Genomic DNA, 106450 nt, shown 5'->3' with positions numbered 1-106450 from the left:
CCGTGTAGGACTTTTGAATAATAATCAACTTTGGTGGTAGTGGAAAGATGAGTAAGCAGTGCTTCGGGAATAAAGTCAAACAATTGGCCAGCCGATATTTTGTGGTCTTTAAAAACTGTCATAGCATTTTATTTATCCCTATTTAAAATACTAATAAAACAACCGTTTCTACAATTTAGTTAGACCAATCAACAATTAGTATGCAGATTTTTATCTCCCCCTTTTTAAGAAAAATGACTCCTTGAAAATAAAAAAAGTCGGAAGATTTTTCTTCCGACCTTGACTGCCTTAATGGCCATTTTTTTATTCAACTTCTTCATTTTGTAGTTTTTCAATCATTTCCTTTATATGGCCATATGCATCGAACATATTGTCATAGACCCCAACAATAATATGATCTTTATCCAGCAGATAGGTAATCCTTTTAGGAATACCTAAAAATGGGATAATAGCTTTATAAGCTTTACATACCTGACCATTTTCATCAGAAAGTAAATGATAAGGAAGATTATAGTTTTTCTTAAATTTTAAATGACTTTGCGGGTTATCTCTGCTTATTCCAAAAATCGGAATTTCCAACTCTTCAAATATGCTCTGAGCATCCCTAAAACCACATGCCTCTTTGGTACAACCAGGAGTGAAGTTTTTGGGATAAAAATAAATAATGCAGGGTTTACCTTTCATATCCTCCGACAATTTAAACGATTTGCCCTCAGTGGAGAATAGGGTAAAGTCTGGTGCCTTCTGATTGATATTTAATGCCATATATTGAAATCATTACACCAATTAGGGTGTATTTTGTTGTTATTCAGACAGTTGATTAAAATTCATTTTTCTTCAATACTCTTGAATCAAATTTCATTTGCAAGCTTGTCTTTTTATTTAATTGTGTAAATATTATCTCAATAAGCAAAATTGTTGGAAAGGTTAATTATTTCTTAAACACAAAATATGAAAAAAATGTTTTTAAATCACAAATACGATTAATGTTTGGCGGTTTTAAAGTCCAAAAACAGGGATTAGTCCTTGTTGAATGGAATAATTTCCACTATTTCAAGTCCATAACCAATAAGACCTACCCGATTTTGTGGACTATTACTGATTAACTTCATTTTCGAAACACCTAATTTCCTAAGTATCTGAGCACCAAGTCCGTAATCCTTGTCATCCATTTTAGCCCTGAGTTTTGCTTTAGAAAGATCCATATCTGCATTTTCCTTTAAAAGAGAAAGTTTATCGAGCAATCCTTCATATTTATCTGCTGAATTATTCATATACAAAAGGAGGCCCTTACCTTCTTTTTCTATTTGTTCTAAACCTTTGTGAAGTATACCTCCTCTGTTATTGGGTTTAAACCCTAATAAATCATCCAGCAGGTTGGAGGTATGTACTCTTACCAAAACTGGTTCATCATTTTCCCAGGTCCCTTTACAAAAAGCCAGATGAATATTATCAGTGTTGGCATCCTTAAAGGCATGAAGTTCAAAGTCGCCATAAACACTGGGAAATGGAAGATGAATTTCTTCCTTGATCAGCGACTCGTGATTAAGCCGATATTCGATCAGATCTTTGATGGTTACCAGTTTTAAATCGAATTTATCTGCTACTTTTCGCAGGTCGGGAAGTCTGGCCATTGTACCATCCTCATTCATGATTTCCACTAAAACTCCGGCTGGGTTTAATCCGGCTAATCTGGCAAAATCTATTGCAGCTTCTGTGTGGCCTGTTCTTCTGAGTACTCCTCCCTTTTTGGCCTTTAAAGGGAAAATATGTCCGGGTCTGCCTAATTCTTCGGGTCTGGTTTGGGGGTCCACCAGTGCCTGAATAGTTTTTGAACGATCACTTGCAGATATGCCTGTAGTACATCCATGGCCGATTAAATCAACAGAGACGGTAAATGGCGTCTCGTATGTTGCGGTGTTCTTGCCTACCATGAGCTCCAGGTCAAGTTCTTTACATCTGTCCTCTGTGATTGGGGTACAAATTAGCCCTCGACCTTCTTTGGCCATAAAATTTATGATTTCAGGAGTGACTAATTCAGCTGCACATATAAAGTCTCCTTCATTTTCCCTGTCCTCATCATCTACTACAATTATAATTTCTCCTTTGCGAATACTATCTACAGCTTCTTCAATAGTATTTAATTTAATATCTCCCATACATTTAATAAGTTGGACAAATTGCTTGTTTTATTTGCCACAACATCAAGGTTTTTGTAATTCTAATTTTGAATTAGAAATTTAAGTCAAATTTTGTTTATTGGTAAATTAAAAATTGATTAGGATTCTTTCTTCCCATTCAATATCCACCTATGCAAAGCTATTAATTTAAAGTAGAGAGTTGCTTTTTTCTATCATAAACTTCTAGTCAATGCAATACAAAAGTAGACGGTATTTGGAAAAGGAAAAGTAATTCCCAAAAAAATAAAAAAGTCCTGAAAATTTTCAGGACTTAGGAACATTAAACGAAAATGATTTTTTCGGGAATAAAAATTTAAACCTGCCGAATATGGTCATTTTTAGATCCCTTTTTTTCAATGTCCATCTCCTTGGTAATATCAAATCTTATCCCTATGTATTTTTTAGGTTTACCATTTTCATCCAAAACAGGGGAAACATAGGCATTAACCCAATAAGATGAGCCATCTCTGGCCCTGTTTTTAATGACCTGATTAAATACTTTTCCAGCTTTAATTGTTGCCCACATTTCTTTGAAAATCTCTTTAGGTGTATCTGGATGTCTGATGATATTATGGGGCTTTCCGATGATTTCTTCTCTTGAATATTGGGCCGTTTTACAAAAAACATCGTTTACATAAGTAATATTCCCATATAAATCTGATTCACTTATTAAAGCAATTTTATCCAATACATCCAGCTTGGCAGCCAAATTATTTTTTACCATTTCTATTTCATTGGCTCTTCGGTCAGCCTGTTCCTGAGTGGCTTGTAATTCTTCATAGTTTTGCCTCATTTCCTCCTCCTTTCGCCTTAATTCTTCCGATTGCATTTGTGAGGTTTCCAATAAATTTTTGGTTTGCTTATTCATCCTGTGATTTCCGATGGCCGCAGCCATAGTTTCTCCTACACGTTCCAAAAATTCTTGCTGGTATTCCTCCAAAATCCTAAATGATGCAATTTCAAGCACCCCTTCAACCTTCTCATTAATTTTTAATGGAATGATTAGAATATCTTTTGGCACGGCTTCACCTAATCCGGAAGTTATCGAAATATATTCTTTAGGTATCTCTGTGAGTTTGAGTGTCTCTTTTTCCAGGAAAACCTGACCCACCAATCCTTCTCCTTCTTCTATTTCCTGATCAATAAATTTTTTGCGATTGTAAGCATAGCAAGACTTGAGTTGTAAATAATTTAAACCATCTTTTTTATTTGCAACAAATAACCTGGCCTGATTGGCATTCAGGTATTTTACAAGTTTAGATAGTAGTGGGTCATATAAATTATCCAGACTACTGTCCGATCTGAGCAAATCATTAATTTCTCCCAAACCAGAGCTTACCCAGTTCCTTTTTTTGTCTTCTTCCCTTGAAAGTTCTACCTTATTTAAGCTTTCTTTTAGCTTTTCTTCCGATTGAGTAATTGTATTTTTCTGGTCTTCTATTTCCTTAATAAAAGCTGCATTTTTTTTCTCAGAATTTTTGAAAGACGATTGTAAAAGGAGCAGAACTACCATAAACATGGCTAATCCCAGAGAGATATTTATTTTAGTTACCCAACCAATCTTAATTGCAGAATTATCCATCGGAATTTCAATAAGGGCATTTACCTCATCAAAAAAGATAAACCAAAGGGCGTTTACTATGAATATGGGAACAATAAAACCGAATTCCCGGTAATCGAAAACCACAAAACAGAATGCCAAAAAAGTGAAGGCAATTACAAATAAGCTGGCAATTGGCGGCTCGTTGGCTGAAATCATTATTGCATGGCAAATTGTGACAAAGCAAACAGGCAAAACACTTACAATTACTCTTGTGATATAATGGCCACCTTTTAGATTGAAAAGAGGGAAAAAGAGGTAAAATATACTTACAAAAAATCCGGAAACCGGAAACACTTTGGGTAAATCCAAAAAGAATGACATCACTGCCATCGGACTTACCGAGAAAAATAATACAATTCCAATCTGGTTTGTTAAAATTATTTTTTTTTGAAGATAGTCTGGTTTGTTTTTAGTCCCCCAATTCAAAAATTCAAGCTGCATAATATCAGATTATTATTAGTGATGATTCAACACTAATAATTAATGCGTGAGTAACTTAATTATTATTCACATTTACAATCTGTTTTGGAATTATATGGCTATTCAAATTTTCTTTGGAGATGCATTAGGATTGAGCCTCTGCCAGAGGTTTTTCCTCATCAATGTCAACTGGTTTACCTCTCCACCAGGTCGCCAGAGAAGACCCTGTAATATTCATCATTGGACCAAAAACTGCCGGGGCCAACCCCACCGTAGCAACCCGTCCCATTTCCAGGGCGATTCCCGAAGCCAAACCGCCATTTTGTAGTCCTACCTCCAGCGCAATGGTTCTGCAGGATTTTTCATCCAACCGGAATAATTTACATGTCCAATATCCCAGAAAGTATCCCAGGCAATTATGGATAAGACAGGCTAAAATCAAAAGGAAACCAATTTCAATTAGACTGTCCCTTCCTGCCGCAGTTATGATAGAAATTATTACAGCAATTCCCGCCATAGAAATAAAAGATAAAACCCCTTCGAGCCAGGAGGAATCTCCTTTTGAAAGTTTGTGGAATAAAACTCCAGCGAAAATGGGCAATATTAAAAACCAAATGATATCTTTCAGGAAAGTGAAAAGTAGAGCGCTCATTTCCAGTTCATTGGTTGTGAAATTGATCAGGTTTTTCAACCCTATAATACCAAGAAAAACAAAACCCTGGATAATTATGCTTTTTTTACTTTCTTTTCCATAGGCAATCGCATTAAAAATCAAACCTGCAATTATGGGTAAAATGACGATGTTGATGATGCTCAACATCATTTCCCAAAAATTGATAGGAACAAACTCTCCAGCAAGAAGTTTCATAAGGGTGGGGGTAATTAAAGGGGCAAGCATGGTAGCCACAGCGGTAAGTGTAACTGAAAGTGCAAGATTGGCTTTGGCTATAAATGACATAACATTAGAGGCAAGCCCGCTTGGAGATGAGCCAACTAATACAAACCCGGCAGCAATTTCTGCAGGAAAACCGAATATAACAGCAAGGGTAAAACCAACTATCGGCATGATGGAAAATTGACAGGCCATTCCAATAAATACGCCTTTTGGCATTTGAATTACCCCTTTAAAATCTTTAATACTCATTTGCGAACCCATCCCAAACATAATGATTTGAAGAAGAGGAACGATTAGCAATTTCATTTGAAAGTTTTCTATTTCCCGAAAAGGTTCCGGATAAAAAAGAGAAGCAGAAACTGCCGCAAAAATCCAAAAAGTAAAGGAAAGTCCTTTAATGAGGGGAATTCCCTGCATGCCAAGTGCAAGTGCAGTAAATAATATAATGATAAATGGGCCTGTACTTGCCTTGTCACCCGAAAAAAACAGGAAAATTGTAATGATCAGGGAGATTAATGAAAGCCCTAAAAGTATTTTGGAAAAGGTAGGTATGGTTTTCATGAAGTTCGTTTTTTGAATAATAAAGATTTTCTAAATATAATATTTATTCAAAAAATCCAGATGAAATACTGCTGTAGCAGGTGTTCTTTTTTCTGAATTTGCGATAATTCCTGTTGATGTGGATATTTTGAATGGCTAGGAGTAATTGCGGAATAAGAAAATGGTAAAAAAAAACAGTCCTCCGGGGAGGACTGCAGACTTCGATTTGGTAATTATTTCACAAGATAAAAATCTTGCTTAAAGGATACTGCGAATAAAATATTTGAATATTATATTCTAAAGCGTTTTCGCTTTGATCAATGACTCATTAGATCATTTTGGCATTTAATTCTTGTAACATATCAACAATTTCTCCCCTTCCTTTTCCCAATTTTGATTCAAGTCTTTGAGCTAATAATTCCTCCTGACCCTCTGCAAAATTTAAATCATCCTGAGTTAGGTCATTGAATTCTCTCAATAAATAAACTTTCAAAATGTCCCATCTATTGATTAATACATTCATAAATATTTATTGGTTAAGGTTAAAAGATAAGGTTTTAGTTGTTCCGAATATATTATATGTAAACTACATATTCAAGGAATTTATTATAAATATTTTTTAGAATCCCTTGTTTAAAAGATTTTAAAATTGTGAAATTGCTGTCTTTTTAGTCTTATAATTTTAAGAATTATATGATGATGTTTTTTTTAGGTTGATTTTTTACCATTAATCCAGAAAAAAACTGAAAAAAAACAATAAACCCCTGAAAAACGAGGTGGGATTATTTTTTATTAATCTGTCACTGCACTCATTATTTCATAAAGTTTTTTATCAGAATAAGCTCCGGATGTGTGATAAACGATATTTCCATTTTTGTCAAGTACAAAGAAATAAGGCAGGTCTTTTTCCCCTAATTTGAGTTGTTTTTTGTATTCTTTAATACTTCCCTGATAAATCATTGTATTGTCATGAAACTTTGGCTGAATTCCAGCTTTCATCTTTTTAGTGATAGTCCCATTGGCAGTTTTATAAATACCTTTCAATAAGGCTACAAAATACATGTTTACATCATATCCATCATCATCTGGGAAAAGGTCATTTTTTGGAGGATCAATAAAAGTTTGATGCAAGGGGGAAAACCATTGTTTTAATAAATTATCAGACTTTTTGGAGTAAGCCATGCCCACTAATGTATATTTCCCTCTTGTATCCGAAGGGAGTGTCATGGATTTGTCACTTAATGTCTCTCCGGTAATTTGTGGAAAAACTTTTCCTCTCTGGGCAAAACTCTGAAATGAAAGAAAAATAATACTGATTACTAAACCAATTCTGTAAATCATGGTGTCAGGTTTAAATTTTGGTTAATTGAATTATATGCCTGGTTTAAGCAAAAACCGGTACATTGTTAATATATTTGAATGCTGATTTGCCCTGCTTATTATGTGTTTTTTGAATTAAGTTTCAGGTTTTGAGCGAGTTATAATTAGCCGTTTTAATGTTTATACTTTACAATATCCTTAATAAATACAAAAAGTTATTTAAAATATGCAATCAGTTTCTTCGGATCATTTTAGAGATGGAATGCGGTTTTTGACCGGAGCAGTAACCATAGTAACCACCGATGGGGAAAAGGGAAGAGGAGGGTTTACTGCCACTGCAGTTGCCTCTGTGACAGATGAACCGCCAACGGTTTTAGTTTGTATTAACAAGCAAAATCAAATTAACGAGATCATTAAAGACAATGGCGTTTTTGCTATTAATGTGCTTAAAAATGGAGCTGAAGATTTATCTAATCGGTTCGCAGGATTTGATAAAGTTCCCTTTGAGCAAAGACTTGAAAAGGGAAATTGGAAAACTTCGGAAATGAACCTGCCTGTTTTGGAGGATGCACTGGTCACTTTTGAATGCCGCCTTCAGCAAATAGTTGAATCCGGAACACATAACGTAGTTTTTGGAGAGGTTAAATCGGTAATTATTAATGAGGAGAAACCCCCTCTGCTTTATTTTAATCGGGCCTACACTTCGGTTTTGGGTTGAAAAAATTAAGGACAATGTTCCTTGAGGAGTTGGGCAACTTTAGGATGGAATTCCTCCTTTTTCCATTCTTCGCAGGCTTCTTGTTCCCTGCCAAATTTCAAGTATGCCATACCTAAATAATAGTGGATTTCCTCCGTACTTTTTTTCATTTGGTAGGCTTTTTTTAAGGTGTTAATGCTTTCTTCTTTGTTAGTAAGGTATTGGTATATTCCTAAATTTCGGTATGCCATTGGATTGTTATTATCATATAATAATGACGATTTTATATCCTTAAAAGCCTTGTCTGGGTTTCCAGTTTGCAGGTAGACAAATCCACGGTTGTTTAGGTAATAGGGACCTGCAGGTTTTATGGCAAGTGCTTTTTCAATGAATTCCAGGGCTTCAGCATATTTTTCCTCCTTTATTTTTATCAGCCCCAGATTGTTGAAGGCAAAATCAAGATCAGGCTTGATAATTAAGGCACGGTTAAACATTTCCTCAGCTTTTGTATATTCTGCCTGAGAATAATAAACTACCCCGATATTGACCAGTGCCGAAAAGTTTTGCGGTTCAAGCTCCACTGTTTTTTCGAAGTCAGCAATTGCCTTTTGGGGCTGATCCAGATTTTGAAAAACCATTCCCCTGTTTAAGTAAACATAAGCTGAATCGGGATAGGATTTGGCTACTTTGTTTAAATCTTGAAGCGCTTCATCAAACTTCCTTAATTCAAATAAGGCATTGGCCCGATTGTATAAAGCATCAGTGAATGCGGAATCGATGGCAATTGCTGATGAGTAATCTTCTACTGCCCTTTTAAATTCATACATTCCAAAATGGGCAATTCCCCTGTTATTAAAAGCATCTTTATAAGTGCTGTCATACTTAATCGATTCTCCAAAATAATGGACTGCAGTTTGGTATTCTTCCTTTTCCAGGTGAATCATCCCCTTTTTGAAAAACCTTAGCGTATTGGTTTGCCTATCGGATTCATTTGAACACGAAAAAAGCGTACATAAAATGCCAATACTTATCAGTATTTTGGTATAAACAGCGGAAAAGAAGTTAAAAGCCATTAAATATGAAATTTTTCGGCAAATGTAATTACCAAATCTCTCTAGATTGCCTTGTGTTTTAAAAATTTCCATTAAATAGCAAAACCAGAATTAAGACAATAAGTTTATTTCTGGCTTTAACACCTCTATCTAACAGTCTTTTACAGGACAGGGGATTGGTTTACCTGGTCTGATGGTTTTCTTCTTGCTTTTACAGGAACTAAATGAGGAAAGAGTTATAGATAAAATGGCTATGAGGATGATCAGCTTTTTCATTATTTAATTGATGAATTGAAGATAAAAAAATAAATCCCTTTGAAAAGTAGCTGCCATTTGCATACCAGTTTTTCAAAGGGAAATTCCGAAGCTCTGTTGTAACCAGAAATTACATGGCCCACGCTCCGACAAAAAAGACTTTTATAGTATCTCAGGTTAAAGTCTTGTCTTAGTTTTTTGGTTAATTATTGGCTATTTCAGTATAGATAAATACAATATTTTTATTTTCTATAGTTCCAAAATGTCAATAATTTTTAACCAAAAAGTTTAGATAAAAATCCGAATAATTGAGTAAATACGGTCATATTTTAATAAGTAATGATAGTTTTGATATAAATTTTACTTAATAATAATCAATGAAACAGGATCATATTCTAAAAGGAAAGTTAATAGATGTGAATAACCGCAATATTTTTTATGCGGAGCTCCACATTGAGAATGGAAAAATTAAAAAAATAACTGAAATAGATGAGGATCCCGATGCTTATTTTATCCTTCCGGGCTTTATTGATGCACACATTCATATTGAAAGTTCTATGCTGATTCCCAGCGAGTTTGCCCGGTTGGCGGTCACTCATGGAACGGTGGCTACAGTCTCTGATCCTCATGAAATTGGAAATGTGCTTGGAGTGGAAGGCGTAAAATATATGATAGCAAATGGAAAGAAAGTTCCGTTTAAATTTCACTTTGGAGCTCCTTCCTGCGTACCTGCCACTGATTTTGAAACAGCAGGAGCCGAAATTTCTGTTCAGGATATCAAAGAACTATTGGCAATGGAAGAGATTGGTTATTTGGCAGAAATGATGAACTGGCCGGGAGTACTCCATAATGATCCTGTAGTTTTAGAGAAAATTGCCCTGGCAAAAGAGTCGGGGAAACCTGTGGATGGACATGCACCGGGTTTAAAAGGGGAGATGGCTTTAAAATATGCTGAAAAGGGAATATCCACCGATCACGAATGTTTTTCCAGCGAGGAGGCATTGGATAAATTAAATGCTGGAATGAAAATCATTATCAGGGAAGGAAGTGCTGCAAAAAATTTTAATGCACTCATCGGTTTATTGGACGAGCATTATGACAAAATGATGTTCTGCTCAGATGATAAACACCCGGATGAACTAATGGAAGGCCACATCAATCAACTGGTGAAAAGGGCTATTAATGAAGGAAATGATTTATTTAAAGTTTTAAGGGTGGCTTGTGTTAATCCTGTAGAGCATTATGGGCTAAATGTTGGATTATTGAGAATGGGTGACCCTGCAGATTTTATAGTAGTTGAAAATCTGGAGAACTTTAAAATTCTGCAAACCTATATTGATGGGAAATTGGTGTCGGAAAATGGGAAAACCAATATTCCCTCTGTAAAAGAAAAAGTAATTAACAATTTTAAAACTTCAACAAAGCAACCAACTGATTTCCAGATAGCAAGTAAAGGGGAAAATCTAAATGTCATTGAAGTTGTTGATAATGAGTTGATTACGAATAAGGCGGTTTTTCCGGCAAAATCAGAAAATGGATTTTTATTCCCAGATATTGAAAATGATATTTTAAAACTGGCTGTAATAAACCGATATCAGGACACAGCTCCGGCAATTGCTTTTATTACAAACTTTGGGTTAAAAAAAGGGGCAATAGCCTCGAGTGTTGGACACGATTCTCATAATATTACAGCAGTAGGTACAAATGATGAAGCCATGGCAATTGTGGTCAATGAGTTGATAAAAGTAAAGGGTGGTGTGGCTGCTTTCGATGGGGAAAAATCTTACGTTTTGCCATTACCTGTTGCTGGATTAATGTCAGAAGAGGAAGGATATTCTATAGGAAGGAAGTATATCGAAATTGATAAAATTGTAAAAGAGATGGGATCAAAACTCAATGCTCCATTCATGTCACTTTCTTTTATGGCCCTACTTGTTATTCCTTCTATTAAACTAAGTGATAAAGGTTTGTTTGATGGGGAAAATTTCAAATTTATGGAAGTATCTTATTAAGCTTATTGACAAAAGTTACTTTTCATTATTTTTGTAGATAATAATTTTAAAATAAACCATATTTAATTCCTTAATCAATTTTTGCGTAAAATGGGAGATCAGGTAAGGCAAACAGTAGCAGTTATTGGAGGTGGAAGCTGGGCTACTGCTATAGTAAAAATGCTTAGTGAGCAGGATATAAAAATAAACTGGTGGTTAAGAAGTGTTTCGGATATCAAACATATAACGAAATATCATCGGAATCCGAGTTATTTGAGCACAGCCAAAATAAATTTAAATAAAGTTAATCCAACCAATGATTTAAAAGCTTCTGTAAGAGATGCTTCTATTTTAATTATTGTAATCCCAGCAGCTTTTGTTGCAGAGGCAATTTCCGACTTGTCACAGACAGATTTAAAAGGAAAAAGAATTGTTTCCTCCATCAAGGGAATGGTTCCAGATGAGAATTTACTCATTACAGATTACCTCAAAAAGCATTTTAGGGTAGAACACCATGATCTGGCTGTAATTTCGGGTCCTTGTCATGCAGAAGAAGTAGCTATGGAAAGGCAATCGTATCTTACAGTGGCTTCTGAAGATGAAGATTTTGCCTTACAACTGGCTGATTTATTAAGGTGCCATTACATCAGTGTAACTACCAATACTGATATTTATGGGGTAGAATACAGTGCCGTCATTAAAAATATTGTTTCGATTGCATGCGGAATTGCCCATGGGTTAAATTTTGGAGATAATTTCCAGGCAGTTTTGGTTTCAAATGCACTTTCAGAGATCAAAGATTTTTTGGATGCTGTTTCCCAAAAAGAAAGGGACATAAATGCTTCTGCATATTTGGGTGACCTATTGGTTACAGCCTATTCACAATTCAGCCGAAACAGAACTTTTGGTAATATGATAGGAAGGGGATATTCTGTAAAATCGGCACAAATGGAAATGGAAATGATTGCTGAAGGTTATTATGCGGCTAAAAGTATCCATGAAATTAAGCAGGAATTTGAGATCGAATTACCTATTATCGAAACAGTTTATCATATTTTGTATGAAAAAATTTCTCCGATTATTGAGTTTCAGATTTTAAAAGATAAGCTAAAATAAAAAACCAGGTCATGGACCTGGCTCTTAACTAAATTATTCACATTATTGAACTTAATAAAATTTGTCTGACTTTATGAATTAGTCAGTTTATATCTTCTAATCTGCATGAAGCAAATATTTAAATTATTTTTTGAGTAAAAAGCAATCACAAATATTGTTCTGTAATACGGAGGGGGTTAAAGAATGTTCCATAAACTTGAAAAATTTATATTTTATCTTTAAATTATTATGTGCTTAGGTTTTCGGGAAATTTAAAATTGTTTTTCTACTAATGAACAACTCCTTGAGGTAGCAATGCAGGAAAAGATAAATGTCTCCTTTACCGATAATTAAAAATGAATATTTAATTTTGGGAGATATAGAATCTAATGATTTTTTTAGCATAATCCATTTTGAGTAATAATTGTGCAATTTTTTGTGTCATACAAATCAAGCCAAACTAATTGAAGGGATTCTGACATTAATTGTTCAAAAAATTTTTGCCAGAGGAAAAGTTCAAAAGTTGCACAACTTTTCAATGTATGAAAAAGAAAATAAAGCAAAAGGTAAAGGAACCCCGAAAAATCAAAAATATAATTAAAAAACCGGCTCCCCCTTTATTTTTATTCATCGATATCAAAGGAGAAAATGAGGATATTGATAAAATCAAGTCCTTTCTCATCCAAAGGAAAGATAATACCTCAATAGGTGTTCTTAAAACTTCAGAATCCTTGTCTGATGGGCTTAAGGAGGAGTTTGGAGAGAAACTCATGGTTTATGAAAGCCAGCGGGAGTTTTTTGAAAATAATCAAAAAGGATATTGCATTCTTATCGATCAGCAGTCGAGATATGAGGAAGTCGCAGAACTGATAAATTGGTATAATACCAATTGGAAAGAATTGAAAGATGGAACGTTAGCATACGTTTCTATTGAAAATGAGAACGCTGTTTTAAATAAATTTTTAAAATTTTGGATTGATTTTATTCTGGGGGTAAAATCCAAATTTTATCCGTCTGGACTAAAACTGTTTTCCTTACAAAATGCAGGTCATTTTGCTTCGCTTTTAGGCCAATTTCATCCTTTAAAATCTCTGGCTGCTTTACGAGATTATTTACCAGACCAAATTGAAGTTCCCGTAAAATTAAAATCTAAAGTTTTGCCTAAGGGCATATCCCTAAAAGTAATCTTATTTTACTTTTCTCTGATTTTTGAAAAGTTCATTGTCAGTCCATTTCAGGAGTTGAAAGCTGAAAAAGCAACCAGCCAGCTCAAAAGGGGAAATAGTGGGCTGTATAGATTGTCATTTTTTTTGATATCAGCCATTGGATTTGTTTTATTACCCGCTTTGAGTTTTGATTATGGCATGACCTGGGATGAACCTGTTTTGGTGGAGTACGCCAAAGATATACGAAGCTTCTATGCTTCGGGTGGGGAAAATAGAGATGTGTTCGATATGACCAAGCATGCCAGAAATGCTACACTTCATTACAGTGCATCTTTCGATTTTCTGGCAGAACTGCTTCATGATTATTTTTCTCCATTTGAAGGAATATATGAAACCAGGCACTTTTTAAATGCACTTTTTGGGGCAATTGCCATTCTTTTTATTGGGCGAATCGCCAGAGAAGCCGGATCGTGGAGAACGGCTGTTTTTGCAGGAGTTTTCATGATTTTATCTCCCCGGTATTTTGGTCATTCTATGAATAACCCCAAGGATATTCCATTTTTATTAGGTTATGCACTTTCTATTTTCTTTATCGTCAGGTTTTGCTGGCAATTTCCCAAACCCAAACCTGGAACCATATTTTGGTTGATTTTCAGCTTGGCATTCATCATAAGTATTAAAATTGGGGGGTTACTAGCCGTGGGGCTTTTTGGTTTGTTTACAGGGGCTACATGGCTGGTTTATGCCAATCAAAACACCCTGGGAATTGCCATGAAATTAATTCCCAGATATGCCATTTATATCCTTTTTATTGTTTTGGCCAGTTATCTTTTAGGTATCTGGTTCTGGCCCTGGGGGTATGACAAACCATTTGAAAATCCTATGATTTCCCTTCAGGAATTTACCAATTTCCGGTTTCTGATCACCTACGAATTATTTGAAGGGGAAAGAATTAATATGGATAATCCTCCATGGTATTATATTTTCAAATGGATAGGAATAAGTGTCCCTCTTTTTGTATTAATTGGGTTTTTCATCGGTTTACTTCCCATCCCCAATAAATTGAAAAAATATAATACTGCTGTATTATTAATGTTAGTATTTTCATTTTTTTTCCCTATTATCTATACTATCGTAAAAAATTCAACTCTTTATTCCGGCTGGAGGCATCTGATGTTTGTTTATGCCCCTTTTGTAGTGATTGCTGCTGTAGGCTGGGATTATCTTGTTCAGCTCACAGACAAAAAAGCTGTAAGTTATGGGGTGGTAGTGGTACTTATAGCATTAATGGCTAAGCCAGCATTTTGGATGGTTAAAAACCACCCAAATCAATATGTTTATTTTAATGAGGCAGTAGGGGGAATTAATGGGGCTTACAAGGAATATGAAACTGAATATTGGTGTAATTCAATGAAACAAGCTGCGGAATGGTTAATTGAAAATGAACCTGTCAACCAGAAAAAATCAAGGGTAGCGGCAAATTTTGAGATACAAACTGCCCAGTATTATGCCAACAAACATACGGATAGTCTTCAAATGATTTGGACCAGGGAAAACGAAAAATTTAGAAAGGATTGGGATTATGCTTTTTTTGGGACAAGGGGAATGCCTACCGAGTTGATTGAAGCTAGTTTCCCGCCCAAAGGGACTATCCATGTGATTAAGGCAGATACGGTCCCTTTACTGGCTATTGTAAAAAGGGAGAACAGGTATTTGCCAGATGCTTTTAAATTGAGAGGGCAAGGAAAAGCTGTACAGGCTTTGGAATTGGCGGAAAAAGCGGTGGAATATGAACCAAATAATGTAGAAGCCTTGAGATTGGTAGGAATGTTACAAATTGATTTAAATAAGAGTGATGAGGCTATAAAAACATTAAGTAAAGTGATCAGACTAAATCCTGATGATTTTGTGTCCTATACTTTGGTTGGCATCGCTTATAACCAAAAAAAGCAGTATAGTGACGCGATAAAACTATTTAATAAATCTATTCAGCTTAAAGTAAATAATACAAGTGGTTACCTGAACAGAGGACGGTCGTACATGGCCATGAAAGAATTTGATAGTGCTATAAAAAGTTTCCAGAAAGCGGCTGAATATGATAATGGCAAAAACCCAAGAATTTTTGTGGATATGGGAATGGCCTTTTTCCAAAAAGGTCTACAGTTGCCAAATAGCAAAAACCAATACTTCCAGATGGGTATCCGAAATCTTCAGGTGGCTTTACAGATTAGGCCGAATATGCCGGATGTCTTCAGAACACTTTCTTATGCTTACAAAGAAATTGGAGATGAGTTGAATGCAAAAAAATATGCAGACATGCTTTAAACTAAAAGAAAAGCAGTAAGAAAACCTTTATTCCTTTTTTCATGAATAAGGTTTATTAAGAGTGTGAAAATTTTGGGTTTGGTGGTTAGTTTTTCTCTTTTTCTTTTTTAATGGCAATAGAAAGAAAATAGAAAAATCCTCCAAGGACAATTCCCAAAATGATTAACATGCTAATAATGCTTGATAAACTCATGATTGATTGAATTTTTTGTAAAGAAATTTATTCAAAATAACTCCGATCAGTAAAACAAAAAACCATTGGGTAATAATGGAAGCGTTGCTGTAAACATCAAATAAGTTCCAGTTCCCATTGGCATCAAACCAGGGATAGGCGCTGTATCCCTGTGACATCCACCAATAAATTAGGATTGCACCCAGAAAAATATTAAAAGTAATACAAACAGAAAAATAGAGGTTGGGTACGCTGAAATCTGAGTCCTGATCAATAAATGCCTTTTTGAATTTTGACGGTCCGTGTTTGAAAACAGCAAAAATGATAAATAATCCTGATATGATTAATCCTATTCCCCAAACCCAATCCTGATTGGAGAAGAAGTCAAGAGAGTAAGCAGAAGGTAGCCCAAATAATATACAGAATAGACCGGCACGTAGGGCTGATCGATGCCTGGTTAATCCTAAATCTCCTAATACCTTTATAAATAGCTCTAGCATAGGAAGAAGGGAACTAAATGCGGCCAGAAAAAAAGCAATAAAGAATATTACTGATAGTAAAACTCCACCTGGTATTTGGACTAATAACTTTGGGATAATGGTAAAAGTCAGGGCCTGGTTCCCGGTTTGTAAATAGGAAATAGCTTCTTCACTAGAGGGGGCCAAAGCAAAAACTGCTGGTAAAATGGCTATTCCGGCTAAAAGGGAGGCTGTATTATTGCCAAATCCACTGATGAATGTATTTAAGGTAACATCCTCTTTATTTCTCGAATAGGAGGATATTGTCATGATTAAGCCCCAACCAGCCCCTGTAGACCAAGCTGATTGCGAAAGTGCCTCAATCCACACTTTTGGCTCCTTAAACAGAGAAACATCAATGCCAAACATGTAATCAAGCCCCTGAGTACCATTTTCCATATTCAAGGCAATGGCACTAATTAAAACAAGTAAGATAAATAATGTGGGAATAATGATTTTATTTGCTACTTCAAGTCCTTTCTGGATACCTCTGTACAATAAGGTTATGCCTAAAATTACTGCTATGGAATGTAGAAAAACGGTAGCCTTGTTTCCACTGGAAATATTTGTCCAATACTCATCAAGGTAATTTGGGTTTGTAGTCAGGTGATCGACCAGAGTAGGCTGGCCAGAAAAGAAATTACCCAAATCAGAAAGGAAAAAGCCGAGATATCGAAGCGCCCAGGCCGTAACCACCGAATAATAAAATGTGATCCCCAGGGTACAAACTGTGATGAAAAAGCCCATCCAGGTGTAAGATTTCCCTGCTACTGAAGAAAAGGATCCGATTACCCCTTTTTTAAAGGTTTTACCAATGGAAAATTCAGCAAGAAGGATCGGAATGGACCATAGCATTAAAAACAAAATCCAGAGGATAAGAAATGTGCCTCCATACTGCCCTGCAAGCCTGGGAAAACGCCACAAATTCCCTGCTCCAACAGCCATTCCCAAAGAAGCCAGAATGATTCCCCACCGGCTGCTAAATTGCTCTTTTAATGCCATTAAATTTTGATTGTTTTGTTTTAAATAATTTAGCTTATTTTTCTTCACCTATTTAAATTCTAATGCAATTGATTCCATCAATAAAAAATTCTAAATAAGGAAGTGTTGGGAAAGATAATGAGAAATTTAGTAACACCAAAAACTAGTGCCTCCGACAATAAAAAGGTAAAATGAATTGGCTAAATTACTTTGGGAGCTTTACTATGAATTCAGTACCATTATTTACTTCAGATTTCACTAAAATATCTCCTTGAAGTTGATGTATAAGGCTTTTGGTGATCGCCAGCCCCAATCCTGAAGAATTTTCCCCATCAGTAGGTTTAGTCGATAATTTTTGGAATTTTCGAAATAAAAGTTTTTGCTCTTCCTTTTTTATGCCGGGGCCTTCATCTTTTACGGATATTTTAACATTATTTTCATTACTATGGATTTGCAGAAAAACAGAAGTTTCGTTGAAGGAAAATTTTAATGCATTCGATATCAGGTTGTCCAGAATTCGGGTGAGTGAAGATTTATCTGTATGGATATAGATTTCCGGAGTTAAATTATTACAGATAATGGTAATGTTCTTTTTGGCTGCAGCCGATTCATAAGTTTTAGCCACTTCTCTTACGAACTGACCAAGTTCAAAGCGGGTGGGTTTGAGTTTGTTTTTGCTATTTTCAAGCTCGTGAATTTCCAGCAAACTACTAATCAGGTTTTTACCATCTTCTATTACTTCATTAATGATTTTTATATATTGTTTTTGGTCATAGTTCAAATCTCCACTTAAAGCAAGTAACTGCGACAATCCTGAAATTTTGTTGAGAGGTGATTTTAAATCATGAGCCACAACTCCCATAAATGAATCTTGCTCTTCGTTCAATTCCTGCAGTTTCCTGTTGTTTTCTTTTTTAATCGAATTAGATTTCCAGTAAATTCCCACAAGCACAATTAGGAGGGTAATAACCACTCCAAGTGCTGAAATAATAGTTTTATTTAGCGTGATTACTGTTTGGTTTTTAGCCTCCTTTTCCCGCAGTAATTCATTTTCCTTTTCGGCTTTTTCCAATTCGTAGTTATCCTCTAAAATAGAAATTTCCTTTAATTTTGATTCACTGTTAATACTATCCTGAAAAGTTGAAAATACCTCATGATATTTCAATGCTTTATTAAAATCTCCCTGCTGCTTGTAGATTTCATATAAATTGAGGCTGCTCTCCTTAATTTCTTCCTTTATACCAGAACTTTCGGCTAATTCCAGACTTTTTAACCCGTTTTTAATCGCCTTGTTAAATTGCAATAATCCTTTATAATTTTTAGAAATTCCTCGATAGGAGTAAATTAATCCATATGTATCTCCCAATTGCTTATCCAACTTGTTGGCAGAATAATACATTTCCAAAGCTTCCTTATATTTCCCTTTTTTATGGAGAATATCTCCACCATTACCATAAGCAATGGAAAGCCCCTGCAAATCATTTAGCCCTTTGAAAATAGGCTGTGCCTTTTTAATAAAATAGAATGCGGTGTCATAGTTTTGTAACTTGATATAAATATTGCCAAGATTGACCAGGTCTGTGGCAATTCCTTCCTGGTTTTTGTTGGTTTGATTTATTTCAAGGGATTTGTACATAAAATCCAACGCTTTGTCATATTGCTCTAAATCCTGGTATAATAAAGCCAGATTTCCCATTGGTTTGGAATTGGTAGGAGGGGGAAACACCTGATCTCTGGTTTTGAGTGCAAGTATGTAATATTCAAGTGCTTTTGGAGTGAAACCTTTGTAGTTGTAAATTACTCCAAATCCATTATAAACTTTTAATAACCAATTCTTATCGTCTAAATCTAAAGCAATTTCTTCCGCTTTTTTCAGGTATTCAATCCCCAGATCATAATCTCCTTTTAGAATTCCCTCAGCGGATGTTAAATAAACCAGAGCCTTTAGTTCCCCAGGTTTGTAATTGATTTGCTTAGATAATTGAAGTCCATTTTTTCCAAAATTAATTGCATTTTCAACGTCAGAGTAGCATAGGTCAGAACAAAATTTGGCAAGTAAGTCTGCTTTGACAGAATCTGTTGGGGTAGCCTTTATAATATTTTTTAAACTATCTATAGCGGGAGTATTGTCCTGACCATGGGAAAAACCCAGAAAGGTAAAAAATAATAGAAGTGAGAGTGCTGGTGTTTTCATGGTTATGGAATTCAACAGAACACAAAGAATTGAAATTGTACAATTATTTCAAAGGAAAGTACAGTTTATTTTACCTCTTATCCCTGATAATGTTATTGATTCAATTTGTACTATTTAAGAGGTAAACTCTAAACTTACTGTCGAATTAAGAAGTAATTATTGGCTATTTTGTTGTGATTATTCAGAATTCTTAAAGATTGAGATTTGAAAATTTAATACTAAACCTAGAATTGCATTTTGTTTTTATTTAGGTGTAGAAGGTTACTGAGTTTTAGTTTTTACAATTCCCTTTAAAAAACAAAAGACCTACATTGTAGGCCTTTTGTTTGAACATGTAAATTATAAACCAACTTCACAACCATTATTTATTTTTTCAATGCTTTGTACCCTCAGTTTTTATATGGAATACGGAATAAAAAATCACTTATAATTTGCCTAAATAAATAGCGAAAAAAAGAGAAAAACAAGGGAATAGAATTGAATATTTCCGCAAACGAATTCGCAAACGTTTACAGAAGTTTACTTCTATGGAAATATGAGAAACTAGATTAAAAAAACTCAATGCACTTCACCCATTGTCCCTAATTTCTGAAAGGAAAAAACTGCATTTTGTAAAGGAAATAATAAGTGGTTTTTAAATGGGGTTTTTCCTGGTGGATTCTCGAATAATTAATTCTGTTTTTAATATTTTCTTTTCAAAAATACCATCTTTTTCAGGCTTGGAAATTTCCTTTAAAAATAATTTTATGGCTTCCTGCCCGATTTCGAATCCTGGTTGTGCCACACTACTAAGTGGCGGTTCTAAAAGTGGGGCAAGTTTTTGGTCATCACTAAATCCAATAATGGCCATATCTTCAGGAATTTTCAGACCACATTCCTTTAATGCTTTCATAGCCCCCACTGCGGTAATATCATTTACCGCAAAAATCGCATCGGGCCTATCTTGCTTTGGTAGACTGGCTAGTTTTTTTGCTGCTTCAAAACCATCTTCCAGGCTGTCTGCAACCAATACCCATTCATTTTTGAGGGGAAGATTGTGATGCAATAAGGCGTCTTGGTAACCTTGCCTTCTGTTATAACTTATCAGCAGGTTTTGTGGACCAGACAGGTGAGCAATTTTTTTGCAGCCAATTTCTACTAAATGCCTGGTGGCTTTATAGGCTCCTTCATAATCTTCCACGGATACACTGTGTGTATTTATATCGGTACAGATTCTGTCAAAAAACACCAAAGGAACATTTCGGTTCAAAATATTCTGGAAATGATCGAAATTATTGGTCGATTTAGAGATTGAAACCAGGAAGCCATCTACGCGATTAGACAACAAGGCATTGGTATTGGCAATTTCCCGTTCAATTTTCTCATTGGATTGGCAAATCATTACGTTATAGCCTTCCGTATAGGCCACATCCTCTATTCCACTGATAACTGAAGAAAAAAAGTAATGAATAATTTCAGGGACTATTATCCCAATAGTATTTGTTTTACTATGCCTAAGGCTCTGGGCAACCGAATTTGGTTGATAATTTAATTTTTCAGCCAGCGATATGACGGCTTTCTTAGTAGATTTGCTGATATCCGGATGATCCTTTAACGCCCTGGATACAGTAGCCGCAGATATTTTTAATTCTCGTGCCAAATCTTTAATGGTCACTTGCCCACTTTTCATTTCCTTTCCTTGTTGGTAATAATTTACATTTTTTAAACCCTGCCCATGAATCTAACCCATAGAATTTTCTCTAGATAATTAAATTCAAATGCATATTTTGGCTAAAATTACCTAATAATTAATCTATTTAAAACAGGAATGTGGATTGATGGTGAAATAAAAAAGCAAATAGTAATTCCGAAGGTGAGGAGAGCTTGTTTATTGCTAGAAATTAACTCGGTTTGAAAACTTTTGAGTCAAAAGTTATTCATAAAAAATACCACTAACAGGCCTGATTTATTGGATGTGTATGTAATTTTGAGGTAGACTAAGCTCAAAGAAACTATATTGAAACTTGCATGCTATCAGGTAAATACCTTAAAAAATTAACCGGAGAGATCAACTCCTGATAATTTAAGTTGAGCTGGTAGTAGTGCCAATCTAATGATGAAATGAAATTAAAATTAGAACATCAGAAAACTGGAAAAGAAAAGTCTATTCTCAATTCAAGTCTAATTCTTCTTATTTTCCTATTGGCTTTTTTTTCTTCCTGCCAGAATCAGGGAACTAGAAATTATAAAGAGGCTGTGAATGACCCAGAGTATTATCATAAAAGCCTTAAGAAACTCACCGATGTTATTGTTCATGATATTTTCTCTCCACCTGTGGCCAGCAGGATATATGCTTATCCAAATATTGCTGCCTATGAGGTTTTGGTGAATGACAATCCAGCATATCAGTCGATGACAGGGCAGCTAACTGGTTTAGGTGAAACTCCCAAACCTTCCGCTGGAGAAGATATTTCCTATCCCGTAGCCAGTTTGCATGCTTTTTTAATTGTGGGAAAAGCGCTTGTTTTTTCTGAAGAAAAAATAGAGGCTTATCAGAATGAATTGTACCAGGAATTAAAGAATACAGGAATTCCTGAAACAACTTTTAATGCTTCTTTGGCTTATGGTGAAGTGGTTGCCAAACATATATTGGGATGGGCTGATAAGGATAATTATAAACAGACCAGGACTTTTCCAAAATTTACCGTAAATGATGACAAAGGCCGATGGCAGCCTACTCCTCCAGATTATATGGAAGGAATTGAACCGCATTGGAATAAAATTAGGCCTTTTGTAATTGATTCTGCGACTCAGTTTATTCCTGAAAAACCGACTCCCTTTAGCCTGAGTGAGGATAGTGAGTTTTACAGGGAAATGATGGAGGTTTACGAAACAGTAAACCAACTTTCAGAGGAGCAGCGGGAAATTGCCAAGTTTTGGGACTGTAACCCTTATGTGTCTCATCACCAGGGACATGTGATGTTTGCTACCAAAAAAATAACCCCTGGAGGTCATTGGATGGGGATTACCTTAATCGCTTCCAGAAAGGCCGAACTCGATTTTATGCAAACTTGTGAAGCTTATTCCCGTGTTTCCATATCCCTGGCAGATGCCTTTATTAGTTGCTGGGATGAGAAATACAGAAGTTCACTTATAAGGCCAGAAACGGTGATCAATCAGACTGTAGATGAGGACTGGGTGCCATTGTTACAAACTCCGCCTTTCCCTGAGTATACCAGTGGGCACAGTGTAATTTCCGGTTCAGCAGCTGTAGCCCTTACCGAATTACTTGGTGATAACTTTTCTTTTATGGATTCTACTGAAGTAGAATTCGGGCTTACCGCCAGACATTTTGATTCCTTTTATGAAGCATCGGAAGAAGCTGCTATCAGCAGGCTTTATGGCGGTATTCACTATATGCCGGCCATTAGAAATGGGGTGGATCAGGGAAGGAAAGTAGGGCGATTTATTGCCAAAAAACTCGCGACTAAAAAAACAAATAATGCCTTAGTTCAATAATTTGCTGGCAGTTAATAAGGTCTTGTAGGGGTTTTCTATTTCAAGAAAAGCTGTAACTATATATGCGGTTTGAAATCAGTAAATATTGAAAAACTGAAGCCAATCAGAAAAACCATCTTGTTTTAATTTGAAAATAGGATAAATAACCGTTTTCGGTATTATTTATCAGTGGGTTATTTATGTGCGTTTTATAAAATTCTTTAAAATAATACATGGTGTAAAAATTAATTTTGTTGGTTGGGTATATGGGGAATTATGAAAAGAAAAATAGTATCTACTTCCTGTTTTTTTGTTAATTTACCTTGTTGGTAATTGATTAGTATGAGAAATGTAATAATCACATCTGTTTTTTTTATGCTTTTATTATTTCTGTAAAATTAAATAGGTTATATTTTTTGTGTGTTCCTGAAAGGTATTAGGGGTATAATCCAGGAATAGTCCAAATGAATTTAAAATGTCTTTTTAGTAAGAAAGGCTTTGAAATAATATTTTGGGTAATCGTCTTTTTGTGTTTTTAATAATTTTCATTGTATTTTGTTATCACTTTTTTATTACAAAGAATTGCTAAAAACTAGATGATAATTTAATGTAAATATTAAAAATGTGGTAAAAGCTTACTTTGGGTTTATATAAGGGTGTTAATATTTTATAAGATTAATATTTAATATGGCGTTTTGCTGAAAAATTTTAACCAAAATTTTAATCTTATGAACGTTTACGAAAGTCAATATCTAAGCATAAGCCACGAAAAAAATGAATCTCTGTTAATTGCCACTTGGGATGCTTCTTGCAAAGAACTTGACGCTACCGGAGTAGAATACAAAAAAGAATTATTGGCCTGGGCAGAAAATATTGAAAAATTTACTCCCAACTTATTATTGGTAGATTTAAGGGATTACCATGTGGTCATTATTCCCGAAGTGCAGGCATGGTTCGTAAAGGAAATTTTCCCTAGCTATGTAAAGGCAGGTGTAAAGAAAAAAGCCTTTTTGGTAGCGGAGGATTTCTTTACTCAGGTTTCTATACAGCAAACAATTGATGAAAATGGTGAGGGGGAAGAGGCTCCTTTCCAAACCGAGTTTTTTGAGGATTATGAAAAGTCACTTGAATGGTTAATTCAGGATAAAAAAGATGCTGTATTATCATAACATGGTACAAATACAGATTTTAATTAATATTATATTGGGATTATTTATATGTTAAAATCAATAAAAAGCAGATAAAAATTTTGTCTGCTTTTTTTATTTACAAATACAATTTTTATCTTTACCTCAAGAGAACAGAATTTCTATTTCTCTATTTGCATTTGCACTAGCCTTTACCTTTTTACTAATCTTCCTCTATTTTAAAATTTAAACCCTTACAGAAATGACAGAAAATCAACTTGTTGTTTCTGCAGCATCTGCTGTGGAAAAAAACGAAATGTCTGCTCCTATGCAATTGCTAAATTTTATGAGTGGTCATATTTTGGCGAAATGTTTAAATGTTGCTGCAGAGCTTGGAATTGCTGATTTGCTTAAAGACGGTCCAAAGTCCATTAATTATTTGGCTGAGAAAACCGGCTCTGATTCTCACGCATTGCTTAGAATAATAAGGACTCTGGCCAGTCAGGGTGTATTTAAGGAGCTAAATGATCATATTATTGACCAGTCACAACTTTCTATTTTCCTTCAGGATGGGGTGGAAGGCTCCCAAAGGAACTTTATTAGAATGTTCTCAGGAGAGTGGCATTGGAAGGTAATCAACAATTTGAAAAATGCGGTGAAAAAAGGAGACCAGGTGTTAACGGACTCCCTGGGGGCTGAATCTTTATGGGATTACTTTGCCAAACAGAATCCCGAAGCGGGTGAAACCTTCAGCCTTGCCATGAGCAGTCTTTCCTCATCTTTTAATGAACCTTTGGCTTCTGCCTACGATTTTTCAGAATTTATTTCCATTATTGATATTGGAGGATCGCAGGGTAGTTTTGTAAATACGATAATAAAGTACAATCCACATTTAGAAGGGTTTGTATTGGATTTACCTGAAGTTGTGGAGGTGGCCAAAGAATATCAGGAAGGTAGTCAGTTAAAGTATATTCCAGGAAGTTTTTTTGAAGAAATTCCTCAGAAAACCGATTGTCAGTTGCTGAGATTCATTATTCATGACTGGAGTGATGAGGATTGTTTAAGGATTCTTAGAAATTGTAGGGCTGCAATCAAACCCGCAGGAAAATTACTGCCCGCAGGAAAATTACTGATTGCTGAACACGTGATTCAAACAGATAATTCCCCGGGATTTGAAAAAGCACTGGATATTGCCATGTTAATCAATTTTGGAACTGCAAGAGAGCGAACTGAAGAGGAGTTTAGAAGATTACTGGAAGCTTCAGGGTTTAAATTAAATAATATTATCCCAACGAGTTGTCCATTAAGTATTATTGAGGCAGTCCCTGTTTAAGTTTTTTGATGTGTATTAAAAAAAACAGACTTATTAATACTTCCATAAATTTAATAAGTCTGGTTTTTTATTTTAATACAACTCATCCAAAATTTTATCTGCAAAAGGTGTAGGTACTATAACTTCTTTTTTCAATTTGAGGTGGTAAATGATAAGGGCAATTCCACCAAATAAAAATGACATGGAAACATAGGCAATGGTGGTGCTAATGGCCGTTAAAGTAATTAAAATTTCCCCGGTAATTAGACCGAAGGCAATGCCAATTCCTAATATTCCTATTTTTAAACTTTCCTGATTTTGGGATTTTTTAGAGAAAAGCTCGTTTGCTGTCTGGCCGGTTTGAATCAGAGCCATTCTTTCTTTGTGCCGGATTCGAAAAATGACAATTAAAATGGCGGTTATACTGCCAAAAAAAGACAATATAGCGGCTAATGGGATTAATAAATCCTCCATAACACTAAATGAATTGGTAGTTACTAAATTGATTTCAGTATTTTGACTACCAATTCACTTAAATGGTTACAAAAGGCAAATAAATTAAAATTTAACCGTGAAATCCACATAAGGAATTCCCAGGAAAATCACTTCTGATATTTCCTTATTGGTCCAAAAACCTAAATCCACAGACATTTTCTGTCCCATTATTCGGACGCCATAGGAAAATAAATTGCCCTCCTCATAATTTGTAAAGAGCCAGTTTTCACTTACCAGGCTGATCTTCCTGCTAATTCTTGTCATTCCGCTGATGGTAAAAACAGGGGTATCTGATAAGTTTTCACTGTCCCATGCAAACCCAATTCCACCAGAAATATTATTGTCTTTACTGCCATAGGACACAATTCCATATCCAATTCCCAGGCCCTGAATTTCTTCATCTTGTGGACGATAAGCCAATAACATTACCCCCGCGGCAGTTTTCAGTTTTTTAGAAATTGGAATATTTATTTTGGGGGTTAAAAAGAAGCCGGGTAATTGGCCTGCAAATAAACTTGCGGCTTCAAAGCCTCCTCCAATAGAAAAATAATCAGTCACTCCATAGTTTACACTGTTGATCATGATGTAAATATTCTGATAATACCCTTCTCCTTTTTTTAGTCCAAAAGCAGATGGCCCTATAAAATACCGCGAAGAATTTGGATTGGGGAACCAGTATGCACCCCTTTTTTGATTGAGGTTTTCTATTTGTTCAATTGATTTTATTCTACTCTTTTCTATTGAAAAAGAAGGAATTTCATCTGTAGAAAAAATTATTTCCTTCTCCTTGTTGGAAAGTATTTTGCCATAAAATACAGAACCATTTTTTAATTGGATTTCATAGATAAGGGTAGAATCGTTTTCAGATAAAAGTTTCTCAAATTTTTGACCATAAGTTAAGGTACTAATCAAAAGGATAGTCAAAAAAATGAATAACGAAAGACAAGGCTTTAGTTTCATGGAGGTTAGTAGATAGTTAGGGTTTGATACGAAGTTTGAATTCTTTTTGTTGAAGGTTTACTGTATCAGTTTTCCTTAGTAAAGTTGAAAAAATAAAATTTGATTTTATACACCTTTATTTTTGCCCAAACCAATGGGTATTTAAGAAGTATTGGGTAAAAAGAACAAGCTGAAAACTAAAAATTATTTTTTATCCTTACTTATTATCTACAATTTACTTTAAAGATCACCTAATTGCGGACGAATAATAATATCCTCAACTACCGAATTTTTGGAAATATTAAAGGCACTATACACGACTTCAGCAACATCTTCAGCCTTAGAAAATCGCTCGGGTGGTAATTCTACACCTTCCCAACTGGCTGTAAGGGTTGCCCCGGGTAGTATTGCCGTTACCCGAACATTGTGTTCCTTCATCTCTTCGCGCAGGCATTTTGAAAACCCATGCATGGCATGTTTGGAAATAGCATATGAGCCTCCATTGGCATAGGCTGTAATACTGGCAATTGAACAAATATTAAAAATATGTCCCGATTTTTCCTTGATCATTTCCCCAACTAAGCCTCTGGTGATATCATATGCACTATAAAGATTAGTTTCAATCATTTTTCTAAGCTGGCCCTCTGGTTCATCATGAATGGCGCCTGGTATAAATGTTCCGGTATTGTTAACTAAAACCTGAGGTTTTTCGCCAATCCTTTTCACAAATTCGATAAAAGACCTGGTGCCTTCCGGCAAGGATAAATCAGCGGTTTGTACAAAAACTTTTACTCCAAATTCTGATTCAATTTCATTTTTTAGCGCGATTAAATCTGCATTATTTCTTCCACAAGTAGCGATATTAAAGCCATTTTTGGCAAAAATCTGAATGATGGCTTTTCCAATTCCTTTCGAACCTCCTGTTACTACTATCATCTTTTATTTGTTTTGAGAGTGCTTTAAATAGTTATATTTGTGTGTAACTAATTTATAGTAATTGATTTTGCTAGATTTGCAAAGTTAAATTTAAGGGATAAATTCCCAACTTAAGGATAGTTTGGTCCTTTTACCAATTTTATTTTTTGAGGTAGGATAAACTTTGATTTTGGTTATTCATGAAAAAGTAATGATATTTTTCTTTGAAGTTTCCTATTTTTATTAATGTTTGCATATTGTAATTTTTTATCACAAGACACACTAAAAGAAAATCCCTGATATATGCGGAGTTTAGGAAGATACATTTTGTTTATGGGGAAACTATTTACCAATAGAGAGCCTTTTCGAGTGTATTTGAAATTATTTTTTGATGAGTGTATTCTTATTGGGGTGGATTCTTTGGTAATTGTGGTTTTGGTTTCGGTATTTATTGGAGCTGTAATGTGTTTACAAACTGCATTCAATCTGGTTAGCCCGCTAATTCCCGATTACGTAATTAGTCTTGTGGTAAGGGACATGACACTTATTGAAGTTGCTCCTACATTTACAGCTATAGTATTTGCCGGAAAAGTGGGTTCCAATATTGCAGGAACTATCGGAACCATGAAAATTACAGAACAGGTAGACGCCCTTGAGGTAATGGGTATTAATTCTGCTTCTTATCTGGTGTTGCCAAAAATTTTGGCCGGGCTTATAATGTATCCGGCTTTGGTAATTATTGCTGGTTTTTTGGCAATTTACGGAGGTTATGTGGCCGGGACCTTAGCCGGGGTAATCACTGCACAAGAGTATATTTATGGTATTCGGTCCGATTTTATGGATTTCAATGTGTTTTTTGCTCTGATAAAAGCCCTGGTTTTTAGCTTTTTGATTGTGTCTATTTCCGCATATAAAGGATATTTCACAGAAGGGGGAGCATTGGAAGTAGGTATTTCCAGCACAAAAGCAGTAACCAATAGTTGTATAGCTGTTTTGCTGGCTGATTTTATTCTGGCTCAATTCCTCATTTAATTTTCGGAAAAGCTAATTAAAGCTTTTGGTTTCACCACATTTGAAATGATAGAGATAAAAAATATTGAAAAGTCTTTTGATGGAAAACAAATACTGAAAGGCATCAGTGCCAAATTTGAGCAGGGGAAAACCAACATGATTATTGGTGCAAGTGGAACAGGAAAAAGTGTTTTGCTAAAATCCATCGTGGGATTAATTCCACCCGATGTTGGGCATGTTTTTTATCATGACAGAGATTTTTATAATGCTACCAGAAACCAACAGAAGGAAATAAGAAGGGAAATCGGGATGCTTTTCCAGGGAAGTGCCTTGTTCGATTCTATGAGCGTGGAGCAAAATGTGATGTTCCCTTTGAATATGCTTACCAAAATGCCTTTGGGTGAAAAAAAAGATCGTGTAGAATTTTGTCTGAAGAGGGTAGGACTAGAAAATGCAAGTAAAAAAATGCCTTCTGAAATTAGTGGAGGAATGAAGAAAAGGGTAGGGATTGCCAGGGCAATTGTGCAAAATTCTCAATACCTTTTTTGTGACGAACCTAATTCCGGACTGGATCCCAACACGGCTATTGTAATTGATAATCTTATTCACGAAATCACAAAGGAATATAACCTGACCACTGTAATTGTATCCCACGATATGAACTCTATGATGGAAATTGGGGAATACATCCTGTTTTTACATCAGGGAACGAAAGTTTGGGAAGGGAGTAATGAATCTGTTTTTGATGCAGAATCTCCAATTTTGCAACAATTTATTTTTTCAAATAAGTTGATGAGAGGATTTAGGCAGATAAATCAATAGTTACCGGTTAGATTTTAAATATAAAAAAAGCCAGACGATTAAGTCTGGCTTTCTTATTTTTAGTTATGATAATATAAAGCAAAATCTAATAAAGCTTAGGTATTTTAAACTTTTTCTTTTCCAAATGATTTGGCAAAATCCATAATATTTTTGATGGCCTTATCACTTGGTTTTGTTTTTTCTCCAACCTGGTCTACCTGATTTTTCATATCAAGGTAATTATAAAAAGATTCTTCAAGTTTCGGGTTGCTAAATATCGCATCTTCTATCATTTTTTTCTCCTTACCTGATACTTCACCGTAGATGTATTTGATTATATCTTCCTGAGTTATTTTTAATGCTTTCATAAGGTTTATAATATTTATATGTTTCAATTTTTTTATTTAATAATTAATCTCTTTTAAATGAAATCTTTTGTTTGTATCGAAATACACTTAGTAAACGGGACCAATATAAATCGTATTGTTTGATTATAAGGTTTTTTTTAAAAAAAAATTTAAGAACGGTGATTTTCTTACATTGCAATAAAAAAAGAAAAAGAAGAGGCTAGTTTAAATTATGCTGAAAAACAATAATTCTTTTGGAAAATGCTTTTTTGCTGTTTTTTTTACAATGAAAATTGCTGGATTGAAGAAGCCCAAAGCCAATTTAAAAAAAAGAATCTGCTTTCATTATCTTTAATAAGGGATTTTGGATTAATGAAAAATTCGAAGAAAATTTTAGAAAAAATTACCTGAAAGGCATTTTGATGGTAAGAATAATGTAATTATTTGATGAAAATGTGAAAAAAAAGTGGGGAAAAGGAGAACTATAAATCGAAAGTTGAGTTTTTTTAAATAAAAGTAAATAATATCTTTGAACAGTAAGACCTTGCAAGAGTAGGTTCTTATTATTTGAAATAATAAATATTTCATTTTTTAATTTTTTAACACTGAAATTTTAATATAAAATGGCTTTCGAATTACCAAGTTTACCTTATGCTCATGATGCTTTAGCACCACATATAGATGCAAAGACAATGGAAATCCATCATGGCAAACATCATAACGGATACGTAACTAACCTGAACAATGCCATTAGTGGGACTGATCTGGAAGGAAAATCATTGGAAGAGCTTCTAAAAGTTGCAGGAAGTAATACTGCAGTAAGAAATAATGGAGGTGGTCATTATAATCACTCCTTATTCTGGACTGTACTTTCTCCAAATGGCGGAGGGGCTCCTTCAGGAGATCTGGCTGCTGCTATAGATGCTGCTTTTGGTTCGTTTGACAGCTTTAAAGAAGCATTTGCCAAAGCCGCTGCAACAAGATTTGGTTCCGGATGGGCCTGGTTAATCGTAGCTGACGGAAAATTAGCCATTACTTCTTCTCCAAATCAGGACAACCCTTTAATGGATGTTGCTGAAGTAAAAGGAACTCCTGTTTTAGGACTTGACGTATGGGAACATGCTTATTATCTAAACTACCAAAACAGAAGACCAGATTATATTGGTGCTTTCTGGAATGTAGTAAACTGGGATGAAGTTTCTAAAAGATTTGCTGCTGCAAAATAATTAAGCTATAAAAAGATTAAAAAAGCCATTTCAGAATTTCTGAAATGGCTTTTTTAATGAGTAAGATTCAGAGCTTATTCATTGTAATAATCCTGAACCTCCTTGCTATAATAGAATTTTACATTTTTGAATAAATTAGCATTTAAAGAAATGTAAAATACATTGGCGTCAAACCCTGCATATGGTTGAGAGGTGTTACCATCACTATCTGTTTCAGTATAACCATGGTTGAAAAAGTTAGTCAGGTAATATTTAAATTTCAGGTTAAATCCTTTTGGAAGCTGAATACCGGCAAAGAATGAATGCGTCAGCGTAGGAGTTCTGTTGCTAAACCATACAGAAAACTTACTTTTCTGCTCATTAACAATAGTTTTCTCCTTATAGTGAAAAGGCAATTCCAGTTCATATCCTCCATAAAAAAAGCCTTGTCTAAGTTGTCCGATTTTCACCCCAAAAGGAACACCGAGGTTATAGGTTCTGTATTTTTTTCGCTCTCCTGAATTTGGCGGATCATAGATGAATCCAACGTTTCTTATGGCAATCCCTGAAAAAATTCCAAGGTTTGGATTGGCATCATAATTTAACATACTTTGAAAGTTGAAAACCGGAGCAAATCTAAGGATATTGCTTCCTTGCTGACCAGATTTTTCATGCACCGCAGCACCAGAGAAAATTATTTCCAGGCCTGATGTGGAATACAATTCGGCATCCTGAGCATAAGTATTACTCAATGAGGCTACCAGAAATAATAGGGGTAAAAAATATAGTTTCATTAAATAAAAAATTTAGGATAGTTGAAATTTGGTTTAAACATAAAATTAAATTCTACTTTATAAAAGGAATCGTATTATATTTTTAGTGCGAAAAGTTAATTTTGGCCAAATACCTTCAATCACATATTACTTTTAAATTAAGGTTTCACCATATGAATTTAGGGAAAGACTTTTCATTTGTTATTTTACTCCTTATTGCAGCTGTATATTCTGGCTGCACAAGCTCCATCAATACTTCTTATGATTATGACAGGGATGCTGCATTTGAACATTATGAAACATTTAAAGTGTATTCGCCCACTTCTGAGGAAATGGAAAATATGGGAGTAGTGATGCCACAAAGGCTAGCTCTTTTGGAAAGTTCAATTGCCAGTGAGATGAAATCCAGAGCCTATGTAGAAAGTAATACTCCCGACCTGGCAATTACCTATTTTGTAAGTTCACAGACTAAAGAAAAGACCAGTAGTACCTATGTGGGTGTGGGGGGAGGAAGCTATGGTGGTTATGGAGGAATGAGCTATGGTTTTGGTACTTCTATCCCGAATACCTCTTATTACCAGGAAGGCACTTTGGATGTACATATAGTAGATACTCAAAAATCTTTGCTTGTCTGGCGTGGTACGGCCATTGGAACTTTTAAGGAAGGACGAACAGATGTTGAAAAACTTATTGAATCGGCTGTTAAACAAATATTTTATAAATACAGGTTTAAGGCCGGGGAAGGACTTAAGCGCAAAAAATAGGTTTATTCCACCACTTTAGATTGTTGGATGAAGGCTTCTTTTTCTTTCGCAGACATGCCATTAAGAGATACAATACTTCCGTTAAAATTGAAAATAAATCTGGAATCCTTTAATGCAAACAACACCTTCTTTTGATAGTCTTCCAAAGATTCCAAACCAACAGAAGCCCTGTTTTTATTAATTTTTTTTAATCCTTTTTCTCCAAGCACTAAAACTCTTAGTTCCGGGGAATTGTCTAACCTGTAAAAAACGGTATTTCCATAAACGGGTTTTCCTTGCTGATCAATAAAGTTGGCAAAACGGTAAGGAGAAAGCTTCCCAAATTTTACAAATTCCTGCAAAGGAAAATTGATTTCAGCAATTCCCTTACCCATTCCCATAGATGCTTTATGGCAAAGGTGATTCAGAATAGTGTGGTAGGGAGGGGCTGAGGCCGGGTTTTCTACACCTATTAAATCTTCTCCGGGAAAACCAAACTTCTCAATAATGCCATTAAATCTATCTATATTGTTTTTATCGATTTGGGCAATTGTGTCCTGGTAAACAGCCATTCCATTATCTTTCAACCTAAAATGCTGATCGAGTGCAGCCATCCATTCCAACTCTTTTCTTAAGGGAACATTAATGGTTTGAAGGTATATTTTCCTGTTCCTTGGATAGTTATTGACAAAAATTTCCCATCTTGAATCATTTACAAGAGCACTAAAAACTTCCATGGATTTTATAAATGTGATATCAGTGCCTTTTACAATGAGTTGGTCTAAAAGTTTGAAAGCTGACTCATAATCTCCGGTCAATGTGGCACATACGGCTGCATTAAAAATATCTCTGGCCAATGGAGTTGGAACATTTTTAAATGCAGCATAATACTGAGCTAAAGCTTTGTCATGTTGTTCGGAAATAAGCAGGAGTTCGGCCTGGTTTATTACAGAATAATAATGTTTGTTGTAGTCAACTTTTTGGGCAAACCCAGAAATTGCCCATAAGAAAACAACAATGGCAAGAATACTTTTCCTCATATTAAAGTGAATGCTTAATCCTTTCTGTGAAGTGGTTTAATCCTGCTTTTCCAGTAAATGACCACTTCTTTCAATACGTTTACTTAACCTTTTAATTGAATGCTATTTTTTGTTTTTCTTAAAAAGCACATTCAGCCATGGATTTTCATAGGAATAACTTTCCATTTCGTAGAAATTGGCAAATTTTGGAAGGAAAAGATTTTTTCGCTGGTTTCTTAATTGGATAACAAGTTCGTCTCCAAGTTTTTTAACAGAAAACTCTTCTTCTTCCACCAGTGGTAGTTTTATTTTTATACAGTAGGCATCCTTTGTCTCTTCAATAGAAAAAGGAGATTCATTAAACATGATTTCGGTTGGATCCGTTTCTTCATATATCCGGTCTCCGATTTTACTGAGCAGTTCAAGACCAAAAACCTCCTCTCCCAAATGTCCGACTTTCAGAATAGGAAGTGGTTGAAAACTATCTTCAATATCATTTATATATTTTTTTTGAGAAGTAATGTATTTGGAAAAGGTAGAATCTGTTTCGGATTCAGGCAAAATTCTATTTACAATTATCGCATCTACATTATAGCCATAAAGCTGCAAGTAGGTATATGCTCTTTTCGCTTCCTGTATTACCATTCTCTCGGGATTTGCCACCAGCCTTATTGAACAAATCTCAGGATTTGAGAATATCTGTTGGATTTTTTCCAGTTTATCGAACATATTTTCCAATTCTTCAAAGCCGTAATCTACTGGAGCTCCTGTCACATTTCTAATGACCGAACCCAGTGTTTTTACAGCCATCCGCTGGAAAGGAAAAGCCTTGGTAACCCACCATTTGGTTACCTGTGGAAGTGTCAACAAAGTTAAAGTTTCTCCTGTTGGAGCACTATCTATAATGATAAGATCATATTCATTTTCGGTATAGTATTTTTCCAGCCAGAGAAAAGCAGATGCTTCTTCCATACCGGGCAATGCGGAAAGCTCTTCTGCCAGAATATTTTCAACTCCCTGCCATCGGAAAACCTGCAACATTAAATTGCGCATGTTTCCCCAGTATTTTTTCATGGAATAATAAACATCCAGTTCCTGTCCATCCAGATTTTCGGTTATCTGGGTAGGTTCAGCACCTAATGGTTGGTTGAGTGCATCAGAAAGGCTATGGGCGGGATCGGTTGAAAGTACTAAGGTTTTGTAACCCTGGTGAGCTGCTTTTAGGGCAGTTGCAGCTGCTATGGTTGTTTTTCCCACCCCTCCTTTTCCTGTAAAAAGAATTATGCGCATACAGAATTTATTTTGGCATCTAAAAGTTGGAGATTTTTTAGGTTGTCATAACCTTTCAACAAATGATGAAAGAAAATGTTATTTGCCCAAAATTTACAAAATATTTTTGAGAAGGGTTAAGAAAAAAGCTGTATGGCTTTTTCTCCAAAGTAGGTAATTATTCCCGAAAAAAATAAACTCCAAATTACCGCACTCACAAACATTGAAGTAAGAATTTTTCCTTTTTTTTCTCCAAAGGATACGGCTATTATGGAACCGCCAGGAGGACTGAAAAGGAGGGGAGTGAGTATGGCTACCCCCCACATTCCGTATTTCCGCCAAATTTTTACTACTTTTCTGTTTCTGGGGGTGAAAATTTTTCTGTTTTTAAAGAACCTGGAAAAAATTCTTCTTCTTACATCACCTCCGGCAAAGGTAATGATGATTACTGTGGCCATCATTCCCAATACGGTGAGAATAAAGGTTTCTAAAAAAGATAGCCCGAATGATACCCCTGCCACAGGCCCAAAAATAAATTTGAGCATGCTTCCTGAAAAAACAGACAGGTATTTGATTAAAAGGCTCCACATAAATCCCAGACTAATTATCTAAACATGCACAAAGTTAATTGCTTATGTATAAGGATAGCAATTTAAAGGGAAATATGTTGGCAATGCCAGAAAGATACCTGGTAAATTTTGAAAAAGATTTATACCGTTGCCAGAATAGAATAGGTATAATAAAAATAAACAGAGAGTAAAATTCCCCCCTGAAGTTTCCCAAGCCTTCGGTTAAAAAACATTAAAGGAAAAACCAAAAGTGTTACCCCAATCATCCAATACATATCTCCTACAATCGAAGTGCTCACATGTATATCCTTGATAATACTGGTAATGCCTAAAATAGACAAGACATTGAAAATATTGGAGCCCATCAGGTTGCCAATAGCAAGATCGGTGTTTTTCCGGATGGCAGCCACAATAGATGTTACCAATTCGGGCAGGCTGGTGCCAAGGGCCAAAACTACTATACCGATGATTCTATCCGAAACACCCAGGTCTTTAAAAATATCTCTGGAACCATTTACAAACCATTCCGAACCGAAATATAAACCTGCACATCCTAAAATAATTAAACCTATATCAGTGAACCAGGCTTTAGGAGCAGTTGACTCTAATTCTTTTGGGTCAAGGTCTTCAATATCCAGGTCCTCAAGTTTTTCCCTTCTATGTTCCTTTCTGGATTCCCTGATCAGAAATATGATGTATAAAATAAGGATGGCTACAAAAATGAGTCCTTCAATCCTAACCAGATAATTTTCCCTAACCAGTATAAAAAGGAGTACTGAACTTCCCATGGCCATTGGCCAGTCGATTTTAATACTATTAGAATGTACATCAATTGGAGAAACAACTGCGGTAATACCCAGTACCAAAGCTAAATTACAGATATTTGAACCGATTACGTTGCCCATAGCCATATCAGGGCTGCCATCAAGAGCAGATTGCACACTAATAAATAGTTCTGGTGCAGAGGTACCGAATGCCACTATTGTTAATCCCACTACTAATGGAGATAAATGTAGCCTTAGTGCGATTCTGGAAGCTCCTCTTACTAAAAATTCTCCCCCTCCAATTAAAATTAGAAGACCAATAATTAAAAAGGCTATTTTGTATAATAACATGTAGTTAAGTTCAAATGATTAAAGTTTTTCCCCAAATGACAAATCTCCTGCATCTCCAAGCCCCGGCACAATATAAGATTTCGCATTTAATATTGAGTCCAAAGCACCAATCCATAATTCACATTCTATGTTTTCTGTCAGGTATTTTACTCCGGGTTCACTGGCAATAGCAGTTACCACGTGGATTTGCTTTGGCTTTCCGTTTTTTAATAAATTATTGATCGCCAGAACTAAGGATTTTCCTGTGGCTAACATCGGATCAATCAGAATTAATACTTTCCCATCTAAATTAGGAGACGCCAGGTATTCCAGGTTCACACTAATTTCAATATCTGAATTATTTTCCTGTCTGTATGCTCCAATGAAGGCACTTTCTGCCTGTTCAAAAATATTCACAAACCCTTGGTAAAACGGCAGGCCTGCTCTAAGTATTGTTGCCAATACTACTTCATCTTTTATTAAAGAAGTTTGGGAAGTTCCTAGTGGCGTTTGTACCTCATGTGGCTGATATTGAAGGGTTTTGGAGATTTCATATCCCAGAAACCAACCGAGTCTTTCCAGGTTTTTTCTGAATTTATAGCTATCCTTTTGAATTTTCACATCTCTTAGCTCCGCAATGATATGATTTGCTATAGAATTTTCCTTGGTAAGTATAAACATAAAGAAGTATTACTATTAAAAGATAGAATCAATTTGGAATAAAAGTATTAAAGAAAAAATCCTATTATCTACATCCGAAAAATTGTACCCAAATGAATATTGTTTGGGAGATTATACGTAATTGTTCCATTGAGTATGGTTCATTTTGCTTCTCCAAAAAATATTATTGGTAAAAGATAAAAAATATACCAATAATGAAGGAGATTATTTGCATTAATCAATTCCGGACCCAAATTTACGCAAATCCTGACCATAAATTAAAGCAAGGGGAAGGAGTTTTTAATAAAGCACAATTTCCACTACATAGCAGCAGACATATTTATTACTGGGACCCTTCCTGGTTACCTTAATCAATTGGTACGGTTTCATGCTGTCGTGAGTTTACTTTTTTGGATTGCGCATCCCGCTTTCTTTCTATTTGCATTTGCTGAAATTGCTCTTCTGAAAAATTGGGATCTAAAAGTAAATTGAGATCGGGTTGACCAGCATCTACCCAGGAGGTAAACCAAAAATCAGCCACCATTTTTATGGAAGCTCTCATTCTCCTTTCTACCATTCCATTTAACATTTTATGGTAAACCTTGCAAAAATCTTTTGAATATACTCTTTGATGCTTACCCTCCTCAAAACTATACTTTTTATCAATTCCGATTTTTTGTGTGGCTTCTCTTTCAAATTTAAGGACAGAATCCAGTGCCATATTGGCGTTTCTTACTGCATTCCAGGCCTCTAATTGAGTGTTTTCCAGGTATTTAGCTTTATTCATAAATAAGTTATAATGTGGTGCAAACATTTCTGGTAACCTAGACTCCCAAAGCCCATGAATACCTACCTGGTTAGTTAATTGACCATTATAGTTTTCAGTAGTATGCAAAGGAACATTGGCATCAGCAATATAATGGCCTATTTCTGTAGACATTTTGAGGATGTATTCTGTGTCCTTTCTTTTAAAAGCTTCTGTGAGCCGGAACTTCATGGTATGGATATGCCAGGGAACAATTCCGTAATTATTTAGTGTGTCCAACCCATATTTTTCCACGGCCTCCTTCCAGTATTTGGGCAAACTATCAAAAGGATGTTCACCATAAACATCTAAATCAATATAATGACGCGGAGCCTCCTCTCTGATAATATATCTTCTGGCATCAGGATTTACTGCATTTTCCTCGATGTATCGGATGTTTTTTTTATAAAACCCAAACATTTCGGGAGGTAATAAGAAAACTGCGGATTTGTTGATCAACCTGTGAGCATAAAATCCCCAATAATTCCTAACTGGTTTGCTTTCATTAATCTGAAAACAGGAAGTGTTACAGGTTAGAATTTTGATAATGAGGAAGAAAATCAGACTTGAATTCATTTTTTTTATTTTGTTTAATTAAAAGTAAAAATTGTTAAACATTTTAATTTATCTGTTTTTAGTGTGTTTAATGTCCTATCTTTTGCTTGTATAGTGCTGATTTTAAGTTATTTGTGTTTTAATGTGGCGTAATGATAGTTTTTTGTTATGTTGCATAGCGAGTATTGATGATAAAATTGTTTAATAAATACTTGCATTTGTTAAACAAAAAATGTTATATTTGTTTAACAATATTAGTTCAGCCTTAAACAAAACCACTTAACTAAATTTTTAAATCATGACAGCTCTAGAATTCAGTTATTCGCTTAAAGAAGTTTCTCCATCGCTAAAGCCTTTTGCAATAAAACTTACAAAAGATTTGGAAGATGCCAATGATCTTATACAAGATACTATGTTAAAGGCATATTCCAATAGAGATAAGTTTGCTCAGGGCACTAATTTGAAGGCCTGGTTGTATACCATTATGAAAAATACTTTTATTACGAATTGCCAGAGGCTAGCCAGAAGGAAGACTTTTGTGGATACTACCGATAACCTGCATTTCATCAATTCCACTTCAGAGGTAACAGAGAATCTTGCTTTTTCTTCATTTGCCATGAAGGATATACAGAATGCAATTACTCACCTGGATGATACCTACAAGGTTCCTTTTTTAATGCATTTTCAGGGTTATAAGTACCATGAAATAGCTGATAATTTACAAATTCCTATAGGAACTGTAAAAAACAGAATTCATATTGCAAGAAAAGAGTTGAAAAGTAAATTGAGTATTTACGGCAAAAATTAGGTTGCAAAATTTCTTAGTGAGTTTATCTCAATTTAGGTTTATGGATTGATAGCAAAAATCCTTTAAACTAAAAAGTAAATTCCTTCGATAAATTTTTTGTAAGATTGTAGCCAGTTTAGAATAGGTTATTTTTGAATAAAGCTTTCTCTGCCTATTCAATTTTGAAAATTCTACTACATTACTGGCACAAGTACTCAATGAAATTTCTCTACAATCTTGGAATAAAAATATATTGGTACCTTATCCTAATATTTTCAACTTTCAATAAAAAGGCACAGTTATTTGTTGAGGGTAGAAAAAATTTACTTGACCAATTAGAAAAAAAAATTAATTCTAATAATACAAAGGTTCTGTGGTTTCATTGCGCCTCATTAGGAGAGTTTGAACAGGCAAGGCCTGTAATTGAACGTTTACATAGAGAGTTACCATCTTATAGAATTCTGCTTACTTTTTTTTCCCCAAGTGGATATGAAGTAAGAAAGAATTACGAAGTGGCAGACTGGATTTTTTACCTGCCAATCGATACTAAACAGAATGCAGCTAAGTTTTTGGCGGTGGTCCAACCCGCTTTTGCTTTTTTTGTAAAATACGAATTTTGGCATCATTACCTTTCTGAGTTAAAAAATAAGCAGATTCCTGTTATTTCATTTTCTGCTATTTTCCGTGAAAATCAGTTATTTTTTAAACCCTATGGTGGATTTTACCGGGCTATATTGAGTAATTTCCAGCATATTTTTGTCCAGGACTCCCAATCACTGGAGTTGCTAAAGGGGATCGGACTTAGGGCGGTTTCCATTGGCGGAGATACTCGTTTTGACCGGGTGAAAGAAATTGTGGAGCAAAAGAAAGACTTTTCGATAGTACGGACTTTTAAAAACAATGAATTCACCCTTGTAGTAGGAAGTAGCTGGTCACCTGATCTGGAAGTAGTAGCACACATGATCAATCAATTTGCCAATCCCATAAAATTAGTTTTTGCCCCTCATGAAATTGGTCCTTCCTACATCAATGAAATAAAAAAAGCATTCTCGAAGAAAAAATTAATCTTTTATTCAGAGGCAACTCTGGAGAATGTGAAGGATCAGGAAATTTTAGTCATTGATAACGTGGGTATGCTGTCATCTCTTTATCAGTACGGAGAAATTGCTTATGTGGGTGGGGCCTTCGATAAAGGTCTGCATAATATCCTGGAGCCGGCTACTTATGGAATTCCGGTATTTTTTGGAAAGGAATATTCAAAGTTTAAGGAGGCGGTTGACCTGGTGGAAATAGAGGGGGCTTTTTCTGTAAAAGATAAATTTGAATTCGCTCAAAAGTTTCAGGATTTTTATTCGAATAATGAAATAAGAATAGAAGCGGGGCGAAAATGTAAAGAATATATTGCCGAAAATATTGGTGCTACGGATAAAATTATATCCTTTTGTACAAGGGAACTCCAAAAATTGGAAAATGATAATGGTTGAATAGAAAGTTTAGGTAAAATTTCAAAAAGAAATCTTGAAAAAAGGATTAATTATAAGATCTACAGGGTCATGGTATGATATACTGGATGACAATAACAAGGTAATTAAAGGACGGTTGAGAGGGAAATTAAAACTGAAAGGTTTTAAAAGAACTAATCCTATTGCTGTTGGAGACTATGTGGATTTTGAAATGGAAAAAGGCGAGGAGGATTCCGCTTTAATCAAAGAAATCCATGACAGGAGTAATTATATCATCCGACAATCCACCCATAAGAAATGGGATTCCCAAATTATTGCTGCCAATATTGATTTGGCAATTATTATTTTCACTTTAAAAGAGCCCAAAACTTCTTTGGGATTTTTGGATAGATTTCTGGTTTCTGCTGAGTCATTTCAGGTGCCTGTCTTAATCGTTTTTAATAAAGCTGATCTGCTTTCTGACGAAGATCTGGAATACCAGAAAGCCCTGGAAAGTTTATATACCGAACTTGGCTATCAATGTATCTTGATATCGGCTTTGGAAGGGACCGATTTATCCCGACTTCAAAAAATATTAAAGGGGAAAAAAAACCTGATTGCGGGTCATTCAGGAGTAGGAAAATCTACCATCATTAATCAAATGATTCCGGATGCTCAACAAAGAACCTCCGAGATTTCTGATTTTGCCAATAAGGGAGTACATACCACAACGTTTGCCGAAATGTTTCGACTGGATGAGGATACTTTTCTGATTGATACGCCTGGTATAAAAGAACTGGGAATAATCGACCTGGAAGAAAATGAACTTGGGTTTTATTTTCCGGAAATTCGGGAGTTAACTGCCAATTGTAAATTTTATAATTGTACTCATGTGCATGAACCAGGATGTGCTGTAATAAAGGCTGTGGAGGAGGATGAACTGGTCCAAAGCCGGTATTTTAGTTACCTGAGTATTCTGGAAAATGAAGACAACAGAAGGTAACAAGGTTGCTATTTCTGCCCAAGACTGGTCATTAATTAGATTATTAACAGATGTTATTGGATAATCCTAATACTATAGGGTGAATTTGTCGTTTCTAGAATACTAACTGACATTTTATACGAATTAGAGCTATGGAATTTATTCTAGAAAAGGACCTTACCAACCGGTCTACTGTATTAGAATATATGCGATATTCTGAACAGGGAAAAGAACTGGAGGTAAAGTTTAAAAAAGGGAAATGGAAAGGGAAGAAAAAGGTCTTCAAAAACATTTCCAAACCGGTTTATCAAACTATAATAGAGTCCGAATCTGTTGGCCGAGCACTTTTTGAGGTGGTTGGGGAACAAAAATATAAAGAGAAAGTAACTAAGAAAAACCAAAGTATAATCCATAAATTCCTGGACTTGTTATAAGCCAATTCTATCATTGAAAAAAAGCTAACTCCTTACCGGGTTAGCTTTTTTTATTTTAAATCTGATAAATTCTTTTCATTGTTTTATATTGGCATAAAATGATGGGAGGAAATCTCCTCTTTGCGTGAATAAAAAACAGATGAACAATGAAGTCAATTTTGATACTAAATGCCAATATTGTAAATGAAGGAAGTATAATTCAGGGGGATGTTTTGATTAAAGACGGATTTATCCAGAAAATCGATAAAAACCTTTCGGGGGAGGAGGCAGAAGAAATAATTGATGCTGATGGAAAATATTTATTGCCAGGCCTTATTGATGACCAGGTTCATTTCCGGGAACCAGGATTAACGCATAAGGGTAATATTTATACGGAATCAAGGGCTGCTGTAGCCGGAGGAGTTACTTCGTTTATGGAAATGCCGAATACAGTTCCTAATGCCACAACAGTTGAATTATTAGAGGATAAATATGCAATTGCTTCAAAAAGTTCTCTAGCCAACTATTCCTTTTTTATGGGAGGGTCCAATGATAATCTGGAAGAGCTCAAAAAGGTCGATAAAAATACAGTTTGTGGGGTAAAGGTATTCATGGGGTCGTCTACCGGAAATATGCTGGTAGATGATGAAGTGGTTTTAAGTAATATTTTTTCACAAATTGATATGCTAATAGCTACCCATTGTGAAAAAACACCAATCATTAAACAAAACGAAAAAGATTTTTTAGCAAAGTACGGAGAGGATTTGCCCATCAAATATCATCCCTTAATCAGAAGTGAGGAGGCCTGCTATGCTTCTTCCTCCCAGGCGGTTGGGTTAGCCAAAAAGTATGGAACCCGGCTGCATATTTTACACATCTCTACTGCAAAGGAGCTGGAACTATTTGATAATTCACTGCCTCTGGAAGAAAAGAAAATCACCTCCGAAGCTTGTGTGCACCATCTTTGGTTCAGTGATGCGGATTATGATAAAAAAGGGACGCATATTAAATGGAATCCTGCAGTGAAAACTGCACAAGACCGAGATGCCATTTTTCAGGCGGTTTTAGATGATAAAATAGACGTAATTGCTACCGATCATGCACCCCATACCCTGGAAGAAAAAAACAATTCTTATTTTAAAGCACCCTCCGGAGGACCATTAGTTCAACATTCCTTACAGGCGCTGATCGATTTCCATAAATCAGGAAAGATCTCTTTGGAAAAAATTGTGGAGAAAGCCTGCCATAATCCAGCAAAATTATTTCAAATAAAGGAAAGAGGATTCATAAGGGAAGGATTCTGGGCCGATTTGGTCTTGGTAGATTTAAAGCAAAAAGAAAAGGTAAGCAAAGAAAATATTTTATATAAATGTAAATGGTCTCCTTTTGAAGGCCATGAATTTCAGTCGAAAATTAGCCTTACAATAGTTTCAGGTCATGTTGCCTATCGAGATGGACAACTGGATGAAAAAGTTTTAGGAAAAAGATTGAAGTTTTTACGCTAAAAAAGTTTGCAAATAAAAATGAGATTGCTACATTTGCATTCTCAAAAATGGCGGATATAGCTCAGTTGGTTAGAGTATCGGTTTGTGGATCCGAGGGTCGTGGGTTCGAATCCCACTATTCGCCCATTTTTTTCTCTCCTTATATGCATGTAGTCAGACAGAAATAACACTTCTAAAATTTACTGCATCTGATTGATTTTAAGACAAGGCTGCTCATTTTCAATAAAATCCTTTTTCTTATTAGCTTTGGGCACTTCAATATAAACCAAATTTTCTCTTGCAATATGGACTGGCATTATTAAATTTAGATTTCAATTTTGAATCATCTAAATCTAATCTAATGAAAAAATTATTTGTACTTTTAGTATTCATAGGTCTGGCCAATTTTGCAAGTGCTCAGGAAATTGGAGCCCGTTTTGGAGATGCTGTAGGTGGAAATGTAGCTATTGACGGAATAATTTCAATTGGGGAATTTAGCAGGATACATGCCGATGTTTCATTTGGAAATGGGGTAGGGGTTGAGGCGCTCTGGGATTTTTTGTACCGGCCAATTGGAGGAGAAGCATTTGACTGGTATGTTGGAGCCGGTCCATCCATATTATTTGATGATCCTTTCGGCTTTGGATTGAGTGGGGAGGTGGGAATTGAATATCATTTTAATGAAGTCCCAATCGCTTTGGGTTTTGATTGGCGCCCAACCTTCTGGCTTGTTGAAAATACCGATTTTTATGCTGGGGGATTTGGATTTAATGCACGTTTTGTATTGGGTCAATAGCCTCAAAATAGATAAATAAAAAACGCACCAGATCAATGATTTACTCATCTTCAGGTGCGTTTTTTTCTTGCCTTAATTCTTTTTCTTACCCCAGGTAGAGGGTTTGAATAGTTTCTTTTTAGGTTTATCCTTTTTCTTTGGTGAATTATCATTTTTGAAGAAAATAGTCATGATTTTTTCAAGAAAGACTTCCTTGGGTTTGAATCCAGGGCAATCCAGCTGATCCATAACTTCTTCTGAAGGCTGAGGGAATTTAGCCCATGAAACGGATTTATAATCAGGATTTTGATTGAGTTTTTGGTAAAATAATCCAAAGGCTGGTAAGGCTGAGTTAGCTCCTTGCCCGGCTCTTAAGGACCTGAAGTGAACACTTGGGAACTCTCCGCCAGTCCATACACCCGTAACCAATTTGGGCGTAATCCCGATAAACCAGCCATCAGCATGGTTTTGAGTAGTTCCTGTTTTCCCTGCAATATCATTTTGCAAACCATATTGTGTACGCAGGCTATTGGCAGTTCCATAATTTACCACCCCTTTCATCATCTGAGTCATGAGCTGAGCTGTTTCATATGAAAGTACTTTGTCGTTATGCTTTAATTCTTTTGGTTCATAAATTATCTCCCCATTGCTGTTTTCAATTTTTAATAAATAGGTAGGTTCTACCCGTTTGCCACCATTTGCAAAAGCACAGTAAGCGGTTACCATTTCCAATAATGAAATATCGGCTGCTCCCAGGGCAAGTGCTGGCACGGTATCCAGCTCACTTTGGATGCCCATTTTTTGAGCCAGAGCAGTAGTTTTGGGAATTCCAGAATCTAAAATTAGCTTTACAGAAACTGTATTTACTGAGTGAGCCAGCGCTCCATGGAGAGCATAAGATCCTTCATATTCATTATTGGCATTTCGTGGCGACCAGTCATCATACTCTTCGTAAGTTTCCTTTTTATTGGAATAGTACTCACAAGGTTTATATCCGTTTTCAAGTGCAGCGGCATAAACGATGGGTTTGAAAACAGATCCTACCTGTCTTTTGGTATGATAGTTCACATGGTCGTATTTAAAATATTTATGGTTTATTCCCCCAACCCAGGCTTTTATTTTGCCCGATTGTGGTTCCATAGCCAGCATGCCACTTTGTAAAAAGTTTAAATAATATAGAATTGAATCTTTTGGACTCATTTCCACTTCCCGATCACCTTCCCATGAAAAAACTGAGATTTTTTGGGGTGTGTTGAATATTTTTTCTATTTCCTCTTCAGCTAATTTTTGTTTTTTATGTGCAGCATACCGTTCAGATTTTTCAATTAGGAATTGGATAAGTTCCGGGCTTTTTGACCAGGGAAATGAGCCGTTCCAGTCATTTTGAAAGGTTTTTTGAAGCTCGGAAATATGGGTGTTGATCGCCTCTTCTGCATATTTTTGCATATTGAAATCTATGCTGGTATAAATTTTCAAACCGTCAGTATAGATATTATAGGGTTCACCATTTTCGTCTTTTATGTTTTTGCAAATTTCCTCTACTTCCTTTCTGATATTTTCCCTAAAATACGTTGCCAAACCTTCAGAGTGGAGCGGAGGGGTATAATCTAGTTTGATAGGCAGGGAGGAAAGAGAATCCTGTTTCAATCTATCTAAATATCCATATTTTTCCATTTGGCTAAATACGGTATTCCGCCTTTCCATGGATTTGTCGGGGAATAACCTTGGATTGAAGTAATAATTGGCTTTAAGCATTCCCACCAGGATGGCCCCCTCATCAATTGAAATTGCTGATGCAGGTTTGTTGAAATACAATCTTGAAGCTTCCTCAATACCAAAAGTATTTTCGCCAAAAGGTACTGTATTCAGGTAAAGGGTAATAATTTGGTTTTTGTCATAAATTGATTCAAATCTTCTGGCCAAAATCATTTCCTTAAATTTGGAAATCACCAATCCAAAAGCTCCATTTTCTTCTCTCTGAAATAAATTTTTGGCCAGCTGCTGAGTGATGGTGCTTCCTCCTCCTGCGCTCCTCTGTCCCATCAAAATATTTTTAACCGCTACCCTGGCAAGGCTTCTGAAGTCTATACCTGAATGTTCATTAAAACGGGCGTCTTCGGTAGCAATTAGTGCATTTTTCACATGATCTGGGATGGCTTCATAAGAGACATTGCTGCGGTTTTGTAAGTAGTACTTTCCCAACAAGCGACCATTTTCGTCATAAATTTTTGAGGCGTTGGCGTTTTCTACTTTTTTCAATTCCTCTTTGGAAGGCAGAGGTCCGAAAAAACCAAAGAATACCAATAAGAATAGGGTGATTACGCCCAGAGATATTAAACCGAAAATGCCTGCCAGGGTAACTGAAGTTTTTTTAAAAATACTTTTTCCCTTAAAATATTCTCCTGATTTGGATTTGAAGGAATTGAATTTGAGTAAAAATAGCTTAAAGAAAGTTGTAATTTTCCTGTTCATGCCCGATAAAAAATGTTATGATGGTAAAGTTTTAGTTCTAAATTTTATACCATTATTTACCCAAATAGAATGGGTTTTTTTGAAGGGTGGTGTTTAAGTATTTGAAAATGAATTGATTGTGCTGTTTGGGCGAACTTGGTTTTTAAGATAATACAGGGGAAAGAAGAAAAATTTGTAGTAGTTCTGGATTCGGATTGCAGATTTTTTCCACAAACTGTGGATTAAATTACTCAATTCTTTTTTGCCGGATATTTCACCTGTTTTTTTAAGAGTTTGTCAGGTAACGGACATTAATTTTAATGTTAAATCAACATTTTTGAAATATGGAAAATGAACATTCAATTGAAATTATATGTTTATACATATGATTGTGAATAAAAAATAATAGAAAAATCAGTATTGAAATTTTAATATAACCACTCCACGATGAAGTCAAAAAGAACAAGAAAACCTAAAGTTCATAAAGATTTGGAAGGATTCAATATTACCGTAAATAAATCGGGGGAAATTGAGTCTACTTTTTCTATTGATGAACTCAATAAATTTTTAAATAAAACTGTGGATGATAAGAAGTTGAGGGATAGAGATGATATTCTGAAGTAGTGTTATTTAAAATAAGAAAACAAAAAAGGTTGAGCATTTCATTTGATCAACCTTTTTTGTTTTGAAGAGGAATATTATCAGGTGTTCATACCACCGTTAATTTCAATAACCTGCCCCGTGATGTATTTTGACATATCTGAAGCAAGGAAAATAGCTAAATCTGCTACTTCCTCTGGAGAACCTGCTCTTTTCAAAGGAATGCCCTCTTTCCATTCTGCTACAACTTTCTGATCCAATTGCCCTGTCATTTCCGTTTCAATGAAACCTGGTGCAATTACGTTAGCTCTAATTCCTCTGGAACCTATTTCCAGTGCCACCGATTTGGTAAATCCAATAATCCCTGCTTTGGATGCTGCATAATTCGCTTGCCCGGCATTTCCTCTCACACCTACCACAGAACTCATGTTGATAATAGACCCTGATTTCTGCTTCATTAATGTTCTGCAGGAAGCTTTGGTAAGGTTAAACACTGATTTCAGGTTAATTCCAATTACCGCATCAAATTGCTCCTCACTCATTCTCATTAGAAGGCCATCCTTGGTAATGCCGGCATTATTGATTAGGGCATCCAGAGAAGAAAATTCAGCTACAAAATCTGCTACTAATTTCTCAGCTGCTGCATAATCTGAAGCATCAGACCTGAATCCTTTTGCTTTTACACCAAGTCCTTCCAGCTCTTTTTCAAGTGCCTCACCTTTCTCTACGCTAGATAAATAAGTAAATCCAACATTGGCTCCAGCTTCAGCACACTTAAGGGCAATAGCCTTTCCTATTCCTTTTGATGCACCAGTTATAAGTACATTTTTTCCTTCTAATAATTTCATGGGTAATATTAAATTTTTGAGCACAAGTGCTTCAGACCTTTATTGGTCGGTGAAAAAATCTTTGCCTGTTTATTCCCACCAATTGTGCAAGTGGGAATAATTGGGCAATATTACAGCATGATTTTCAGAAATAAAATTGGGAAGCTTAATATTCGCTTGGAATAATGAATGCAAGGGCAATGTAGATTAAAATTGAAACCCCAAAGAAAAATGAACTTACGGCAAAAGCTACCCGCACTATAGTCGGATCTATATTCAGGAAGTTGCCTATTCCTCCACAAACTCCGGTTAATACTTTATTATAATTTGATTTTACTAATTTGCTCATTTTTTTTAATATTGATTTGGTTATATGTAAGTGAAAAAGCTGAAAAAGTTGCTAAAAATTGACACTAATATAAAGAAATAAGATGAACGGTCAATTTTAGTGTTGTGTAAAACAAGGTACTAGACAAAAAATAATAATGAATTGGGAATAAAGCCTGGCTTTATTGCAGGTTTTTCTCACTGTTTGGATAAAAAAGGAAGTTTAAAAAAGAGACAGTTACCATTTTTTCTCAAAAGCTTTCACATAATCATCTTCATAGAAGGCTTCATAACTTTTCTGATCTACTGTAGTTGGAAAGGATTCCTTCTTTTTGGTAATGATGAAGTCATATCGATTTCCCGGGAAAGGGTTCGTTACATGGATGGTAAGGTGTTTTTGATATTTTAAACCTTCATATCTTAAAAATACATTGTATAAATCCTCGGTAACAAAAACCCGGTTAGCTTTTTTTCTGAGTACATAATCTACAAGTTTTGGATATTGACGGTAAGGGGTTGGTTTTAAAATTTCCAACTGTAAAAATGTTAAGAAAAATAGGGTATAGACAATTGCAGGAATTAATGTCCAGGTAGTCTTTTGCAAAGATTCCACTTTGTATTTCTTTGTGATCAGGAAAATGGCTGTTACTAATCCGAAATATTCAAGCAGACCTAAATATAACCAGATTCGGAAGAAAGGTAAAACTTTTTTAACCAATAAAATGGGAAAGGGAATCACATAAAAACAAAGCATTAAAAGACTTAACATTTTTAAGCTTTCCCGGCTGCACCAGCCTTTTGCACTGAAGAATTCCGGTTTGTAAAATACAAATGCCCAAAAGCCAAGATTGATCAGTCTGAATATTACTCCTAAATAATCCATGCTATAAAAAGCACTGGCGGATTCTGCCAGATAACCAGGTATTTTCAAGATGAATTCTTCCCAGCTTAAAGAAGCTACCCAGGAATTTTGAAAAAGTACAGTCCAACCGCTCCCAATCAGAATTGGAGTGTAGCAAACTCCTGTTCCTAAAATTACGATAAGAGTGGCTACTGAAATCCATCTAACCTTTTGCTTTATGCCGAATTTCCAACTGTAGATTAACCCAAAGGTAATTAAGCTGGCAAATGGGAATATGAATACAGGAATAGTAAAAAATCCTAAAATTGAAGCAATGATAAAAATGGCATAATAATATTTGAAGCCACCCTTCACAATTTTAAATAAGGACAGTATGCAGAAAATAAGGATGAGCAACAGTAAAAAATATCCTCTTCCATGAACCGCATAGAAAAGCCCATATTCTGAGAGAGAAAAAAGTAAGGAGCCCCAAAACGCTATTCTAAAATTAGAATAATATTTTACCAGTGTGAAAATTAGAATTGTAGTGATTGTGCTTATCAGTAATACGGGTAGCCGCATGGCAACCCATGGATTCGAGAAAAGGTGATCCGCCAGGCCGCATAAAAGCAGGTAAAGCACATGGTTATTTGGGCCCGGGTAATAAAACAGGGTAACAAAAAAACCTTTGTCTACTAAAAATACATAGGAAAAGGCTTCATCAATGTGGATGGGATAGGCAAAAGAGAAATAAAGCCTGGAAATGGAAATGATGGTGAAGGCTACGATGGCCAGGTTTTTTTCAAATGGGGAAAGCGCATCTAAGGTTTCGTAAAGATGAATGACCAGATTTCTAAGGAAAAAATATATCTGTTTTAAGGAAAAATAGATGATTTCCAAATACAGGTATATGTAAAAACCGACAAGGGGAATAATTAATGAAACCCCAATAAGAATGTATTTTAAAACTTCAAACCTAAATTCTGTAAGGTATTGTGACCTGAAAATTGTGGCTTTTTCATGCAGGTTATAGAGAATGATAATTGTATCCGAAAATTCCTGGTAATTTGTATTGAAAAAAAACACTGTAGTTGCCAGTGCCATTCCTGATACAAAAAAGATAAGAACAATTGCTATGGTTCTAAACTGCTGGAACATCCGGATTTTATGGGCAATAAGCTTTAAAGTGTATTTTCTTCCCCAAAAACTTTGTGAAAAACTAAAAAATTAATGCTTGTGTAAGCAGGTAAAAGTGAATAACGAAGCAATGCTAAAAATGGTGGAAAGGAAAAGCTTTTTTTTAATCTAAACCTGCCTTTTAAGGATTATGGAGGCTAAACTAAAATATAAACAGACAAAAAACATACAGAGAAAGCCATGACACCACTAAGAAAAATTTCCTTTGGGTCATTGTGTTGCAATGAAAGTCTAGCCGATGCCAGACTACCCCCAACTATGATCAGCGCTAAAATAGGATAAAGCAGGTTATGGCTATCAGTAAAAATATTAATAGCGAATAAAATACCTAATACCCCAAAAATCCCACTCACATGGATGCTGATATTATAAAAAATAGAAAGCATAGTGGAAAAAGCAACTGTAAATGTGATTCCGATAATCATACTATTAAGTAAATTACTCACCCCCTGCTTTTCTACAAAAGTGTAAGTCACCATAGTGTAAAAAATGGTGACCATTACAAAAGGAAATAGTTTTTCAAAACGACTGTCAATTTTTAAGTTTTGGGACAAAGAAGAAGCGTAAATCAGTAATAGGCTTAAGGCCGGAAAAATAAAAGTGCCCAGAAATATCAGAATCAGTACTCTTGTTTTTTCATTAAAACTGAGTGCCAGAGAGGCATCTGCCAAAAATAAAACAATTAAAAAACTGAGAGATGGCATCAGCAGTGGATGGAACAGGTAGGAGAGGGTAGTGGCGATTTTTTTATCCAATGCGAAAAAATTTGAATTTGTGATTTTCTAAACTTTTAAAAAAGAAAAAGGTCTGAATTTTGAATTTTCAAACCTTCTTCTCAAAAATGCTGAACCAGGGGAAAACTATATTTCCTTTCTCAATCTGGCCACAGGAATATTGAGTTGTTCACGGTATTTAGCAACAGTCCTTCTGGCAATATTATAGCCTTTGTCATTAAGCATTTTTTCCAATTTATCGTCAGATAATGGTTTGCGCTTGTCTTCACCTTCAATAATGGTTTTAAGGATATATTTAACTTCCTTGCTACTTACATCTTCACCAGAGTCGGTGGAAATACTTTCAGAAAAGAAGAACTTTAAGGGAAACAAGCCAAAATCAGTCTGAATGGATTTGCTGTTTGCTACCCTGGAAACTGTAGAAATATCCATGTTAATTTCATTGGCTATATCCTTCAGAATCATTGGTTTAAGCTTGCTTTCGTCACCAGTATAAAAGAATTCTGACTGATAATTTACTATTGACCTCATAGTTTTGAGCAATGTTTCCTGTCTTTGTTTTATCGCATCAATAAACCATTTGGCTGCATCCAGCTTTTGTTTTACAAAAGATACCGTTTGCTTTATTTTTTTATCCTTTTTATTACTCTTATCATAAGTATCCAGCATATCAGCATAAGATCGGCTGATTTTTAATTCAGGAGCATTTTTAGAATTTAAAGCGACCTCCAATTTTCCATTTACTTCTTTAAGCAGAAAGTCAGGAGTAAGGTATTGTGATTTTACAAACGTGTTGGTATATCCTCCGGGTTTGGGATTTAGTTTGATGATCATATTCACAGCACCTCTAAGCTGCTCTTCCGTAATGTTTAATTTTTTCTGGATTTTGATATAATGCTTTTTCTTAAACTCTTCAAAGCAAAGCATTACCACTTTTATGGCTACAACTACAAGAGAATCCTTCCTGTCTTTTTTCTGTAATTGAAGATAAAGACATTCCTGCAAATCTCTTGCGGCAATTCCCGGTGGTTCAAAGGTTTGTATCCTTTTTAAAACCTGCTCTACTTCTTCCTCGGATGTTTCAATGTTTTGTAAGAAGGCCAGGTCATTTACCATAGCTTCTAATTCTCTTCTTACATAGCCATCATTGTCTATACTTCCAATAATTTGCTCTCCAATGGCATGTTCTTTATCCGAAAGATTAAGGTATCCCAACTGAGCCATCAGGGCATCAGTGAGGCTTGACATCATAGGAATAGGAATTTCCTTATCATCCTCAGTGGCAGGGCCATCCCCGTACATTTTATATCCACTAATGTCATCATTGTTAATATATTCATCCAGGTTTATTTCCTCTACCGGGTCTCCAATATCATCAAAATCATCATCAAATTCATCTTTATCATCAATATCGGAACTTGTATCATCTCCTGCATTGATTTCATCCTGGTCATCTTCTTCACGACCTTCCTCCAATACCGGGTTGGCTTCAAGTTCCTCTTCAATCCTTGCCGCTAACTCCATAGTTGGCACCTGCAACAACTTGATAAACTGAATCTGTTGAGGCGATAATTTCTGGGTTAAGGTTTGCGTTAGGTTTAACTTCTGCATAAGAGAAAATTTTAAGTGTCTCGAACTCTAAAGCACTTTCTATAGTTTTTTTAGCTGTTTGCGATTCAAACGACTGCTTAATAATTATTGATATTCGTTAATAATTGTTTTTTACTTAAAAAAGTCACCTGGAACATACGAATTAACTTCATTCCAGGATTCAACTTCTGATAGAAAATTGAATTCAACTGCTATTTTAAGAAGATAACCCTCAGAAAACAATTTTAGATTCAACTATTTTTTTATTTTTTAAATTATTGGTTCAAAATTTGTTAGAGAGCGGTTTTTTTTGTAAATAAGAAATACATGATAGGATTAAATCAAGGCTTGAAAATCCAGTCTGGAGAAGAGAAGGCAAATAAAAAAAGGTTGCCATTTTTTTTAAATGACAACCTTTTGGATTGGGATGGTAATTAAACTTTAATGATCGCCTAAGCCAAAATTGGTTTTATCAGGCTTCCATGCACATCTGTTAATCGGTATCTTCTTCCCTGGTGTTTAAATGTTAATTTTTCGTGATCAAGACCGAGTAAATGTAACATTGTGGCCTGAAAATCATGCACATGTACCGGATCTTTCACAATGTTGTATCCAAATTCATCGGTCTGCCCGTAGGTAATTCCTTTTTTAATTCCCGCACCTGCCATCCATATGGTAAAACACCTGGGGTGGTGATCGCGGCCATAATTTCCTTTTTCCAGTTTTCCCTGAGAATAATTAGTCCTTCCAAACTCCCCACCCCAAACTACAAGTGTATCTTCTAACAGGCCTCTTTGTTTTAAGTCTAATATCAAGGCTGAGGAAGCCTGATCCACATCCTTACATTGCCCTTTAATTTGATCAGGGAGATTATTGTGCTGATCCCAGCCGACATGATATAATTGAATAAACTTAACATCTCTTTCTGCCAGTCTTCTTGCCAGCAAACAGTTGGCCGCATAAGTTCCGGGAATTCTGGCATCTTCCCCATATAGTTTAAAAATATAATCTGGTTCATTGGAAATGTCCATGGTTTCCGGAACTGAGGTTTGCATTCTGTATGACATTTCATATTGAGCCAGCCTGGATTGTATTTCCGGATCGCCAAATTTTTCAAATTGATTTTGATACATCTGTCCCAGTTTGTCAAGCATCCTTCTTCTGTTTTCCGGTTTAATTCCGGGAGGATTGTTAAGATAAAGCACAGGATCTTTACCCGATCGGAATTGAACCCCCTGATGGAGTGAGGGTAAAAAACCATTTCCCCACAAACGGGAATAAAGTGGCTGAGCCGATTTTCTGCCACTCCCTCTGGAAAGTAATACACTGAAAGCAGGAAGATTTTCATTGTCTGAACCAAGTCCGTAACTTAACCATGAACCAATACAAGGCCGTCCCGGTTGCTGAGAACCTGTTTGGAAAAAGGTAATGGCCGGGTCATGATTAATCGCCTCTGTATGCATAGATTTGATAAAACAAAGCTCATCCACAATTTTGGAGGTGTAGGGCATCAGTTCACTTACATAAGCACCACTTTTACCGTGACGGGCAAAATCAAACTGAGCGCCTGCAAGGGGAAATGATTCCTGTCCTGCTGTCATTCCGGTAATTCGTTGTCCCTGTCTTATAGAATCCGGAAGTTCCTCACCATTTTTTTTATTTAATAAGGGTTTATAATCGAATAATTCCATCTGGGAAGGCCCGCCACTTTGAAAAAGGTAAATTATCCTTTTTACCTTGGGTGCAAAGTGAGGTTTATCCAAAAACCCCCGGGTACCAGAAGGGGATTTTCCCTGTAGAATTCCCGGTTTAAATAAGGAGCCAAATGCCAATGCCCCTAGTCCAAGGCTGGTTTTGGTGAGGAAATGTCTTCTGGGTAAATAATGTTCTTTCATTTTCTTAATTTAATACTTTTTTATTTTAATAGTCGGTGAATTTAGCGAGATGCTGAAAACCATTTTTAAGCACAACAATTCCATTGCGGGGAAGATCTTTACGCTATAAATAGTCCTCAAAATCTATTCAAATTTGCCACAAACACTATTTTGAATAAATGAAAATTCTCAATAATTGGGTCAAGCAGCATGCTTGTTTTAGCGTTTTACGAAAGAATCTTCGAAATTCATGATGGCGTTTCCTACGATAGTAAAGGCGCCAATTTCCGCTTTATCCAGGTTTTTGTTAAATGGAGATTCCCCCACTGCCAGTAATTCATCAATGTCTGCAGGGTTCTCGCTGAAATGCAAATATTCCTCATTATAAATTGCTGTCAAGAGTTCCAATTCTTTTTCATCTGGAAACCTGCTAGTAAGCAGCCTGAAAGCATGATTGATTTTATCTTCCGTAGAATTTCCCCCTTCGATAATCGCCCTCTCAGCCAGTTTTCTCGATGCTTCAATAAATTGCGGATCATTGAGTAACACCATAGATTGTAAGGGTGTATTTGTCCTTTGCCTTTTCACAATGCAAAAACTTCTGGTGGGTGCATCAAAAGTATTCATGGATGGAGGTGGAGACGTTCTCCGCCAGAATGTGTACAGACTCCTTTTATAGAGATTATCACCGTGATCCTGAACATAATATCTTAAAGTGACACTAAAAGTATTTTTTTCAGACCAAAGCCCTTTAGGCTGGTATGGTTTTACACTTGGGCCTCCAATATCTTTTATCAGTAATCCGCTGGCAGCAAGAGCATTATCCCTAATCATTTCAGCGGATAAACGGAAACTTGGACCTCTGGCAAGCCAAAGGTTGTCTGGATCATCTTTAAGCAAGTTTCCTGGGGCAAGGGAGGACTGACGGTATGTAGCCGACATCACCATCTTTTTTATCAGACTTTTCATGTCCCAGCCCGATGCAATAAATTCTATTGCCAGCCAATCCAATAATTCCGGGTGGGTAGGTAAAGCGCCTTGGCTTCCAAAATCTTCTGGTGAAGCCACTATTCCTGTTCCGAAAAACTGCATCCAAATTCGGTTGACAATCACACGTGCTGTAAGTGGGTTATCGGGGTTGGTAATCCATTTTGCCAACCCCAGCCTGTTTTTGGGAAGTGATTCATCAAAAGGAAGAATTTCAGCTGGAGTAGACGGACTGACTTCTTCTCCCGGAGCATCATAAACACCTCTTTCCAGGATATATGATTTTTTAGGTTGCTTTAAATCTTCCATTACCATAACCTCAGGTAAAGTATCCTGTAAACTGAATTTTGCCAGCCTTTCAGTTCTAAGCTTTTCCTGAAGGTTTTTATATCCTGCTGTCTCCCTTATGAGGTGATGTTTTTCCCAATCAGCTTCAGGTAAATCAGTTAGTTTTTTGGCATTAATTTGAGCTGCTTCAATAGGAGAAAGTTCCAAATTAAAAATTTTCAATTCGTCAATGAAGGCAGTTCCGGAGCGGGTAAGGTCAAATTGTAATTTTCCTCCTATCGAAAGGTTTTTTTCCTTTCCATTATCAGTAAGTGATTTTTTAAGCTGGTCAAACTCTACTGTGAAATTTTCCTTTTCTCCATTGATATAAATATTAATTCCATTGGCTTTACCTGAGCCATCATAAGTAAAAATAAGTTGGGTGAATTCGTCATCAGGTATTTTTTTGTTGGTTGTCACCTGAATCTGGTCGGCTGGTAGTTTATGTACCAATCTGATAGAAGGCTGATTTTTTTTTAATAACATTTCATAGCCGTAAAAGCCTTCATTTTTTCCTGCCAGTTTAAAAATAATGGGTAAATATTCTCCTGCTTCCAGTGGTTTTACCCAGAAACTAAAGGAAAATGGAGTATGCCTTTCAAAATGGGCCATTTTCCCCAAACCAATATTTTCATACTGGTTATAAGAAATTGCATTTCCTTTTACCCCTTTTTCCAGTATAGCTTTTTCAGAAACTCCAGCTAATTGTTTTGGGTTAATCAGATTTGGGGTTGATTTATTTTTAACCATATCAAAAGGATAATAGGCAATAGGTTGAGGAAGTTTTACCTGGCTGGTTTTGATCAGTTTTTCCTCATTGAGGGAAAGTCTAAAGTTTTTCTTGAATTTTTCTAACTCTGTGGAAGCTTTTTCTATGTTTTGATCCAGAAAAACCAATTGGGCTTCAATTTCTTCATTAGTGAGTAAAACGGTTGGTCCTGAGTTGCCATCTTTCTGTACAAGTCCTCTTTCATTTACATTGTTGAAAAAGGCGAAAAGTTCATAGTAGTTTTTCTGACTGATTGGATCGTATTTGTGGTCATGGCAACGGGCACATTCCATAGTTAAACCCATAAAGGCAGTGCCTGCAGTATTCGTTCTGTCAGCAGCATATTCCACCATAAACTCCTCTGGTATGATTCCCCCTTCTGAATTCAACTTTTGGTTTCTGAGAAAAGCAGTTGCCAGTTTTTGTTCTCTTGTAGCATTTGGAAACAAATCTCCGGCTATCTGCCAGCTAATAAATTTGTAATAGGGCATATTCTGATTGTAGGCATTAATTACCCAATCCCGCCAGGGCCACATCATGCGGTATCCGTCTTGCGAATAACCATGTGAATCGGCATACCTGGATATATCCATCCATTCCATGGCCATCCGCTCTCCATAATGTGGAGAGCTTAATAGCCGGTTGACCAGCTTTTCGTAGGCATCCGGAGATTCGTCTGATAGGAAATTATCAATTTCTTCAATTGTGGGAGGCAGGCCTGTTAAATCAAATGTTACTCTTCGGATAAGCCTGCTTTTCTCCGCTTCTTTACTTGGAGAAAGATTTTTCTCTTGCAATTTTGCCAGTACAAACTGATCAATTTCACTATTTCTCCAGTTTGGATTAACCTCTTTAAGTTCAGGAAGGGCTGGTTTTTCTGGTTTTATAAATGCCCAGTGAGGCTTGTACTCAGCTCCCTGTTCTATCCATCTTGTAAGGATGGCGATTTCCTCAGGGGTGAGCGTTAGGTTAGATTCTTTGGGAGGCATAACTTTCTCCGGATCATTGGAAATAATCCTGTGATAGACCTCACTTTTCCCTGGTTTCCCCGGAACGATGGCACGAAGGTCTGGTGCTTCTGCTAAAGCTGCATAGGCTCCTGCTGCATTATCCAGTCTCAAATCAGCTTTTTGGGTATTTTTATCTGGACCATGGCAGGCAAAACAGCGGTCGGAAAGAATAGGTTTTACGTGAAAGTTGAAATCAATAATTTCCGGGATATTTTTTTCTGCTTCCACTACTTCCTGAGGTTTGTCCACACCACAGCTGGAAATTAAAAAAAGCAGAAATGTTATCCGGAAAAATGGATACATATGAAGTAATTCTTTATGGAAAGGAGTGTAATTAATTTTCATTTTCAATTTTAACATTTATGATAGCCTTCGGGACTTGTCGCCTTGAGTTGCTTTGGGATTATTTAAATTAAGTAGTAATTCAAAATTAACCGTATATTATTTTGCCATAAAAGACTGATAGAGAGATTGCTGTTTCTCGGAAATAATAGTACCCAGTACGGAGTACCCAGTATGGAGTACCCAGTATGGAGTACCCGGTGTGGAGCACCGGTGCTTAAATTCCTAAAAGTGTTTTACCAAATTTAAGGAAATGGAAAGCGTGGAAAAAGTTAAAAACTGTTTTTTAACTGTTAATGTATGCCTTAATTTGCTGAAAATAAGGAAAATTGACTTTCTTAGCCCTTATCATGACAGAAGCACAATATCGGGAAATTGCGGAAAGAGTAATTCAAAGCGAAACATTCAAACTATCTAAAAACTATCAAAATCTGTTGGCTTATCTGGTGGATTGTTCTTTAAGGGATGAGGTGCCCAAGGAGACCACAATTGCCATTGAAATTTTTGATAAAGGTCCGGAGTTTAATCCTGCAGAAAGTACGATTGTGCGGGTAAGTATTTACAACCTGAGAAAGAAATTAAAGGAATATTACGATACTGAAGGTAGGGACGATCGGGTAAAGCTTGTTATTCCAAAAGGAAATTACAGAGTAGAATGGAAGGTACTTCCTGCCAAAGAAAAAACTCAGGTAGCCAAACAAATTCCCTGGAAAAAACTTTCCTTCCTTTTTATCATCATCATTGTGGTGCTATTTTCAATTATACTGGTCAATTTTTCGGGTAGTCAGAACTCAAAAAATTCATTAGGGGAAATGGCTATTCCTTCGAATAGTGTTTGGGAACCATTTCTTAATCCTCTGAACAATACAATGGTAGTGCTTGGGGATTTGTTTGTTTATGCCGAGCAGGATGAACTGACCAACCGAAATAGAACCATAAGAGATATGTCCATAAATTCTGACCTGGAATTGGATGCTTTTCTGGATACCATGGCCGATTATACAAGAAGCGTTTCCCGATTGCCCTATAGTTTGCTTATCAAAAGCAGTGCTTTTTGTATGAAAGACATTTCCCCCTTATTTTTCACCCATCAAAAGGATTTTAATTTGAGGGTAATGTCCCGCTTTAATTCGGAAGACTTATATGGACAACAGATTGTATTTGTAGGGCTACTTAAAACCCTTGGGATTTTCGAACAGTATTTTAAAAGTTCTCAGTTGAACTTCATAGAAAATAATCAAATGGTGCGGTTGGATAGTCTGGGTAATCAAATTTCCTATGTGCAGGATGGCAATCCTGTAGATTTTCATACGGATTATGGACTGGTGGCTAAATTTAAAGGACCAGATGATAATGCCATTATACTGTTTTCTGGATTTCAGGACACAGGGGTATTGCAGGCTGTCAAAAATTTTACGGATCTGGAATTACTTAAACAGAATGAAACTTTACTTCGGGAAAAATTCGGTTATTTGCCGGAGAATTTTGAAATGCTTTTTAAAGTAACCGGAGTGGACAGAACAGAACTTAATTCACAAGTGGTTTATATGAATGAATTGCCTGCACAAAATTCTATTTGGTAATTTCCAGCAAATCCTTTTCCTGTAGAATTCATCTGCTGAAATATGGTTTAATCTTTTATCTTTGCCCACTTCAAAAACAATACAGACTGAATGAAGTTCATCGGGAAGATTTTTAAAATATTCTTTATCATTATTGGGATAATTATTTTTCTGGCTCTATGCCTGGTTGGTAAAATTGACCGAACCCCACTGGCTGAAAAGGAGGAATATCAGGAAATGATGGAAGTCCTGGATACGGTGAATTTCCCCACTCCGATTAATGATACCATCCTAAAAGCAGGCTGGGGCAAGGTGAATATCACCCCTAATTTCCCGGTAAAACTGGCGGGTTATGGGCCAAGGGGTCCACATACCAATGTGCATGATTCTCTTTATTCCAGAGCCATCGTTTTTCAAAATACACATACAAAGCTGGCCATTGTTTCTGTGGATTTAATTATGTTTCCCCCGGTTGTAAAAGAAAAGTTAATCAGGGAGTTGGATGGATTCGGATATACACCGGAAATGATTTTGTTTTCTGCTACGCATACGCACAATGGCTTTGGCTGCTGGGAAAATTCTCTTGGCGGACAACTGATTTTAGGTGGATTTGAGGATCAGGTGGTGGACCATATGGTTTCAAAGGTGATCGCTTCTATTAAGTTAGCAGAATCGAATTTAGAAAGAGCAGAAACTGCTTTTTTTAAAGTAGATGGTAAAAAATATGTAGCCAACAGACTGGATGGAGAAAATGGTAAAGTTGATCCCTGGATCAGGAATGTGGCCATTAGGAAGGAAGGTGGGGCCACTGCACTTTTTACCACCTTTGCGGCTCATGCCACAGTTCTCAATCAGAAAATTTGGGATTTGAGCAGAGATTATCCCGGTGCATTAGTAGACAGCCTGGAAAAAACAAGAGAGTTAGATTTTGCTTTATTTTCAGCGGGCAATGTTGGTAGTCACAGGCTCCATGGTTTTTCCGGAGTGGATTACGATAGAATTGCCAAATCAGCCAAAACCCTTCACCACATCATCATGAAAGACATAAATAAGGCAAGTTTTTCCAAAAATGCCTTGCTTTCCGGTAAAAGAATTGACCTGATTCTACCCCCATCCCAACTTAGAATTGAACAGGATTATAAAATCAGGGACTGGGCATTTAGTGGGATTATGGGAGAACTTACCGGAGATATTTCCATTTGCCAGATAGGAGACCATTTAATTATGGGAATGCCCTGTGATTTTTCGGGAGAACTTTTGCAAAACGCACAATTGGATAGTCTGGCTGCATTAAAAGGCAAAAACCTGATCACCACCAGTTTTAATGGGGAATACATTGGCTATATCACCGATGACTGCCACTATGAAACAGTAGCCAAGGAAGAAGTAAGAGCGATGAACTGGGTAGGTCCGTATATGGGGGAATACTTTGCCAATGTGGTGGAGAAAATTATTTCGAAGTTGTAGGTGTTTCTACCAAAAAAGTAGATTCAGGTCCGTAAATTGGACCTGTAAATTTAGCTGAAAGTATTTTTAGATGTCTCCTGACTTCGATGGGTTTAGTAAACTATTTCACTCATTTCCTTAAATCCTATAATAAAAAAATAAATTCATTTTGGGGGTGAACTTCAATTTTAGCTACTATGTTTAAAATGATGGGTTTATTTTGTGATTTTTTGTTTAGAATATTATCTCATACTTTTTATACCTTAAAAACCCATCATTTTTGTTTATACGACTAAAATTTTTGTAGCCTATAATAAAAAAATACATAACAATTGAATACCTGTTTTAAATCGATTTTTAGGATTAAGATTAATCGGTATAAAATGAAAATCAGATGTTTAACTAAATTTTTTTATTATGATAATCAATCAGCAAAAATCTATAAAATTCATTTTATTGGGCGCTTTGGCATTATTTGCCGGAGCTTGTTCTACCTCCAATCAGGTAGCCACAGATTACGATGTGAAAGCAGATTTTAGCCAATATACCACTTACAATTTCTGGGAATTTGATAAAGAAGATGAAAAGGAGCTTGGTTATGATCAGCTTGATGAAAGGCGGGTAAAAGAAGCTCTTGTTCAGCAAATGGAATCCAGAGGATATACCATGACGGAGAAGCCAGATCTATTGGTAAATGTGAGAATAATGGTGAAAACCAGACAAAATGCCACAACCAACAATATGTATCCTTATCGGTATTACTGGGGTGGTGGATATAATATAAACATTAATGAGTACGAAGAATCGACCATAGTGGTGGATTTGGTAGATGCTCAGAAGAAAGAACTTGTCTGGCAGGGTAGTATTGAGATGCCCACTACTACCGAAGTAGAGGCCAGAGATAGAAAAATAAAAGATGCGGTGATGACCTTATTCCTGAAGTACCCACACCGGGCCGGGAAAATGAACGCCACATCTTCTTTAAGATAAAGCAAACTTCATCAAGTTTTAAGTTTAGTATCCTGTATGAAAGGGATTCGGGGTTTTCCTGAATCCCTTTTTTTGTGGAAGATAAGGAATGAATTTTAGATGAATCCTTATTATTAATTGATTGAGGAAATATTTTGGTTTGTAGATTTTTAGGACACTGAAAAATGACTGATTTTCAGTGACTATCACAGTTGAAATAATTGGAAAGATTGTTTTAAAATTCAGCATAATTTTGCACTTTAAATAATGAGGGAAGGTTTGATATTCATTTTTTTATACCTTTTTATAACAATCTAAAAACAGCTAAAATGACTACTATAAATCCATATTTGACATTTAACGGAAACTGCGAAGAGGCATTTAATTTTTATAAATCTGTATTTGGAGGAGAATTTCCATATGTGGGAAGATACGGAGAAATGCCTCCTCAGGAAGGCATACCACCCATGACAGCTGAACAAAAAAACAAAATTATGCACATTTCTTTGCCCATCAGTAAGGAAACTACTTTAATGGGAAGTGATACCGGTGGAGATTGGGCGTCTAATTTTAAAGAGGGTACAAATTTTTCGATTTCTATCAACACTGACCAAATTAAAGAAGCGGACCGACTATTTACAGCTTTATCTGAAGAGGGAAAAGTAAAAATGCCCATGAACAAAACCTTTTGGGGTTCCTATTTCGGAATGCTCACCGATAAATTTGGGATTAACTGGATGATTAGTGGAGATGAAAAGCAGTAGATTTTGGAAGTAAGAATTTAATTGGTGGGAGTGGGTGGTAAGGATAGATGACTGGAATACCTTAAGTTTTTCTTTTTTAAAGTGAGACAGTATCAGAAATTAAATTTCTGTTTTTGTTATTTTAAAGTGCTGGAATACAGTGTTTTAAGAATGGAATCCTCCGTGAAATTATTTTTAAACTAAAAATTTAGTTTAATTTATTTGGATGGTAATTATATCACATCTATTTTTGAACTATAAATTTAGTTCGAACTATTTTAATAGTTTGATTTAGATTAGAGATTTAATCTGAATCGAAAAAAATCAAATTCATGAAAGCATTAACAAAAGCTGAAGAAGAGATTATGCATATCCTATGGGAGTTGGGATCTGCATTTGTTAAAGACATAATTAAACAATTACCAGAACCCAAACCAGCATACAACACGGTTTCAACCATTGTTCGGATATTGCAACAAAAAGGCTTTGTTGGACATGAGCCGCAGGGAAAGTTTCACAAATACCATCCTTTAGTTACGAAAGATGCTTATACCAATTCATTTATGAAAGGATTTGTGGAAAGATACTTTAAAGGTTCTTATAAACAAATGATATCATTTTTTACCAAAGAAGATAATCTGAGTCTTAGTGAACTGGAACAACTCCTTAAAGAACTAAAAGAAAAGAAGTCATGAGCAATTTTTTAATAGAGCTTTCAATTATTCATGGTGCCTTAATCACCGGTTACTGGTTTTTTTTAAGGAAAGAATTGCAGTTCTCAAAAATGAGGTTCTACCTTTTAGGCTCCACATTACTGGCACTTGTTATTCCATTGCTAAAACTACCAAAATTATTCTTTAGCAGTAATGATGCAGTCCGGATAATTCCCATGGAAGTGATTCCTGTTAATGCCATAACTATTGCTCCCAGTGATGAAACTTCTTTCTTAAATTACGATTTATTGCTATGGGTCTATCTGGGAATCAGTACCTTTTTTTTGTGCAAATTTTTAAGTGGCATATTCTATTTAATCAAATTAGAGCAGAAAAGTAGTTATGAGCTATTTAATGATACATTCATCCGAAAGGTTCACGACATAAACGGGAGTTTTACTTTTTTCAACTGGATATTCTTAAGCGATGAAATTGATAAGAACCAACAGGATTATCATGCGATACTGAAACACGAAAAAGCCCATGCTTCTATGGGGCACAGCTACGATATCATATTTTTTGAGTTATTTAAAATCTGTTTTTGGTGGCTACCCACCGCATGGTTTATTAATAAAGAAATTAAAAAAATACACGAATACCAGGCGGATGCTCATGTGCTTAAATCATATGACATCAACCAGTATTCGTCTATACTGATCAGTTCCACTTTGAAATCAAATGGACTGAGCCTGGCCAGCTCGTTTCATGATGGTTTAATTTTTAAACGATTAAAAGCAATGAAAAAACAAGCAAAAAATGTGAGCTCCTGGAAATTGGGAGTTCTTGGTTCTCTATGTGCAATTCTTTTTGTGGTATTTGCCTGTAGTGAAGAACTGGACCAGGAAACAGATGAGATTTTAAGTGAAAGTACCTCAACCAAGTCTAAATTAAACACTGAAGTTTTTACTGTAGTAGAGGAGCATCCGGAATTTGTAGGAGGGACAGATGCTTTCTATAAATATCTGTCAAGAGAAATTAAATATCCTTCGGAAGCAAGAGAAAAAGGAGTGGAAGGACGTGTTTATGTGGAATTTGTGGTGGAAAGAGATGGCTCTTTATCTGAGGTAAAAACTGTTAAAGGAATAGGGGCAGGCTGCGATAAAGAGGCGGAAAGAGTGCTGAAAAATTCGCCTTCATTCAAGCCGGGAGTTCAAAGGGGCAAGCCTGTAAGGGTACGAATGTCTGTTCCTATCGTATTTAAGCTGGATGAAGGGGAATTAGTTGAAAACCAGAATCCCGAGAAAATAATTGTGGAGGAGGTTGAAGCTAAAAATATGACGCTTAAAATCGATGCAAGTTTCAATAATGGCGCATGGTCGGGAACAGTTTCCGATGAGGATGGTAAAGCCCTACCTGGAGCAAGTATTGTAGTAGTTGGCACTACGACAGGAACAGTTTCCGATTTAGACGGTACTTTCAAGATTAATACTTATGAATCAAATGATCTTCAAATCAGTTTTGTGGGATATGAAAGTGTGAGGTTGGCAGGGAAATAAACTTGTATGGTTCAAGAATTAGGAGAAAAACCCAAATGCAGAATATATTTGGGGATTTTCTCCTTTTTCATAAAAGTAAGTGATAGAAATAAGGGCAGACCCAATATTGCTTCTTACTTCTAATTGATTTTAAACTGGATTGGAAGCGTTAAAACTGAGCTAATTGAAGCATCATTTTTTTTAGCTGGAGTGAAATTACCTAAACTTTTTACCACAGATATTGCTTCCTGTTTGAGGTCTTCATTAATTTCCTTTGCTGGTTTTGAAGTATCACCGTATCCTACTACCACTAATCTTTCTAATTGAGTACCTCCCTGGTTTTCTGTGGTAATATTTTCAATATTTCCATGCCGATTTACAGTAAAGGATACATAAACCAAACCTGAGCTATTTTCTTCCTTAGCAGCTTTGGGATATTTTATTTTTTTCTTAATGGTATTATACATGGCAGGCATTCCTTCAGCATAAACTGCCGGAACATCCGGTTGGGTTTGGGCAATAATATTCTTTTCCATACAAGCACTCAATCCGGTAATTATGGCCAAAATGGGTAAATAAAGCATTGATATCCAATAACTTTTATTTGAATTTATCTTTTGTTTTGTCATCATTTTAAATCTTTTGTTTAAACTAGTTTTATTGCTTAAATAATTTCCAAGTTGGATAGAAATACCAGTTTTTGCCTGGAACAATAATTTCTGGTAATCCAACATGTTGAAACCTTTATTTAATACTTGTTCATCTGCCAGGTATTCATGTAATGCCTTAATATCTCGTTGAAAAAGCCATATGGCTGGATTAAACCAAAAAAGGATTTTAAGGAATTCCAAAATCAAAGTATCAATAGAATGGAATTGGTCTCGGTGAACCTGCTCGTGCACTAGCATAGCCTCTAAACCATCATCCTTTAAACCGTGATTTCCGATGAATAGAATATTAAAAAAAGCAAACGGGGATGCGTTCCAATTTAAAGTAACCACTTTAAATCCCCTGAAGTGATACTTTTTCTTTGTTAAATAATAGTACATAAGGGATGCTATTCCCCAAATAGAGCGGAAAAGGAATAATCCAACTCCTGCAATATAAATTATGAAAAACTGGCTGGTTGAAGTATTTTCAGGCACCTTCGAAAGGCTTTCCTGAATATGATAAGACTCGTTTACTGAAGTATAAAAAGTGGTGGTGTATACATTCGTATGAATGAGGCTTTCAGTTGGAATGAATATCAAACAAAGGGAAAACAACATACAGGCCAAACCGATAAATCTGTTTATCTGGTGGTTTTGTTCATACCTGATTGTAATATTAAAAATTGCATATAACAGAATCAGGGAAATACTGGGTTTCAATAAATAATCTACAATCATTTTTTGTTTTTGGCTTCAATTTGATGCTGAAAATGCTCAATTAATTCTTCCATGTCCTTTGTGGACATCTCCTCTTTGCTGCTCAGTTCTGACACCATATTTTTAAATGAATTCGAAAAGTAATTTTTTATAAATGACTTCATGAAATTTCTGGTGTATTCACCTCTTTCTATTAATGGATAATATTCGTGGGTGTTCGCAATGGGTTTTCTACCGACAAAACCTTTCTTTTCTAAAATCTTGAAAATTGTTGCTACTGTGGTATAGGCAGGTTTTGGTTCATCATATTCATTTACAACGTCCCTAATTACCCCCTTTTTCAGGGACCAGAGTATTTTCATGACCTTTTCTTCGGCTTTCGTAAGCGTTAAATCCATAATGTTTTTATTGTTATAAAGCAATTCTACTAAAAAAATAGTATATCTACTAATTTTTTAGTAGATGTTTTTATTTTTCCTTCATTGCTCTATTCTGATTTTTTATCTAGAGTGCTTTTGATCAAAAATGTGGATAGAGATAAAGAAAAAAGTATCACAAAGACCCACTGTCTTTGTAATAAATATCAATGAAAATCCGGACACCCTATTTTCTGTTGAATCATTTAGAAAAAAATCGATCCGATGTTTTTTATGAAGGAATAAATTAAAGTGAATATGAGTGTCAATTCACTGACTATACTTATTCGCAATGGCATCTAATTGCTCTTTTATAAAAGCTTTAGTCAGCCATTTCCCTCTTACCATAACCCCCTCTATCTCCCTCATATTTCCAATATCATCAAGTGGATTTTCTGATAGTAAAATCAAGTCAGCAGCAAGTCCTTCTTTAATTTTACCAAATTGATGGGTAGCCTCAAAAAATTCTGCTGGATTTGTAGTACCCATTTTTAAAGTTTCGAAAGGAGAAAGACCAGCTTCAACCATATAGCCCATTTCATGCTGGATGGAAAAACCCGGGACATTAAAAATTTGGGGGGCATCTGAGCCTAAAAGTAACCCTGCACTGTGATCGTGAAGGGACTTTATAAGTTGCTTTCTTATTTTGAGAAATTCGACAGACATTTCCTGATTATAATTTTTAGCCATTAGGAATTGTTCCTTTCTACTAACCCAGTCTCTGATGGTTCCTGGATTCATATATTTCATTTCCCCTTGTTGGGCAAGGGTACCTGGCGGAATGGCTGAAGTAAATCTTTCCAACAAACTTTCTGTAGGGACTACCCAAACACCTGCTGCTTTGGTTTTTTGAGCCAGATCATCGATTTTAGTTTGATCTGCAATTGTGGTAAAGTTAAAACCAAAAAAACCATTGTCATTTGGATTTACATTTACAGACTGAGGCACTAAACCTTCCACATATCCATCCAGATGATCTATTGACCAATATCCGGATTCAAGTGCATGCTGAATTCCTACGTCTATTGAAACATGACCAGCAAATTTAATCCCTACCTTGTTGGCAGTTTCCACAATGGCATCGAATACATTCCTTTTTAATCCCGGATGGAGTTTTAGGAAATCATAACCTGCATTTTTTTGATCAGTAACTTTTTTCACTGCTTCTTCTACAGTTTGTACAGTATTTCCATTTAATGAAGGACCAGAAGTATAAATTCTTGGTCCAAGTACATCTCCATTTTCCACTTCTTTTCGCAGTTTTAAATGGTAAGGATCACCCAGCATGCCTCTGATAGTGGTAATCCCATTAGATAAGTACAAAAATAGTGTTTCCTTTACGAGTTCATCATTTTCATTAGCCACAGGGATATGGGCATGTAATTCAGCTAAACCCGGTGTGAGAAATTTCCCTTTCCCATCAATCCTGGTTACGTTCTCTTCAATACTAAAAGACTGATGGGCCGCAATTTTGGAAATTCTTCCATCGGTTATCAAAACATCCTGGTGTTCCAAAACAATTTCAGCCTCCATAGCAATCACGCTTACGTCAATAAAAGCAAGATCTTGATCGATTTTACCAGCTTCATTCACTTTCTCAGCAGTTTTAGGCTGGCTACAATAGAAAAATATCGGGAGGAACAGAAAAATGGCTAAGTGTTTCATGGGAAATGGTATTTGGTGAGTTTCCTGGAAACAAGGTAGCTAAAATATAGAGATGGGGCAAGGAGGAAAAAAGGAAAGTGAATCCTTTTTCCTTATAAAACATGTTTATTCAGGCATTTTATAAATACAAATTAATCCCTCGAGATATATGAAAATTTGTTTTTAATCCTCAGAAATGGCTTTTCAAAAAAAGTATAACTTACTTTACTAATAATGATTGTGATTGCTAAAGCAATTAAGCTTTCAAAAATTATAACCTGCCAAAGGTGATTATTGAAAGATAATTTTTTTGTTAACGTAATAGTTATGAGAATTCCAATAAAGTGTAAGCAATATAAGCCATAGGTAATTCCTCCTAATTTAGAAATAGTTCGAAATCTTGAAAGTTTAAAATAGGAGTTCTTAGCATAATTTTGTTCTAAAATGATTAATAGAATTACAAAGGCAATAGTAATTCTTTCAAATACTCTTAAGAAGTAAACCCCAAAAAATATTTCATCCCTAAAAATAAAAATGGTGAAAAATAACAGATAGATAGAAAGAATATGAATTTTTCCAAAATTTTCTATTCTTACTTTTATTGATGGAAACTCTGATACAACCCAGGCTCCTAATGCTCCTACAGTCATATCTCCGATACATGATAATGTATGATATTCATGTAACATATAATTGTCGTTGAAAGCTCTGAAAACTAGGCTTGAAATAATGACTAGACTAAATGGAATCCAAAACTTTTTAATTGGGAAAATATATAGTACAATAGGCCAAATAAGGTAGAATTGTTCTTCTATAGCCACACTCCAAAGCACTCCTAGAATGGAAGCATCTGGAAGACCATTTTTTATTAAATCAAAGTTATTTAGGAAAGTAATATAGAAAAGGAAATTAGCACTTTCGTTTGGGGATTGACCAAACAATAATTTAAGTTGAGGGAAAATTACAAACCCAAAAATCACACAAAAAAAGAATAAAGGCCAGATTCTTAGAATTCTCCGAATCCAAAACTTTTTTAGATTTATCTGGCCATTAATTTTTTTTTCCACAATTAAAAGGTAGGTTATTAAAAAACCACTTAATACAAAGAAAAAATTAACACCTAAATTACCATTTCCAAAAAGATCTTTTGTAATAAAAAGATAAATATCAGATTGTAAAATCTCAGGTTTTTCTGTGTGAAAACTATGAAAAAAATAAACTGCTATAAAGCAAAAAAATCGTAATCCATCTAAGTTTTCAAAGAATACTTTTTTCTTTTTGTAAGGATTGATTTTAAACTGATTCATATTATGAAATTTATCTTTGATTGATTTCTGTTAAATCAGAAAGTCGTATTTATCTCCTTGAAATAAAAGTATCAGGGAAATTAGGCGAGATTATATTTGATTATTTATTTAAAAAATAGAAACTGTTCCAAGATCAAAAAAATATTTAAATACCTAAATAATAGATATTTCAAATGAAACGGTTAATAAAGAGGCCTATTGTTAAGATCAACTTTCTGATAATTAATATTTATTAGCTTCAATATTTTCTTTATTTCCAATAAAAATTAATTTGCATTAGATTTAGCGAATTGCATTTCAAGCAGGTATCTTTGCCCGCAATTTGAGTAATTAATGTAAGTGTAATATAAAATGGCTGAGATTAAAGGAAGTATTGTTGCTTTAGTTACCCCTTTTAAAAATGATAATCGGGAAGTTGATTTTGAATTAATTGAGCAGTTGGTGAATTTTCACGCTGAGAATGGAACAGCTGCAATTGTCCCATGTGGAACTACAGGAGAGTCTCCAACCATTTCTCCAGAGGAACATATTGCTATTGTGAAACAGGTGGTGAAATCAGCCAAGGGAACTGAATTGAAAGTGATTGCAGGTACTGGATCCAATTCTACTGCTGAGGCAATGGAATTTACCTCCGAAGCTCAGGAAGCTGGTGCGGATGCCTGTTTAATTGTCGTTCCTTATTACAACAAACCTACTCCAGCCGGTCTCAAGGCTCATTTTTCTGAGTTGAATAAAATTGATTTGCCAATGGTATTGTACAATATACCAGGGCGAACAGGAATAAATGTCTCTCCAAAAGTCACCATAGAAATTGCCGAGCTTTGCTCCAATTTAATTGGAGTAAAAGCCTCTAACGGAAATTTGGAAGAAATTACAGAATTGGCCATTCTTAATAAGGGATTGTCAAAACCGTTAAGCATACTATCAGGGGATGATGCCCTTACCCTACCAATTTGTGCAGTTGGAGGTTCGGGTGTAATTTCTGTAGCAGCTAATATTGTTCCCCAGCTTATGAGTGAGTTTGTAGGTAATATCAATAGTGGAAATATGGAAAAAGCAAGGGAATTAAACTCTATTGTATTTAATTTTTCCAAAGCACTTTTAAGTTTCGGGGCCAACCCTATGGGTATCAAAGCGGTAATGAATCATGCAGGTTATGCAGTAGGTGGATGCAGATTGCCGCTCACCAGCTTGGAGGAAGATCAAACCAGAGCACTGGTGAAGATTTGGGAAGAATTGAAAGAAAAACTAGGGTAATCCTGAAAAAATTAAATCAGGATTACTATCTTGCAAATCTGAAAAAATCGGCAAAAAGAAAATTGATGATCTAACTGGCGGATGGAGAACTTTGTAGTATCAGCACGGAAATACAGACCCAATTCCTTTGAGAGTGTGGTGGGGCAATCCCATATCACTACCACTTTGCAGAATGCCGTAAAAAGTAATCATCTTGCACAGGCGTTCCTATTTTGTGGTCCAAGGGGTGTGGGTAAAACCACCTGTGCCAGAATTCTTGCCAAGTTAATCAATACTTCTGAAGATGCCGCTGCTAAGGGAAAAGAACAAAATTTTGACTATAATATTTATGAACTTGATGCTGCCTCTAATAACTCTGTGGATGATATCCGAAGCCTTGTAGAACAGGTGAGGTATCCTCCTCAGGTAGGGAAGTATAAAGTTTATATTATAGATGAGGTGCATATGCTCTCGAATGCGGCTTTTAATGCTTTTCTGAAAACGCTGGAAGAGCCACCTCCATATGCTATTTTCATACTGGCTACCACTGAAAAGCATAAAGTTATCCCTACCATATTATCCCGTTGTCAGATATTCGACTTCAACAGGATTAGTGTGCAGGACATTGCCAATCATCTGGCTGGTGTAGCAGAAAAAGAAAACATTACAGCAGAAAGTGAAGCCCTTTATCTGATTGCTCAAAAGGCTGATGGCGCTTTAAGAGATGCTCTTTCTTTATTCGATATGATTGTGACCTTCTCTACAGATCGTCATATCGATTTTAAGACTACAATCAGGAATCTTCATATTCTTGATTATGATTATTATTTCAAGGTAACTGATGCCTTACTCAAGGAGGAGGTTGCAGCTGCGCTTATCATTTTTGATGAAATCCTGAAAAATGGATTTGATGGCCATAATTTCATCGTGGGGCTTTGTGAGCATTTCCGCAATTTACTGGTGTGCAAGGATAAAGTAACATTGAAGTTACTTGAAGTTGCCGATAATGTGAAAGAGAAATACCAGGAACAGGCTCAGGTAGCGCAGAATTCATTTTTAATGACTGCCCTGAACATTGGAAATAACTGTGATTTGCATTATAAATCCAGTAAAAACCAAAGGCTTCATGTAGAACTGGCACTTATGAAAATGTGTCATATCAACAATGCTGTGAAACTGGCCCAAATGGAGCCGGTAAAAAAAAAAGTGATGTAAAAAACGACTCTTCTAAACATACATCCAAAACCAGCACTGATACCAAAAAAACGATTGCCCAAAAGTTTAAAAGTACTGCAAGTATTTCCACCAGTATTAGCAGTGTGAAGCAAAAGATTGCAGAAACAGAGGCAAAAGAAAAGGAGGAAACAGAACGGAAGAAAAAGCTTGCTGATGAAAAGCGGGACAGGTCATTTACACTTGAGGATGTAAAAAGACACTGGAATGAACTGATTTTGTTAGTGAAAAGAGAAAAAAACCACTTTTTTATCAGTATTCTGGAGGATGGGATTTTAGAATTTAAAGCCCCTTATACCATAGAATTCGCCTTGCATAACCCTATTTTAAAGGACTACTTCCACAAATTACGGCCTATACTATTCAAGTTTTTTAGCGAGAAATTGCATAATGACTTGTTGGTATTCGAGGCTAAAACCGCTCAGACTGGGACAGGTAAAAAAATGCTTTATACCCAACAAGAAAAGCTGGCTTTCCTTGCAGAAAAATACCCTGCTTTAGTGGAACTAAAGAATAAACTAGGGCTTGATCTGGATGGATAAAGCTGGTTAGTGGAAAGGCAAAAAAAAAGCCCTATCGCTCATGTACCCGCGGATAAGGCCAGAAGGCAAAAAAATTGTTGTTCCTTCAATGCAAAGAAACCATTAATATGCTTTAGGTCAAAGCCGAAAGGACAGACTTCATAAAAAGGTAATTTTTTAGAATTCAGGACATATTGAATTTACTTTTGGAAAACTTGCTGTTAAATCATGAGGTTTTCCCAGCCACATCCATAGTTTGTGAATGAAAAGGGGAGAGGCTGGGGCTCTAACTAACCGAAAACATCACCTTATTTCAATTCCAAATGTAAAATTGGATAGGGTTTTCCCAATCCATCCAAAGGAGATCTGCTCTTAATTTCAAAACCCATTTTTTGGTAAAATTTTACTGCTTGTGGGTTTTGCTCATTGACATCTACTGCATTAATTCCTTTTTCCTTAATGGCCAATTCAACCAGCTTCTTACCCAGGCCTTTTCGAAAATAATCTGGGTGAATGAAAAGCATCTCTATCATCTTTTCTGCTACACCGGAAAATCCCACAATTTTTTGTTCTGCATTGCAAATTCCGGTAAGCTCCACAGCATCAAAGTATTGGTCTAAAATAAGTGGCTTAAAATACTGGATGTCCTCTTCTGGAAGGAAATGATGGGTTGCTCTGACTGAGGCTTCCCATATTTCAATTAAATCCTGGTAGGAGGATTTTGATATCGGTAAAATATGAAATTGCTGATCCATTTTTATAATTTAATAATCAGGTTTGTAATCCTAGTGGGATTTTTTGAGGAACTGGCTCAATTTGCGGGTCCACATTCATAATATCATAGACGTTGTTCTTAATTAAAGAAGATAAATGATTTAAAGGCAAATCATTTAATTCTTTACCAAATGGTTGTTCAATCTCGTCTGAAATAACTTCCAGACCTACAAGCGCATAGGCTATAATTGCGCAGGTTGGAATGGTCAGGTACAAAAAGAAATTAATTAAACCGAAAGGTAAGGCAAGAATGTAAAGTGCTATCAGGGTCTTGATAAAACTACTGTGAGAAAATGGAATGGGTGTGTTTTTAATTCGCTCACATGCCCCCAGAATATGCAATAGTTGCTGAACCTGCTCTTTAATATTTAGTTTATCAAACTCCGAAATATGGTAACTTTGAATGAGTTCTTCCACCTTCACCAAAATCTGAGTAGCTATTTTGTGGGGGATGTTAGCGGAGTTTTTCAAATCATCAAAATAACCTTTTTCTATATCCTCAATTTCGCTGAAAAGGTAATCGTCCTGTAAATGCTCTTTTAAGGAAAAAGCAAAATTGGAGATTTGACCAGCCATAAATTTACGGTTACTAATATCTTCTTTGGCTAACAGGGCATGAAATAAGGAGGATAGGATTCTACATTCATTTACCAAAGCCCCCCATTGCTTGCGTCCTTCCCACCATTTTTCATAGGCTGTGTTGAGCCTGAAAACCAACAATAAACTGATAATAAAACCAATTAGGGAAAAATAAATAGGATCAATTCTAAATTCAACATCTTCTAACACATGTAAATCGATAATGGTAATGGCAGCAGCATATACAGCAACAATCATTGACCATAAAAACATTTGCTTATAATTTTCTCCTTTCCGGAAGGCAAATTTGATTAATTTAAAGGATTCAATCCAGTTTCTGGTATTATATACAATCATCTAAAAAAGTTGCTTATTAGCCGTGTAAAATATTAAAAAAATAACCATTTTTGATCCGCGAATTTAATTTTTTATACTTAAACATAATAACTATATGCTAATTTCAAACCGAAAGGCATTCTTCAATTCACTTATTTTTATTTTAGGAATCACAATAATTGGTTGTTCTAAAGAAGCACCAAAAGAGGAAGTGGTTGAAGTAGAGGAAGAAACTGCTCCTCAGAAGGAGGAAGCAGAATGGATAGCACTTGATTTATCTCAATGGAGAAATTTTAAAAGTGAAACTATTTCAGATAAATGGGTGGAAGAAGATGGCGTAATTACCCTAACCGGAAAAGGGGGAGGAGATATCATTACCAAAGAAAAATTTGAAAATTTTGAATTAAACCTGGAATGGAAAATTTCTGAAGGAGGAAATAGTGGTCTTTTCTTCAGAGTAGCTGAAGCCGATACGCTTGGGGCAGTTTACCACTCTGGCCCGGAAATGCAGATTCTGGATAATGATAAGCATAAAGATGGACAAATCAAGACCCATCGTTCTGGTGATAACTACGATATGGAGTCTTCTTCAGTAGAAACTGTAAAACCTGTTGGGGAGTGGAATGAAGTGAAATTGATTGTAAAAGATGGAAACGTAGAACAATGGCTTAATGGAACCAAAGTGGTAGAATATCAATTTGGAAGTGATAAATGGAATGAGCAGTATAAGAAGAGTAAATTTACCCAGTGGCCATTATATGGTCAGGTAGCTAACGGACATTTAGCTTTACAGGACCATGGAGATCAGGTATGGTTTAGAAACATAAAAATTAAAAGACTTTAGAAAAGTTTTTTACAGCATTGAGAAAAGCCCGGATAAAACACATTATCCGGGCTTTTCTTTTAGGGGAAAATCTCTGTTTTTTCGATATCTTCAAATTAATTCCACAGCTTTTACAAAATGAAGGTAGAGAGCGGGAAATTGTTAATAATGAAATGTTTCTCTTAAATATTTGATAATAATTCCTCTTTCAGTCTGAAATAATCAAAATTCATCTTGGTATAGGTTTCAACATTGAAAATCAAAAGCTATTTTCGCGGGTTACATTTATTAATGTATTATTATCAAAATAAATAGGTATACGCCTGCTACTCAAGAAATATCTTAAAATATGAATGATTATCCGAGGAGAGGGATACAAAATCTCATCCTATTACTATTACTGATTACTGTAAGTATTTCCTGCTCTACCAAAGAAAAGCGAATATTAGTATTTTCAAAAACTGCCGGCTTCAGGCACAATTCAATTGAAGCAGGAAAAGCAGCCCTTATTAAATTGGGAAATGAAAATGGAATAAAAGTAGATACTACCGAGAACTCCAGTATCTTCCATGAAGATTCCTTGAAAGTTTATAGCGCCATTGTTTTTCTTAATACTACAATGGATGTACTGGACCACATCCAGCAAGCTGATTTTGAAAGATATATCCAGGCTGGGGGTGGATTTGTAGGAATCCATGCAGCTGCAGATACTGAATATGACTGGCCCTGGTATGGGAAATTAGTTGGAGGTTATTTTAACGGTCATCCGAGTAACCCTAATGTTCGGAAAGGGAAAGTAACTGTTTTAGATCACCACCACGAATCTACTGAAGGCCTTCCTGAAGGTTGGGAAAAAAACGATGAGTTTTACAATTTCAAGAACATGTATTCGGAATTGAATTACCTTATTAAGGTGGATGAAAAATCTTATGGAGCCGGAAAGCATGGGGATTTTCATCCAATGTCATGGTATCACGAATTTGATGGAGGACGATCATTCTACACTAACTTTGGCCACACACCGGAAACGTTCTCAGAGCCTGAATTTATCAGCCATATTCTAGGTGGAATTAACTATGCCATAGGTAATAACAAACTGGATTATTCAAAAGCTAAATCTTTGAGAGTACCGGAAGAAAACCGATTCGTGAAGAAAGTTTTTGCTACTTTTCTGGATGAACCGATGGAACTTGAAATTTTGCCAAATGGTAAAATTCTTTTTATTGAAAGAAAGGGAGCCATTAAGCTTTATGATCCGGAAACAGAAAAAGTAAAAGTTATAGCCCAATTGGATGTACACACCAAATTTGAGGATGGACTATTAGGCTTAACCCTCGACCCTGATTTTGAATATAATAACAGGTTGTATTTGTTCTATTCCCCTCCTGGTGATAAGCCTGTGCAGTATATTTCCAGATTTACCATGTTGGCGGATAGTCTGCTATTGGATAGCGAAAAAGTAATGTTGGAGGCAACAGTACAACGGGAGCAATGTTGTCATTCGGCAGGTTCATTAGAATTTGGCCCTGATGGTAATTTATTTATTTCTTTGGGAGATGATACCAGCCCGTTTAATAGTAAGCAACAGTTTGATACCAACGGATTCGGACCTATGGATGAAAGGCCAGGAAGAAGTCCCTACGATGCCCAGAAGTCCTCATCAAATCCAAACGATTTAAGGGGAAAAATCCTCAGAATAAAACCTGAAGATGATGGTACATACAGTATTCCTGATGGAAATTTATTCCCAAAAGATGGTTCAGGTGGTAGACCTGAAATTTATGTAATGGGTTGTAGAAATCCTTACAGAATTTCCATTGACTCTAAAACTGGATGGTTATACTGGGGAGATGTAGGGCCAGATGCCAGAGAAGATAATCCAAACAGAGGCCCAAGAGGTTATGATGAGTTTAACCAGGCTAAAACTGCTGGTTATTATGGCTGGCCTTATTTCATTGCTGATAACAAGCCTTATAGAAAAATGAATTATGTTACCGGTGAAGTAAGTGATTTCTTCGATCCGGAGCATCCCAAAAATACGTCTCCTAACAATACTGGTGTGGAGGATTTACCACCTGCAAGGCCTGCAATGGTTTTTTATCCTTATGCTGAGACAAAGAAGTTTCCACACATGGCCTCAGGTGGTAGAAATGCCATGGCCGGACCTGTTTATCATTATGATGAATTTGGTGCTTATAAAAACAGGTTTCCAAAGTATTATGACAACAAGGTTTTCCATTACGATTGGATTAGAGGTTGGGTTCATGCCATTACGTTGGATGAAAATGGAAATTATTCCAAGCAGGAGCCATTCCTGCCTTCATTCGAGTTTAACAATATGATTGATATCAAGCTTCATGAAGGAAGTTTCTACTTTATTGAGTATGGTACCAACTGGTTTGCTCAAAATGAAAACGCCAGGTTGGGGGTAATTGATTATGCCGCAGGAAACAGAACACCAATCGCCAGAGTTTCAGCAGATAAATTAGTTGGAGCTGCTCCAATGAAAGTGAATTTTACGGCTGAAAAATCCTTTGATTACGATAAATCGGATGAGTTGACTTACGAATGGTTTTTTACTGGAGATGAAGCTCAGGGAACTGGGGTTTCTACATCTTTTGAATTCATGGATGCCGGTATTTATACTGCGAAGGTAAAAGTTTCCGATAAGGATGGAGAATCTTCGGAGGCTGAAATTGAAATCAGGGTAGGAAACGAAAGACCTATTGTGGATATTAACCTTGATGGAAATAAAAGTTTTTACTGGGACAATTCTTCGGTAAATTATAATGTAATAGTGAAGGATTTGGAAGATGGAAATGTGACAGGAGAAAAAGTAAAAGTTTATTATGATTATATGCCGATTGGTGATGATGTGGCCGGAGTTAAATTAGGCCATAAGCAAACCGGAGCCATAGTTGATGCCAAGGTAATGCTGAAGGAAAAGCTTTGTTTAAATTGCCATGACATGGAAAATGAATCGGTTGGGCCAAGTTATAAAGATGTGGCTGCTAAATATGGTTCGGATCAGGCTACTGTTGAGAAACTAGCGCAGAAGGTGATCAAAGGTGGTGGCGGAGTTTGGGGAGAAAGAATGATGGCGGCCAATCCTTCCCTGGCTAAAGAAGATGCAGAGGCTATGGTTAGGTTTATTGTTTCTTTGGATGAGGAGTACGTAAAACCATCTCTATCTACCAGTGGAGCTTTAACTGCGGATCAGCATTTAAATGGAACAACTGGTTACTATCTGATTACTGCAGAATATACCGATCAGGGTGGGGAAGTGATAGGACCGCTTTCTGAAAATAAAGTGATAAAACTAAGGGCTCCAAGGTTGCAAGCTGAGGATTATGATGATCAGGAAAATGTGAGGAAAAGAACTCCTGGTGGAAAAAATTATACTCACCTTAATCAAATTAAGGATAATTCCTATTTTATGTTTAAGGATATTGATTTGAGTGGTATTCAAAAATTGACCATCAGAACAGGTTGTACAGGAACTCCAGGGTATACTTTAAATATTAGAAAAGGAAGTGTGGATGGGGAGATAATAGCCAGTAGTGAAATTCCATTTACAAATGGTAATCAGGAAGACTGGTCAGAAACTGTTGTACCACTTTCAAAACCTGTAAAAGGGAATACTGATTTGTATTTTACATTTGAATTTGGTGGTGAAGGTGAATCCGGGCAGGTTTCTTTCGACTGGATTTATTTCCACCAGCCTGAGGGCATGTAATTAGAATTTAAATAATTGTCTTAAAAAGGTTCATCAATCCGTTTTGATGAACCTTTTTATTTTTTAAATTTTCATGTTTTGTCAATTTTAATGAAACCAATCCTATTCTATCTTGTTAGGGGATGGGTATTTCGAGGTTTCATTGTATAATTGCCATTTTCTAATGAACAAATTTAATCATCACATGCACACTAAAATTTTACTTATAATTTGGACAGTTATTTTCCTTTCCTGTCAGGAGGCCAAAAAAGAATATACCGGTCCTGTTCCTACTCTAAAAGAAGGCGTATGGAGGGCGGAATTGTCCCTAAATGATACCATTAATTTACCGTTCAATTTTAGTGTTAGCAAAAGCAGTGATTCGGATTATATTGTGACCATAATTAATGGAGAAGAAAGGATCGAGCTGGAAGAAGTGACTTTTAATGAGGATTCTGTAATTATTAATATACTGGCATTTGATACAGAAATCCATGCTAAGGTAGCGGATAATCTATTGACAGGCGTATGGATAAAAAATGGATATGCTGAGCCTTATATTGTTCCATTTAAGGCTGAACAGGGCAAAAATGTTAGGTTTGTCACAAAACTTCCGGAAGAAGGAAATGTTTCGGGAAATTGGGATGCTACATTTTTTAATAAGGAAGGCCCCGATGAAAAAGCAGTAGGGATATTCTCTCAAAGAGGAGAACAACTCACTGGTACTTTTCTGACTCCCCTCGGAGATTATCGGTATCTGGCAGGGGTGGTGGATGGCCCAAGGTTTAAACTTTCCTGTTTCGATGGTTCTCATGCATTTTTATTTACAGCTGATATTCATGATGATTCCCTGTTGGTGAATGGGGAATTTTTCTCAGGGACACACTGGTATCAAAAATGGACCGCTGTTGAGGATGATAGTGCCAAATTACCAGATCCGAATTCGCTTACTTTTCTCAAAGAAGGATATGATGAATTGGCTTTTGAATTTCCGAATCTCGAAGGGGAAATAGTTTCCCTTACAGATGACAGGTATAAAGATAAAGTGGTAGTGGTCCAATTGATGGGGTCGTGGTGTCCCAATTGCATGGATGAAACGATTTTCCTTTCTTCATTTTATGATAAATATAAAAGCCAAGGGTTTGAGGTAATTGGATTAGCTTATGAGAGAAGTCCCGAATTTGAAAAAGCCAAACCAAGGGTAGAGAAAATGATGAATAAATTTAAAGTGAACTATGAGGTGCTCATTGCCGGAACACTGGATAAAGAGGAGGCTGCGAAAACATTACCGATGCTTAATCATGTTATTTCCTTTCCAACGGCAATTACTATTGATAAAAATGGAAAAGTAAGGAATATCCATACTGGTTTTTCCGGCCCGGGAACAGGAAAGTATTACGATCAGTATGTGGATGAATTTACATTAATGATTGAAAAATTATTGGAAGAAGATAATATTCAGGAATGATTCGGAAATTTTGACAGTAATATGATGTGGTTTATGTCAAAATGACTTAATAAATTGCCTTTAAGCTGCTTTTTTGCTGTTGGCATTTTGATTGACTAATGATTTATCGAAATTAATTCTCAGAATTTAAAAAAATCAAAACAAATTAACCGATAAAAATTATGTCATATTTTAAAAGAGTATATCGTCCGTCAGAATTTGCCACATTATCAAATTTATTTGAAAATGTATTCGATAATATTACAAACACAGTAGGAAGTGATGTGGTAAAGTCCAATCCTTTGGTAAATATTGTTGAAGGGGAAAACGAATTTATCATCGAGCTGGCCGCTCCTGGCTTGAAAAAAGCAGATTTTGGGATTCAACTAGAGAAAGATTTGCTTACCGTTTCCACTAAAAATGAGGAAAAAGAAGATACTGAATCAGCTTCATACAAAAGAAGAGAGTTCAATTTCAATAATTTTGAAAGGACTTTCACTCTTCCTGAAACTGTTGATGGAGAGAAAATCGGGGCGAAATACCAGAATGGAGTATTAAAAATAACCCTTCCTTTAAAGGAAGAAGAAGTGGTGAAAAATAGAAAAATAGAGATTGTCTGACAGTAAAGTTGATTTAGTTCAAAACTGAAGCACGGTGTAGAGCCGTGCTTTTTTTATTTAAATACTTTTGGTTTTTTTGCCAAAGATGAAAATTGGATTATGGGAAAGAATAACTTAAGAGGTACTTGCGAAACTTATTTTAAAAGATATGCTTTTAGGCCGGCAGTTATTTCCCATGACGTTCATTTTAGTACGAAAACTATTATTGTCATCCCTTGTTATAATGAGCCCAATCTACTGGGTACTTTGGAATCTCTGCGAAATGGCCAACCTCCACAAAATCCTACAGAAGTCATTGTTGTGATTAATTCGGGGGAGCAAGCCGATGAAACTATTAAAGCAAATAATTCAAAGACCTTAAAAGAAGCTGAAGCCTGGATAAAGCAACACCAAATGGATCAACTTAAAGTCTTCATACTATTTGTGGATGATTTACCGAAAAAACATGCAGGGGTGGGGCTCGCCAGGAAAATCGGTATGGATGAAGCTTTATCAAGATTTGCCGCAATTGGTTTTAATGGAAATATACTTTGCCTGGATGCGGACTGTACGGTTTCAGAAAATTACCTTGTAGAAATCGAAAAGCAATTTTCTATAAATCCTAAATTCGGATTTGCCTCCATTCATTATGAGCACCTTTTTGATGAGGTGGAGGACTCAAAGTTGAAGTCGGGTATAATCAGTTATGAATTGTTTTTAAGGTATTATATCCAGGGTTTAAAATTTGCCAAATTCCCATTTGCCATGCATACCATAGGCAGCAGTATGGCTGTAAAAGCATTGGCGTATGCCAAATCGGGAGGGATGAACAGAAGAAAAGCTGGAGAAGATTTTTATTTTTTACATAAACTGGCTCCCAAAGAAAACCATTTAGCCATTCAAAATGCCATTGTTTATCCATCCTCAAGAATTTCGGACAGAGTCCCGTTTGGAACTGGAAAAGCCCAGCAAGACTGGCTTGATGGAAATTCTAAAATTGCACTTACTTATGACCCTCAAATATTTAAGGATTTAAAAGTTTTTGTCAGTATTGTTCCTGAACTTTTCGAAAAGGAGAAACCCGGTGTTGAATTAGAAAAGATGCCGGAATCAATAAAAGGTTTTTTAAAAAATCAGAATTTTGAATTAAGCTTTCAAAAAATTCGTAAAAATTCAGCTTCTCAAGAAAGCTATAGAAAAAATTTTTATCAATGGTTTGATGGATTTAAAGTTTTAAAGTATGTGCATTTTGCCCGGGATCATTATTACCCTGAAATTCCATTACACATTGCAGCTGATAAACTTTTATTAGAAATAGGAGCGGAAGCCAACCATCAGGATGAAAAAAATCTATTGGGGGTTTTTCGGAGTTTAGATTTGAGCGATTGAAGAATTGTTGAAGTGAATTATTATAATTAAATTGTAACCAGGCAGTTGCTTAAAATTCAATAATTCATGCGGGATATTATCATAAAGAAATATCAGTTTGCGCACCCAATTCAAAAAGTTTGGGAAGCCATTTCTGTGGGAGAAGAAATTTCCAGCTGGTTTATAGAAGCGAACTTTGAGGCTGTAGTGGGCTTTAAATACACCTTTACGCATGAAAACACCAGGATTATTGGTGAAGTATTGGCGGTTAATCCTGTTTATTGGCTTAAGTATACCTGGGAAGTGGAAGGAACTCATGTGATCACCACAGTAAGTTGGAAATTGGAGGAAAATGTTGAGGGAACTTTACTTACTCTTGAGCATACAGGCATGAGTAAATACACTGGGGAAACAGCGGTGATGATGTTCAATAATTTTGAGGAAGGTTGGGAAACCTGTATAGATCATTTGGAGAAATATTTAAAATAGAAGATGGATCTCAAAAGACCAGGTTAATAAGATATTTTAAGCTATTGCTGATCCTACCAGGCGGGAGATTTTCCCGTGTTGGTTTTTAGCTGGGGCGGCTATGTCCCTAACCCAAATAGCAGAAAAATTTGAAATTATCCGGCAACGCGTAACCAAGCATGTGATGCTGCTTGAGAATGCCGGATTAATCAATATCCAGACTCAGGGAAGGAATCGATATTGTTTTCCCAATGTAAAGCCTTTGCAGGATATTAAAAACTGGGTAGCTTTTTATGATCAGTTTTGGGATGCCCAATTAACCCATTAAAAAGACTGGGGAATTTTCTGGATAATGAAAAAAAGGGTAACAAGCCATAAACTTATTACCCTTCTCAATTAGTTGAACCTGATTTAGATTCTACGTAAAACCCTTTCTGCCTTTGGGCTATAAGAGTTATCCGCTGCAATTATTTCCTTTAAAGTTTTCTTTGCTTCTGCAATTTGGTTGTCTTTAAGATAGGTAAGGGCTAAAAACCATTGCGATTGGATGGCATAATCCCCATTACTCTGAATGACCTTTTTGTAGTTTTGAATAGCCTTGTCCAATTCACCGGATTCTAAGTGGCTATTCGCCATGTAAAAATTTATATTTAAGTTTTCCTCATTCTGAAGAATAGTTTCAAACAAGCTAATGGCGAGCTCATGTTTCCCTTCTTCATAAGATTTAAATGCTACTAGTTTGAGGTCTTCGGTTTGTTCTTCTTCTCCTCTGGTGGTGGGGTACTCAAGGTTTTTATAGATTTGGTAGGATTCCTGAAAAACCAGAGCAGGATCCTCTGAGAATTGATAATTATAAAAGAATATAGAACTGGCAATCACAAGCGCAATACCTGCAGCAATTCCCATTTGATAGCTTTTCCATTTTATTTCCCGGTTTCCCGGTTTTTCCTCATCCATCATTATCGGTGGTAGAGTTTTTTCCAAATCAGCCAATTGTTTCAGGATTTCATTTCTATGATAAAATTGAATTCCGGCAATTATTTCTTCCTCCTGTCTTAGTAAGCTATCAAATTCCGCATCTTTTCCTTTCATGCGATTAAAATCTATTAATTCTTCCGCATTAAGGTCATCAGTTTGAGATTTTTCTATCAAACTAATTAAATATTCCCGGTCTTTCATATTCCTTTTCATAATGTTAAATAAAGGTCTATTGTTTAGTCTGAAATACTTTATTAAAGTGTTCGCTTATTTGATTTCTCAATTTTTCCATGCATTTGTACTTTTGGTTTTTTGCTACATTTACATTTTTATAGCCCATAGTACCACAAATTTGTTCCATGGAGTTTTTATTGAAATAAAACAGTTTCAGAATTTCAGCACATGGGTATTTCATTTTACCTACGAAATCTCCAATAATTGTAATTTTTTGCTCATACTCTAATACTTCTTCCATATCGGAGGAAATGAGGGTATTAAGCGGTCTTAGGTCATGTATTTTTATATTTTCTCTTCTTCTATATTCATGTACTTTGTTTTTCCCTATACTGAAAATATAGGTTTTCAAAGTAGAAGTTAAGTTGGTTAATTTATTTGAAACAATATTTTCAAACAATTTAGCGATAGCAACCTGGTAAATATCCTTCGCCTCTTCCATAGGACATTTTTGTTCTTTAATTACCCAATAAATAAATTCTGATCTATATGTTTTGTAAACTTGGTCTAATTGTGATCGGTCACCTTCTCTTATTTTTTCTATTATTTCCTGATCTGACATGTCATTTCCCTTTTATGTAGTTAATAGCAAAAGGTCACTCCAAAAAATAATTTTTTTTGAAAAATTAGTATTTTCTTTTGCCAAAAGCTTATCTCACGATTTCATTTTTTAAAAATGAAAAGATTATCTCATTCTTAAAACTAATATAGATTTTTTTTCCAACTTGGTAATAAACCACAGGGACTTTTTATTCTCTGAAATTCGTTATTAGTTGGAATTTAATGTGTCTTTTAATTTATGAAATGCGGGCTTAGGGTTCATTTCTGCATCAAAAAGTAATGGCTCATTAGGTTTGATGAAGGTAAATGGAAAAATTGTATTAATCCAGGAATACTGATCGGATACCCCCCAGCATGTGATACCTTTTAGGCCGGGATGGGTGGTGGTGAGGCTGGCTATTGTTCCAAAAAAATCGCCTTGTGCCTGATATGGATCAGGAAAATCTTCAAAAAGTCGAAGCCTGGCATCCAATTCGGTAATTTCAACCTGCAGACCGAGGGCTTCTATTTTGCCAACTGAAAGGTTTTTTAATTCAGGAATATTAAATAAAACATGAGATTGTATGCCTACTCCATGGATAGGGATTTTTTTATCGACCATTTCCTGCAAAAATTCAAGAAAAAATTCAGCCCGGTTGTCATGGTAATTCAAAAATTGTTCATTGATAAAAAGCTGAAGACTGGAATCAGTTTCGTGAGCCTTTTCAAAGGAATGGAAAATATAATCCTTACCTAAGGTTTCAAAAAATATATTTCCATCAAACTCAGGCTTTAGTACTTTTAAGGGTTCATTTACCACGTCCCAGGTTTTTATTTTTCCTCTGTAATGGTTTAAAACCGTTTCGATATGATGATCCATAATTTCCAGGATCTTTTCCTCTTTCTTTTTACTGGAATTAATGAGGTTAGTTAATTGCGTGGGAAAGCCAACCCCGGGATACCTTCCCCAAATTAATACATGCCCTCTGATACGCAAATGGTGTTTTAAACCAAAACTGATGATAGAATCGGCAGTAGAAAAATTATATTGGTCTGTTTTTTCGTCCTTAAGCAGGCTTCCCCAATGGAGTGCTTTTAATGGGGTAAGGGAATTAAACTCTCTGGTTAAAACTGGAGCGTGTGCCTTAATCATCTGATTGTCCACCCCACATCCAATAAATAAATGCTTTTCTGTAGCAATAGAAGCAAGGCTTCTGCTGGTTTTATATTGGTTTTGGCTGCTGTCTTCCAAATAATTTCTATCATAGCTTCTTGGGTATAAAAAATAGGTTACAATAGCCAGCGCAATGAGAATTTCTACCAATATGGCCAATCGAGTGATTTTCCTGGTTTTTTTTGACTTCGAAAATATATTTATTGCCCAGGTAGTAGCCAGTACTATAAGAATGAAGGAGGGAAATAAAACGAGTTCTACATTCATACCTAGGGTGAAAATTTATTTAGATTAATTGATTATTTATTCGCTTTTTCCTGGGCAGCTTTGGCTCCAATTGGTACGTTTAGTTTGAGGTAAAGGGAGCTGTTTTTTGTATCAGATCTGTTTTTGTAAACATTTGCCAAGCCAAGGTAATATTTTACACCCAGTGTCATGCCACTTTTTTTGATGAGTTTATAACCCGTTCCAAAAGTGAAACCAGCATCAAGCCGGTTAATTTGTTCCTTATTAAATTCTTTGATTTTAGCTTCTTTGCCATTTTCATTTGAATTAAACTCCACCCATGCCCCATGCATTAATCCAAATTGAGGACCTGCCTCCAGGTATAGTTTATTTTTAAACCTGTATTTTAAAAGTGCAGGCACAACGAAGTATTTGATATGCTGGCTGTAATCTCCTTCCTCCTGATAAGTTTCCGCCTGAAGAAATTCAAGATCAGATTCAGTAAGTTTATTTGCCCCTAGTTTAGATTTTACCAATACTCCGGTATATAAGTTCCATTGGTTTTTCAATTTGATATCGAAATAAAAACCAAGGTTAAATTTTGACAGACTATTGTTGGTTTCCAGATTCGAAATTTTGGAAAAGTTATAGCCGCCTTCCAGCCCAAATTCAATAACTCCAGAATTTAATTTATCTCCAAGCAATAAAGAAATAAGTACCTGAGATTGAGATTTGAATCCAGAAAAAACAAATAAAATTATGAATAGATACTTTACCATGATTTCTTATTAAAGGAGAATAAATAATGGAATATTAGTTCTTTGCTTTTAATTCTGTGAAAATTACATTGAAAAAAACAGGAAGACAACATACTTGAAATATTTAAGCCTTCCAGGATAAATCCATTTCATGGAAAATTCTTGGAAGGCTCAAACAAATATTCAATCCCTTAATATCAGGAATATCCCTTACTAAAATTTGGGTAATGCATTACCTGTTAAATTTTTCACCTCATCCGGGTTTTTAAAAGGTTTTATTCTGATAGAATAGGCATAGGTTTTTGGGTAGATCCTGTATTGAGGATGAGGTTTGGCCTGCTGAGTCCAACTGTCATCTCCACCAACTCCCGTCTGCAAATGATCCAGATTTAAAGTAATATTGCTTTGCTTGGGTAGATCGTAGGTGTGTTCGGCTTTACTTAATTCTTCCTGGGTATATGGCCAGGCACTAAAACTTAAAACAGGTGTACCCGAAATAAATAACCCATATCCATTTGAATCAGTTAATGATGCCCATCTTACGGCTGTTTTGTTATTGCTTTCCTGAGGCCGGATATAATGAAAGAAATCATTTTTTACCGAGGCATTGAATACTCCGGTTTCCGCTCCTTGTTGCCTGTCCGAATAGTTTTCATGTGGCCCTTTACCGAACCAAGATAATTGATCGTATTCCTCACCAATTTGCATTTGCATGCCAATTCTAGGGATTTCGGGTAGTCCTTCTCCGGGTATAAATTGATAGTCAACAGCAATATCCCCACTTCCAAATACGGTATAGCCCAATTGGACTTGGGAGGAAATATCCGATAGCCAGATATCCACTGCAACTTTTACGGCTTTATCGTTAACCTGAAAAGCCTGGATAGAACGGACCTCACTGTTTTTTCCTGCATTTTCCCAAACAGCCTGGTGAATCTGAACTTTGGCTCCTCGGAAATCATTATCGGTTAAGGGTCTCCAGAAATTTGGACTTAGTGGTGCTTTTAAGATTTCTTTATTTTCGAAAACTACCGACTCCAACAATCCGCTTTGTTTACTGATTTTTGTAGAAAATCCCTTACCTGAAATGGTAAAATCACCAGCATTTTCAACAATGGAAACTTTAGCCATTCTTTCTGTGGAAATAATTGAGGCAGCAGGCACATTCCATGGCATTTTGAACTGATCCCAGGCTACTTCATGACCTTTTTCTGCCCAGGGGGAATCCTCTTTTAATTTACTTCGGATAATCAAAAAGTATTCGGCTCCTGGTTTTAAAGATCCCGGCTTTTCTACCGGAACTGAAATACTTGCGGCACCACCAGCAGGAATTTCCGGAATTTCAAGACTTCCTTCCTGAATAGTCATTCCATTTTCGGTTAAAGTCCAGGAGTAGTCGTATTGGTTAAGTGCAGCAAAATGATGTCTGTTAAAAACCCTTACTTTGCCCTCTAAAAGATTTGTAGCTTCTATATGAACCGGCTGAAATATTTTTTTACATTCCCAGGTGGCGGGTTTGGCAGTTCTGTCAGGATTTACTACTCCATTCAGGCAGAAGTTTCCATCATTTATTTTTTCTCCAAAGTCACCGCCATATGCCCAGAATTTTTCACCTGAGGCTGTTTCTTTAACCAATCCCTGATCAACCCAGTCCCAAATATAGCCTCCAAACATCCTTTTATTGTTTCTGATTGCAGCCCAGAATTCATCTAAATTTCCAAGAGAATTTCCCATGGCATGGGCATATTCGCACCAAACCACTGGTCTGGTATCTTTGGGATTGTTGGCCAGTTCTACCATTTCCGGTATGGAAACGTACATTCTACTCATCATGTCCACATAATAAGGATCCGGGACCACCGGATTGTAAGGACTACCTTCAGCGCCTTCATAATGGATAAATCTGGTAGGATCATAATCCTTAATCCAGGCCGCCATGGCTGCATGATTTGGGCCAGAACCTGATTCATTTCCCAATGACCAGAAGATAATGGAAGGATGATTTTTATCCCTTTCAACCATTCTCTGTGCCCTTTCCACAAATGACTTCATCCAATTCGCATCATTTGATAATTTACCGCCAACCCCATGGGTTTCAAGGTTGGTTTCGTCCATTAAATAGATTCCATATTCATCACAGAGTTCGTACCACCTTGGGTTATTTGGATAATGTGAGGTTCTAATAGCATTAAAGTTGAATCTTTTCAACATCAAAATATCCTGCATCATGGATTCTTCAGAAACTACTTTGCCTCCATACTGATCGTGATCATGCCGGTTGGCTCCATAAATTAAAATAGGTTTGCCATTTACATGTAATTCTCCTTCAATAAATTCTACTTCTCTGAATCCTACCTTACAACTCCTTGACTCTACAATTGCACCGTTTTTATCTTTTAAGGTGAGCACCAAGGTATAAAGATTAGGAAACTCTGCCGACCATTTCTTCGGGTTTTCGATTTCTTTTTCCAACAAGGCAAAATTTACATTTGCCCTTTGTGGGTATCTCTCCTTCAGAATTTTTTCGGCTTCAATGGAAAGTGGTTGGTCAAAAACATGATTTGCTCCATCAAATAGCTGTGCTTCAATTTTATATCCGCTTGCATCTTCACCTCCGTAAACTTTTACCTTAGGTCGGATTTTTAGGGTAGCATTTTCATAGTTTTTATCCAAATCTGTCTGCACAAAAAAATCATTGATTTGAACTTTGGGAGAGGCTGCCAGATACACATCTCTGTGGATTCCGCTCAGTCTCCAGTGATCCTGATCTTCCAGGTAGGTGCCGTCACTCCACCGGAAAACTTTAACTGCTACGGAGTTTTTCCCGGCCTGCAGATAGGGAGTTATATCAAATTCGGCTGGTAAACGGCTTCCCTGGCTATAACCTACTTTTTCTCCGTTAATCCATAAATAAAAGGCTGAACTTACTCCACCGAAATGAAGTGTAATCTGCATACCGTTCCAGGTTTCAGGAATCTCAAAAGTGGTTCTGTAAGCGCCTACCGGGCTATCATCTTTAGGGATGTAGGGCGGGTTAACGGGAACTATAGGGTAGGTGACATTGGTATAAATGGCTTGTCCGTAGCCTTTCAGTTCCCAGTTGGCTGGTACATCAATTTCATCCCAACCGGATACATCAAAATCCTTTTTGTAAAAGTCTTTTGGAGCTTTTTCAATTAAAGGAGAAAAATTAAATTTCCATTTTCCATTCAGGTATTTGATTCTTGATGAATTCCTGAAATCACCCTCCAGGGCTTTTTCAGCATTGGCATAGGAAATACTTGTGGCTACACTCGGAAGTTTATTTATCCCAACCACATGGGGATTTTCCCAATCATTGAGCTGGCCATAAGTTTCCATACAAATTAAAGAGGAAAGGACAAGTGAGAATAGTTTTAAAAAATTCATTTTCATGGTATGGTGAAGTAAATAATGAGAATAGTTTATTTTGGTTTATGTTAGTCCGCAGGTAGTTTTTCTAATGGTAACATTTGGTGTTGATCCTAAAATACAGTTACAGAAAAGTAAATATAAGTCTGAGCAGGGTCACTCAAAAGATATGACCCTTCCAGAATTCAGGCTGTATTTGCTACTTTTTACTGCAATTTGTGACCATCTGTAATTATTATTATTCACCCAAAACAGATTGAAATTTATTTTGAACTGTATTCTTTTACGGTTTCAATAAATACTTTTACTTTTTCGGGATCAGTATCAGGATAGACTCCATGCCCAAGGTTGGCAATATGTCTTTGCGGCCCGAATTGATCCAGCATGGCTTTGGTTGCTTCTGCTATCTGTTTTGGACTGCCATATAAAACACAAGGATCCAGGTTTCCCTGAAGCGTTTTATCTTCTCCGATAAGCTTTCTGGACTCCTGAATATCCATGTTCCAGTCCAAGCCTACCGTCTGGCAATTTAGCCTTGCAAATTCAGCTCTGGCGAAATAGGCTCCTTTGGCAAAAACAGTGACTGGAACTTCATTGATCGCATCACAGATTTGAGCCAGATATGGCGTGGAAAAATGGCTATATTGAGTAGGAGGAAGGATTCCCGCCCATGAATCAAATACCTGAACTAGATCAGCTCCTGCTGCAATTTGTGCTTTCAGGTAGGCAATAGTCCCATCTGTAATTTTTTGTAATAATTTATGAGAAAGCTCAGGGTCGGCATAAAGCATTTTTCTGGCTTTGGAAAAAGTTTTTGAACCACTTCCCTCTATCATATAACAGAAAATAGTGAATGGGGCTCCGGCAAAACCTATAAGTGGAACTCTTCCATCAAGCTCTTTTTTTACGATTTTTATAGCTTCAATCACATATCCCAAATCACTTTCAGGGTCTGCAACTTTTAGGGCTTCCACATCCTGAGCAGTTTTAACAACTTTAGGGAAGGATGGACCTTTTTTCTCCACCATTTCATAAGGTAGCCCCATGGCTTCGGGAATTACCAGAATATCAGAGAAAATAATTGCGGCATCCACTTTGAGAATATCTACTGGCTGAATGGTCACTTCTGCAGCTCTTTCGGGTGTTTTTGCCAATTCAATGAATCCGCTTAAACTTTCCCTAACTGCTCTATACTCAGGTAAAATTCTGCCCGCCTGTCTCATTAACCATACCGGAGTACGCTCCGTTTTTTCTCCTTTTGCTGCCCTTATTAATAAATCGTTTTTTAAATTCATCTATATTTTCGCGATATTTATTCTGTTCGCAAATCTAATGTTTTACAGCTTGAATTAAGTTTCAGGCAGGAAAAAATCCGGTTTTACCCCATAAAAAAACAGGTGACCTGATTTGGCCACCTGTTCAGCTTAGTTAATCTGACACCAGGGTTCAACAATATTTGATTTCTAGTTTTCCCATATAAAACGGGATCCCTTATCCAATTCACTTGAAACTTCTTTTTCGACAAGCGCTTTATATTTTTGATGGATTTCTTCCGATTGCTTCTTCCCATTTAATTTGGTGTACTTATCAGTAATTTCCAGTTTGAATTTTCGTCTTGATCAGAGATTAATCCGTCTTCTAACAAACTTTTTTGAAGGGCCTTATGGAATTTATTTTCCTTTGCCAGCAATGCTTTTTCCCTGGCCATCAAAGCTGTTTCCAGTGCTCTTTCCTGAATTTCCATTACCTTGTCCTGATATTCCTCCTGATATTCCATAATAATATCCTGAATTTCCTCTACATCCACATTTACTTCAATATCTTCTAAGCCTTCGAAATCAAATTCAAAATTGAATTTTTCAGTGTTTAAGGCTTCAAGGGAAGATAGCTGTTCCTGTAATATATGAGTTTGAAGGTCCATTTTTGTTTCAAATTCTTCCCAAAATTCTTCATTCTCAAGTTTCTCCCATGCTTCAGCCTGGGCAATATCTTCATAACATTTGGCCATAGCAAGAGCCGATTTGTTCATGTCTATTTCCAATTGCCTCATTTTCTCATTTAATTCCAGGTTTTCAAGCTCTTCTTCAATTCCCTCCAGATGTTCATGGGCTAATTCCATATACCTTTTTTGATCAACCATGTGTTGTTTTTGTCGGGCCAATTCAAATTTATATTCATATTGTTCAATTAATCTGGTAATATCCTCCTGATAGTCCATAAACTTTTCCTCAGGTATTTTTTCTCCTTCAATAAACAGTTCCTTTACCTGACGTTCATTATCTAACCTCAAAAAGATATATTTTCCATCTTTAGTAGTGCTACTGATGCTGATTTGATCTTTATCCTTCGTTTTCTTAGTAGTATCCCCAACTAAAACCAACATATTGGAACCTGAATTTTGGAGCGTGTTTTTCCAGGTAGATTTGGGAAAAACAGCTCCTCCTGAAAGTTGGCTTCCAACGTGACTAATAAGTAGAGGAGAGGTTAACTTTCCCTTATGCTTTTTAGCAGAATTGAAGATAAATACACTGGGGTAATGTTCCTGAACAGTTTTTGGGCTTTCCGGATTTTCCGGTTTCATACTGGATTTTATCTTTTCCAGTTCCTCAGGAAAAACCTCTATAGTATAGACAGTTTCGTGTTTATTTGATCCTTTCGGTTCATTTGAATGGACATTTTCCTCCTCAACCACCACTGGTTCTATTTTTTCAATATCCTCCAGCGTACTTAATTCAGAAGAAATAGTTTCATTTTCCTGATTGGAGATGAAATCATTTTTGGCATTGAATGACAAGGATAAAATACTCACCATCAATACACAAGCTGCGATAAATCCTTCCTTAAATGTAGGATTATTTCTTTGGGTACCAATAAGCCTCTGGACCCTTTGAAGGAGTTGTCCCTTTTTATTGGTTAGCGCCATTGCAAGATTTGGTGCATTCCAGTTCATTTCTTCCAAATCTGTTAAGGCTTTGGCAAAAGTTAGGGTATCCTTATTTAAAGATACGGCAATATCATCACAGCAATTTTCCCTTTCGTTTCTCACATTGGCAGAAATCCACCACACCGCAGGATGAAAGAAAAATAAAATGTCAATTAAGGATTGGAAAATATTAATTAAATAGTCATTTCGTTTGATATGTGCCAATTCGTGAGCTAAAATAGCTTCCAGTTGGGCCGGAGATAGACCCGTGAGGGTACCAAGTGGAAGTAAGATTACCGGTTTCAGGTGTCCGATAACCATTGGGACCTTTACCAGCTGTGATTCCAATAAACCAATACTTTTTTTTATGTGCAGCTTTTGGGCAATTTTCTCAAGTTTTTCATTCCAGTCCTGTGCTACCGCCTTTGTTTTATAATACTTCAACCGTTGAACATATGCATAGCCACCCATGAACCTGAGAGTTAAAATTAAAACCCCCAACCCCCACAAAGTCACTATTAAAGGAAGATGATCATTAAAATAATCTATAAAAATTGCGATAGAGTTCAACCCGGCTGTCTCGGTCTCATCATTTGCATCTGATATGGCAAATTCCACCGGAGCATTTTCAGCCATTTGGAATTGATTTTCATTATTTAAAACGAAATGATTGCCTTGCTCAGGTGAAGTCTCATAAAGGCTGAAAAAAGTAGATACAGAAAGGACAAAAACGGTTAAAAGGGCAATACAGGATACAAAATACCTCACAGTAGAGGATTGCTTATTGAGGAAGATCATGATTAAACCTAATAGCAATGCTACGATAGCTCCCTGCCACAAAGAATGAAGTAAGGTCCATCCCAGTGCGTTGATGATTTCTTCGGAAACAAAGTTTTCTAAAATTTTCATTTTGAACCTCCTTCTTTTTCTTTAAGTAATTCTCTGATTTTACTGATTTCTTCCTTGGAAGCTTTGTGATTTCCCAAAGCCTGCATTACTAATTTCATGGCAGATCCTCCAAATGTGGAATCCAAAAACCGGTTTAGAAGGTCTTTTTGAGTTGCCTCTTCGTTGGCCACCGCTGTATATACATGGGTCCGTGTACTGTCATCCCGGTTTACCAAATCCTTATCCAACATGTTTTGCATGATTTTGAGGGTAGTGGTATAACCTATTTCCTTCTTTTTACTAATTTTTTCATGGACGAACCGAACAGTGGAGGGTCCGTTTTTCCATAACACCTGAAGCACTTCTAATTCTGCCTCTGTGGGTTTTGTTCCTTTTGATTTTGACATATCTATGAGATTTACTCTTATGCAATGATATACGACCTAAGTCGTACATTCAAGAAAAATACGACTACAGTCGTATTCTTTTACACAAGTGGTTTTTAAGGGTGATTAGTAAAATGGTTTTCTACGATTAGTATCGTATTACAATTATATACGATAGTTGTCGTATTGTCAAGTTTTTCTACGATAATAATCGTAATAAAATATAAGGCTAATAAAAACCATTAATTAAAGCTTAATGTAACTATTTGTTTAACAGTGGATTAACTTTGTGAAAGTAATCCCAGCCTGTTCATGAAAATATCTGAGCAGAGTAGGAGGGAAGAAGGCATAAAAAAAGCCCCGGGAGGGGCTTCTTATTTTGTGGATCTGAAGATCTTATTCTGCAGGCGCAGTAGATCCGCCTAATTTTTTAATCACTAAAGCTGTGATGTCATATTTCTCATTGGCATAAAGGAACATTTGCTTTTGCAAAATGAAGGTAAACCCTTGTTCTTTTGCCACTTCATCAATCCCTTTTTGAACTTTTTCATATAGTGGGAATAACAATTCCTGTTCTTTTTTAGCCAAATTATTTTGTGCTGTTTGGGCAAATTCCTGTAAACTGGCATCAAGTCTTTGCAATTCCTGTTGCTTGTCCTGAATTACTTCTGGTATCCAGTTAGCATTGTTTTGCTGGAAATCCTGAAGTTTAGTTTGGAATTCTTGTTGTTTTCCTTTCATCTGGGCCTCTAATTGCTTCCCATAAGACTCGTAGATTTTCATTTGAGTCTTGTATTCAGGAAGAGCAAGCATAACACTATCAGAGCTTACATATCCAAATTTAACGGCTTCCTGAGCAGTTGCAACCCTTCCAAATCCTACAGTTACCATTGCAACCAATATGAATAATAATTTTTTCATCTTTTTGAATTTTTCACCTTTCACCAATTTTTCTCTGCTATTTTAATGCAGATCTAAACAAAGACAAAAGGATTTTATTTTATTGATACATCTAATTACTAACAATGCACTAAATTAGTTAATTTATAATTCAGTTTTAAAAATATTTGAAAAATTTAACCAAATATTAGAATAGTGCAAATTATTTATTTCTGCCATATTTCCTTTAATCTAATACAAGTCAGAAATAAAGCTTCTAATGGGAATATTTTATTGCTTTAATTTGTCAATCACCATTTGAGTGATGTCAAATTGTTCTTCGGAATATAGAAAGGCCTGGTTTTGAAGTACAAAGTCAAAGTTATTTTCTTTGGCTACTGCATCGATGGTTTTTTGAACCTTTTCCAATAAAGGCATCATGAGTTCCTGTTGTTTGTTGCTCATTGTTGCCTGTGAGCTTTGGGCAAATTCTTTGATAGACTGGTCCAGTGTATTGATTTCTTTTTCTTTTTCTGCAAGTACTTCTGGAATCCAGTTGGCACCGTTTTGCTGGTAATCAGTGAATTTTTGTTGAAGTTCTTTTTGTTTGGCTTCCAGTTGGCCCTGGAGTTGTTTTACATATGATTCATAAATTTTCATTTGTGTTTGGTATTCGGGCATGGCTACCAAAACACTATCAGAGCTAATATAGGCAAACTTTTGAGTCTCCTGAGCCTGAACTCCGGCACATACAGTAAAACAAATAACTGTAAAAATAAATGCAATCCTTTTTTTCATTAATCTGTAATTTTATTCACTCTCTCATTTACTTCTGTAAGATGCTCTTATCAGAGATTTACAATAATAGAGTAAAGGTTATTTTAATCGTATTTTTAATAGTTAAATTTATCTAACAACATCCGCAGGATCACCCAATCCGAGTTCTTCCAAAACATAATCAGTGTAATTATGGATAGGATTGGCGTAAATCATAGAAATATCATCAGTTTTGTCAAAAATAAAGTCTACTCTTTTATTTTCGGCAACTTTTTCTGTTGCTTCAAATATTTTTTCCTGTAATGGTTTTAACAGATCTTGTCTTTTGGTATAGATTAATCCTTCTGCACCAAACTTTTCATCCTGGTAGGTGGAAACAGCTTCTTGCTGGGCATTTATTTCTTCCAGTCTTTCGGCTTTAAGTTCATCTGTGAGGTAAACCTGATCTTTTTCGTAGGCTTGTTTTAAGCGAAAAAGGGAATCCTGCAACATATTTAATTCCAGTTTCCAGTTTTTGGTAAATACCTCCATTTCATTCAAAACATCGGTATATTGTGGCATTTTTGTCAAAATCTCTTCGGAAATGATAAATCCGGACCGGTCAGCTGGCTCTGGTTTCTTTTTTTTATCTTCTTCCTCTTCCCCAAATTTTTGTTCAGCTTCTTTTTTGGGATTTAGTTCTTCTATTACCAGTGGAGTAAAATTATGGATGGGATTGGCATAAATAATCACAATATTGCCAGCCTTATCGAATACAAATTCCAGTCGATTTTTTTTGCAGGTTTTATTGATTGCAGAAATAATTTTCTCCTGTATAGGCACAATGATTTCCTGCCTTTTTAAATATACTTTTCCTTCATATCCGTAAATTTCTTCAATAAATTTTCTCAGTTCTTCCTCTTTTGTTTCAATTTTTGCCAGTTGTTCTACTCTTCTTTCTTTGGTCATTAAAACCTCATTAGCCGTATAATTTTTCCGCATTTCCACTATTTCAGCTTTGGTTTTATTTATTTTGTCTTCAAAAGATTTGGCAAATGATTCAATATTTGACTTCGCTTCCTTGTATTCAGGATCCTGGCTTATAATGGTGTTGGAATCGATATAACCAAAGCGTTGGGCTATTAATGGGGTAGAAAGCAGGGAAATTACTATAAAATTCAGGAGAAATTTCATAAGTAGTTCAGTCGTATTATCTGAAATGGTTTTTGCAAATATAAACCAGAAAAAAGGATTCATTCAATTTTCTGTTAATTCAACACCTAATTGGGCTAAAACCTTTTTGGTAAGGTCTCTGGCTCCAATGGCATAAGGCAAAATAAGATCTGATGATTTATCGAAAACAAAATCAACCCTGTTTATTTTCCCTGTCCTTTCCACAGCTTGCGCTACTTTTTCTTTTATAGGGATCAAGACTTGTTCTTCTTTTATGAATAACATCCCTTTATAACCAAAGCGTTTATTCTGGAATTCTTTAAGTTCTGATTCTTTTTGTTGAATAAGGCTTAGTCTTTCATTTTGCATTTTTTGGGTCAATAAAACCTTTTCTGCCAAATATTCCTGAGTGAGATGATTTAGTTCTTGTTGTTTTTCATCGATTTCCCTTCTCCAGTTTTGAGTGAGGTTTTCAATTTCAGCAAGTGCTTCCTTATATTCAGGAAGATTGTCATAAATTATCTGGGATTCCACATATCCGATTCGCTGACCAAAACTTATTTGAGCCAAAAAAAGACTCAACATGCAGGGAATTAAATAATTACAGATATGAGAAACCCTTTTCATCAATCAGCTTTTTTTGATATTATCTGAATTGTTGTCCTATTGTAAAGTGGAATTGTGCTCCATTTGCTCCAGGTCTGCCAGGTATTGGGTCAAATCCATATCCCCAGTCTACCCCGAGTAATCCAAATGCAGGCATAAATACTCTGGCTCCAAATCCAGCCGATCTGTAAACATCAAATGGATTGAAGGATTCGTAATCTCCCCAGTTGTTTCCTCCTTCAACAAATGACAATAAATAAATTGTAGCAGAAGGGTTTAAAGAAACAGGATATCTTAGTTCAAAAACATATTTGCTATAAACTACACCACCAGTTCCATTGGATTCAGGTGGCAAAATAGAATTGTTTTCATATCCTCTTAAGCCGATGATGTCTGTACCAAGCAGGAAGCCATTTTGAGCAAGTCCATCACCACCTAAGATAAACCTTTCAAATGGACCAAGTCCTTTATCGGAATTGTACGGGGCTAATAAACCAAAGTTATACCTCACATTCAATACGAATTTCCCTACCAGTGATAAGAACCACGAACTGTCAAACATCCATTTGTGGTATTCTACCCATTTAAATCTATCCGCATCGGAGGTCCCTTCATTAAAAGTATTCCCGGAAAATTCGGAATATGGAGGTGTTAAAGATAGTGATAAAGAAATATTTGCTCCTCTTCTTGGGAAGGTAGGACTATCTACACTATTTCTGGCTAAAGTGGTATTAAAGGTCAGGTTGTATGAATCTCCTGTATTGTAGTCCCCAAATCCTAATGAATTGAAATTATCCAGTTCATATAGCAGGAAACTTAAAGAATTACTCATGGTAAACCAGTCATCCGGCCAGGTAAGTCTTTTTCCTAAACTAACAGTTGCTCCATTTACTTTCAAACTTCCATATTGCCTGTTGGAAAAATAATCTATTAACCTTTGAACGGACCGATTGAAGTTAACGGTAAATGAATTAGGTTTCCTACCGCCTAACCAAGGTTCTGTAAAGGAAAGGGTATACGTTTGAAATTGCCTACCGTTGGCCTGAAGTCTCAAATTTAATCTCTGTCCGTCACCTTTAGGTAAGGGTCTCCAGTATTTGAAGTTGGTTAATCTTCTTGCAGAGAAATTATTAAATACCAATCCTAATGTCCCTACGAATCCAAATTGTCCACCCCAACCACCTGATAATTCTACCTGGTCATTTGGTCTTTCTGTAACCCCGTATTCAATATCCACTGTACCATCGGCATAATTAGGTTTGGGGTTGATCTGGATTGTTTCCGGATCAAAATAACCTAGTGTTGCCAATTCTCTTTGGGTTCTGATCAAATCGGACCGGCTAAATTTCTGACCTGGAAGGGTTCTGAGTTCCCTAAAAATCACATGGTCATTGGTTTGGGTGTTTCCATTTACAATCACTTTATTAATAGTGGCTTNTTCACCCTCAAACATTCGCATTTCTATATCAATGGAATCTCCTTCTACCAAAACTTCCACAGGTTCAACACTAAAGAACAGGTAGCCATCATCCATGTAAAGTGAGGTGACATCGGTACTATTTGGGCTGAAATTTAACCTCTCTGATAATTCTTTCTTGTTATAAACATCCCCTCTATTGATACCCAAAACTCTGGAAAGTTGTTCGTCTGAATATAGGTAATTTCCTGTCCAGTCAATGTCCCTATAATAGAATTTATCTCCTTCGTCTATAGTAAGTTTAATTTTTACCGTATTTTCTGAGGAGGGAAAAACGGAATCAGAAACTAAAGTGGCATTTCTATATCCATTTTCATTATAATATTCAATAAGCGCGTTTTTATCGTTTTCGTATTCTTCCTCTATGAATTTGGTTGGCTTAAAAGCACTAAAGATTCCACCTCTCTCTTTAGTCTTTTTCATTTTTTTCTCTAATTTTTTCTCCTCAATGGCGGAAATTCCTTCAAATTCAATTTCGCTAATCCTTACTTTCGATTTTTTATCAATATTAATTCTAAGCACTACACTGTTGCTTAGAATGGTATCTTTTTCCTGTACAATATTTACCTCTGTATTTCTGAAGCCCTTTTCAGCATAATGGGCTTTAATGGTATTGGAAGTGTTTTTTAACAAGGCATCAGTCACAACCCGGCCTCTGATCAGCTTAATTTTATCTTCTATCGTCTGGTGCTGGCCTTTGGGAATGCCTTCCAGAAAAATTCGGGAGAATCTGGGTCTTTCCTTAAGTTCAATCTGAAGAAATACTTTTGTGCCCTGGATTTCTGTTACTGAAATTTTTACATCTCCTAAAATACCCTGCTTCCAAAGCTTTTTGATGGCCATGGAAATATCATCACCTGGAATTTTAATTTTTTCTCCAATCTGGAACCCTGCAATGGAAATGAGTGAGTTTCTGTCAAGGAATTGTGCTCCAACTACATTAATTCCACCTATTTCATATTCAATTGGTGTGCTGTAATCGATGTTTATATTATTCCCGAATTGTGCAAAAGATGCAACTGGGAGACAAAATAAAAGGAGGGTAAATAATTTTATGGCGTATATCTTCATCCCTTCTATGAAACTTTATTTAGTTGTTCACTTGTTTTTCCGAACCTTCGTTCTCTTTGCTGGTATGCCTGAATAGCATCATATAAATTATCGACTCCGAAATCCGGCCATAGAACATCTGTAAAATACAGCTCTGAATAGGCAATTTGCCACAACAAAAAATTACTGATTCTCATTTCTCCACTGGTCCTGATTAATAATTCAGGATCGGGGAAGTTTTTGGTCATCAGGTATTTTTCAATATCTTTAGCCTCAATCGAATCAAGGTCTAAATCTTGTTCCTTAGCTTCTTTCAACAAGCTTTTGAATGCGTTTAGCATTTCCCACCTGCCACTATAACTTAAAGCCAAAACCAAAGTCATTCCGGTATTTTCCTTAGTTGCCTCCATTGCTGACTTTAATTCTCGTTGGCAGGCTTTTGGTAAAGACTGTATATTTCCTATAGCATCCAGCTTAATATTGTTCTTAATCAGGGTTTGGGTTTCCTTTTTAATTGTAGAAACCAGCAATTGCATTAATGCATTCACTTCCAGGTCTGGCCTGTTCCAGTTTTCAGTTGAAAAAGCATATAGTGTAAGGTATTTTACACCAATTTCAGCTGCTGCTTCAGTAACTGTTTTAACCGCCTTAACCCCACTTTTATGACCAAATACTCTCAAAGAGCCTTTTTTCTTTGCCCATCTTCCATTTCCATCCATGATAATGGCAATGTGCTTGGGAATATTAGTCAAATCAATCTTCGACATCATGCAATCAGATTATGTTGATAGAGTAATAAATAATTTCAGACTGCGAAATTACTCATATATCAAATCTTTAACAAATCTGATTTTAGTATTGCTCACTCTTCTGGGAATTAATGCCCAATAATTGACTTAGGTTGCCTGTTGGGTAAAACTATTTCTGCAGGTTAGTGAAAAATTTAGGCGTCAAAAAATGAAAAAGGCCTCAATTGATCATTGAGGCCTTTTAGTGGGTAAATACAATATTTTAATTTTCAGGGATTTCAAACAATGTTTTTCGCATTTTTTCTACTTTTTCCTCTGCATCAATTAAATAATTCATGGTATTGGCAATATTTTCCTGAATATTTAATAGTTCAGCCGTTTGTAATACCGCATTTTTTTCTGCTTGTGGGTAATCGTCATCGGCCCTGGCCATCTTTATAGAGTTATATAATAAACTTTTGGCAAAACTACTGGAGATATTTCGGGGGAAGTTATTAATGATTTCTCCTATATTTAATTCCTTAAAATCTACATTGATAACTTTTTCGACAATATATTCTGGTACTTTCGATAATGTGGCAATTTCATTTTTATACCAGTTAATTTCTTTTTCTGAAATATGATTATCAGCCCCTGCTATAAACATTAGTGCATAACCATAATTTAATTGTATTTCATCGGAAGTTACACCTATACCATAAGTATTTCTTACAAAGTTGGTTGTAGGCTTTAAACCTTCAATGGATGCCCTTAGGTTTTCCAGTTTGAAGTCGTCAAGCTCAAAAATTGATCTTCTGGTGGCTTCAATTGATTTTTCAGTGTTTACAAGACCTTCAAGTGTTTTGGCCAGATAAATTGGTACATCTAAAAATTCTGCTGATCGTCTGACTGCATTTTTCTCGTCCTCGGAATAATCATTGTCTGCACTTGACATTTTTATAGCATCATATAACAATGCCCTTTTATAATTTATCTGAACATTGAATGAAATCTTTTTAATAATCTCCTCAAGGTTAGCGGCTTTATAATCAAACTTTTTTATTTCTTCAATGAAATCTTCCGGCACATTAAGCATGCCAGCAAAATCATCCAAAATCCAATTCATTTCTGCCTCAGCCAATTCATCATCTGCTCCTGCGATTGTCAGCAGTGCATAGGCATAATTTAGCCAACTATCAGTTGAAACCTCTACAAATCCATATATTGCCTTTGCTGCTGAAGTTGCCTTAATTACTTTGTTCATTGATAAGGAATGTTTGTTTTACATCATTTCCAACGTTTCTACGCAAGTTTTGTGCTTTGATTATTAATAAATGTAAATATTTTTTGAAAATGCATAAAAAAAGAGGGTTGCTTTTGAAAGCAACCCTCTTTTAAATTAATGAAAATAATCTCTTACATATGAATGGGCCGATTTTCTGTAGCGGCTAAACAAGCCTCTTTTATGGCCTCAGTGTAAGTTGGGTGGGCATGAGACATTCTAGAAATATCTTCTGCTGAAGCCCGATACTCCATCGCAACTACTGCTTCTGCAATCATGTCAGCAGCTCTTGCTCCGATCATATGGACACCTAATATCTCATCTGTTTCAGCATCGGCCAATACTTTAATTAAACCTTCCGTATCCATACTGGCTCTTGCTCTTCCCAAGGCCTTCATCGGGAATGATCCGGCCTTATATTTTATGCCTTTTTCCTTGAGTTGTTCCTCTGTGAAACCTACTCCGGCCACTTCTGGCCATGTATAAACCACACCTGGAATTAAATTATAATTTATATGTGGCTTTTGACCGGCTAAGTGTTCAGCTACAAAAGTTCCTTCTTCTTCTGCTTTGTGTGCCAACATTGCACCTTTTACCACATCACCAATAGCGTAAATGCCATCCACATTGGTTTTAAGATGCTCGTCTACTTCTACTCTTCCCCTGTCATCGGTTTTAATTCCCACATTTTCAAGACCCAAACCATCGGTATAGGCTTTCCTTCCAATTGAAACCAAACAATAATCCGGGCTAAACTCCAGTTTTTCCCCTTTTTTGTTTTCAGCTTCCACTGAAACCGTTTTTCCTTTCACTTTCACACTGGTAACTTTGGTTTGAAAATGGAATTCAAATCCAAGCTTTTTCAGTGATTTCTGAAGCTCTTTTCCCAGGGTTTTGTCCATAGTTGGAATTAACCCGTCCAAAAATTCAATTACTGTAATTTTGGTACCCATTCTGGCATAAACTGATCCCAGTTCCAGACCGATTACTCCACCACCAATCACAACCATGTGTTTGGGTACTTCTTTCAGGTTTAGAGCTTCAGTTGAAGTAATTACCCTTTTTTTATCGAATTCAATGAAAGGAAGTAGAATAGGCTTAGAGCCTGTGGCAATAATGGTTTTGTCCGTTTTAATTTCCTCAGTGGAACCATCATTTTTGGTTATTTTTACTGTGTTTTTATCCACGAAAGAACCCATTCCGGTAAAAACATCAATTTTATTTTTCTTCATGAGAAAATCAATACCAGAACAGGTTTGATCCACCACCTCATTTTTTCTCTTAATCATTTGATCAAGATTTACTTTCAACCCTTTTATGTCAATTCCATGCTGGGTAAAAGTATGGGCTGCATTATGGTAGTGTTCAGAAGAATCCAATAAGGCTTTTGAAGGAATACAACCTACGTTAAGACAAGTACCCCCTAAAGTGTTGTATTTTTCAATTATGGCGGTTTTAAATCCCAGTTGTGCGCATCTGATGGCTGCTACATACCCACCAGGACCGGAACCTATTACCGCTACATCATACTTCATTTTATTTGTATTTTTTATGAATGTTGATTTTACAAAAATTTTAACACCCTTGTTATTATTCTTTAGATAATGCTTTCTGTATCAGGTTTTTAATTTAAATACAGGGGTGATTTTGATTTAATTTTTACTATATAAAAATTACCATCTGCTTTTTGGAAAACAGATGGTTTGATATCTTGGACTAAACTGAAAGCATTAATCTAATTGGATCTTCCAGTAATTGCTTCACCCTTACAAGGAAACTAACAGATTCCCTTCCATCGATAATTCTATGGTCGTAAGAAAGTGCTACATACATCATTGGCCTTATTTCCACTTGTCCGTCAATGGCTACAGGTCGTTGAACAATGTTGTGCATGCCTAAAATAGCAGATTGTGGAGCATTGATAATAGGAGTGGAAAGCATTGACCCAAATACCCCACCATTGGTGATGGTAAAAGTACCACCAGTCATTTCAGGAATGGTCAATTTATTTTCCCGGGCTTTAGTCGCTAATCTGATTATCTCCCCTTCAATTTCATCAAAACTCATGGCCTCAGCATTTCTAATTACAGGAACTACAAGTCCTTTTGGCGCTGAAACTGCAATAGAAACATCACAGAAATCATTATATACCAATTCATCACCATCTATCTGGGCATTTACTGCTGGCCATTCCTGAAGTGCCATACAACAGGCTTTAGTGAAAAAAGACATAAACCCAAGTCCCACACCATGCTTATCTTTAAATGGTTCTTTGTATTTTTTACGGATATCCATGATTGGCTTCATGTCAACTTCATTGAATGTAGTTAACATAGCAGTTTCATTCTTCACAGAAACCAATCTTTTGGAAATTGTTTTTCTCAGACTGGTCATTTTTTCTCTTCTGGAATTTCTTGGATCAGATGAAACCGGAGCATTATTTTCAGCAGGTGCTGACTTTGGTGCTGTTTTTTGAGCTTTCCCAGCATCTTCTTTGGTAATTCTTCCTCCAACACCAGTTCCTTTTACTTCAGTTGGAGATATACCTTTTTCCGCTAAAATTTTAGATGCAGCTGGAGAAGGATGACCTTCTGAATATTGACCATTTCCTGAGTTTGATGTTGAAGCTGTTTCTTTCTTCACCTCTGTTTTTGAGGAGGTACTTTCGGAAGGTCCACCACCGGTGGTCACTTCAATCTTGCAAATAAGATCTCCAATATTAAGTGTTTCTCCTTCCTGAGCTACGATTTGAAGTATGCCTGATTTTTCAGCAGCCAATTCAAAAGTAGCTTTATCAGATTCGATTTCACAAATAATTTCTTCTTCCTCTACATATTCTCCTTCCTGCTTCGTCCAGCTGGCAATGGTTACTTCGGTAATTGATTCACCCACTGCAGGAACTTTCATTTCTTCTATTTCGCCTGTAGAAACAGCTTCTCCAGATGTACTCTCACTGGCTGTATTTTCACTACCCGTACTTTCTCCTTCTTTAGGTTCAATTTCACAAATCTTTTCACCTACAGCTATGGTATCTCCTTCCTGAGCTATGATTTTAAGAATTCCTGATGTTTCAGCAGTTAACTCGAAAGTTGCTTTATCTGATTCTAATTCACATAACACTTCGTCTACCTCTACAAAATCCCCATCACTTTTATTCCATTGACCTATGGTTACTTCGGTAATTGATTCACCCACCGTGGGCACATTAACATCTACACTCATGATAATTCTTGAATCTTTTTAATTAAATAATTAGGAGAAGATATTTTGTCTTTTTTTATGTAAGAATAACATTATTGCTAATTTTTATCGGTTGAAAGCCGCCATTACAATTTTTTGTTGTTCTTCATTATGTAATTTTGAGAATCCTGTAGCAGGAGAAGCACTTGGCTTTCTGGCCACTAATTCCAAATCTTTTCTTTTGTAATAAGTTCTGAGCAGGAATGTCCAATAACCCATGTTTACAGGTTCTTCCTGTACCCAGACCAGTTTAGTCATATTTTTATATTTGCTCAGTGCTGCCTCCACTTGTTTTTCAGGGAAAGGATGAATTTGCTCTAATCTTATGATGGCTACATCTTTTCTTTTGTCTTGTTGCTGTTTTTCAAGTAAATCATAGTAGATTTTTCCCGAACACATCAAAACTTTCTCTACTTTATTATAAGGCTTGGCATAATCATCCTCAATAATTTCTTTGAAGTTCCCCGAAGTAAAATCATCAATTGGGGAAACCGCTTTAGGATTTCTTAAAAGAGACTTTGGACTCATCACCACACATGGTTTTCTGAATGGCCAGGTAACCTGTCTTCTCATTAAATGGAAGAAGTTGGCTGGAGTGGTAATGTTCGCTACGATTATATTATATTCAGCAGCGAGCTGAAGAAATCTTTCCGGTCGGGCATTAGAGTGCTCTGGTCCCTGACCTTCATATCCATGAGGAAGTAGCAATACCAACCCACTCATTCTATTCCACTTGGATTCGC

The 106450-nt window shown here is 35.9% G+C and carries 87 protein-coding genes, 1 tRNA gene and 1 pseudogene (1 of these 89 cut by a window edge); 35 read left to right on the top strand and 54 right to left on the bottom strand.

The features are described from left to right. Nucleotides 1-303 precede the first annotated feature (303 nt). The 6 genes and pseudogenes from A3EM_RS0139195 to A3EM_RS0139160 all read right to left on the bottom strand — a co-directional run bounded on the left by A3EM_RS0139195 (nt 304) and on the right by A3EM_RS0139160 (nt 6979). Nucleotides 304-765 carry a peroxiredoxin gene (locus A3EM_RS0139195; protein ID WP_020533714.1) on the bottom strand — a complete coding sequence of 154 codons (462 nt, stop codon included), beginning with the start codon at nt 763-765 and terminating at the stop codon, nt 304-306. Between the two features lie 269 nt (nt 766-1034). Beyond that, a pseudogene (ribB, locus tag A3EM_RS45110) lies at nt 1035-2159 on the bottom strand (3,4-dihydroxy-2-butanone-4-phosphate synthase); the annotation flags it as partial. A gap of 334 nt (nt 2160-2493) precedes the next feature. After that, nucleotides 2494-4224, bottom strand: a complete 1731-nt coding sequence (locus A3EM_RS45105; RefSeq protein WP_020533711.1) for a PAS domain-containing protein — start codon at nt 4222-4224, stop codon at nt 2494-2496. Nucleotides 4225-4348: 124 nt separating this feature from the next. After that, nucleotides 4349-5515 (bottom strand): bile acid:sodium symporter family protein, encoded by a 1167-nt coding sequence (locus A3EM_RS48110; protein WP_020533710.1) that lies wholly within the window; start codon nt 5513-5515, stop codon nt 4349-4351. A gap of 451 nt (nt 5516-5966) precedes the next feature. Further along, a complete protein-coding gene (locus A3EM_RS0139165; RefSeq protein WP_020533708.1) occupies nt 5967-6161 on the bottom strand; it encodes a hypothetical protein in 195 nt (64 codons plus the stop codon). Between the two features lie 269 nt (nt 6162-6430). Further along, nucleotides 6431-6979, bottom strand: coding sequence for a hypothetical protein (locus tag A3EM_RS0139160; protein ID WP_020533707.1), 549 nt, complete (start codon nt 6977-6979; stop codon nt 6431-6433). A gap of 205 nt (nt 6980-7184) precedes the next feature. Here A3EM_RS0139160 and A3EM_RS0139155 point away from each other — a divergent pair, with 205 nt between their 5' ends. After that, nucleotides 7185-7676: a flavin reductase family protein gene (locus A3EM_RS0139155; RefSeq protein WP_020533706.1), complete on the top strand. Its 492-nt coding sequence runs from the start codon at nt 7185-7187 to the stop codon at nt 7674-7676. 5 nt (nt 7677-7681) lie between these two features. On the opposite strand, the gene A3EM_RS0139150 is transcribed toward A3EM_RS0139155, so the two are convergent. Next, entirely contained in the window at nt 7682-8728 is a 1047-nt protein-coding gene (locus tag A3EM_RS0139150; RefSeq protein WP_169513470.1) for a tetratricopeptide repeat protein, read from the bottom strand. Between the two features lie 611 nt (nt 8729-9339). On the opposite strand from A3EM_RS0139150, the gene ade reads away from it, so the two are divergent. The 3 genes from ade (at nt 9340) to A3EM_RS0139120 (ending at nt 15539) form a co-directional block, all read left to right on the top strand. Then, on the top strand, nt 9340-10974 hold the full coding sequence (ade, locus tag A3EM_RS0139135; protein ID WP_020533702.1) for an adenine deaminase: 1635 nt from the start codon (nt 9340-9342) through the stop codon (nt 10972-10974). 90 nt (nt 10975-11064) lie between these two features. After that, a complete protein-coding gene (locus tag A3EM_RS0139130) occupies nt 11065-12069 on the top strand; it encodes an NAD(P)H-dependent glycerol-3-phosphate dehydrogenase (RefSeq protein WP_020533701.1) in 1005 nt (334 codons plus the stop codon). 521 nt (nt 12070-12590) lie between these two features. Then, a complete protein-coding gene (locus A3EM_RS0139120; protein WP_020533699.1) occupies nt 12591-15539 on the top strand; it encodes a tetratricopeptide repeat protein in 2949 nt (982 codons plus the stop codon). Nucleotides 15540-15624: 85 nt separating this feature from the next. Here the strand turns inward: A3EM_RS0139120 and A3EM_RS47900 are convergent, their stop codons facing one another. The 4 genes from A3EM_RS47900 to A3EM_RS0139100 form a co-directional block, all read right to left on the bottom strand. Further along, nucleotides 15625-15732: a MetS family NSS transporter small subunit gene (locus A3EM_RS47900; RefSeq protein ID WP_020533698.1), complete on the bottom strand. Its 108-nt coding sequence runs from the start codon at nt 15730-15732 to the stop codon at nt 15625-15627. Beyond that, nucleotides 15729-17231, bottom strand: coding sequence for a sodium-dependent transporter (locus A3EM_RS0139110; protein ID WP_020533697.1), 1503 nt, complete (start codon nt 17229-17231; stop codon nt 15729-15731). The genes A3EM_RS47900 and A3EM_RS0139110 overlap by 4 nt, the downstream gene beginning before the upstream one ends. Before the next feature lie 184 nt (nt 17232-17415). After that, the gene (locus A3EM_RS0139105; protein ID WP_020533696.1) at nt 17416-19404 is read right to left on the bottom strand and encodes a tetratricopeptide repeat-containing sensor histidine kinase; all 1989 of its coding nucleotides are present in this window, start codon (nt 19402-19404) and stop codon (nt 17416-17418) included. A gap of 634 nt (nt 19405-20038) precedes the next feature. Then, nucleotides 20039-21073 carry a LacI family DNA-binding transcriptional regulator gene (locus A3EM_RS0139100; protein ID WP_020533695.1) on the bottom strand — a complete coding sequence of 345 codons (1035 nt, stop codon included), beginning with the start codon at nt 21071-21073 and terminating at the stop codon, nt 20039-20041. Between the two features lie 431 nt (nt 21074-21504). Between A3EM_RS0139100 and A3EM_RS0139095 the strand changes: the two genes are divergently transcribed. From A3EM_RS0139095 to A3EM_RS0139085, 3 genes are all read left to right on the top strand, one after another. After that, nucleotides 21505-22902, top strand: a complete 1398-nt coding sequence (locus A3EM_RS0139095) for a vanadium-dependent haloperoxidase (protein ID WP_020533694.1) — start codon at nt 21505-21507, stop codon at nt 22900-22902. 707 nt (nt 22903-23609) lie between these two features. Beyond that, entirely contained in the window at nt 23610-24050 is a 441-nt protein-coding gene (locus A3EM_RS0139090) for a hypothetical protein (protein ID WP_044241061.1), read from the top strand. 220 nt (nt 24051-24270) lie between these two features. Beyond that, nucleotides 24271-25341, top strand: coding sequence for a methyltransferase (locus A3EM_RS0139085; RefSeq protein ID WP_020533692.1), 1071 nt, complete (start codon nt 24271-24273; stop codon nt 25339-25341). A gap of 72 nt (nt 25342-25413) precedes the next feature. Here A3EM_RS0139085 and A3EM_RS0139080 read toward each other — a convergent pair whose 3' ends face one another. The 3 genes from A3EM_RS0139080 to A3EM_RS0139070 all read right to left on the bottom strand — a co-directional run bounded on the left by A3EM_RS0139080 (nt 25414) and on the right by A3EM_RS0139070 (nt 27690). Continuing rightward, complete coding sequence (locus A3EM_RS0139080; RefSeq protein WP_020533691.1) at nt 25414-25794, bottom strand: DUF6249 domain-containing protein; 381 nt, start codon at nt 25792-25794, stop codon at nt 25414-25416. Nucleotides 25795-25878: 84 nt separating this feature from the next. After that, a complete protein-coding gene (locus A3EM_RS0139075) occupies nt 25879-26727 on the bottom strand; it encodes a hypothetical protein (protein ID WP_169513468.1) in 849 nt (282 codons plus the stop codon). 267 nt (nt 26728-26994) lie between these two features. Further along, complete coding sequence (locus A3EM_RS0139070) at nt 26995-27690, bottom strand: SDR family NAD(P)-dependent oxidoreductase (RefSeq protein WP_020533689.1); 696 nt, start codon at nt 27688-27690, stop codon at nt 26995-26997. 282 nt (nt 27691-27972) lie between these two features. Here A3EM_RS0139070 and A3EM_RS0139065 point away from each other — a divergent pair, with 282 nt between their 5' ends. Together A3EM_RS0139065 and A3EM_RS0139060 are read left to right on the top strand one after the other, a co-directional pair. Further along, nucleotides 27973-28701 (top strand): MlaE family ABC transporter permease, encoded by a 729-nt coding sequence (locus A3EM_RS0139065; protein WP_026210868.1) that lies wholly within the window; start codon nt 27973-27975, stop codon nt 28699-28701. 45 nt (nt 28702-28746) lie between these two features. Further along, the gene (locus A3EM_RS0139060) at nt 28747-29502 is read left to right on the top strand and encodes an ABC transporter ATP-binding protein (RefSeq protein ID WP_020533687.1); all 756 of its coding nucleotides are present in this window, start codon (nt 28747-28749) and stop codon (nt 29500-29502) included. Nucleotides 29503-29606: 104 nt separating this feature from the next. Here the strand turns inward: A3EM_RS0139060 and A3EM_RS0139055 are convergent, their stop codons facing one another. Beyond that, on the bottom strand, nt 29607-29849 hold the full coding sequence (locus A3EM_RS0139055) for a hypothetical protein (protein WP_020533686.1): 243 nt from the start codon (nt 29847-29849) through the stop codon (nt 29607-29609). Between the two features lie 602 nt (nt 29850-30451). Between A3EM_RS0139055 and A3EM_RS0139045 the strand changes: the two genes are divergently transcribed. Then, nucleotides 30452-31054, top strand: a complete 603-nt coding sequence (locus tag A3EM_RS0139045) for a superoxide dismutase (protein WP_020533684.1) — start codon at nt 30452-30454, stop codon at nt 31052-31054. Nucleotides 31055-31128: 74 nt separating this feature from the next. Here the strand turns inward: A3EM_RS0139045 and A3EM_RS45100 are convergent, their stop codons facing one another. Then, nucleotides 31129-31827, bottom strand: coding sequence for a hypothetical protein (locus A3EM_RS45100; protein ID WP_020533683.1), 699 nt, complete (start codon nt 31825-31827; stop codon nt 31129-31131). A gap of 152 nt (nt 31828-31979) precedes the next feature. Here A3EM_RS45100 and A3EM_RS46785 point away from each other — a divergent pair, with 152 nt between their 5' ends. Further along, nucleotides 31980-32570 carry a DUF4136 domain-containing protein gene (locus A3EM_RS46785; RefSeq protein ID WP_052323414.1) on the top strand — a complete coding sequence of 197 codons (591 nt, stop codon included), beginning with the start codon at nt 31980-31982 and terminating at the stop codon, nt 32568-32570. Nucleotides 32571-32572: 2 nt separating this feature from the next. Here A3EM_RS46785 and A3EM_RS0139030 read toward each other — a convergent pair whose 3' ends face one another. From A3EM_RS0139030 to A3EM_RS0139000, 6 genes are all read right to left on the bottom strand, one after another. Next, the gene (locus tag A3EM_RS0139030) at nt 32573-33589 is read right to left on the bottom strand and encodes a hypothetical protein (RefSeq protein ID WP_020533681.1); all 1017 of its coding nucleotides are present in this window, start codon (nt 33587-33589) and stop codon (nt 32573-32575) included. A 102-nt stretch (nt 33590-33691) separates the two neighbouring features. Continuing rightward, on the bottom strand, nt 33692-34858 hold the full coding sequence (locus A3EM_RS0139025; RefSeq protein ID WP_020533680.1) for an ArsA family ATPase: 1167 nt from the start codon (nt 34856-34858) through the stop codon (nt 33692-33694). A 116-nt stretch (nt 34859-34974) separates the two neighbouring features. Beyond that, entirely contained in the window at nt 34975-35382 is a 408-nt protein-coding gene (locus A3EM_RS0139020; RefSeq protein ID WP_245576602.1) for a hypothetical protein, read from the bottom strand. A 164-nt stretch (nt 35383-35546) separates the two neighbouring features. Beyond that, on the bottom strand, nt 35547-36521 hold the full coding sequence (locus A3EM_RS0139015) for a calcium/sodium antiporter (protein ID WP_020533678.1): 975 nt from the start codon (nt 36519-36521) through the stop codon (nt 35547-35549). An 18-nt stretch (nt 36522-36539) separates the two neighbouring features. Then, nucleotides 36540-37181, bottom strand: a complete 642-nt coding sequence (gene upp, locus A3EM_RS0139010) for a uracil phosphoribosyltransferase (RefSeq protein WP_020533677.1) — start codon at nt 37179-37181, stop codon at nt 36540-36542. Between the two features lie 346 nt (nt 37182-37527). After that, on the bottom strand, nt 37528-38541 hold the full coding sequence (locus tag A3EM_RS0139000; protein WP_020533675.1) for a zinc dependent phospholipase C family protein: 1014 nt from the start codon (nt 38539-38541) through the stop codon (nt 37528-37530). Between the two features lie 277 nt (nt 38542-38818). Between A3EM_RS0139000 and A3EM_RS0138995 the strand changes: the two genes are divergently transcribed. The 7 genes from A3EM_RS0138995 to A3EM_RS0138955 all read left to right on the top strand — a co-directional run bounded on the left by A3EM_RS0138995 (nt 38819) and on the right by A3EM_RS0138955 (nt 44424). Then, nucleotides 38819-39328, top strand: coding sequence for an RNA polymerase sigma factor (locus A3EM_RS0138995; protein ID WP_020533674.1), 510 nt, complete (start codon nt 38819-38821; stop codon nt 39326-39328). 197 nt (nt 39329-39525) lie between these two features. Then, a complete protein-coding gene (locus A3EM_RS0138985) occupies nt 39526-40791 on the top strand; it encodes a 3-deoxy-D-manno-octulosonic acid transferase (protein ID WP_020533672.1) in 1266 nt (421 codons plus the stop codon). Nucleotides 40792-40825: 34 nt separating this feature from the next. Next, nucleotides 40826-41752: a ribosome small subunit-dependent GTPase A gene (gene rsgA, locus A3EM_RS0138980; protein ID WP_020533671.1), complete on the top strand. Its 927-nt coding sequence runs from the start codon at nt 40826-40828 to the stop codon at nt 41750-41752. A gap of 131 nt (nt 41753-41883) precedes the next feature. Next, nucleotides 41884-42165, top strand: a complete 282-nt coding sequence (locus A3EM_RS0138975; protein ID WP_020533670.1) for a KTSC domain-containing protein — start codon at nt 41884-41886, stop codon at nt 42163-42165. A gap of 146 nt (nt 42166-42311) precedes the next feature. Next, a complete protein-coding gene (locus tag A3EM_RS0138970; protein ID WP_020533669.1) occupies nt 42312-43649 on the top strand; it encodes a dihydroorotase in 1338 nt (445 codons plus the stop codon). A gap of 50 nt (nt 43650-43699) precedes the next feature. Continuing rightward, a tRNA-His gene (locus A3EM_RS0138965) sits at nt 43700-43773 on the top strand. A gap of 216 nt (nt 43774-43989) precedes the next feature. Further along, the gene (locus tag A3EM_RS0138955; protein WP_020533667.1) at nt 43990-44424 is read left to right on the top strand and encodes a hypothetical protein; all 435 of its coding nucleotides are present in this window, start codon (nt 43990-43992) and stop codon (nt 44422-44424) included. 72 nt (nt 44425-44496) lie between these two features. Here the strand turns inward: A3EM_RS0138955 and A3EM_RS0138950 are convergent, their stop codons facing one another. Further along, on the bottom strand, nt 44497-46875 hold the full coding sequence (locus A3EM_RS0138950; RefSeq protein ID WP_020533666.1) for a penicillin-binding protein 1A: 2379 nt from the start codon (nt 46873-46875) through the stop codon (nt 44497-44499). Nucleotides 46876-47301: 426 nt separating this feature from the next. On the opposite strand from A3EM_RS0138950, the gene A3EM_RS48030 reads away from it, so the two are divergent. Then, nucleotides 47302-47478 carry a hypothetical protein gene (locus tag A3EM_RS48030; protein WP_020533664.1) on the top strand — a complete coding sequence of 59 codons (177 nt, stop codon included), beginning with the start codon at nt 47302-47304 and terminating at the stop codon, nt 47476-47478. A gap of 77 nt (nt 47479-47555) precedes the next feature. Here A3EM_RS48030 and fabG read toward each other — a convergent pair whose 3' ends face one another. From fabG to A3EM_RS0138895, 7 genes are all read right to left on the bottom strand, one after another. Beyond that, on the bottom strand, nt 47556-48302 hold the full coding sequence (gene fabG / locus A3EM_RS0138935; protein WP_020533663.1) for a 3-oxoacyl-[acyl-carrier-protein] reductase: 747 nt from the start codon (nt 48300-48302) through the stop codon (nt 47556-47558). A gap of 145 nt (nt 48303-48447) precedes the next feature. Continuing rightward, nucleotides 48448-48630, bottom strand: a complete 183-nt coding sequence (locus A3EM_RS0138925) for a PspC domain-containing protein (RefSeq protein WP_020533661.1) — start codon at nt 48628-48630, stop codon at nt 48448-48450. Between the two features lie 216 nt (nt 48631-48846). Further along, entirely contained in the window at nt 48847-50607 is a 1761-nt protein-coding gene (locus A3EM_RS0138920) for a hypothetical protein (RefSeq protein ID WP_020533660.1), read from the bottom strand. 176 nt (nt 50608-50783) lie between these two features. Continuing rightward, nucleotides 50784-51401 (bottom strand): hypothetical protein, encoded by a 618-nt coding sequence (locus A3EM_RS0138915; RefSeq protein WP_020533659.1) that lies wholly within the window; start codon nt 51399-51401, stop codon nt 50784-50786. 105 nt (nt 51402-51506) lie between these two features. After that, complete coding sequence (rpoN, locus tag A3EM_RS0138910; protein ID WP_020533658.1) at nt 51507-52991, bottom strand: RNA polymerase factor sigma-54; 1485 nt, start codon at nt 52989-52991, stop codon at nt 51507-51509. Nucleotides 52992-53422: 431 nt separating this feature from the next. Continuing rightward, nucleotides 53423-54865 carry a DUF1501 domain-containing protein gene (locus tag A3EM_RS0138900; protein ID WP_020533656.1) on the bottom strand — a complete coding sequence of 481 codons (1443 nt, stop codon included), beginning with the start codon at nt 54863-54865 and terminating at the stop codon, nt 53423-53425. A gap of 198 nt (nt 54866-55063) precedes the next feature. Further along, nucleotides 55064-58282, bottom strand: a complete 3219-nt coding sequence (locus A3EM_RS0138895) for a DUF1553 domain-containing protein (RefSeq protein WP_020533655.1) — start codon at nt 58280-58282, stop codon at nt 55064-55066. 326 nt (nt 58283-58608) lie between these two features. Here A3EM_RS0138895 and A3EM_RS46780 point away from each other — a divergent pair, with 326 nt between their 5' ends. From A3EM_RS46780 to A3EM_RS0138860, 6 genes are all read left to right on the top strand, one after another. Further along, nucleotides 58609-59862, top strand: a complete 1254-nt coding sequence (locus A3EM_RS46780; protein ID WP_169513467.1) for a hypothetical protein — start codon at nt 58609-58611, stop codon at nt 59860-59862. 90 nt (nt 59863-59952) lie between these two features. After that, the gene (locus A3EM_RS0138885; protein WP_020533653.1) at nt 59953-61308 is read left to right on the top strand and encodes a neutral/alkaline non-lysosomal ceramidase N-terminal domain-containing protein; all 1356 of its coding nucleotides are present in this window, start codon (nt 59953-59955) and stop codon (nt 61306-61308) included. Between the two features lie 396 nt (nt 61309-61704). Further along, on the top strand, nt 61705-62277 hold the full coding sequence (locus A3EM_RS0138880) for a DUF4136 domain-containing protein (RefSeq protein WP_020533652.1): 573 nt from the start codon (nt 61705-61707) through the stop codon (nt 62275-62277). A 308-nt stretch (nt 62278-62585) separates the two neighbouring features. Next, nucleotides 62586-63020: a VOC family protein gene (locus A3EM_RS0138870; protein ID WP_020533650.1), complete on the top strand. Its 435-nt coding sequence runs from the start codon at nt 62586-62588 to the stop codon at nt 63018-63020. 311 nt (nt 63021-63331) lie between these two features. Further along, nucleotides 63332-63694: a BlaI/MecI/CopY family transcriptional regulator gene (locus A3EM_RS0138865; RefSeq protein ID WP_020533649.1), complete on the top strand. Its 363-nt coding sequence runs from the start codon at nt 63332-63334 to the stop codon at nt 63692-63694. Continuing rightward, nucleotides 63691-65208 carry a TonB family protein gene (locus A3EM_RS0138860; RefSeq protein WP_020533648.1) on the top strand — a complete coding sequence of 506 codons (1518 nt, stop codon included), beginning with the start codon at nt 63691-63693 and terminating at the stop codon, nt 65206-65208. The genes A3EM_RS0138865 and A3EM_RS0138860 overlap by 4 nt, the downstream gene beginning before the upstream one ends. 119 nt (nt 65209-65327) lie before the next feature. Here A3EM_RS0138860 and A3EM_RS0138855 read toward each other — a convergent pair whose 3' ends face one another. The 4 genes from A3EM_RS0138855 to A3EM_RS0138840 all read right to left on the bottom strand — a co-directional run bounded on the left by A3EM_RS0138855 (nt 65328) and on the right by A3EM_RS0138840 (nt 69921). Next, nucleotides 65328-66575, bottom strand: coding sequence for a M56 family metallopeptidase (locus A3EM_RS0138855; RefSeq protein WP_020533647.1), 1248 nt, complete (start codon nt 66573-66575; stop codon nt 65328-65330). Next, a complete protein-coding gene (locus A3EM_RS0138850) occupies nt 66572-66952 on the bottom strand; it encodes a BlaI/MecI/CopY family transcriptional regulator (RefSeq protein ID WP_020533646.1) in 381 nt (126 codons plus the stop codon). The genes A3EM_RS0138855 and A3EM_RS0138850 overlap by 4 nt, the downstream gene beginning before the upstream one ends. 288 nt (nt 66953-67240) lie before the next feature. Then, the gene (locus A3EM_RS0138845; RefSeq protein WP_026210865.1) at nt 67241-68635 is read right to left on the bottom strand and encodes an amidohydrolase family protein; all 1395 of its coding nucleotides are present in this window, start codon (nt 68633-68635) and stop codon (nt 67241-67243) included. A 131-nt stretch (nt 68636-68766) separates the two neighbouring features. Further along, nucleotides 68767-69921 (bottom strand): acyltransferase family protein, encoded by a 1155-nt coding sequence (locus tag A3EM_RS0138840; RefSeq protein ID WP_020533643.1) that lies wholly within the window; start codon nt 69919-69921, stop codon nt 68767-68769. A 351-nt stretch (nt 69922-70272) separates the two neighbouring features. Here A3EM_RS0138840 and dapA point away from each other — a divergent pair, with 351 nt between their 5' ends. The 3 genes from dapA to A3EM_RS0138825 all read left to right on the top strand — a co-directional run bounded on the left by dapA (nt 70273) and on the right by A3EM_RS0138825 (nt 72932). Then, nucleotides 70273-71178 (top strand): 4-hydroxy-tetrahydrodipicolinate synthase, encoded by a 906-nt coding sequence (gene dapA, locus A3EM_RS0138835; protein ID WP_020533642.1) that lies wholly within the window; start codon nt 70273-70275, stop codon nt 71176-71178. Nucleotides 71179-71259: 81 nt separating this feature from the next. Further along, nucleotides 71260-72372: a DNA polymerase III subunit gamma/tau gene (dnaX, locus tag A3EM_RS0138830; protein WP_020533641.1), complete on the top strand. Its 1113-nt coding sequence runs from the start codon at nt 71260-71262 to the stop codon at nt 72370-72372. Next, the gene (locus A3EM_RS0138825; protein WP_020533640.1) at nt 72309-72932 is read left to right on the top strand and encodes a hypothetical protein; all 624 of its coding nucleotides are present in this window, start codon (nt 72309-72311) and stop codon (nt 72930-72932) included. Before dnaX ends, A3EM_RS0138825 begins: the two co-directional genes overlap by 64 nt. Before the next feature lie 287 nt (nt 72933-73219). On the opposite strand, the gene A3EM_RS0138820 is transcribed toward A3EM_RS0138825, so the two are convergent. After that, nucleotides 73220-73666 (bottom strand): GNAT family N-acetyltransferase, encoded by a 447-nt coding sequence (locus A3EM_RS0138820; RefSeq protein WP_020533639.1) that lies wholly within the window; start codon nt 73664-73666, stop codon nt 73220-73222. Nucleotides 73667-73682: 16 nt separating this feature from the next. Beyond that, complete coding sequence (locus A3EM_RS45085; protein ID WP_020533638.1) at nt 73683-74621, bottom strand: bestrophin family protein; 939 nt, start codon at nt 74619-74621, stop codon at nt 73683-73685. 94 nt (nt 74622-74715) lie between these two features. Between A3EM_RS45085 and A3EM_RS0138810 the strand changes: the two genes are divergently transcribed. The 7 genes from A3EM_RS0138810 (at nt 74716) to A3EM_RS0138775 (ending at nt 83348) form a co-directional block, all read left to right on the top strand. Then, the gene (locus A3EM_RS0138810) at nt 74716-75444 is read left to right on the top strand and encodes a 3-keto-disaccharide hydrolase (protein ID WP_020533637.1); all 729 of its coding nucleotides are present in this window, start codon (nt 74716-74718) and stop codon (nt 75442-75444) included. Between the two features lie 328 nt (nt 75445-75772). Continuing rightward, entirely contained in the window at nt 75773-79159 is a 3387-nt protein-coding gene (locus A3EM_RS45080) for a ThuA domain-containing protein (RefSeq protein ID WP_020533635.1), read from the top strand. Between the two features lie 184 nt (nt 79160-79343). Further along, the gene (locus A3EM_RS0138795; protein ID WP_020533634.1) at nt 79344-80606 is read left to right on the top strand and encodes a peroxiredoxin family protein; all 1263 of its coding nucleotides are present in this window, start codon (nt 79344-79346) and stop codon (nt 80604-80606) included. 161 nt (nt 80607-80767) lie between these two features. Next, nucleotides 80768-81205 carry an Hsp20/alpha crystallin family protein gene (locus tag A3EM_RS0138790; protein WP_020533633.1) on the top strand — a complete coding sequence of 146 codons (438 nt, stop codon included), beginning with the start codon at nt 80768-80770 and terminating at the stop codon, nt 81203-81205. Nucleotides 81206-81304: 99 nt separating this feature from the next. Next, entirely contained in the window at nt 81305-82573 is a 1269-nt protein-coding gene (locus A3EM_RS45075) for a glycosyltransferase family 2 protein (RefSeq protein WP_020533632.1), read from the top strand. 66 nt (nt 82574-82639) lie between these two features. Beyond that, nucleotides 82640-83041, top strand: coding sequence for an SRPBCC family protein (locus A3EM_RS45070; RefSeq protein ID WP_020533631.1), 402 nt, complete (start codon nt 82640-82642; stop codon nt 83039-83041). A 43-nt stretch (nt 83042-83084) separates the two neighbouring features. Next, on the top strand, nt 83085-83348 hold the full coding sequence (locus tag A3EM_RS0138775) for an ArsR/SmtB family transcription factor (RefSeq protein WP_026210864.1): 264 nt from the start codon (nt 83085-83087) through the stop codon (nt 83346-83348). An 83-nt stretch (nt 83349-83431) separates the two neighbouring features. On the opposite strand, the gene A3EM_RS0138770 is transcribed toward A3EM_RS0138775, so the two are convergent. From A3EM_RS0138770 to A3EM_RS0138675, 18 genes are all read right to left on the bottom strand, one after another. Further along, nucleotides 83432-84211: a tetratricopeptide repeat protein gene (locus tag A3EM_RS0138770; protein WP_020533629.1), complete on the bottom strand. Its 780-nt coding sequence runs from the start codon at nt 84209-84211 to the stop codon at nt 83432-83434. Nucleotides 84212-84227: 16 nt separating this feature from the next. Beyond that, nucleotides 84228-84794, bottom strand: coding sequence for an RNA polymerase sigma factor (locus tag A3EM_RS0138765; protein ID WP_020533628.1), 567 nt, complete (start codon nt 84792-84794; stop codon nt 84228-84230). Nucleotides 84795-85001: 207 nt separating this feature from the next. Then, complete coding sequence (locus A3EM_RS0138755) at nt 85002-86213, bottom strand: endo-1,4-beta-xylanase (protein ID WP_020533626.1); 1212 nt, start codon at nt 86211-86213, stop codon at nt 85002-85004. 32 nt (nt 86214-86245) lie between these two features. Then, entirely contained in the window at nt 86246-86950 is a 705-nt protein-coding gene (locus A3EM_RS0138750) for a porin family protein (protein ID WP_020533625.1), read from the bottom strand. A 192-nt stretch (nt 86951-87142) separates the two neighbouring features. Beyond that, the gene (gene lacZ / locus A3EM_RS0138745; protein WP_211212044.1) at nt 87143-90337 is read right to left on the bottom strand and encodes a beta-galactosidase, LacZ type; all 3195 of its coding nucleotides are present in this window, start codon (nt 90335-90337) and stop codon (nt 87143-87145) included. A 245-nt stretch (nt 90338-90582) separates the two neighbouring features. Further along, the gene (gene hemE / locus A3EM_RS0138735; protein WP_020533622.1) at nt 90583-91614 is read right to left on the bottom strand and encodes a uroporphyrinogen decarboxylase; all 1032 of its coding nucleotides are present in this window, start codon (nt 91612-91614) and stop codon (nt 90583-90585) included. 275 nt (nt 91615-91889) lie between these two features. Beyond that, on the bottom strand, nt 91890-94151 hold the full coding sequence (locus A3EM_RS0138730) for a M56 family metallopeptidase (RefSeq protein WP_020533621.1): 2262 nt from the start codon (nt 94149-94151) through the stop codon (nt 91890-91892). Next, on the bottom strand, nt 94148-94537 hold the full coding sequence (locus tag A3EM_RS0138725) for a BlaI/MecI/CopY family transcriptional regulator (protein ID WP_020533620.1): 390 nt from the start codon (nt 94535-94537) through the stop codon (nt 94148-94150). Before A3EM_RS0138725 ends, A3EM_RS0138730 begins: the two co-directional genes overlap by 4 nt. Before the next feature lie 375 nt (nt 94538-94912). Beyond that, nucleotides 94913-95437 carry an OmpH/Skp family outer membrane protein gene (locus A3EM_RS0138720; RefSeq protein WP_026210862.1) on the bottom strand — a complete coding sequence of 175 codons (525 nt, stop codon included), beginning with the start codon at nt 95435-95437 and terminating at the stop codon, nt 94913-94915. 249 nt (nt 95438-95686) lie between these two features. Further along, nucleotides 95687-96193: an OmpH/Skp family outer membrane protein gene (locus A3EM_RS0138715; protein WP_020533618.1), complete on the bottom strand. Its 507-nt coding sequence runs from the start codon at nt 96191-96193 to the stop codon at nt 95687-95689. Nucleotides 96194-96301: 108 nt separating this feature from the next. Continuing rightward, nucleotides 96302-97408: an OmpH/Skp family outer membrane protein gene (locus tag A3EM_RS0138710; protein WP_020533617.1), complete on the bottom strand. Its 1107-nt coding sequence runs from the start codon at nt 97406-97408 to the stop codon at nt 96302-96304. Continuing rightward, on the bottom strand, nt 97409-97951 hold the full coding sequence (locus A3EM_RS0138705; RefSeq protein ID WP_063745053.1) for an OmpH/Skp family outer membrane protein: 543 nt from the start codon (nt 97949-97951) through the stop codon (nt 97409-97411). It abuts the gene before it with no gap. 19 nt (nt 97952-97970) lie between these two features. Then, complete coding sequence (gene bamA, locus A3EM_RS0138700) at nt 97971-100478, bottom strand: outer membrane protein assembly factor BamA (protein ID WP_020533615.1); 2508 nt, start codon at nt 100476-100478, stop codon at nt 97971-97973. A 5-nt stretch (nt 100479-100483) separates the two neighbouring features. Next, complete coding sequence (locus tag A3EM_RS0138695) at nt 100484-101227, bottom strand: undecaprenyl pyrophosphate synthase (RefSeq protein ID WP_026210860.1); 744 nt, start codon at nt 101225-101227, stop codon at nt 100484-100486. A gap of 241 nt (nt 101228-101468) precedes the next feature. After that, the gene (locus tag A3EM_RS0138690) at nt 101469-102449 is read right to left on the bottom strand and encodes a TerB family tellurite resistance protein (RefSeq protein ID WP_020533613.1); all 981 of its coding nucleotides are present in this window, start codon (nt 102447-102449) and stop codon (nt 101469-101471) included. A 152-nt stretch (nt 102450-102601) separates the two neighbouring features. Continuing rightward, nucleotides 102602-104002 carry a dihydrolipoyl dehydrogenase gene (lpdA, locus tag A3EM_RS0138685; RefSeq protein ID WP_020533612.1) on the bottom strand — a complete coding sequence of 467 codons (1401 nt, stop codon included), beginning with the start codon at nt 104000-104002 and terminating at the stop codon, nt 102602-102604. Nucleotides 104003-104183: 181 nt separating this feature from the next. After that, nucleotides 104184-105689 (bottom strand): 2-oxoglutarate dehydrogenase complex dihydrolipoyllysine-residue succinyltransferase, encoded by a 1506-nt coding sequence (gene odhB / locus A3EM_RS0138680; RefSeq protein ID WP_020533611.1) that lies wholly within the window; start codon nt 105687-105689, stop codon nt 104184-104186. A gap of 84 nt (nt 105690-105773) precedes the next feature. Further along, on the bottom strand, nt 105774-106450 hold the 3' end of the coding sequence (locus A3EM_RS0138675) for a 2-oxoglutarate dehydrogenase E1 component (protein WP_026210859.1). It continues 2071 nt past the right edge of the window; 677 of the gene's 2748 nt are visible here — the last part of the coding sequence; its start codon lies beyond the right edge, outside the window — the gene reads right to left on this strand; its stop codon occupies nt 105774-105776.

The sequence above is a fragment of the Flexithrix dorotheae DSM 6795 genome, from assembly GCF_000379765.1.
Taxonomy (GTDB): domain Bacteria; phylum Bacteroidota; class Bacteroidia; order Cytophagales; family Flammeovirgaceae; genus Flexithrix; species Flexithrix dorotheae.
This window is presented reverse-complemented; position numbering and strand designations above follow the sequence as displayed.

What these genes read in the sequence shown, in the direction of transcription:
- A3EM_RS0139195 (WP_020533714.1), bottom strand. Translation starts at nt 765, where the DNA reads ATGGCATTAAATATCAATCAGAAGGCACCAGACTTTACCCTATTCTCC.
- A3EM_RS45105 (WP_020533711.1), bottom strand. Translation starts at nt 4,224, where the DNA reads ATGCAGCTTGAATTTTTGAATTGGGGGACTAAAAACAAACCAGACTAT.
- A3EM_RS48110 (WP_020533710.1), bottom strand. Translation starts at nt 5,515, where the DNA reads ATGCAGGGAATTCCCCTCATTAAAGGACTTTCCTTTACTTTTTGGATT.
- A3EM_RS0139165 (WP_020533708.1), bottom strand. Translation starts at nt 6,161, where the DNA reads ATGAATGTATTAATCAATAGATGGGACATTTTGAAAGTTTATTTATTG.
- A3EM_RS0139160 (WP_020533707.1), bottom strand. Translation starts at nt 6,979, where the DNA reads ATGATTTACAGAATTGGTTTAGTAATCAGTATTATTTTTCTTTCATTT.
- A3EM_RS0139155 (WP_020533706.1), top strand. Translation starts at nt 7,185, where the DNA reads ATGCAATCAGTTTCTTCGGATCATTTTAGAGATGGAATGCGGTTTTTG.
- A3EM_RS0139150 (WP_169513470.1), bottom strand. Translation starts at nt 8,728, where the DNA reads ATGGCTTTTAACTTCTTTTCCGCTGTTTATACCAAAATACTGATAAGT.
- ade (WP_020533702.1), top strand. Translation starts at nt 9,340, where the DNA reads ATGAAACAGGATCATATTCTAAAAGGAAAGTTAATAGATGTGAATAAC.
- A3EM_RS0139130 (WP_020533701.1), top strand. Translation starts at nt 11,065, where the DNA reads ATGGGAGATCAGGTAAGGCAAACAGTAGCAGTTATTGGAGGTGGAAGC.
- A3EM_RS0139120 (WP_020533699.1), top strand. Translation starts at nt 12,591, where the DNA reads ATGAAAAAGAAAATAAAGCAAAAGGTAAAGGAACCCCGAAAAATCAAA.
- A3EM_RS47900 (WP_020533698.1), bottom strand. Translation starts at nt 15,732, where the DNA reads ATGAGTTTATCAAGCATTATTAGCATGTTAATCATTTTGGGAATTGTC.
- A3EM_RS0139110 (WP_020533697.1), bottom strand. Translation starts at nt 17,231, where the DNA reads ATGGCATTAAAAGAGCAATTTAGCAGCCGGTGGGGAATCATTCTGGCT.
- A3EM_RS0139105 (WP_020533696.1), bottom strand. Translation starts at nt 19,404, where the DNA reads ATGAAAACACCAGCACTCTCACTTCTATTATTTTTTACCTTTCTGGGT.
- A3EM_RS0139100 (WP_020533695.1), bottom strand. Translation starts at nt 21,073, where the DNA reads ATGAAAAGTGGGCAAGTGACCATTAAAGATTTGGCACGAGAATTAAAA.
- A3EM_RS0139095 (WP_020533694.1), top strand. Translation starts at nt 21,505, where the DNA reads ATGAAATTAAAATTAGAACATCAGAAAACTGGAAAAGAAAAGTCTATT.
- A3EM_RS0139090 (WP_044241061.1), top strand. Translation starts at nt 23,610, where the DNA reads ATGAACGTTTACGAAAGTCAATATCTAAGCATAAGCCACGAAAAAAAT.
- A3EM_RS0139085 (WP_020533692.1), top strand. Translation starts at nt 24,271, where the DNA reads ATGACAGAAAATCAACTTGTTGTTTCTGCAGCATCTGCTGTGGAAAAA.
- A3EM_RS0139080 (WP_020533691.1), bottom strand. Translation starts at nt 25,794, where the DNA reads ATGGAGGATTTATTAATCCCATTAGCCGCTATATTGTCTTTTTTTGGC.
- A3EM_RS0139070 (WP_020533689.1), bottom strand. Translation starts at nt 27,690, where the DNA reads ATGATAGTAGTAACAGGAGGTTCGAAAGGAATTGGAAAAGCCATCATT.
- A3EM_RS0139065 (WP_026210868.1), top strand. Translation starts at nt 27,973, where the DNA reads ATGCGGAGTTTAGGAAGATACATTTTGTTTATGGGGAAACTATTTACC.
- A3EM_RS0139060 (WP_020533687.1), top strand. Translation starts at nt 28,747, where the DNA reads ATGATAGAGATAAAAAATATTGAAAAGTCTTTTGATGGAAAACAAATA.
- A3EM_RS0139055 (WP_020533686.1), bottom strand. Translation starts at nt 29,849, where the DNA reads ATGAAAGCATTAAAAATAACTCAGGAAGATATAATCAAATACATCTAC.
- A3EM_RS0139045 (WP_020533684.1), top strand. Translation starts at nt 30,452, where the DNA reads ATGGCTTTCGAATTACCAAGTTTACCTTATGCTCATGATGCTTTAGCA.
- A3EM_RS45100 (WP_020533683.1), bottom strand. Translation starts at nt 31,827, where the DNA reads ATGAAACTATATTTTTTACCCCTATTATTTCTGGTAGCCTCATTGAGT.
- A3EM_RS46785 (WP_052323414.1), top strand. Translation starts at nt 31,980, where the DNA reads ATGAATTTAGGGAAAGACTTTTCATTTGTTATTTTACTCCTTATTGCA.
- A3EM_RS0139030 (WP_020533681.1), bottom strand. Translation starts at nt 33,589, where the DNA reads ATGAGGAAAAGTATTCTTGCCATTGTTGTTTTCTTATGGGCAATTTCT.
- A3EM_RS0139025 (WP_020533680.1), bottom strand. Translation starts at nt 34,858, where the DNA reads ATGCGCATAATTCTTTTTACAGGAAAAGGAGGGGTGGGAAAAACAACC.
- A3EM_RS0139020 (WP_245576602.1), bottom strand. Translation starts at nt 35,382, where the DNA reads ATGCTCAAATTTATTTTTGGGCCTGTGGCAGGGGTATCATTCGGGCTA.
- A3EM_RS0139015 (WP_020533678.1), bottom strand. Translation starts at nt 36,521, where the DNA reads ATGTTATTATACAAAATAGCCTTTTTAATTATTGGTCTTCTAATTTTA.
- upp (WP_020533677.1), bottom strand. Translation starts at nt 37,181, where the DNA reads ATGTTTATACTTACCAAGGAAAATTCTATAGCAAATCATATCATTGCG.
- A3EM_RS0139000 (WP_020533675.1), bottom strand. Translation starts at nt 38,541, where the DNA reads ATGAATTCAAGTCTGATTTTCTTCCTCATTATCAAAATTCTAACCTGT.
- A3EM_RS0138995 (WP_020533674.1), top strand. Translation starts at nt 38,819, where the DNA reads ATGACAGCTCTAGAATTCAGTTATTCGCTTAAAGAAGTTTCTCCATCG.
- A3EM_RS0138985 (WP_020533672.1), top strand. Translation starts at nt 39,526, where the DNA reads ATGAAATTTCTCTACAATCTTGGAATAAAAATATATTGGTACCTTATC.
- A3EM_RS0138975 (WP_020533670.1), top strand. Translation starts at nt 41,884, where the DNA reads ATGGAATTTATTCTAGAAAAGGACCTTACCAACCGGTCTACTGTATTA.
- A3EM_RS0138970 (WP_020533669.1), top strand. Translation starts at nt 42,312, where the DNA reads ATGAAGTCAATTTTGATACTAAATGCCAATATTGTAAATGAAGGAAGT.
- A3EM_RS0138955 (WP_020533667.1), top strand. Translation starts at nt 43,990, where the DNA reads ATGAAAAAATTATTTGTACTTTTAGTATTCATAGGTCTGGCCAATTTT.
- A3EM_RS0138950 (WP_020533666.1), bottom strand. Translation starts at nt 46,875, where the DNA reads ATGAACAGGAAAATTACAACTTTCTTTAAGCTATTTTTACTCAAATTC.
- A3EM_RS48030 (WP_020533664.1), top strand. Translation starts at nt 47,302, where the DNA reads ATGAAGTCAAAAAGAACAAGAAAACCTAAAGTTCATAAAGATTTGGAA.
- fabG (WP_020533663.1), bottom strand. Translation starts at nt 48,302, where the DNA reads ATGAAATTATTAGAAGGAAAAAATGTACTTATAACTGGTGCATCAAAA.
- A3EM_RS0138925 (WP_020533661.1), bottom strand. Translation starts at nt 48,630, where the DNA reads ATGAGCAAATTAGTAAAATCAAATTATAATAAAGTATTAACCGGAGTT.
- A3EM_RS0138920 (WP_020533660.1), bottom strand. Translation starts at nt 50,607, where the DNA reads ATGTTCCAGCAGTTTAGAACCATAGCAATTGTTCTTATCTTTTTTGTA.
- rpoN (WP_020533658.1), bottom strand. Translation starts at nt 52,991, where the DNA reads ATGCAGAAGTTAAACCTAACGCAAACCTTAACCCAGAAATTATCGCCT.
- A3EM_RS0138900 (WP_020533656.1), bottom strand. Translation starts at nt 54,865, where the DNA reads ATGAAAGAACATTATTTACCCAGAAGACATTTCCTCACCAAAACCAGC.
- A3EM_RS0138895 (WP_020533655.1), bottom strand. Translation starts at nt 58,282, where the DNA reads ATGAAAATTAATTACACTCCTTTCCATAAAGAATTACTTCATATGTAT.
- A3EM_RS0138885 (WP_020533653.1), top strand. Translation starts at nt 59,953, where the DNA reads ATGAAGTTCATCGGGAAGATTTTTAAAATATTCTTTATCATTATTGGG.
- A3EM_RS0138880 (WP_020533652.1), top strand. Translation starts at nt 61,705, where the DNA reads ATGATAATCAATCAGCAAAAATCTATAAAATTCATTTTATTGGGCGCT.
- A3EM_RS0138870 (WP_020533650.1), top strand. Translation starts at nt 62,586, where the DNA reads ATGACTACTATAAATCCATATTTGACATTTAACGGAAACTGCGAAGAG.
- A3EM_RS0138865 (WP_020533649.1), top strand. Translation starts at nt 63,332, where the DNA reads ATGAAAGCATTAACAAAAGCTGAAGAAGAGATTATGCATATCCTATGG.
- A3EM_RS0138860 (WP_020533648.1), top strand. Translation starts at nt 63,691, where the DNA reads ATGAGCAATTTTTTAATAGAGCTTTCAATTATTCATGGTGCCTTAATC.
- A3EM_RS0138855 (WP_020533647.1), bottom strand. Translation starts at nt 66,575, where the DNA reads ATGATTGTAGATTATTTATTGAAACCCAGTATTTCCCTGATTCTGTTA.
- A3EM_RS0138850 (WP_020533646.1), bottom strand. Translation starts at nt 66,952, where the DNA reads ATGGATTTAACGCTTACGAAAGCCGAAGAAAAGGTCATGAAAATACTC.
- A3EM_RS0138845 (WP_026210865.1), bottom strand. Translation starts at nt 68,635, where the DNA reads ATGAAACACTTAGCCATTTTTCTGTTCCTCCCGATATTTTTCTATTGT.
- A3EM_RS0138840 (WP_020533643.1), bottom strand. Translation starts at nt 69,921, where the DNA reads ATGAATCAGTTTAAAATCAATCCTTACAAAAAGAAAAAAGTATTCTTT.
- dapA (WP_020533642.1), top strand. Translation starts at nt 70,273, where the DNA reads ATGGCTGAGATTAAAGGAAGTATTGTTGCTTTAGTTACCCCTTTTAAA.
- dnaX (WP_020533641.1), top strand. Translation starts at nt 71,260, where the DNA reads ATGGAGAACTTTGTAGTATCAGCACGGAAATACAGACCCAATTCCTTT.
- A3EM_RS0138820 (WP_020533639.1), bottom strand. Translation starts at nt 73,666, where the DNA reads ATGGATCAGCAATTTCATATTTTACCGATATCAAAATCCTCCTACCAG.
- A3EM_RS45085 (WP_020533638.1), bottom strand. Translation starts at nt 74,621, where the DNA reads ATGATTGTATATAATACCAGAAACTGGATTGAATCCTTTAAATTAATC.
- A3EM_RS0138810 (WP_020533637.1), top strand. Translation starts at nt 74,716, where the DNA reads ATGCTAATTTCAAACCGAAAGGCATTCTTCAATTCACTTATTTTTATT.
- A3EM_RS45080 (WP_020533635.1), top strand. Translation starts at nt 75,773, where the DNA reads ATGAATGATTATCCGAGGAGAGGGATACAAAATCTCATCCTATTACTA.
- A3EM_RS0138795 (WP_020533634.1), top strand. Translation starts at nt 79,344, where the DNA reads ATGCACACTAAAATTTTACTTATAATTTGGACAGTTATTTTCCTTTCC.
- A3EM_RS0138790 (WP_020533633.1), top strand. Translation starts at nt 80,768, where the DNA reads ATGTCATATTTTAAAAGAGTATATCGTCCGTCAGAATTTGCCACATTA.
- A3EM_RS45075 (WP_020533632.1), top strand. Translation starts at nt 81,305, where the DNA reads ATGGGAAAGAATAACTTAAGAGGTACTTGCGAAACTTATTTTAAAAGA.
- A3EM_RS45070 (WP_020533631.1), top strand. Translation starts at nt 82,640, where the DNA reads ATGCGGGATATTATCATAAAGAAATATCAGTTTGCGCACCCAATTCAA.
- A3EM_RS0138770 (WP_020533629.1), bottom strand. Translation starts at nt 84,211, where the DNA reads ATGAAAAGGAATATGAAAGACCGGGAATATTTAATTAGTTTGATAGAA.
- A3EM_RS0138765 (WP_020533628.1), bottom strand. Translation starts at nt 84,794, where the DNA reads ATGTCAGATCAGGAAATAATAGAAAAAATAAGAGAAGGTGACCGATCA.
- A3EM_RS0138755 (WP_020533626.1), bottom strand. Translation starts at nt 86,213, where the DNA reads ATGAATGTAGAACTCGTTTTATTTCCCTCCTTCATTCTTATAGTACTG.
- A3EM_RS0138750 (WP_020533625.1), bottom strand. Translation starts at nt 86,950, where the DNA reads ATGGTAAAGTATCTATTCATAATTTTATTTGTTTTTTCTGGATTCAAA.
- lacZ (WP_211212044.1), bottom strand. Translation starts at nt 90,337, where the DNA reads ATGAATTTTTTAAAACTATTCTCACTTGTCCTTTCCTCTTTAATTTGT.
- hemE (WP_020533622.1), bottom strand. Translation starts at nt 91,614, where the DNA reads ATGAATTTAAAAAACGATTTATTAATAAGGGCAGCAAAAGGAGAAAAA.
- A3EM_RS0138730 (WP_020533621.1), bottom strand. Translation starts at nt 94,151, where the DNA reads ATGAAAATTTTAGAAAACTTTGTTTCCGAAGAAATCATCAACGCACTG.
- A3EM_RS0138725 (WP_020533620.1), bottom strand. Translation starts at nt 94,537, where the DNA reads ATGTCAAAATCAAAAGGAACAAAACCCACAGAGGCAGAATTAGAAGTG.
- A3EM_RS0138720 (WP_026210862.1), bottom strand. Translation starts at nt 95,437, where the DNA reads ATGAAAAAATTATTATTCATATTGGTTGCAATGGTAACTGTAGGATTT.
- A3EM_RS0138715 (WP_020533618.1), bottom strand. Translation starts at nt 96,193, where the DNA reads ATGAAAAAAAGGATTGCATTTATTTTTACAGTTATTTGTTTTACTGTA.
- A3EM_RS0138710 (WP_020533617.1), bottom strand. Translation starts at nt 97,408, where the DNA reads ATGAATCCTTTTTTCTGGTTTATATTTGCAAAAACCATTTCAGATAAT.
- A3EM_RS0138705 (WP_063745053.1), bottom strand. Translation starts at nt 97,951, where the DNA reads ATGAAAAGGGTTTCTCATATCTGTAATTATTTAATTCCCTGCATGTTG.
- A3EM_RS0138695 (WP_026210860.1), bottom strand. Translation starts at nt 101,227, where the DNA reads ATGATGTCGAAGATTGATTTGACTAATATTCCCAAGCACATTGCCATT.
- A3EM_RS0138690 (WP_020533613.1), bottom strand. Translation starts at nt 102,449, where the DNA reads ATGAACAAAGTAATTAAGGCAACTTCAGCAGCAAAGGCAATATATGGA.
- lpdA (WP_020533612.1), bottom strand. Translation starts at nt 104,002, where the DNA reads ATGAAGTATGATGTAGCGGTAATAGGTTCCGGTCCTGGTGGGTATGTA.
- odhB (WP_020533611.1), bottom strand. Translation starts at nt 105,689, where the DNA reads ATGAGTGTAGATGTTAATGTGCCCACGGTGGGTGAATCAATTACCGAA.